The organism is Streptomyces sp. NPDC002324 (genome assembly GCF_053593335.1).
The window spans coordinates 543798-656917 of record NZ_JBSFCF010000001.1; the positions used below are offsets into that span (position 1 = coordinate 543798).

The following is a 113120-nucleotide window of genomic DNA, read 5'->3' on the forward strand; positions in this document are numbered from 1 at the left end:
CGTTCGTGAAGCCGTTCTTCCGGCTGCACGCTCCGGGACTGCTGAACCGTGAGGCCGAGATCCTCACGCTGCTCGCCTCGTACGACGGCATCCCCGCTCCACGCCTGCACGCCGTCGACCCGACCGCCGAACTCGCCGACCACCCCTCGCTGTTGATGTCCCTGCTGCCGGGATCGTTGCGGATGGCGGAGGACGCCGACCTGGAGGCGCGGCTGGATCTGCTCGCCGGGCAGCTCGCCCGGATCCACGCGGTCGTGCCGGAGCGACGGCCCCGCACGTACCAGGCCTGGACCTCGCCCGAGCGGGTCAGCACGCCGGGCGGTGCGCTGTGGGAGCGGGCGGTGGAGGTGATCCGGCGGGCGGCACCCGCGTACGAAGGGTGTTTCCTGCACCGGGACTTCCATCCCGGGAACGTCCTCTTCACGGGTACGGGGGCGGGGGCGGGTACGGGTGACGGTGCGGGCGGTGGTCTTCGGGTCAGCGGGGTCGTGGACTGGGTGGAGACCTCGTGGGGGCCGGCGGATCTCGATGTGGCGCACTGCTCGACCGCCCTGGCGTTGTTGTACGGGGTGGAGCACGGGCTCGGGTTCCGTGAGCGGTACGAGGCGCGGGGCGGGCGTCGGTTGGCCGTGGACCAGGACCACGTGTACTGGCGGCTGCTGGACGCGCTGGCCTACGCCCCGGACGCGGAGAAGTTCGCGGTGCCCTGGCGGGAGCTGGGGCGGACGGATCTGACGTCGGGGGTCCTGGGGGCGCGGCTGGAGGGGTATGTGGGCGGGGTGTTGGAGCGGTACGCGTAGCCGGGCCGGGCCGGGCGCTGGAGCGTCCGATTGTCAGTGGCGTCCGGGAGGATTGCGTCGAGGGCTCGGGCTCGGTCGGCGCTCCGGATGTCGGGCGCGGGCGCGGCTCGGCGCGGTGTGAGGGGGAGGGCGGTGGGTATGGCTGACGGGCGGCAGCGGTATGTCGGGGTGGCCGAGCGGCGGGTGCGGCTGGGGCTGCGGCAGCGGTTGGCCGGATCCGTGCGGGCGGCGGGGCCGGAGGATGTGGCTGATTCTCTGGTGGCCTTGCACGGCTCGGATCCCGCGACGGTGCCGCTCGCGGTGGGCGCGCGGCTCGCCGATCCCGGGCGGACGGTGGCCGAGACCGAGCGGGCGCTGTACGTGGACCGCTCGCTGGTCCGTATGCACGGTATGCGGCACACCGTGTTCGTGTTCCCGACGGAGCTGACCGCCGTGGTGCACGCCTCGACCGGCATCACGGTCGCCGCGAGGGAGCGGGCGGCGCTGCTGAAGGACATGGCCACGGCCGGGGCGCCGGACGCGGCCTGGCTGAAGGAGGTCGAGGAGTCGGCGCTGGCCGCGCTGGCCCGCCGGGGCCAGGCGACCGCGGCCGAACTCGCCGAGGACGAACCGAGGTTGCGGGAGCGGTTCGTGTACGCGGCCGGGAAGAGCTACGAGGGGACGCACACCGTCTCGACGCGGCTGCTGAAGGTGCTGGGGGTGGAGGGCAGGGTCGTGCGGGGGCGGCCGCTGGGTTCCTGGACGTCGAGCCAGTTCCGGTGGGCCGTGGCCCCCGCGCATCCCGAGCTGGATGTGGCGCAGGCCCAGGCGTCGCTGCTGGGCCGGTGGTTGGCGGCCTGCGGCCCGGCGTCCGAGGCGGATCTGAAGTGGTGGACGGGGTGGCGTGTCACCGAGGTCCGCCGGGCGCTGGCGGCGATCGGGGCGCGGGCCGTGGCGCTGGACGAGGGGACGGGGTATGTGACCGCCGAGGACGAGGAGCCGGTTTCCGACCCCGGCGAGCCCTGGGCCGCCCTTCTGCCCGCCCTCGACCCGACGGCGATGGGCTGGCGGCAACGCGACTGGTATCTCGCCCCCGAACTCCGGCCGGCCCTGTTCGACTACAGCGGCAACGTCGGGCCGACGGTGTGGTGGAACGGCCGGGTGATCGGCGGTTGGGCCCAGCGGTCCGACGGCGAGATCGTGTGGCGGCTGCTCGACACGGAGGGGGTGGGGCGGGAGGCCGAGACGGTGATCCGTGCGGAGGCTGCGCGGCTGCGGGGGTGGGTGGGTGACACCCGGGTCACACCGCGCTTTCGGACGCCGTTGGAGAGGGAGTTGGTGTGAGTGCGGGGGCGTGGGGCGGGGCCGGGGTGGGGGTTGGGGTTGGGGTTGGGGGTTGCTCGGCGGTGGTGGGGCCCGGTGTGAGTGCGTCGGGGGTGCGGTGGTGGGGGCGGGTGCGGGTGGATCGTGGGGTGCGGTGGTGGGGGGCGGGTGCGGTGCGTCGGCGGGTGCGGGTGCGTCGTGGTTGCTCGCGCAGTTCCCCGCGCCCCTGAAAAGCAGGGGCTGCGCCCCGTGCTTTTCGCCCCGCAGCACCGTCGCTGTACAGGCCCGGCGGTGTCGCCGCTGCGCAAGCCCACGAGGCCATGACCTGCACCACCCCGACGCCACCACTGACAGGCCGACGAAGCCGGAACTTCGCGGGGCCCAGGTGCTCACACCCGCAGGGTGGCTTGTCAGGCCCACAGGGCCCGGCTCTTCAGGGTCGCGGGGAACTCCGCGCCCAGCCCCCACCCACCCGCAGCCTTCCGAACGCACAGAACCCGGAACTTCAGGGGCGCGAGGAACTGCGCGACCAACCCCCACCCACCCGCGGACGAGACCCGGCCCTCCCCCGCACACACAGAGCGCCGGGTGCCCCAGAAGCAGGGGGCACCCGGCAACCGGCTCACCCCGAGGGGCACTGCTTCCAGGCCAAGTGGTAGATCGTGCTGATGTCACCGTCCGTCGAGTCCATGGTCATGAAACTCGTGCTGCTGGCCGGCGACGACCCCCGGTTGACCCTCAGCTCGGTGTTGATGTTGAAGTTGCGCTCCACCCCACAGGGCGCCCACACCAGCTGGGCCCAGTCGGTCTCGTCCGTGGCCTGCCAGTTGTCCTCAAGCGGGCCGTTGAACGTGTGGGTCCTGGAGGCCGTGTCCGGGGAGCCCTGGAAGTAGTACGAGGCCTTCTCGACGCCGCTCGCGCCGCGCGCGAGAGAGGCGAAGCCGCGGTAGTCGACGCTGGCGATGGCGTAGGTGAAGCCACCGGGCACGTGGACGATCAGGTTGAGCTGGCAGTTCTTGCGGAACGCGGTGGACGGGGCGCCACCGCCGACCTGGGCGAGGTAGTCGCTGTAGGTCACCGTGAACGCGGTGTTGTCCGGTGAGACGGCGACCGCGGCCGTGCCCTGGGGACAGCCGGAGCCGTTCACCGTGGCGACCTTGATGACGATCTTGTCCGGGGGCGGGTCCTCGAAGGGGGACTCGGCCTGCGCGGGAAGCGCACTGGCGAACAGGGCGGCTACGGCGCCGCCCAGGAGGAGACCACGAACCATGGGGGGTTCTCCTATCAGAGTCATGCACATGTCAATAGACAGGCGCGAGAACCCCACGGCCTGCGACAACACGGACCGCGCGAGCGCAGACTGTGAAACAGCTGTGAAGACCGGGGGGCGACCGCATCGTATGGACCCCGGACGGGCAGGGCTAGGGCGATCTCCGGCCAACCCTGGCGGCCGGAGATCGCCCACTCCCGGTGGACCTCTCAGCTTTCCTCGGTGGATCGGTGGATCGGCGGGGCGGTCGGCTCGGCGCGGAGCACCGCGCCGAGCCGACCGCCCCCACCGCACTAGCGGCTGTAGCGCATCAGCGCCCGCACCATGTGGCACGTGGTGTCCGACGGCGGATGCACGCCGATGACCTCCGCCGTGCTTCGGATCGTCTCGTTGCGCGCCTGGTTCGGCATGTGGACGCCGGAGTCGAGCAGGGCGATCGCGAGGCGCATGGCCTTCAGACGCCGGTTGTGGGTGATGTACCACTCACGCGGACGGCCCGGCGGGAGCGTGTGCTTGACCACCGGCTCGTAGGGCAGGTCGAGCAGGACGGGACGCTGGACGGTCGACTGGGTGGGCAGCGGCTTGGACTTCAGTGCGGCAGCGGGCACGGACATCCTCCTGTCGCGGTCTGGGCACCGCCGGAATCCCCCGTCGGCAACCCTCGAACACTGCTTCTATTTTACTACTCCCCACTGACAATCGCCCCTGGCCAGAAGGCATCTGAGGGGTCCTGTGACTGAGGTGGAACACGAGTTTTCGGGCCCGGTTGGCTACCGTGGGCGGCATGGAGATCTGGATCAATCCGGCCTGTTCCAAGTGCCGCAGCGCGCTCAGCCTGCTCGACGCCGAGGGTGCCGACTACACCGTCCGCCGCTACCTGGAGGACGTCCCGAGCGAGGACGAGATCCGCGCCGTACTCGACCGGCTCGGGCTCGAACCGTGGGACATCACCCGCACCCAGGAGGCCGCCGCCAAGGAACTGGGTCTCAAGGAGTGGGCGCGGGACGCGGGTTCGCGCGACCGCTGGGTCAAGGCACTCGCCGAGCACCCCAAGCTCATCCAGCGGCCCATCATCACCGCCGAGGACGGCACCGCGGTGGTGGCCCGCACAGACGAGGCGGTACGGGACGCTCTGTCCAGGTAACGGGCGGTTAGGCCGGCCCGACCCTCAACCACGGGGTGACGTGCGTCACTTGCGAGTTTGCTGTGACCGTTGAGTAGCTTCGTTCGACATCTCGTACGTAGCGGCGTACTCGTCCGATCCGGTGGCCGATCCGAAGGCCCGCCGGGAACAGGAGGCGCGCATGTCGCGTAGGAGAACGCTCGGCACGAAGAAGAAGGTCGCGCTGTTCGTGACCGCGGCGGCGGTGGCGGGAGGCGGGGCCTTCGCCATGGCGGCCACGTCGAACGCGGCGCAGACCGCGGCGGATTCCAGTGTCTGTCAGGGACTGGCCACCGCGCTCGGCAACAACGAGCGGTTCATCGCGGACCAGAAGGCGAAACCCGACGCCCAGTCGGCGGCGCGGATCGCCAACCGCGAGGCGGTCATCGCCCAGATCAAGGTCCAGCAGGGCGCGTCGGACTGCGTGGTCGGGGAGTCGGCTCAGGGCTCCCAGGCCGCACCGCCCGCGCAGCCGTCCGCGCCGGCCACGGAGACCGGGGGGCCGGCTCAGGACCCCCAGGGCGACGAGGCGGCCGGGAACACGGGCGGCGCCGGTGGCGCGGGGAACGCGGGCGGCGCGGGTGACACCGGCAACGCCGGGGCCGGCCGGCAGGTCTGCAACGGCTCCACCGTCACCCTCTCCGGCGAGGGCGGCGCCCCGGCCGCGTCCAGCAACCAGTTCCCGGCCGGCACGAAGCTGCGGGTGACCAACCTGGACAACAACAAGTCCACGACGGTCGAGGTCACGTCGGTCTCCGGCAGTTGTGCCCTGCTGAACAACGCCGCCTTCGAACAGGTCCGGGAACCCGGCAAGTTCCTGATCCGCCGCGCGCTGATCGAGAAGGTGGGGTGACGTCGGCCGGGACGGCGGCGTGAGCCCGCTCGTAACGGTGAGGTGAAGAGAGGGCGATCGCACCCCGGGAGGCCGGCCACCGCGCACAGCGATGGCCGGCCTCGTCCGCGCGTACGGCCGATGCGTACGACCAGCGCGTACGCCCAGCACGACCGCCGGGACGTGAGTCGCGCCACAGCGACCCCAGGTAACACGGGGTTCACATTCGAGCAACGGCCGGGAAATCGCGTGTTGACAAGCTGCGCGGCATCAGCGCGGCGTTTCAGTGCCGCAGCGCCGCAGCACCCGCACACGCGCCTAGTGACCCACCCCGAAGGATGTGTCCCGTGACCTTCAAGGCTGAGTACATCTGGATCGACGGCACCGAGCCGACGGCCAAGCTCCGCTCGAAGACGAAGATCTTCGCCGACGACGCCAAGGGTGCGGAGCTGCCGATCTGGGGCTTCGACGGGTCTTCCACGAACCAGGCCGAGGGGCACTCCTCGGACCGCGTGCTCCAGCCGGTCTTCTCCTGCCCGGACCCGATCCGCGGCGGCGACGACATCCTCGTGCTCTGCGAGGTCCTCAACATCGACATGACGCCGCACGAGTCCAACACCCGTGCCGCGCTGCGCGAGGTGGCCGAGAAGTTCACCGCCCAGGAGCCGATCTTCGGCATCGAGCAGGAGTACACCTTCTTCGACGGCGAGCGCCCGCTCGGCTTCCCGATCGGCGGCTTCCCGGCCCCCCAGGGCGGCTACTACTGCGGTGTCGGCGCCGACGAGATCTTCGGCCGTGACATCGTCGAGGCCCACCTGGAGAACTGCCTGAAGGCCGGTCTCGCCATCTCCGGCATCAACGCCGAGGTCATGCCCGGCCAGTGGGAGTTCCAGGTCGGCCCGGTCCCCCCGCTGGAGGTCGCCGACCACCTGTGGGTGGCCCGCTGGCTGCTCTACCGCACGGCCGAGGACTTCGACGTGTCCGCGACGCTGGACCCGAAGCCCGTCAAGGGCGACTGGAACGGCGCCGGCGCGCACACCAACTTCTCCACGAAGGCGATGCGCGAGGGCTACGACGCCATCATCACCGCGTGCGAGTCGCTGGGCGAGGGCTCGAAGCCGCTCGACCACGTCAAGAACTACGGCGCCGGCATCGACGACCGCCTGACCGGTCTGCACGAGACCGCCCCGTGGAACGAGTACTCCTACGGTGTCTCCAACCGTGGTGCCTCGGTCCGTATCCCGTGGCAGGTCGAGAAGGACGGCAAGGGCTACATCGAGGACCGCCGCCCGAACGCCAACGTCGACCCGTACGTCGTGACGCGGCTGATCGTCGACACCTGCTGCACCGCGCTCGACAAGGCCGGCCAGGTCTGATCCACCCGGGCCGCACGGGCCCGAGCTTCGCCGGAGGGCGTCCACCGAACAGGTGGGCGCCCTTCGGCGTCCCCGGCCCGCCCGGCTCCGGAACGGTGTGCGTGGGGTGTGCGTGGGTGTGTGACGGCAGGGACGTGGGTGTGATGTCAAAGAAGCGTCCAAGCAGTGAGAGGAGGCTCCTGCAACGGGCGTGTGTCTGCTTCAATGAACCCATGGCCGGCTTCCAGAATCGACGCGCGACGGGTCGCCATGACCTGGAGCCCTTCTGGCCTTCCCGTCAGCACCACGACTTCGACCGGGTGTGTTGCCGCGCGACGAACGCGCCGGCCCTCTAAAGCCGTACATCCCGGCCTTCGGTCGGCGCGGAACGACGTACGTCCCTCGGCGGGGCCGGCCACGAGCTCGGTCGCCGAGGTCTCCCGGACGAACCTCTCGCGCGAAAGAGCTGACCTCTCATGGCGAACACCCGTTCTCTGTCGACCGCCGCCCCGCTGACCTCCGCGCCGGGCTCCGCGCCCGTCGCCGTCCCCGCGCCCGGCGCCTCCCCCCGGCACCGGCTGCGAGCCGTGGGCCGGGACGAGGTCGTGGACATCACGGACTTCCTGCCGCCGGGCGCCACCTGGCTCCCCGCCCCCCAGCACACCCTGCCCACGCTTCCGGGCCGGCCGCCGATGGTCGGCTACCTGGTGCTCCTGCCGGCCGACCAGCAGCCGCCGGTGCCGCCGTTCGCCGTCCCGGACGAGCGGCCTCTCGACCACGCGGGCTCCGCCGCGGGTCCCGCCTCCGGTTCCGGCTCCGTCGGGGCCGGGGACGAACTGGTCCGCGTCGACACCGTGCAGCGCACGGCCGAGGTCGGCGGGCGGCCGCTCGACCTCACCTATCTGGAGTTCGAGCTTCTCGCCCATCTCGTCGCGCACCCCAACCGGGTGCACACCCGCGACCAGCTGGTCACCACGGTGTGGGGCTACGGACATGTGGGCGACGGGCGGACGGTCGACGTCCACATCGCCCGGCTGCGCCGCAAGCTCGGTGCGGAGTTCCGCCAGGCGATCCAGACGGTACGGCGGGTCGGGTACAAGTACACGCCTCCGCTGGCCCGTTGACGGCCCACCGCGCTCGTCGCGGGGCCGATCCGCTGAAAACGGATCTTCCGAGAGCGGATCTTCCGAGAGCAGATTCCCGTTCCGTACCGGCCGCCCGGCGGGCAGAGTCGGCGGTATGAGACTTCTGATGCTGGGTGGTACGGAGTTCGTGGGCCGCGCCGTCGTGGAGTCGGCACTGGCCCGCGGCTGGGAGGTGACCGTCTTCCACCGGGGACGGCACGCGCCCGTGGCCGGGGTGCGGTCGCTGCTGGGCGACCGCACCGCGCCGGACGGGCTCGCGGCGCTCGCCGAGGCCGGCGCCGGTGGGGGCGGGGGCGGGTGGGACGTCGTCGTCGACACCTGGTCGGCGGCGCCGCGAGCCGTGCGGGACACCGCGCGTCTGCTGTCCGGAGTGGCCGAACGGTACGTGTACGTGTCGAGTTGCTCGGTGTACGCCTGGCCGCCGGCCGCCGGGTACGACGAGCGGGCACCCCTGGTGGACGGCGCGTCGGCGGACGCCGACGGAACGGACTACGCCCGCGACAAGCGGGGCGGGGAACTGGCGGCGGTCGAGGCGTTCGGCCCCGACCGCTCGCTCCTCGTGCGCTGCGGGCTGATCCTCGGGCCGTACGAGAACATCGGCCGGCTGCCCTGGTGGCTCACCCGGGTCGCCCGGGGCGGACCGGTCCTGGCACCAGGTCCCCGTGACCTTCCCCTCCAGTACGTCGACGTCCGCGACCTCGCCGCCTGGATTCTCGGGGCCGCGGAGCAGGGAGCGAGCGGCGCGTACAACCTGATCGGTCCCCCGGGGACGACCACGATGGGCGAACTGCTGGACGCCTGCGTGCGGGTGACCGGCGGTTCGGCCGAACTCCGCTGGACGTCACCGGAGTTGATTCTCGGCGCCGGGATCGAGCCGTGGACGCAGCTGCCGGTGTGGGTGCCCGGGGGGAGCGACCTGCATGACGCGCTGCACCGGGCGGACGTGTCCCGGGCCCTGCGGGACGGGCTCCGCTGCCGGGGTGTGGAGGAGACCGTGCGGGACACCTGGGAGTGGCTGACGGAACTCGGCGGAATCGCGCCGCGGCGACCGGACCGGCCGGCGGTGGGACTGGACGCCTCGGTGGAGGCGAAGCTGCTGGGGCTCTAGCCGGGCAAACCGGCCTGGGGACGGCGGTTCTCGCTCATCTCGGCCAGAGCCGCCGAAACTCCTCTTTCACGGGCTCCATCAGGATCCCTCGCCATGTACACGCCGTAGGGGATCGACAACTCCCGGTGCCGCGCGGGGTGTTGAAACCAGTTTGTCCCACGAATCTCTCATCAATTTCTGAGTCGCCTGAACACTCCTGGGACTCACCGCGTACTTGATGGAGCCGCTTCACTCCTGTCGGGCGCCTCGATAGCCCCGCAAGGAAGTCAGAGGAGTTCCATGGGACGCAACACACGCAAACGACGTTCGCCGCTGGCCGTTCGGGCCATTGCCGCATCCGCGGCGCTCGCGGTCGCGGGCGGCGGCCTGGTCTGGGCGAACTTCTACGCCTCAGCGGGCGAGTCGAAGTCCAAGCCCAACGCGACGCTGGCCTCCGCACAGGTGGCCACCATCGCCTGCCCGGACGTCGGTCAGAAGCTGACGAACGTGCCGCAGAAGGCGCGCGCGGGTGTCGCCAAGGAGCTGGCGCTGCTGGACCGGCAGATCACCGAGGCGTACAAGCGCCTGGCTGACACGCGCCAGGCGCAGGCGGGCGACGCCAACTTCGTCAACAACGCCATTCTCGGCCCGCTGAAGTCCAAGCGGACGGCCACCATCGACCGGATCGCCATCAACATCCGGCGCGTGGGCGGCCAGGCTCCGCAGGGCGTGGCGCAGCTCGCGGCCTGCCAGGGCAAGGGTGACCAGGCTCAGACCAACGCCGGCGGGGGCCAGGGTCAGAACCAGGGCGGCCAGAACCAGGGCGGTCAGGGTCAGAACCAGGGCGGCCAGAACAACGGCGGCCAGGGCCAGAACCAGGGCGGCCAGAACCAGGGTGGCCAGAACAACGGCGGCCAGGGTCAGGGTGCCAACGGCCAGGCGGGCAACGGCCCGGTCGCCGGCGACTTCATCAACATCAACCAGGTTCAGCCCAACGGCGGCCCCAAGGGCGTGAACGGCAACGGTCTCGCCGCCAACGGCAACGGCGGCTCGCGGGGCACCTTCACCACCAGCTGCGGCGTCAACAAGAACGAGCTGCGCAACTCGGACAACGTGATCGTCGCCCCGGGTGTCAGCAACGGCGCCCAGCACCAGCACGACTACGTGGGCAACCAGAGCAACAACGCCTTCGCGAGCGACCAGGACCTGGCCAACGCGCAGACCTCCTGCCAGAACCAGGGCGACAAGTCGTCGTACTTCTGGCCGGTCATCCGCATCCAGGACGGTTCGAACGACATCGACGCCAACAACCCCGGCGGCGGTGTGGACAAGAACGTCGGCAAGATCGTCGAGCCGAGCCAGGCCCAGCTGAAGTTCGTCGGCAACAAGCGCGGCCCCGTCGTCGCGATGCCGCAGGCCCTGCGCATCATCACCGGTGACGCCAAGGCCTTCGTGAACGGCCTGAACAACGCCAACACGAACTGGAGCTGCACCGGCTTCGAGGACCGTGTGGTGACGGACAAGTACCCGATCTGCCCGCAGGGCAGCTCCGTGGTGCGGACGTCCTTCTTCCAGAGCTGCTGGGACGGCAAGAACATCGACAGCGCCAACCACCGCACGCACGTCGACTTCGTGGAGGCGGACGGCAGCTGCTCGAACGGCTTCCAGGCCATCCCCCAGCTCCAGGTCCGCCTGGTCTACAACGTCCCGGCCCCGCAGATCCAGAACGGCCAGGTCGTGAAGCCCTACGCGGTGGACTCCTTCCCGGAGAACATTCACAAGCCGATCACCGACCACAACGACTTCATCAACTTCTTCAACCAGCAGACGATGAACAAGATGGTCCAGTGCATCAACAACGGCCAGAACTGCAAGTAGTGCCCGAGCGCTTCTGAGCCACAGACGAGAGCCGGCGGTGGGATCTCCCACCGCCGGCTTTCGTCTTTCCTGATTCCCGCTTCCCGCTTCCCGCTCCCCGGTTCCCGGATCAAGGCTTCCGGGAGCGGGACCGGCGCGGTCAGCCGCTGTGACTGCCGTCGTTGTGGCTGCCACCGGGGTTCATGTGCGCGGACCCTTCCTGCATCTCCCCGCCGAGGGTGCCCTGCAGCCCGCCCACCGTCTTCTTCTGGCCGACAGCGACCCACTTGCGGCCGACGAGGTAGTAGCCGCCGTAGTCCTTGGCGCCGGCGAGCCACTCCGCCTGGCCCCGGTCGGTGGCGAAGGTCGCGAGGACGAACTTGCCGTCGAAGTCGCCGTCCTTGTTGGTGCACAGGGCCTGGCGGATGGTGTCCGCGTCCGTCTGCATGTCCGGCTTGCAGCCCACCTCGCCCGCGATGTGCTCCAGCGTCCCCGTCGCCGTCTTCGGGACTGCGGCCTCCGCGTCGTCGCCCCCGCCGCAGCCGGTCAGCGCCAGCAGGGCGACGACCGCGCCGGCCGCGGTCCCCGCAAGCCTCTTCCTCGTCATACTCATCCGTACCTCCGGGTCCGTTCAGGCGACGTGAACGCGCCAGCTCCGTGCGCACCGTTGTTCACGGACGGTCGCCCCGTTAGCGTGCCGCCACTGTCGACACAGGGGGCACACAGACATGAACAGTCCGTCGCGACGCATGGTGCTGGGCTCGGCCGGTGTCATCGGCCTCGGGACCCACCTGCGGTGGTCGGCCCCGGCCCACGCCGCTGAGAGCCCTGGCGAGGGCCCCGCCTTCGATACGGCTCCCGCGCGCTCGGCGCTCAATCGGCTGCTGCCCGGCCATGCCGGACAGTTCCGGCTCAGTCTGCTCGACCGGAGCGGCACGGTCGACCGGTTCCGTGTCACAGGCACCAAGGGAGACATCCAGGTCGAGGCCACCACGCCGGCCACTCTCCTCATGGGCGTCCACTGGTACCTGAAGTACGTCTGCGGGGCCCACCTGGCCTGGAACGGCAGCCAACTGGACCTGCCGAGCCGCCTTCCCGCCCCCGCACGCCCCCTGGAGGGATCCACCGCCCTCCCCCACCGCTTCGCCCTGAACGACACCAACGACGGGTACACCGCCCCGTACGCGGACTGGCCGTACTGGGAACACCAGATCGACCTCCTGGCCGCACACGGCTGCAACGAGGTGCTGGTCACCGCAGGGATGGAGGCCGTCTACCACCGGCTGCTGAAGGACTTCGGCTACTCCGACGAGGAGTCCCGCGCCTGGCTCCCCGCCCCCTCCCACCAGCCCTGGTGGCTGCTGCAGAACCTCTCCGGGTACGGCGGCCCGCTCTCCCCACAGCTGATCGACCGCCGGGCCGGCCTCGGCCGGCGCATCACCGACCGCCTGCGCGAGCTGGGCATGTCCCCGGTGCTCCCCGGCTACTACGGGCACGTCCCCAAGCAGTTCGTCGAGCGCAACGGCGGGGACGCGCACGTCGTGCCGCAGGGCGTCTGGCACGGCTTCGAACGCCCCGACTGGCTCGATCCGCGCACCGACTCCTTCGCCCGGGTCGCCGCCTCCTTCTACGGTCATGCGCGGGACGTGTTCGGCGCGGCGGCCCACTTCAAGATGGACCTCCTGCACGAGGGCGGCACCGCGGGCGACGTGCCCGTCCCGGACGCGGCGCGGGGCGTCGAACGCGCGCTCCACAAGGCCCACCCCGGCGCCACCTGGGTGATCCTCGGCTGGCAGGAGAACCCGCTGCCGGAGCTGCTGGACGCCATCGACCGGTCGAAGATGCTGATCGTGGACGGTGTCTCCGACCGCTACGCCAGTGTCACCGACCGCGAACGCGACTGGGGCGGCACCCCGTACTGCTTCGGCACGATCCCCAACTTCGGCGGCCGGACGACCATCGGGGCCCGCGCGCACCTGTGGACCGACAAGTTCTCCGCCTGGCGGGACAAGCCGGACAGCGCTCTGGTGGGCACGGCGTACATGCCGGAGGCCACCGACCGCGACCCGGCGGCCTTCGAGCTCTTCTCCGAACTGGCCTGGACACCGGGGAAGATCGACCGGGCCGCCTGGTTCTCCTCGTACGCCGACTTCCGCTACGGCGGCCGCGACGACGCGGCGCGCGCGGCCTGGCGGGCGCTGCACGAGACCGCGTACCAGCAGCGGGCCGTCGAGCGCAGCGACCCGCACGACTCGCTGTTCTGCGCCCGCCCGGACCTCGCCGCGGACCGCGCCGCCGAGTACGCGCCGCGCACGCTGACCTACGACCCCGCCCGCTTCGACGCCGCCTTCGCCGGGCTGCTGGACGTGGCGGGCGGGCGGCGCCGCAACCCGGCGTACCGGTACGACGTGGTGGACCTGGCACGCCAGGCGCTCGCGCACCGGAGCCGCCAGTACCTGCCGCAGCTGCGGGCGGCCCACCGGCGCAAGGACCTCACGACGTTCCGCGCGCTGTCCACGCTCTGGCTGCGGCTGATGCGGCTGTCCGACGAGGTCACGGGCACGGACGGGGCGTTCCTGCTGGGGCCGTGGGTGAACGACGCGCGGCTGATGGCGACGAACGACGCCGAGCGGGCGGAGTTCGAGCGGACGGCGAAGGTCCTGATCACGGTGTGGGGCGGGCGCGCCACCTCCGACACGGGGGATCTGCACGAGTACGGCAACCGGGAGTGGAACGGCCTGATGGCCGACTTCTACGTCCCGCGCTGGCAGAAGTGGCTGGACGCCCTGGAGGACGCGCTCGCCACGGGGACCGCTCCGGCGGCCGTGGACTGGTTCGCGTTCGAGGAGCCGTGGACCCGGGAGCGCAAGGACTATCCGCTGCGGCCGGTGGGCGACGCGTACCGGACGGCGGCGCGGGTGCGGGACGTGCTGGCGCGGGCGCCGTACCAGGGGACGCTGACCGTCACCGCGGAGCCGCCGGTGCTGCCGCCCGGCGGGAGCGCGCGGCTGTCGGCGGTCTTCCGCAACGTCAACGGGCTGCGGGACACCGGGCGGGTGGACTTCGCGCTCGGCGGCTTCGCGGGTACGGCCGAGCCGGAGGGTCCGACATCGTTGCCGGGCGTCGCGGCGGCGGGGTCGGGGACGGTCCGCTGGCGCGCGGACACGCCGGGTGCGCCGCTCGACCGGCCGCTACGGCCGCTGCCCTACACGGTCACGGTCGCGTACGGGCCCCGGGGCGAGGACCGGGTCGAGGGGCGCTTCGACGGGACGCTGTTCGAGGCGGGGGCGCTGGATCCGGGGTGGCGGACCTACACGAACAACGGGGCCGTCTTCGGGCAGCTCGGGGGCCGGTTCGCGATCGACGGTGCCGGGGCGGACCTGTGGCGGGGGACGTCGGAGTTCGGCACGGTCTACCGGGCGGGGGCGTTCCGGGACGGTACGTCCGTGACACTCCGGGTCGACTCCCAGGCGGCGACCGGGAACTGGGCGCGGGCGGGGATCGTGGTGCGCGACGTGCTCGGTACGGCCGGGTCGAAGGGGTTCGTCAATCTGGCGGTCACTCCGGCCAACGGGGTGGTGCTGTCGTACGACGGCTCGGGCGACGGGACGCTCGACACGTACCGGCGGATCACGGGGGTGAAGGCGCCGGTGGTGCTGCGGTTGAGCCGGGTGGGGGTGGGGGCGTACGTGGGTGAGTGCTCCGTCGACGAGGGGGCGACCTGGCGGGTGGTGGCGTCGGTGAGTGTGCCGGGGGCGGCGAGTGGGGGGCAGGACGTGGGGCTGTTCATGAGCGCGACGAACGGGGGGAGCGGGGTGCGGGGCCTGGTCGAGTTCAGCGGGTGGTCGCTGACGTGATGGGGGGTCCTCGGGTGCGTTCTTCGGGTGCGGGCTCGGCGGGGCCCTGCGGGCCTGAAAGACACGGCCATGCGCCCCTGAAAAGCATGGGGCGCAGCCCCTGCTTTTCAGGGGCGCGGGGAACCGCGCGAGAAGCCCCACCGGAGCCGCACCCGCCGACGCACCCGGGCACCCCACCCCCAGTCGCCCCGCCCCACCCGGCGGAGCGCTGTGGTGACCATCCGACCATTCGCTCGTTCTGCTGAACGTGCAGTCACAGGATGTCGCCCCACGCCGCCCCGCAACGTCCCGCGCCCAGGAGTCGGTCGTGGACGTCGAGCAGGCGGAGGCCGCGCTCGTCGAGCACTATCCGCGTCTGGTCCGGCTGGCCTATCTGACGTTGCCGCCGAGCCTGGGCCGCAACCGCCGGGTGCTGACGGCACACGCGCTGGCCCAGCGGGCCCTGCCGAGGAGCCGCACGTCGACGTCGCTCATCCCGGCACAGGCGACGGGGCGGACGACGGCGCAGGCGACGGGCGCCGGCCGGGAGCGCGACCCCGGGTACGCCTTCGTCCGGCTCCAGGTCGTCCGCACCGCCCTGGAGGCGGGCCTCCCTCTGCGGCGGATGGCGTGGCCGAAGCGGTCCCAACTGCCGCCCCTGCTGCCGCGGGTGTGGGGCCTGCGGCTGTTCCCCCGCTCCGGAGGCGCCGACGAGCTGGCCCTGGACCAGCGGCTGTCGGCGCTCTCCTCGCCGGGGCGCGCCGCCTACGTCCTGCGGGGCCTGGAGCGGCTCCCCGACCCGGTGATCACATCGCTCCTGGAGGAGGCGGGCGTCGACGCCCCGGCCGCCGCGCTGAAGGAGGCCGACTCGGTGCCGGCGCAGCAGTACGCGCTGCTCTCCTCCCCGGAGTACGACCCCTGTTCGCTGCAGGCCCGCCCCACCGATCTGATGCGCCGCCGCCAGCACACGAGGGCGGCGCTGGCCGCGGCGGCCGCCGTGGTCGTGAGCGCGGCGCTGCTCGGGCTGCCCGGTGAGAGCTGGGGACCCGACGGCGCGGCGGCGCCCCCGTACGCGCGGAACCCGGCGGCCCAGGCGGCCCTCGACCCGGGGCAGCTGACGACGGCGACGGCCACGGCGTGGCGGGCGACGGGGCGCACCGACTTCACCACCTGGCCCGCGCGCGGCGATCTCGTCAAGGACAGAGCCCTGCTGCGGCGCGCCCTCGCGGTCTGGGCCCGCCCCGGCGAGTCCGTGCAGGTCTCGGTCACCCTCGGCACCCAGGCCGGGCCCCCGCCCGGCCCGCCGCAGCTGCTGTACGCGGGCGAGGTCGACAACCTCCGGGTCGTCCTGCTGCACGACGGTCTGCGGATCGCCCGGTACGCCGAGCCGCTCGACGACCCGGGCACGGCCGCCCTCGACCTGACCCGGGCCGACGGGGCGACCGGCGCCGGCGCGAGCGCCCTGGTCCTCGGCCGGTCCGACGGCAACGTCCGCTATCTGACGGCCCCTTGGGTGCGTGAGGCGGCCGTACGGGATCTGGCGAGGCCCGGCGCCCGGGTGCGTACGCTCGCGCTGGCGAAGGACGGGACGACGGCGCCGTTCGCGAGTCCGGCGGTGCGGACCGGGGAGTGCCGGTCGTGGGACGTGCTGCGGCTCACCGATGCCTCGGGGGGTACGCGGCTGCTGACCGATCTGCTGGAGGTGACGCCGGCGCACCTCACGATCGGGCGGCCGTCGGCCGCCTCGACCAGGCGTGACGCGTCCGCCGCTCCGGCGGTCTGGGCGCCCTTCGCCTGCTCCCTGGCCGCCGTGCGGTCGCAGGGTGTGCGGACCGTGAACGCCTGGCGGTTCGCCCGTCAGCCGCTGCCCGACGGCAGCGGCACGGCCGACTGGGTGTGCACCCGCACCGAGACCTGGCGGGGCGCGGGAACCCGGGCGATGACCCAGTTCGACACCCCGGCCGGCGCGTACGTCACGGCCGCCGCCGACGAGGTTCCGGCCTGTGGCCCGGCCGACCCGCACGTCCTCGCGGCCGGTCCCTGGAAGTCCGCGACCGGCGACTCGTATCTGCTCGCCGCCGGTGGCAGGGACACCGTCTCCGTCGAACTGAGCGGTGGGGTGAGCGGTTCGGCGCCGGGCAACCTCCTCGCCGTACCGGCCGGGGACGGTGTACGGGCCGAGTTGAAGGGCACGCTGGCGAACGGCCGGGAGATCAGCGGGCTGCAGCCCGCCCGGTGAGCGCCCGCGCGTCGAACGCCCTGACACGATCCCGCCCATGGCGGGCTGGAATCAATCGGTAGAGTGTTCGTATGCGAACCGGTGCGCGCCGCAGGATGGGTGTGGAGGAGCGGCGGCAGCAGTTGATCGGGGTGGCCCTCGAACTGTTCAGCCGGCGCTCGCCCGACGAGGTCTCCCTGGACGAGATCGCGTCGGCCGCGGGTATCTCACGCCCGCTCGTCTATCACTACTTCCCGGGCAAACTCAGCCTGTACGAGGCCGCGTTGACGCGTGCGTCCGACGATCTCGCGCACCGCTTCGTGGAACCCCGGGAGGGTCCGCTCGGCGCCCGGCTGCTTCGTGTCACCCACCGGTTCTTCGACTTCGTCGACGAGCACGGACCCGGTTTCTCGGCTCTGTTGCGTGGCGGTCCGGCCGTAGGATCGTCCCGCACGAACGCCCTCGTCGACGGTGTGCGCCAGGCCGCCTATGTCCAGATTCTTTCGCACCTCGACGTCGACGCCGCACCCGCGCGGCTCGAACTGGTCATCCGCTCCTGGATCTCCCTCGCCGAGTCCACGGCCCTCCTCTGGTTGGACGGGCGCCGCATTCCCAGGCAGGAGCTGGAGGTCCAGCTCGTCCACGACTTCGCGGCCCTGGCGGCGGTGAGCGCGGCCCAGGACGAGGAGATGGCGGCCCTCCTCCGCGGGATACTCGCCGCCGAGCCGCAGGACGGCCCGTTCAGCGATCTGGCGGGGCGCCTCGTGGCTCTCGGACGTCCCTAGGCCCTTGCGGACGGGTCCTGGCCCTCCGCCTCCGGGGAGACCGGGTCTAGAACTTCCGGTACGAGGGGTCGAGGTCCCGGACCTCCGCCGACGCGTGCAGCGCCAGCCCCTCCCCCACCTGCACGAACTTCCGCAGCAGCTCCAGCACGTTCTCGGTCAGCGTCACCTTCGTGGCGTCGGTCCGTCCCGCGAGCAGGCCGAGCGTGACATGCACGATCGCGTGCCCGTCGGTGTCGGGGCCGACGACCGTGTCCTCGGTCGCCCGGAACTGCGTCTTGCACGCCTCCGGTTTCGCGGCGGCGGTGCGCACGACCTCCTCGTGCAGGGCCCTGGCGAACGCGGGCCGGTCGAAGCCCTCGGAGAGAACGGCGGAGTAGTCAACAGTGATCTGCGGCATGAGGTCACCCTAACCGCAGCCGCAACGCCAGCAGGGCGATGTCGTCCTCCCGGTCCCGCCCGAAACAGTGCAGCAACGTGTCGCACAGCGCCACCGTTCCGTCCGGGGCGTCGGCCGCGGCGGCCCGCAACTGCTCCAGGGAGAGCGAGAGATCGATGCCTCTGGTCTCGACGAGCCCGTCGGTGACCATGAGCAGCCGGTCGGCCGGCCACAGCGTCGTCTCCGTGGGCGCGGGCCGGTCGAGTCCGAGTCCGAGGAGCGGCCCGGCGGCCTTCACGTACGCGGCCTCTCCGGAGTCGCGGACGATCAGCGGCGGGATGTGACCCGCGTTGGCGACCCGCACGCGCCCGGTGTCCGGCTCGACGAGGGCGAGACAGACCGTGGCGGTGACGTCGGGATGGTAGTGCTGGAGCATCCGGTCCAGCCGCCGGGCGAGTGCCGCGGGGTCGGACTCCTCCACGCAGTAGGCGCGCAGGGCGTGCCGGATCTCGACCATCACGGTGGCCGCGTCCAGGGAGTGCCCGACGACGTCGCCGACGGCGGTGAGGACACCGCCGGGGGTGGACAGGGCCGCGTAGAAGTCGCCGCCGATCTCGGTCTCGTGGGACGCGGGCACATACCGCACGACCACGTCGAGGCCGGGGAACTCGGGTACCCGCTTGGGCAGGAAGCTGTGCTGGAGGGTGAGCGCGACATGGCGCTCGACCTGGTACATGAGCAGGGGCTGGGCGGCCAGGGCGGTGGCCTGGGCGAGGCGGCCGACCAGGCCGGTGGTGCCGGCGGCTGTCCCGGGGGTGCCGCGTACGGGGGTGGCTACGCAGACGGGCGTGCCGCTCTCGGTGCGGGCCAGGACCAGCCGGGCGTCCTCGGTGACGCCGGGCCGGAAGAAACCGGCCGGCCACAGGGGTGCGGGGACCACGGTGTCGGCGGTCCCGGGGGCGCCGTCGGTGACACGGCGGATGAGCCGGGCCACGGCCTCGTGCGCGCCCGAGTCGGGGAGCGTGGTGCGGGCCCTGGCCCGGGAGGTGCCGCTGTAGAGGTGGCCGTCCTCGCCGAGCACGAACACGGCTGCGGGTGACCGGGTGAGCCGGGCGGCCCCTTCGGCGGCGGCAGCGGCGAGTTCTTCGAGGGTGCGGGCGGCCTGGACGTCGACGATGGTCTCGGACAGCAGGGTGAGCCGGCGGACGAGGGCCTCGGCGTCGTTGCGCATCCGGGCGCCGCGCACGGCCGCGCGGACGACCGCCTGGATCTCCTCCGGCTCGGCGGGGACCGTCAGATAGGCCTCGCCGCCCGCGTCCAGGCCCCGGCAGCGGTCGCCGGGGGCGACGGACGCGGCGGAGAAGTGGACGACGGGCAGGGCGGCCGTCGGGGGTCGTGCCTTGAGCCGGCGGCAGAGTTCGAAGCCGCTCATGTCGGGGAGGCCGACGTCGACGAGGGCCACGTCGGGCAGGGCGCCCGAGCGCAGCCGCAGGTCGAGTTCGGCGAGCGCCTCGCCGGCGGTGGCGACGGGGACCACACGGTGCCCGGCCCGGCGCAGGACCGCGCCCATCGCGTACCGGCCGGCGGGCGCGTCGTCGACCACCAGCACCGTGCTGTGTGCTCCGTCGGCCATCGGGCTCATGAGGCTCTCGTCGTCGCTGAAGCTCGGGTGGTGCGGGCGGTCCTCTCACCCCCCGCACCACCCAAGCTAGCGTTCTAGCGGCCGGATCGTGCGAATACCGCCACGGTCCGCCCCGGAACGACGAACGTCCCCGATTCGGCTTCGTACGACGAGGTCCGGACGGTAGAGTCCGCGCCCGCCGCCTGCACGCGATGCAGGGCGTACCCCGTCCCGGCCAGGCCGTCCACGGTCTGCTTCCGCACCTCGGGAGTGGCGTTGAAGACGACGACGAGGTCGCCGAGTTCCATGGTGATCACGCCCGGGGTCTCGTCCTTCCCCGACAGCGGGAAGGACATCTTCGACTGGACCTGCCCGGTCGTGCCGAGGGAGAACACATCCTCCGTGGTACGGATCCGCAGCAGGTCCCGGTAGGCCGCCGAGGCCCCCTCGATCTGCTCGCAGCCGACCTCGACGGCAGTCAACAGGGGCTTGGCGTAGGACCACTTGGACCGGTTGTCGGCCGCGAGCGGCAGTCCGCGCCCGAAGCCGTTGCCGTCCCGGCAGTCCCAGTGGATCGCGTTGAACCAGTCGCCGCTGTCGTAGGAGTTGCGGTCGAGGGACTTGGACCGCAGCAGGTCGGTGCCGGCCTGGGAGAGCGCCGGGCCCTGGGAGAGGGCGGCGGTCGCCAGGGCGAGGACCTGCATCCGGGCGCGGTCCGCCGGACTCGTCGACTTCGGCAGCTTGAACGCCAAGGCGTCGAACAGGGACTCGTTGTCGTGGGCGTCGACATAGGCGAGGGCGTCGCCGGGGGCGTCCGCGTAGCCGGCGGGGGCCCCGTTGTAGTCGACCTCGGAGCCCTTGACCTCCTTGCCGCCGCTGTCGGTGAACCGGTAGTTCGCCAGGTTGCCGCTCAGCCCGACCTTGATGAGGTCCTGATAGTGCAGCAGCCGCGCCTTCTGCTCGGCCGGAGTGCCGTTCGCGTCCGAGGAGTTGGGTTCGGTCCACAGGCCGGAGGCGAAGCCCTGGACGCCGGGGTCCTCGTCGAAGGGGCCGCCGCCGCGCACGGCGTCACGGGCCCGGTCGGAGAAGGTCGCGACGCCCGTCCCGGCCATGTTCTTCTGCGTGGCCTGGACGAAGCGCGCGTCGTCGGCGACCTCGCCGAAGTTCCAGCCCTCCCCGTAGAGGATGATCTTCTTCCCGTCGACGCCGTCCTTCTTGAGGGTCAGCGCGTCGAGGGCCTTGCGGACGGCCAGGATGTTGGCCTTCGGGTGGTGGCCCATGAGGTCGAAGCGGAATCCGTCGACCTTGTACTCCCTGGCCCAGGTGACGATCGAGTCGACGACGAGCTTGCCCATCATGGTGTTCTCGGGTGCGGTGTTGGCGCAGCAGGTGGAGGTGGCGACCGAACCGTCGGCGAGAAGGCGGTGGTAGTAGCCGGGGACGACCTTGTCGAGGACGCTCCTGTCGGCCTGGCCGCTCGCCGGGGTGTGGTTGTAGACCACGTCCAGCACGACCCCGAGGCCGTCGGCGTTTAGCGCCTTCACCATCTTCCGGAACTCGACCGTGCGGCGGGTGCCGTCCGGGTCGGTCGCGTACGAGCCCTCCGGGACCGTGTAGTGGTAGGGGTCGTAGCCCCAGTTGAAGGCGTCCTTCGCGGCGGCCTTCGCCACGCACTCCTGCTGCTGGTCGGAGTCGGGGGCGTGGGAGCCGAGGTCGCAGTCGACGGTCGCCTGGTCGGCCTTCCGCTCCGGGATGGTGGCGATGTCGGCGACGGGGAGGAGGTGCACGTACGAGGTGCCCGCCGCCGCCAGCTTCCGCAGGTGCTTCGCGCCGTCGCCGCCCTTGTCGGTGAAGGCGAGGTAGGTGCCCCGGTCCTTCGCCGGCACGGCCTTGTCGTCGACGGAGAAGTCCCGGACGTGCAGCTCCTGGATGCGCGCGTCCTTCAGCGGTACGGCCTTGGGCTTGGTGTACGACGACCAGCCGCTCGGTGCCAGGGACCTGTCCGCCAGGTCGACGACGAGGCTGCGCTCGGAGTCGGCGGTGAGGGCGACGGAGTACGGGTCGGTGACCTTGTTGGTGACGATCTTCCGGACGCTGGGCGCCCACACCTTCACGACGTACCGGTAGGGCTTGTTCTTCCAGGACTTCGCGCCGGTGACGGACCAGACGCCGGTGGCGTCGTCCCGCCTCATGGGGAGGGTCCTCCCGTCGAGTTCGAGCTCCACGGACTGGGCCGTGGGCGCCCAGACGGCGAGTGTCGGACGGCCCTTGCGGAACGTCGGGCCGAGGTCGGCGGCCGATCCGTCGTAGAGGTCGTCGAGCACGCCGGCGAGCTGGACGCCAGTCGCCGCGAGTACCGCCCCTCCCCCAGAGCTGAACGCCTGGGAGGTACCCCCAGCCGCCCGCTGGGAGGCGACCGGCTGGCCCCGCAGGGCCTCACGGACCCGGTCGCGGTCGCGCGGGTCGACGGTCCACGCGGTGTACGACTTCAGGTGCGGGAACCTCGCCTTCTGGGCGTCGGTGAGGGCCGACTTGGTCAGGCGCAGCCACCGCTCGTCGGTGCTGGTGAGAGCGCCGTCCTTCGCCGTGATGGAGCCGGTGCGGGAGTACAGCAGCTGGGTGGAGGCCGCGGTGTCGTTGCCGTTCCAGGCGATGGTGTTCCGGTCGATCCAGACCGCCTTGGAGGTGGTCAGGTCGAGGGCGGCGGCGCTGCCCGCGGGCTGCGGGAGGAGGTACTTCTCCTGCCCGCTCAGCAGCCACGCCTCATGGCCGGTGGCCTTGAGGTCCAGGGCCTGGTCGGTGGGGAGGTCCTTCTCGTCGCCCTTGTGGATGATGTAGCTGAGGCTGGTCGCGCCCTCCGTGAGCGGCACCTCGTAGACGGCGCCGTAGGCGTCGGTCCGTACCGGCTCCAGGGGCTTCGACCAGTCGGTGGGGTGCGCGGCGCCGGACCAGACGTGCAGGCCCCAGCCGTCGTACTTCCCGTCGGCGCGGTGGTGGTGGAGGACGGCCTTGGAGGGGTCCGGGGCCGGCAGGTCGGGCCTCTCGGTCAGGACCGCCTCCTTGCCCTGCTCGACCCAGATCTCACCCGTCCTCGTCACGTCGATCGAGCGGTCGGCGGAGACGTCCTTGGTGCCGTCCTTGTCGATGACCAGGTAGTTGACACGGGTGGCACCCGGCTTGAGCTTGACGTACGCGAAGGCGCCATACGCGTCCCGCCCGATGAAGTCATGGCCGTCGGGCCAGGTGGTCCCCTCACCCTCGGCGATGTCGCCCCAGGCGTAGAGCCGCCAGTCGGTGTAGTCGCCGTCGGCGCGCCTGTAGTGGACGATCGCGTGGTCGCGCGAGGAGGCGGTGGGGACCTCGGGGGCGGGCGGGGTGCCCGTGGTGGAGGTCGCGGTGGCGCTCGCCGTACGTCCGGTTCGGTCGATCACCACCGCTTTGTACCGCAGGGCCGTCCCGGCCGGAACCTTTTCCCCGAGGGTCTGAGTGACCTTGTGGGGGGCGTGGTCGGCGGAACCCAGCGTCTTCCACTTGCCGTTACCGACCTGGGCGGCGAAGACGACGCGGTTGAGCTGTCCACCGTCGACATCGGCACCGATCTCGACCGTGCCGGTGGCACCGGCGGCCGGGGCGACGAGCGTGAGGGACGGCTTGGTGGCGGGTTTCGCGAGGGGGCCGGCGGCCTTGAGGACGATCGCCGAGCGGGCCGGGACGGTGACGGTGACCTTCTTGTCCGTCCCGCTCGTCACCTTGCCGTCGGTGCCGTGGATGCCCTGGAAGGTCATGCGGGCCGAGCCGGTGGCGAAGGTGGCCTCCTCGGCGTGGTCGGCGTTGTTGAAGGCGACGACGTACTCGGTACCGGTCCGGGCGTCGGTCCGCGAGAAGGCGTAGACGCCCGCCCCGTCGGCCGCGTACCGCTCGGTCTGCACGCCGTCGGCCAGGGCCGGGTGGGCCTTGCGGAGCTTGGCGAGAGCACTGATCTGGCGGTAGAGCGGTGCTCCGGTGTCGTACGCGTCCGTGGCGTGGGTGCGGTCCGTGCCGAGCTGGTCGTCGTCCAGGTAGTCGGCGGTCTTCGAGGCGAACATGGTCTGGCGGGCGTCCTTGTCACCGCCCGCGCCGGTGAAGCCCTGTTCGTCGCCGTAGTAGACGACCGGGTTGCCCCGGCCGAGGAACATCAGCTCGTTGGCGAGCCTGTCCTTGGCGAGCAGTTCGGCGTCGGAGGCCTCGGGGTCGTCCTGCTTCAGGAAGGTCCCGATGCGCCCCATGTCGTGGTTGCCGAGGAAGGTGACCTGTTCGTACGCGTTGGCCTTGTCGGTCGTGTACTTGTAGTCGTCCCCGAACACCGCGGCGAGCTTCTTGGCGCTGCCGCCCTGGGAGGCGTACGAGCGCGCCGCGTCCTGGAAGGGGAAGTCGAGGGTGGAGTCCAGACGCCCCTGAGTGACGTACGGGGAGGTCACGGACGTGTCGGCGGAGTAGACCTCGCCGAACATGAAGAAGTCGTCGCGGCCCTTCCTCGCGGCGTACGCGTCGAGCGCGGTGGCCCACTGCGTCCAGAACCCCATGTCGACGTGTTTCACGGTGTCGATCCGGAAGCCGTCGATCCGGAAGTCCCGCACCCACTTCTCGTAGATCTTCTCCATGCCGGAGACGACCTCGGGGCGCTCGGTCCACAGGTCGTCCAGCCCGACGAAGTCGCCGTGGGTGGCGGACTCGCCGGCCCAGGTGGAGTCGCCCCGGTTGTGGTACATCGTCGGGTCGTTGAGCCAGGAGGGGACCTTGGTGTTCTTCTTCGCGGCGGGGACCACGGGGGTGCGGGGGAAGGAGTCCCGGTCTACGGGCGGGAAGCCGGTGTCCCCGGCCGCGTGGTCGGCGTCGTCGAAGGGCTTCCCGTCCTTGGTCAGGTAGGGGAAGGCACCCTTGGAGAGGTAGTCGTAGGACTTCTCCTCGTTGTCGATGACATCGGCGGTGTGGTTGGTGATGACGTCGAAGAAGACCTTCATGCCCTTGGCGTGGGCCTTGGAGATCAGGGTCTCCAGATCCTCGTTGGTGCCGAAGTGCGGGTCGACCTGGGTGAAGTCGGTGATCCAGTAGCCGTGGTAGCCGGCGGAGGCGTTCTCGCCGGTGCCCTGCACGGGCTGGTTCTTGAAGATCGGGGCCAGCCAGATGGAGGTGGTGCCCAGGCCCTTGATGTAGTCGAGCCGCCGGGTGATGCCCTTGAGGTCGCCGCCCTGGTAGAAGCCCTTGTCGGTGGGGTCGTAGCCGGTGGCGAGGCGCGAGCCGGTCAGACCGCCCTTGTCGTTCGCCCCGTCACCGTTGGCGAAACGGTCCGGCAGGACGAAGTAGAACTGCTCGCGGGTGAGTTCGTGACGGGCGGCGGTCTTCGCCAGCTTCGCGTCCGACGGAGGCGCGGGCGCGGGCGCGGCCCCGGCCGCGAGGGGCTGGACGAGCGCCGCGGTCAGCGCGGTCACGGTGACCGCGCCGACCGCCGCGGCCCGTCCGGTGTGGGTGGTTCGGCGCCTGGACGGCGCCGGCCATCTCGGTATCACGGATGGACTCCTTGCGATGACGGCTCTGGTGGGTCCGACCCCGCGCGACCGTATCGCCGCCGAAAGCGTTTCAGCAAGAGGCTTGAAAGTAACGGTAAGGCCTTACAAGCCGGTCAGCAGGCGGACTTGCCCGCGTAGAGCGCGAGGGCCGTGTGGGAGCCGAGGGTCGCGGTGAACCGGCCCGAGCCGTCGACGGTCACCGTCGTGTTGTTCTGCACGTTGCAGTACGTGCCGGCCGCGAGGGAGGTCTGGTATGTACGGCCGAGGCTGTTCGACTCGTGGTTGATGGCCACGAAGCCCTTGCTGCCGCGCCCGAAGGCGATCGCGTCACCGCCGTTGTCCCACCAGTCGGTTACGGCCTCGCCGCGGGTGGCGTTGCGGAAGGCGACCATGCGCATGATCTCCGGCCAGGCGTGCTGGCACTTCCAGCCGTTCTGCCAGCAGGCGTCGACGCGACCGTTGTCCGGGGGCCCGGCGTCGGTGGAGGAGAACTCGTAGCCGGAGTTGATGTCGGGTGCGCCGTACGGGTACGCCAGCATGAAGACGTTGGCGAGGGTGTAGGTGGCGTTGTCCTTGTAGCTGAGGGTGGAGCCGTTGCGCTCGGTGTCGTGGTTGTCGACGAAGACGCCGGCGACGGAGCCGTTCAGGTAGCCCCAGCCCTCGCCGTAGTTCTTGAGGTAGGCGAGGTTCTCGTTGTTGAAGACCCGCTTGAGGTCGAAGGCGTACCGGAACTCCTGCACATCCCCGTTGCCGGTGTACTCGCTCGGCTGCACGGCCTCGCCGGAGCCGTAGATCGCCTCCTGTTTCCAGTACACGGACGGGTTGCCGAGCCGCGACTTGATGTTCGCGAGATCGGCGGCCGGGATGTGCTTCGCGGCGTCGATCCGGAACCCGTCCACCCCGTGTCCGAGCAGGCTGTTCATGTACGCGGCGATGGCCGACCGGACGTACTCCTCACCGGTGTCCAGGTCGGCGAGGGTGACGAGTTCGCAGTTCTGGACGTTGGCGCGGCTGGTGTAGTCGCTGATGGTGGCGGTGCAGTCGTCGAAGTCGAAGGAGGAGTAGAGGCCGGGGTAGTCGTACTTCGTGTACGAGGAGCCGCCGGTACCGGTGCCGCTCCCGGCCGACATGTGGTTGACGACGGTGTCGACGACGACCTTGACGCCGGCCGCGTGGCACGTGTCGACCATGTTCCGGAAGGCGGTGGCGTCTCCGAGCCGTCCGGCGATCCGGTAGCTGACCGGCTGGTACGACGTCCACCACTGCGAGCCCTGTATGTGCTCGGCGGGCGGGGAGACCTGGACGTATCCGTAGCCGTTGGGCCCGAGGGTGGTGGTGCACTCCCTGGCGACGGAGGCGAAGTTCCACTCGAACAGGACGGCGGTCACGTCCTTGGTCCCGGGCGGCGACGCGTACGCGCTCCCGGCGGGCACGGCGAGCGCGACCGACGCGCCCGCCGCGAGAGCGAGCGCGCCGGCGAGGGTTCTGCTGGTCATGTGTGGGGTCCTTCTCCGTTGAAGGGGTCCAGAGGGGGGCGAGCCGGAACTCGCGCAAGATCAGTTGCCGGATCTTGCTGCAAGATGGCTGAAAACTTTCAACCGTCAGGAAGGTACGAGTCCACTTGACGCACGGTCAACCCTCGGGACACGCCTTCTTCACGCGCTCGAAATCTCCTCACGGGGTGGGGTGTTGAGGCGGTGCTGCGGGACGGGGGGGAGGCGGCGCGCGGCCGGACCGGGGCGATCCGGGGGACCATGGCGCGGTGGCGTCGCGCTACCTTGGTGATGCGCCGGCCCGTGAGGTCGGCGAGGCCGCCGCCGAGCGGGAGGAACGGGACGTGGGCGATGCCCGCCTCCTCGCAGGCGGACAGGCGGGCCGCGCCGTCGCGCCTGTCGGCGTGGGCGTGGTTCTGCACCGCCACGGGGGCGATCGCGCGGGCCTCGGCGAGATGTCCGGCACCGGCGCCGCCGAGTCCGGGGTGCGTTCCACGCGTTCGGGGCGCAGTCGCGGTTCCGGGCGGGGGTGCGGGCGAGTGCGTCGGGGGTGAGTGGCTGACGGCCTAGGAGCCGGGACCGGCGGCTCGGTGGCACCTGCTCCGGACGCCACCCGCGTCGCGCAGTGCCGTGTACGCGGCCCACGCGTCCAGCAAGGGAGGGGTCACCGAACGCCGTGGGCCCGGGCCGTGGGTGACGGCGTAGTGTACGGCCTCCGGGGTGGCCCGCGGAAAGGCCGAGCGGAGCAGGGCGAAGGCACCGGTGACGAAGGGTGCGGCGGCGCTCGTGCCGCTCAGGAGGAAGGGGCGGCCGTCGGGCCCCGGGCCCGGAATACGGTCGCCTGGGGCGCCGAGTCCGTGGCGGCCGATGGACGCGGCCAGATTGGACCGGGGCATGGGGTGCCCGGCACGGTCGTAGGCGGTCACCGGGACGACCCACGGGTGGTCGGTGAGGACGGAGGAGCCCACCCGGCCCTGGTTCCCGGCGGCTACCACCAGGATCACGCCCCGGTCGGCGGCATGGTCGAGGGCCGCCTCCAGCCCGTGGTCACGGACACCGGAGGGCGCGGGCTGGGCCATCCCTTGTTCTTCGCAGGGGATCCCTGCCTTCATACCTGGCGGGAATGCGATCCTCGGTCTGGAGGCGCGAAGTGCCGGAGATCGCTACGCCTGTGGGGTGACGGTCAGGCCGGGCGCTTCTGGTTCTCGATGTAGTCCTTGACGATGCTCAGCGGTGCGCCGCCGCAGGATCCCGCGAAATACGACGGGGACCAGAACACCGAGCCCGCGCCGATCCGGTTGATCCGGCCGGTGTACTCCGCGCGCAGGTAGCGGGAGCTGACGCCTTTGAGGCTGTTGACGAGCTTGGACAAAGCGATCTTCGGCGGGTAGTGCACGAGCAGGTGGACGTGATCGTCCTCGCCGTTGAACTCCCGCAGCTCGGCGCCGAAGCTCTCGCACACGTCGCGCATGATCTCCTCGCAGCGCGTCAGCATCTCGCCGTTGAAGATCTCCCGCCGGTATTTCGTGACAAACACCAAGTGTGCGTGGAGGTTGAAGATGACATGATTCCCCCGTCGGACATCGGGATCTGACTCCCAGCGCGGTGACATACGCCAAGTGTAGTAGGGTCAGGTGAACCTGACCGGAGGGGGTGGGCTGGATGATCCGTGCGTACAAGTTCCTCCTGCGTCCCACCGTCCACCAGGCCCAGGCGCTGGCCGAGATACTGCGGGATCACTGCTCCCTCTACAACGGGGCGTTGCAAGAACGCCGTGACGCCTGGCGGCACGTCTCGAAGACCACCGTCAAGTACGGGATGCAGTCCGCGCAGCTCAAGGAGATCCGGGCGTTCGACCCGGAGCGCCAGGGCCGCTGGTCGTTCAGTTCGCAGCAGGCCACCCTGCGCCGTCTCGACAAGGCGTTCGCCGCGTTCTTCCGCCGGGTCAAGTCCGGTGACACGCCCGGTTATCCGCGCTTTCGCGGGGTGAACTGGTTCGACACGGTGGACTTCCCCAGGGACGGTGACGGCTGCCGGTGGAACTCCACCCCGCACGACCCCGTCACCCGGGTCCGCTTCCAGGGCGTCGGCCACGTCAAGGTCAACCAGCACCGCCCGGTGGGCGGCCACATCAAGACCGTGTCGGTGAAGCGCGAGGGCCGAAAGTGGTTCGTCGTGCTGACCGCTGAGCAGGACCGGCCCGAACCGCTGCCCGCGACCGGCTCCGTGGCCGGCATCGATCTGGGCATCGCGAACTTCCTCGCCGACTCGAACGGCGCTTTCGTGTCCAACCCGCGCTACGGCCGCCACGCGGCCGAAAAGCTCGTAGCCGCGCAGCAGGCCCTGTCCCGGTTCCCGCGCCGCAAGGCCAAGGACCGAACCGCCAACCACCAGCGCGCGGTGGAGAAGGTCGCCCAACTGCACGGCAAGGTACGGCGTCAGCGCCTCGACCACGCCCACAAGACCGCCCTCGGCCTGGTCCGCGCACACGACGTCATCGCGCACGAAGACCTCAAGATCCGCAACATGAGCAAGGCCCCCGCGTCCAGGCCCGACCCCGACCGGCCAGGCACTTTCCTGTCCAACGGGGCCGCCGCGAAGGCCGGGCTCAACAAGTCGATCAACGATGCCGGATGGGGGGTGTTCCTGACGATTCTGCACGCCAAGGCTGAAAGCGCCGGACGGGAAGTGATCGCCGTGGACCCCCGCAACACCTCCCGCACCTGCCCAGAATGCGGGCACACCGCCAAGGAGAACCGGCCCACCCAGGAAAAGTTCCACTGCGTCGCCTGCGGCCACACCGCCCACGCCGACACCGTGGCAGCCACCAACGTTCTACGGGCCGGGCTGGTCCGTCGCCACGCCAACCCGGCATAGCGAGAAGCCCCCGGCTTCAGCCGGGGGAGGAGTCACGGGTCACTCCTCACGCACGCACGCACGCGCGGCACGGCCTCGTCGGGTCCCCGGCCCGGAGCGGTCGCGCACCGGGCGTCCTGGTCGTGCACGCGCCTCGCGCGGTGCTCAGGGTTCTCGTCCGCCGTCGATCGTCATCCACCGGTTCAGGGCCGCGGCCCTGCGCTCGCAGCCGCCGCAGGGCCGGATCCCCACCGCCGCGGTCACACGGGCGACGGCGTCGCCCAGCCCGGTGTCCCCGTCCTCGCGTGCGAAGCCGGGGATACGGACCCGGTGGCGGGACCGGGCGGGACGGGACGGCCCGTACGAGTCGCGGGCCACGGTCTCCTCGGCCGGGTCCCGACCGCTCGTTGTGCCGTCAACCATCTAGCTCACATCCCGGTGTTGGCCGTTCTCCCCGTCGCCCCCACCTCCTTCCACTGTCCTCCTGAGGCACGTGGGACGCACCCCGGCCGGACGACGCGGCAGGGCCCGCCGCCCCGGTGCGGGGCGACGGGCCCTGAAGGCCGGCCGCCGGTGCCCGCGCGGCCGCTGTACTGCGGAGGTTCAGCCGGTCGTCCACCAGACCGTCGTGTCCCCCGGCAGCTTCGCCTCGTCCTCGGCCACGGTCACCTCGCCACTGGCGAGCAGGACACGGCCGTACGCGGGGATCGTGACCGCCTCGCCCGTGGTGTTGGCGGCGCACACGAAGTCGCCCCGGCGGAAGGCCAGGACACCCTCGGGTGCCTTCAGCCACTCGACCGAGTCGCCCGCGCCCAGGCCGGTTTCCTCCCGGCGGACGGACAGGGCGGTGCGGTACAGCTCCAGGGTCGAGTCCGCCGCGCCCGTCTGGGCCTCGATGCTCAGCTCGCCCCATTCGGCGGGCTGCGGCAGCCAGGAGCCGCCCGCGCCGAAGCCGTACGACGAGCCGGACCGGGTCCACGGGATCGGGACGCGGCAGCCGTCGCGGAAGCCGTCCTGGCCCGCGCCCCGGAAGTACGCCGGGTCCTGGCGGACCTCGTCCGGGAGGTCGACGACGTCGGGCAGGCCCAGTTCCTCGCCCTGGTAGACGTACGCCGAGCCCGGCAGGGCCAGCATCAGCAGCGAGGCGGCGCGGGCGCGGCGCAGCCCCAGCGCGCGGTCGCCCGCGAGGCGGATCTGCGTGCCGAGGCCCGGCTCGTTGGCGAAGCGGGTCGCGTGGCGGGTCACGTCGTGGTTCGACAGGACCCAGGTGGCGGGGGCGTTCACCGGGCGCATCGCGTCCAGGGTGCGGTCGATGACGGTCTTCAGCTCGGCCGCGTCCCAGGCCGTGCCCAGGTACTGGAAGTTGAAGGCCTGGTGCAGTTCGTCCGGGCGGACGTAGTTCGCGGTGCGTTCGACGGTGGGGGTCCACGCCTCCGCCACGAAGATGCGCTCCCCGGAGTACTCGTCCAGCACCAGGCGCCACTCGCGGTAGATCGCGTGGACGCCGTCCTGGTCGAAGAACGGCATGACATCGTTGCCCAGCAGTTTCAGCTGGTCGTGGGCGCCGAGGTCCGGGAGTCCCTCGGCCTTGACCAGGCCGTGGGCCACGTCGATACGGAAGCCGTCCACGCCCATGTCGAGCCAGAAGCGCAGGACGGAGCGGAACTCGTCGCCGACCGCCGGGTGGTCCCAGTTGAAGTCGGGCTGCTCCGGGGCGAACAGGTGCAGGTACCAGGCGCCCAGGGTGCCGTCCGGCTCCGTCACCCGGGTCCAGGCCGGGCCGCCGAAGATGGACTCCCAGTCGTTCGGGGGGAGTTCGCCGGAGGCGCCCTTGCCCTCGCGGAAGTGGTAGCGGTCGCGCAGCGGTGATCCGGGGCCCTCCGCGACCGCCCGCCTGAACCACTCGTGCTGGTCGGAGGAGTGGTTGGGGACCAGGTCGACGATGATGCGCAGGCCCAGCTCGTGGGCGTCGCGGATCAGGGCGTCGGCGTCCAGCAGCGACCCGAACATCGGGTCCACCGCGCGGTAGTCGGCGACGTCGTAGCCGGCGTCCGCCTGCGGGGAGGCGTAGAAGGGGCTGAGCCACACGGCGTCGATGCCGAGGTCGCGCAGGTACGGGAGCCGGGAACGTACGCCCTCCAGGTCGCCCATGCCGTCGCCGTTGCTGTCGGCGAAGCTGCGCGGATAGACCTGGTAGATCACCGCGTCGCGCCACCAGTCGCTGCGCTGTACCTCGGCGGGGGTCGCGGTGGGGGTGGTGGTGGAGTGCTGGTGGCTCATGACGTCCTTGATGCGTGGCGGGTCATCCGGGCGGAAGGATGAGGATGTGGGCGAGACGGCCGCGGTGACAGCGGGGTCGGATGGCCAGCGCGGCCGTCTCGGGTCTTCGGGCGCCCCCGAAGGGGCGCGGGGCACCGCGCGACCGGCCCCCACGAGAGCCGCGGTGAGCGACGGCCCTTCACGGCCCTGTCGGCGGTCAGCCTTTGGTGCCGCCCGCGGTCAGGCCGGTGACCAGGTTCTTCTGCACGAGGTAGAAGAACGCGGAGACGGGGATCGCGACCAGGACCGCGGTGGCGGCCATCAGGTTGCGCTGCGCGTCGTGTTCGCTGACGAAGCTCTGCAGGCCGACGGCGAAGGTGTACTTCGTGTCGGACAGCATGAACGTCGAGGCGAAGGCGACCTCCCCGAACGCGGTGATGAAACTGTAGAACGCGGCGACCGCGAGGCCCGGCCTGGCGAGCGGCAGGATCAGCCGCGCGAACGTGCCGAAGGGGCTCAGCCCGTCGACGCGTCCGGCCTCGTCGATCTCGAAGGGGATCGTGTCGAAGTAGCCCTTGAGCAGCCAGGCGCAGTACGGCACGGCCGTCGAGCAGTAGACGAGGACGAGGCCGAGGTAGCTGTCGATGAGCTTCAGTTCCGAGAGGATCTCGTACATCGGCACCATCAGGACGGCCACCGGGAACATCTGCGTGACCAGGAGCACCCACATGAACTTCCGGTAGCCCGGAAAGCGCATGCGGGAGACGGCATAGCCCGTGGTCGCCGCGATCAGCACCCCGATGACGGTGGTGCCGAGCGAGACGACGAGGGTGCTGACCAGCCAGTCGAAGAACGGTGTCTCCTGGAGCACGTACGAGTAGTTGGCAAAGGTCATTTTGCCGAAGATGCGCCCGGGATGCAGGTAATCGTCCTTGTCCGGACCGAGGGACAGGAAGACCAGCCAGGCGATCGGGAAGAGCGCGGCCAGGCTCGCCAGCACGAGGATCGTGTGGGAGGCGAAGGCGCCGGCGGGGCTGTTCTCACCGCGTCGGCGTGTCCTGGGCGCCGGGGCGGTCCGCGCGACCGGCCCGTCCTCGGGAGCCGTGGTCTTGACGGTCGTGGTGCTCATGGGGGCTCCTGCCTCAGATCGCGAGCTGCTGCTCATCGCGGTTCAGCCAGCGGCGGTAGACGGAGGTGAAGACGATCAGGATGGCCAGCAGCAGGATGCCGTAGGCGGCCGACTGCGCGAAGTCCCGCGGCTGCTGCCCGAAGCCGAGGTAGTACGCCCAGGTCACGAGGATCTGCGCCTCGGGCGCGGTGTCGCCGAACAGCAGGAAGATGACGGCGAACTGGTTGAACGTCCAGATGACGCCGAGGAGGACGACGGTGGAGCTGACGGAGCGCAGGCCCGGCAGGGTGACGTGGCGGAAGCGCTGCCAGGCGCTCGCGCCGTCCATCTCGGCGGCCTCGTACAGGGTCGTGTCGATGGACTGCAGTCCGCCGAGCAGCGAGACCATCATGAACGGCACCCCGCACCAGGTGTTGACCATGATCGCGGCGAACCGCTGCCAGAAGGTGTCCTCCAGCCACAGCGGTGTCGGCAGGTGCAGCGCTTCGAGGCCGGCGTTGATGACACCGCCGTCGGCGAGCATGAACCGCCAGCCGAAGACGGTGACGAAGGTGGGGACGGCCCACGGCAGGACCAGGATCAGCCGGTAGAGGGTGCGGCCGCGCAGCTTCTGGTTGAGCAGCAGCGCGAGGCCGAGACCGATGAGGTAGTGCAGGGCGACGCACAGAGCCGTCCAGGCGATCGTCCAGACGAAGTGCGACCAGAAGCGGTCGTAGGAGGTCGGGCCCCACAGGATGTCGGCGTAGTTGTCGAAGCCGATGAACTCGTAGGTGGCCTCGATGTGGTTGACGCCGATCGTGCGCGCCGAGTTGAGGCTGTTGGCGTTGGTGAGGGTGAGGTAGAAGCCTCGGACCAGGGGATACAGCACCAGGACGCCGAGGACGAGGACCACCGGGGCGATCATCGCGTACGCGTACCAGTACCGCTGGTACGACTGCCTCAGACGCGTCAGCCGGCCCGGGCTCCCGCCCGGTTCACCTCGGCGCTTGCCGGTCGCACGGTCGATGGCGACTGTCATCGTTCGACACCTTCTGGAGGATCAGGGGCTGGGCCGCTCGGGGGCTGGGGTGTGGGGGCCGGCCGGTGGCCGCCGTGTTCCGTCCCCGGGGCATCGGGGCGGGACGCGGCGGCCACGCGGGGTCACTTGCTGAAGTCCGGGACCAGCTTGGCGATCGCGGTCTCCGCGTTGCCGAGGCCCTTGTCGAGGGACTCCTTGCCGCCGGCGATCGCGAGCAGTTCGGTGTCGAGCGGGCCCCACAGGGAGCTGTACTCGGGCAGCTCGGGGCGCGGCTGGGCGGCGGCCAGCACGGTCTGGTAGCCGGCGATGCCCGGGTCGGCCTTGACCTCGCTGGTGTAGGCGTCGTCGCGCGTGGGCAGCGTGGAGTTCTTCAGGGCGATGGTCTCCTGGGACTTCGCCGAGGTCATGAACTCGACGAACTTCAGCGACGCCTCCTGGTGCGCCTTGTCCGAGCCGGCGTACACGGAGAGGTTGTGGCCGCCGGTGGGGGCGCCCGCCTTCCCGCTGGTGCCGGCCGGGACGGTGGCGATGCCCAGGTTGGCCTTGTCCTTGAACGCCGAGCCCTTGTAGAAGTTGGTGATCTCCCACGGGCCCTGGACGATCGAGGCGACCTTGCCGTTGACGAAGGCGTCCTGGATGTGGGCGTAGGCGTCGGCGGTGGTGTCCGCCTTGTGCAGGCCCTTGCCGTCGAAGAGGCCGAGCCAGGTGCCGTACGCCTTCTTCGCCTCGGCGGAGTTGACGGTGATCTTCTTCTGCGCGACGTCGACGGTGTCGGTGCCCTCGCCGTGGAGGAAGGACTGGGCGTAGTAGGCCTGGGTGGAGCCCCAGTAGCCGTCGACGCCGGTCTTGCCCTTGATGGTGGCGGCGGCCTTCTTCAGGTCGTCCCAGCTCTTGGGGGCCTCGGTGATGCCGGCCTTCTCGAAGAGGGCCTTGTTGTAGACCAGCGCGAGGGTGTCGGTGACGAACGGGACGCCGTAGGTCTTGCCGTCGTACTGGGCCTGCTTGATCAGGCTGGGCTGGAACTCGCCCTGGTCCTTGAGGGCCTCGGTGCCGTCCAGCGGCAGGAAGAAGCCCTTCTTGGCGAAGGCCGGGGTCCAGCCGACCTCGGAGCGCAGGATGTCCGGGGCGCCCGTGGCTCCGGCGGCGGTGTCGAACTTGTTCTGCGCCTGGTCGAAGGGCACGTTGACGTACTTGACCTTGATGTTCTCGTGGGCGGCCTCGAACTCCTTGACCAAGGCCTTGTACGTCGGTGCCTCATTGGTGGCGTTGGAGGTGTCCCACCAGGTGATGGTGACCGGACCGTCGGCCGAGTCGCCGCTGTCGCTTCCGCCGCAGGCCGTCGCCGTGAGGGCGATCGACGCCACCAGCGCGGTGGCCGCTATGCCACGCCGCATGAGATCTCCTTGAGGGTGAAAGCCCGTGTGCCGGGAGGGAGGCCCCGTCTGCCGTCCCCGCCGAGTGCCGGCGCGCCGTTGCCGCCGCCGGGCGTGGCCGAACGTAACAGCGATGTAAGCCGGACGAAAGACCTTGCTGCAAAAAAGTGCAAGAACCGGTGATGGTTACCCCGCCGTGACCTGCGCCTGACCCCCTCGAAACCCTGCATCTGGGCCGATCAGCGCGGCCTGGGGCGACCATGAAAGACTCTGCAAGCTCTTGCCACGACACGCGCGTAAGGCAATCATCACTCAGTCAGCGCCTTGCGGATCGGGGCAGTAGACCCCTCTTCCGCGCACGGGCGCCCCACGGACACCGACCAGAATCACGAGGGACCGCGATGACGCAGCAGCCCACAGCGGGCCGCACCCCCGCCCGCACCCGAGGCCGGGCCGGTGGGCAAGCGCAGGCCCGGCCGGTACAGTCCAGTGCTGTGACCACACGGCTTGCCGACATCGCAGCCCAGGCGGGGGTCAGTGAGGCGACTGTCAGCCGCGTCCTGAACGGGAAGCCGGGCGTCGCCGCGACCACTCGCCAGTCCGTTCTGGCCGCCCTCGACGTGCTGGGCTACGAGCGGCCCGTACGACTGCGGCAGCGCAGCGCGGGTCTGGTGGGCCTCATCACCCCGGAGCTGGAGAACCCCATATTCCCGGCCCTGGCCCAGGTCATCGGCCAGGCGCTGACCCGGCAGGGCTACACCCCGGTCCTCGCCACCCAGACCCCCGGCGGTTCGACCGAGGACGAGCTGACCGAGATGCTCGTCGACCGCGGGGTCGCCGGCATCATCTTCGTCTCCGGACTCCACGCGGACACCTCGGCCGACATGCAGCGCTACGAGCAACTGCGCGCCCAGGGCGTGCCGTTCGTGCTCGTCGACGGTTTCTCGCCCAAGGTGCAGGCCCCCTTCATCTCGCCGGACGACCGGGCGGCGATGTCCCTCGCGGTGACGCATCTGGTGTCGCTGGGGCACACCCGGATAGGCCTGGCCCTCGGGCCCAAGCGCTTCGTGCCGGTCCAGCGCAAGATCGAGGGCTTCGTCCGCACGATGCAGGACCTGCTGGGCCTGGCGGCCGCGACCGTCGAGTCCGAGCTGGTCCAGCACTCCCTGTACACGCTGGAGGGCGGCCAGGCGGCGGCCCTCGCGCTGATCGACCGGGACTGCACGGCGGTGGTGTGCGCGAGCGACATGATGGCGCTCGGCGCGATCCGGGCGGCGCGGCAGCGGGGCCTGCTGGTGCCGCAGGACGTCTCGGTCGTCGGCTTCGACGACTCCCCCCTGATCGCCTTCACCGACCCCCCGCTGACGACCGTCCGCAAGCCGGTCCCGGCGATGGGGCAGGCGGCGGTGCGTACGTTGCTGGAGGAGATCGGCGGGACTCCGGCGCCGCACAGCGAGTTCGTGTTCATGCCGGAACTGGTGGTGCGGGGGTCGACCGCTTCGGCACCTGGGGACCGCAGTCGTACCTAGGACGGAGAAGGCGGGGGTGGGTGCCATACGTACGGAGGAGAGGGCTCTGTGCTGTACCCCGACGAACGTGCGTGATGAACCCGACCAGAGGATGATCGGTGGGGTACCGCTTATCTGGCAGACTCTGTGCCCATGGGTGAGGCGACCGTGACGACACTGGAGGAAGGCCGGGAGCAGGCCGCCCCGCGGGCCGTCACGGGCACGCCGGGGCAGAGGGTCCTGCACCGGCTGAGGGCTCCGCGCCGTCCCCGTTTCTGGTTCGAGATCCTGCTGATCGCGGTGAGTTACTGGACGTACTCCCTGATCCGCAACGCGGTCCCCGAGCAGAAGAGGCAGGCCCTCGCCAACGCCGACTGGATCTGGCGGGTGGAGCACCACCTCGGGATCGCGGTCGAGGAGACGATCAACCACTCCGTGAACTCGGTGACATGGCTGATCGTCGGCATGAACTACTACTACGCGACCCTGCACTTCATCGTCACGCTCGGTGTCCTCGTGTGGATCTACCGTAGTCATCCGGGTCGCTACGCGGCGACCCGTCTGGTGCTCTTCGCGACCACGGCGGTGGCCCTGGTCGGCTACTACTTCTATCCGCTGGCCCCGCCCCGCCTGATGACCGGCGAGAGCTTCATCGACACGGTCGTCGTCCACCAGACGTGGGGCTCCATGGCCTCCGGCGACCTGAAGAACATGTCGAACCAGTACGCCGCGATGCCGTCGATGCACATCGGCTGGTCGCTGTGGTGCGGGCTGACGATCTTCGCGCTGGCGTCGGTGCCGTGGGTGCGGGTGCTGGGCCTGCTCTACCCCACCCTGACGCTCGTCGTGATCGTCGCCACCGCCAACCACTTCTGGCTGGACGCGGTCGGCGGCATGATGTGCCTCGCCTTCGGCTACACGGTGGCCCGCCTCTGGTACGGGGCGCTGCCGTACGCGCTGCCGCGCCAGGTCACGGGGAAGCCCGGGAGATCCGGGGAGACGGAACCGGCGCCGGTCAAGGCGTAGCGCCGGCGCCGGGAGCCGCTGGTCGCGGGCCCGAGGCGTCGGCGGCGTCCCGCAGCGCCCGCACGAACGTCCTCAGGGCCGGCTGCGGCGGAGCCGTCTCGCGTACGGCCACGTGGATCGAGCGGTGGGGTTCCGGACCGGCGAGGCGGCGTACGACGACGTCCGGGTGGGTGCTGCCGAGGCCGAGGCAAGGGATGAGGGCCACACCCAGACCGGCGGCGACGAAGCCCTGCGCCGTCGCGTAGTCCTCGCTCTCGACGACGAACCGGGGCCTGAACCCTGCCTCGGCGCACGCGTCCAGTTCGGCGTCCAGGCAGGGTCCCGGCGACTCACTCCCCACCCACGGCTCGTCGGCGAGGTCGGACAGTTCGAGGGCGGGCCGGTCCGCGAGGGGATGCGCGGCGGGCAGTACGGCGACATAGGTGTCGTCGAGCAGGTGCAGCAGCGTCACGCCCTCGGGGTCCGCCCCGCGCGGCAGTACGACGAGCGCGAGGTCGGCCCGGCCCTCCTTGACGGCCGGGAGCGGGTCGTCGGGGTCGATCAGCTTCAGCTCGACCTGGACGCCGGGGTGCTCGGCGCGCAGCCGGGCGACGGCGGGGGCCACCAGGGAGGCGCCGACCGTGGCGAAGTAGCGCACCGCCAGCCGTCCCGTGCGTCCCGCCCGCAGGTCGGCCAGCGCGGTCTCCGCCTCCGCGACCTGCCGTCCGATCGTCTCGGCGTACTCGGTGAGCAGCAGCCCGGCCGCCGTGGGCCGCACCCCTCGCCCGACCCGCTCCAGCAGCGCGGTCCCGGCCTCCTTCTCCAGCGCCGCGACCTGCTGGCTGATCGCGGAGGGGGTGTAGCCGAGGACGGTCGCGGCCGCCGTCACCGAGCCGCTGGTCACCACGGTTCTGAGCACCTGCATCCGACGCACGTCAATCATGTAGACCAGCTTAAGGGTGTGTGCATCATTCGTCGCTTGTCCTTACGGATTGGGCAGCCGATCGTTGTGCCCATGCCTCTCGCGTCCACACTCCGCATGGCCGTGCTCGCCCTGCTCTGGGGCTCCGGCTTCCTCTGGATCAAGCTCGCCCTCAACCACGGCATGTCCCCGCTCGGGATCACCGTCACCCGGTGCGCGCTGGGCGCGGGGGTCCTGCTCGCCCTCGCCCTCGTCGCACGCCAGCGTCTCCCCCGCGACCGGCGGACCTGGGGGCATCTCCTGGTGGCCGCCTTCCTCTGCAACGCCCTGCCCTTCGCCTTGTTCGGCATCGGCGAGCAGACCGTCGACTCGGGCACGGCGGGTGTCCTCAACGCGACGACCCCCCTGTGGGCCATGCTTGTCGGCCTCCTCCTCGGCACCGACCGCCCCCTCTCCCCCGCCCGCCTGACCGGTCTGCTGCTCGGCTTCGCCGGAGTCCTGCTGATCTTCGCGCCCTGGCAGCGGGCGGGGCTGATGACCGGGGGCGCTCTCGCCCTGCTCGGCGCGGCCCTCAGCTACGCGGTGGCCTTCGCCTACATGGGCCGCCATCTGACGGGGCGCGACGCACCGCTGGCGGTGTCCGCCGCGCAGCTCCTCACCGCGACGGGCTGGGCGGCACTCGCCCTGCCCACCGGCACCCCGGGCACGGCCGGCGTGGACGCGACCGCCCTGCTCGCGGTCACCGTCCTGGGCGTCTTCGGCACCGGCGTGACCTTCTACCTCAACTACCGCCTGATCGAGGACGAGGGCGCGACCAGCGCGGCGACGGTCGGCTATCTGCTGCCGGTGGTCTCGGTCGCGCTGGGCGCGCTGTTCCTGGACGAGCGGGTGGGGGCGCGGGTGGTCGGAGGGATGGTCGTGGTCCTCGTGGGGGTGGCGCTGACGCGGCGACGGGCCGAGGGGGCCGCGACGGTGCGTTCGTCGCGGGTCCCGGTGGCGGGTCCCACCCGTGGAGAGGCTCCACCGGTCGCACCCCACCCCGGCTCCGGCCTCACCCCCCGTAGAACAACTCCTCCACCACACCCCGAGCCCGTCGCGTGATCCGGCGGTAGTCGTCGAGCATGTCGCCCACGTGCCCGGGGCCGTAGCCCAGGTAGCGGCCCACGGCGGCGAGTTCGCGGCCGTCGGAGGGGAAGGTGTCGCCGGCCCGGCCCCGGACGAGCATGACGGCGTTGCGGACGCGGGTGGCCAGCACCCAGGCCTCGTCCAGGGTCGCCGCGTCCTCGGCGCTCACCAGGTCGGCCGCGAGCGCGGCCGCCAGGGCCTCGCGGGTGCGGGTCGTGCGCAGGCCCGGCACGCTGCGGGCGTGCCGGAGCTGGACCAGCTGCACGGCCCACTCCACGTCGGACAGGCCGCCGCGGCCGAGCTTGGTGTGCAGGGTCGGGTCGGCGCCGCGCGGCATGCGCTCCGACTCCATCCGGGCCTTCAGGCGCCGGATCTCGCGCACCGCGTCGTCGCCGAGCCCGTCCGCCGGGTAGCGCAGCGGATCGACGAGGTCGATGAAGCGGCGGCCCAACTCCTCGTCACCGGCGACGGGTTCGGCGCGCAGCAGGGCCTGCGACTCCCAGCCCAGCGACCAGCGGCGGTAGTAGGCCTCGTACGACTTCAAGGTCCGTACGACGGGACCGGACTTGCCCTCGGGGCGGAGGTCCGCGTCGATGAGGAGGGGCGGGTCGGCGCTCGGGATCTGGAGCAGGCGCCGCATCTCGGCGACGACCGCGTTCGCGGCGCGGGCCGCCTCCTGCTCGTCGACGCCCTCGCGCGGCTCGTGGACGAACAGGACGTCGGCGTCGGAGCCGTAGCCCAGTTCGTGGCCGCCGAAGCGGCCCATGCCGATGACGGCGAAGCGGGTGGGGAGGGTGTCGCCCCAGCGGTCGCGGACCACCGCCCGCAGCGTGCCCGCCAGGGTCGCGGCGGTGAGGTCGGAGACCGCGCCGCCGACGAGGTCGACGAGGGCGCCCTGGTCGGCGGTCGCCGGGGTCTCCTCGGTGCCGTAGGAGCCGACGATGTCCCGGGCGGCCGTACGGAACAGTTCGCGGCGGCGGACGCCGCGCGCGGCCGTGACGCCCTGCTGGGCGCCGTCCGCGCGGCCGACTGCGGCCAGGATCTCCTGCTCCAGGTGGGCGCGTACGCGCGGTTCGAGCCCGCCGGCCCCACCGGCGACCCCGTCGCCGTCGCCGAGGAGGGAGACGGCCTCGGGGGCGCGCATGAGGAGGTCGGGGGCGAGGCGGCCGGCGGAGAGGACACGGGCCAGGTTCTCGGCGGCCGCCCCCTCGTCGCGCAACAGCCTGAGGTACCAGGGGGTCCGGCCGAGCGCGTCCGAGACCTTGCGGAAGTTGAGGAGCCCGGCGTCCGGCTCGGCGGAGTCCGCGAACCAGCCCAACAGGACCGGCAGCAGGGTGCGTTGGATGGCCGCCTTGCGGGAGACGCCGGAGGCCAGGGCCTCCAGATGGCGCAGGGCGGCCGCCGGGTCCGCGTAGCCGAGGGCGACGAGGCGTTCGCGGGCCGCGTCGGCGCTCAGCCGGGTCTCGCCGGGGGCGAGTTGGGCGACGGCGTCGAGGAGCGGCCGGTAGAACAGCTTCTCGTGCAGCCGGCGGACGACGGCCGCGTGGCGCCGCCATTCGCGGTTCAGCTCGGCGACCGGATCGGTGCGCAGGCCGAGCGAACGGCCGATGCGGCGCAGGTCGTCGTCGTCCTCGGGGACGAGGTGGGTACGGCGCAGCCGGTAGAGCTGGATGCGGTGTTCCATGGACCGCAGGAAGCGGTAGGCGTCGTCGAGTTGGGCCGCGTCCGACCGGCCCACGTACCCGCCGGCGGCCAGCGCGCCCAGCGCGTCGAGGGTGGTCCCGCTGCGCAGCGAGGTGTCGCCCCGCCCGTGCACGAGCTGGAGCAGCTGCACGGCGAACTCGACGTCCCGCAGGCCCCCCGGTCCGAGCTTGAGCTGGCGGTCGACCTCGGCGGCCGGGATGTTCTCGATCACCCGTCGGCGCATGCGCTGCACGTCGGCGACGAAGTTGTCCCGTTCCGCGGCCTTCCACACGAGCGGCTGGAGCGCGGTGACGTACTCCTCGCCCAGTTCGAGGTCCCCCGCGACCGGCCGGGCCTTCAGCAGCGCCTGGAACTCCCAGGTCTTCGCCCACCGCTGGTAGTAGGCGAGATGGCTGCTCAGCGTGCGCACGAGCGGGCCGTTGCGCCCCTCCGGCCGCAGATTGGCGTCGACGGGCCAGATGCTGCCCTCGACGGTCGTCTCCGAGCAGATCCGCATCATGTGCGACGCGAGGCGGGTGGCCGCCCGGATCGCCTTCTGCTCGTCGGCCCCGTCCGCGGTCTCCCCCACGAAGATGACGTCGACGTCGGAGACGTAGTTCAGCTCGTGGCCGCCGCACTTGCCCATCGCGATCACCGCGAGCCGGCACAGCGCCGCGTCCTGCGGAGCGGCGGCTCCGGCGATCGCGAGGGCGGCGCGCAGCGTGGCGGTGGCGAGGTCGGCGAGTTCGGCGGCGGTCTGGGCGAGGTCGGTCGTGCCACAGACGTCACGGGCGGCGATGGACAGCAGACAGCGGCGGTAGGCGACACGCAGCGAGACCGGGTCGGTGGCCTCGGCGAGCCCCCGCTCGAACTCCTCGACGCCCGGATGCAGATCCTGCGCCTCGTACGTCACGAGCGCCTGCCAGTCCTGCGCGTGCCGGGCCAGATGGTCACCGAGCGCGGCGGACGCGCCGAGCACCCCCAGCAGCCGGTCCCGCAGCGGCTTGGCCGCTATCAGCGTGTCCAGCACCGACCGCCGCGCGGTCCGGTCCGGCTGTGCCTCCAGCAGCCGGACGAGGCCCAGCAGCGCGAGGTTCGGGTCGGCGGTCGCGCCCAGGGCGTCCAGCAGCACCGGGTCGTTGCGTACGGCGGACAGTTCCTCGCTCTCCAGCAGCCGCTCGGCGGCGCTCGGATCGGTGAAACCGTGCCGCAGCAGTCGCGTGAAGGTGCTGCTCCTGCGCCCCGGCGCCGTCATCCCCGGCCTCCCGTCGGATCAAGTCCGCGTCCGCTCACCCGATCACCCGACTTCATCGATCAAGGTCGTACGGGCACGAGCCTAACCGGAGTGGCGGGGGGAAGCGCCGGTCGGCCGTCGGCGAGGTCCGGTGGCCCGCTCACCGGACGACCAGGGGCTTCGCGGACCGCGGCCGGTGTGCGTCCCGGTACCGCCGTCCCGGGAGGCCACATGCACCATGTTCACGGCTAATCTGCCGATGTGGTGGAGGAAGAGGACGCGCCGGGCGGCGGGGAGGGTGTGACACGACACCGGTCGTGGCGGGCGGTGGTGTCCTCGGAGACGGTGGCGCACACCGTGCTGCTGGAGCTCGCCGGGGCCGCCGTCGCCGGGCTCGTCGCCCTGGTGGGGTGGCTGTTCGGGTGGCTGCCCGAGCCCGGTCTGCTGGCGCTCGGGCTGAGCATCCCCGCGGCGCAGCCCGCTGCGGAGCTGTATCGCGACGCGCGACCGCCGCGCCGGCGTGCCGCGCTCGCCGCCTTCCTGACGCTGGCGACGGTGTCCCTGCTCCTGGCCACCGCCCTGAACCGGGCTCTGCCCGCCACGGCCGACCCGGGCATCGGTCTCCTGGTCGGCTACGCCCTCGCGATCCCGGTCGGCGTGGCTGTGCTGGTCCGGTTGCTCGATCCGCCGGATGCCGTGTGACGGCGGTCGGCGCTCCGCGCCGAGCGGCTGGGGACGAGTTTCCGGCCGCCGCGGGGTCTGCACTGTGACGACAGCCGACACCCGACACCCGACACCTGTGACCTCGGCCGACGGGTGACAGGTGATTCGTGACCGGTGGCAGGAGGACCCTCATGTCCGACACCCGCACCCCGCAGCCCCGGCTCGACCCCCGCTGAATGTTCTGGATCTCGACCGTGCGGCCGGACGGACGGCCGCATGTGACGCCGTTGCCCACCGTGTGGTCACGGGGGGCGCCGCATTCTGCACCGGCCCGGAGGAGCGGAAGGCGAGGAACCTCGCCGAGAACCCGCACGTCGTGCTGACGACCGGCACGAACACCTGGGACGAGGGCTACGACCTGGTGGTGGAGGGCGAGGCCGTACGCGTGAGCGACGACTCCCGGCTGCGGGAGCCGGCCGCCGCGTGGGAGGCGAAGTACGGAGGTTTCTGGCATTTCGAGGTGCGGGAGGGGTGTTTCCACCACGGCGCGGGACACGCCTACGTCTTCGCGGTGGCGCCCGGCACGGTTTTCGGCTTCGGTAAGGGGGAGCCGTTCAGCCGGACACGGTGGCGGTTCGGCTGAGGAACCGGTGCACACCGGCGCACAGGCACTCCGTCAAGGGCGACTTGGAGGACCAGGGATGCAGTACACGCTCGAAGTGATTCCGCTGCCCGTCAGCGACATCGACCGGGCCCGAGACTTCTACCGGGACAAGGTCGGCTTCCATGTCGACATCGACCAGGAGGTCATGCCCGGCATGCGGATCGTGCAGCTGACTCCCCCGGGCTCCGGCTGTTCCATCGCCCTCGGCGACGCCATCTGGGACATGGCCCAGGGCGTCAAACCGGCCCCCGGTTCCTACCAGGGCCTCCAGCTCTGTGTCGCCGACATCAAGGCCGCCCACGCCGAACTCCGCGAACGCGGCCTCGACGTCTCCGAACCCGTCGAGTACGCCCCCGACGACGGCGCCACCTTCATGTACTTCAAGGACCCGGACGGCAACGGGTGGGCGATCCAGGAGTACCGCCGCCGGGTCTCGGAACCGCTGCACCGGGTGCTGGCGGACCTGGCGGAGCGGAGGTAGCGCCGGCGCACGCACGCGCGGACCGGCGGGACATGCCGCTGGGGCCGACGGTCGATGACCGTCGGCCCCAGCGGTCCGCTCAGCGGTGAGCGCCCTCCGACCTGCGCCTACAGCACCGGCAGGTTCTTCCGCAGCTCGAAGGCGGTCACCTCGGAGCGGTACTCCTCCCACTCCTGGCGCTTGTTGCGCAGGAAGAAATCGAAGACGTGTTCGCCGAGGGTCTCCGCCACCAGGTCGCTGCGTTCCATGAGGGACAGGGCCTCGCCCAGGTTCTGGGGGAGCGGCTCGATGCCCATCGCGCGGCGTTCCGCGTCGGAGAGGGCCCAGACGTCGTCCTCGGCGCCCGGCGGGAGTTCGTAGCCCTCCTCGATGCCCTTGAGGCCGGCGGCCAGGAGCATCGCGTAGGCCAGGTAGGGGTTCGCGCCGGAGTCCAGGGAGCGGACCTCGACCCGGGCCGAGCCCGTCTTGCCGGGCTTGTACATGGGGACGCGGACCAGGGCGGAGCGGTTGTTGTGGCCCCAGCAGATGTACGAGGGGGCCTCGCCGCCGGCGCCTGCGGTGCGCTCTGAGCCGCCCCAGATGCGCTTGTAGGAGTTGACCCACTGGTTCGTGACGGCGGCGATCTCGGCCGCGTGCTTGAGCAGGCCCGCGATGAAGGAGCGGCCGACCTTGGAGAGCTGGTACTCGGCGCCCGACTCGTAGAACGCGTTGCGGTCGCCCTCGAAGAGCGAGAGATGCGTGTGCATGCCGGAGCCGGGGTGCTCGGAGAACGGCTTGGGCATGAAGGTCGCCTGGACGCCCTGTTCCAGCGCCACCTGCTTCATGACCAGGCGGAACGTCATGATGTTGTCCGCCGTGGACAGCGCGTCGGCGTAGCGCAGGTCGATCTCCTGCTGGCCGGGGGCGCCCTCGTGGTGGGAGAACTCGACCGAGATGCCCATGGACTCCAGCATGGTGATCGCCTGGCGGCGGAAGTCCATGCCGACGTTCTGCGGGGTGTGGTCGAAGTAGCCCGAGTTGTCGGCCGGGGTCGGGCGGGAGCCGTCCGTCGGCTTGTCCTTCAGCAGGAAGAACTCGATCTCGGGGTGGGTGTAGAAGGTGAAGCCCAGGTCGGAGGTCTTGGCCAGGGCGCGCTTGAGGACGTAGCGCGGGTCGGCGAAGGACGGGGAGCCGTCGGGCATGAGGATGTCGCAGAACATCCGGGCGGTGCCGGGAGCCTCCGCACGCCACGGCAGGACCTGGAAGGTCGACGGGTCCGGCTTGGCGATCATGTCGGACTCGTACACCCGGGCGAAGCCCTCGATGGCCGAGCCGTCGAAGCCGATGCCCTCGTCAAACGCCTGTTCCAGCTCGGCGGGGGCCACGGCGACGGACTTCAGGAAGCCCAGCACGTCCGTGAACCACAGGCGTACGAAACGGATGTCGCGCTCCTCCAACGTACGGAGCACGAACTCCTGCTGCTTGTCCATCTTCCGCTTCCACCCATTCCTTGCTGGTCAGGCCGCCTTGCTCCCGAGCGACGGGAGACGGTCGGGCACCTGAGCATCCCACCACAACACCATTTCATGCGCGTTGCGCACCTTGATCGGCAAACCGACCTCCGGCCGAACGCCCGGTGTACGGCAGGTGTACCTCCCACTGTGCGGGAGTACCGCTCCCTGTGCCGCTCAACCGCTCTGCCGCCCATCTTGCCTGCTCGGGCCGACATCCGTAACGCCCGTGTCGTTCCGTGGGCGGTCCGCGGGGCCGGCGGGGCAGCATGGGAGGCGGGATCCCTCGTTTACGTGAGGGAGCGGATCAACTTACGATCAGCTGATCCGACCGTCCCATTCGACCCATCCCCCACTAAGGACACACCCCATGGCCGCCAAGACCAACAGCAGCGGGGACCGCAAGGCGCGCATCGAGGCGATGCGCCGTGCCGAGCGCTCCCGTGAGCGCCGGACCCGGATCCTCACGATCGGCGCCAGCGTGCTGATAGTCGCCGGCCTCGTGGTGGGCGGGACGGTCCTGATCCGCTCGCAGTCCGACGACGACGGCGGCAGCGCGGCGAGCGACTCCAAGTCGTCGGGCAAGTGGAAGACCGGGTCCGACGGCGTCAAGACCTGGAGCACCAAGCTCACGCAGAACCACGTCACCAAGAGCGTGAAGTACCCGATGGAGCCCCCGGTGGGCGGCGACCACAACCCGGTCTGGCAGAACTGCAACGGCGACGTCTACGACAAGGCGATCAAGAACGAGAACGCCGTGCACTCCCTGGAGCACGGCGCGGTCTGGGTCTCGTACAACAGCAAGGCCTCCGAGGCCGACGTGAAGGCGCTCGCGGAGAAGGTCAAGAAGACGCCGTACACGCTGATGAGCCCCGTCGAGGACCAGAAGGACCCGATCATGCTCAGCGCGTGGGGCCACCAGCGCACGGTGACCAGCGCGAAGGACCCGAACGTCGACAAGTTCTTCGAGTCCTACGTCCAGGGCGAGCAGACGCCCGAGCCGGGTGCCGCCTGCACCAACGGCATCTCCTAGCGGCGGCGGGCCTGGGACAGTGGGAAGCATGAAGCACATCGGTTGGATCGCCTCCGGGGCCGCGGCGGCGCTCGTCGCGGCCGGGGCGATCACCTACGCGGTCGCCGACGGCGACGGGTCCGGGCTCAAGGCCCCCGCCGCCGACTCCGCCGACGCGGGGTTCGCCCGGGACATGGCCGTCCATCACCAGCAGGCCGTCGAGATGTCGTACACCGTGCGCGACCGGACGGACGACGAGGAGGTCCGGCGGCTGGCGTACGACATCGCGCAGACGCAGGCCAACCAGCGCGGCATGATGATCGGCTGGCTCGATCTGTGGGGTCTGCCGAAGGTGTCGTCGGACGAGCCGATGGCCTGGATGGGCATGGGCGGCATGGCCTCCGGCGAGGACGGCGCACTGATGCCGGGCATGGCCACCGACGCCGAGATGGACGAGCTCGGCAAGCTCAACGGCAAGCGGGCCGAGGTCCTCTTCCTCCAGTTGATGATCGACCACCACAAGGGCGGCGTCCACATGGCGCAGGGCTGTGTCTCCAAGTGCACGGTCGGCGTGGAGAAGAAGCTCGCTCAGGGCATGGTCAACGCCCAGGAGTCCGAGATCTCGTTGATGACGGGCATGCTCAAGGAGCGAGGGGCCGCGCCCCGGTAACTCACGCCCGGCGTGCGAAGGCGCGGGAGCGCCGGAGCGCGGGGGCATGGGGGCGCGCCGAACGTGGGGCGCCCCACACCCCATAGCGTCGCTCTGACGATTACACTGGGCCCCGTGCCTCAACTTCGTCTCGCTTTGAATCAGATCGACTCGACGGTCGGCGACATCGCCCAGAACGCCGAGGCGGTGGTCCGCTGGACCCGGCACTCCGCCGAGCAGGGAGCGCATCTGGTCGCGTTCCCCGAGATGGTGCTGACCGGATATCCCGTCGAGGACCTGGCGCTGCGCCAGTCCTTCGTGGAGGCCTCCCGCTCCGCGCTGCGGGCGCTCGCCGCGCGGCTCGCCGACGAGGGCTTCGGGGAGCTGCCGGTGGTGCTCGGCTACCTCGACCGTTCCGAGTCCGCCGCCCCGAAGTACGGCCAGCCCGCGGGGGCTCCGCGCAACGCGGGGGCGGTGCTGTACCGGGGCGAGGTGGCCCTCACCTACGCCAAGCACCACCTCCCCAACTACGGCGTGTTCGACGAGTTCCGCTACTTCGTGCCCGGCGACACCATGCCCGTCGTGCGGCTGCACGGCGTCGACATCGCCCTCGCCATCTGCGAGGACCTCTGGCAGGACGGCGGCCGCGTCCCGGCCGCCCGGTCCGCCGGGGCGGGGTTGCTGCTCTCCATCAACGCCTCGCCGTACGAGCGCGACAAGGACGACACCCGCCTGGAACTGGTCCGCAAGCGCGCGCAGGAGGCCGGCTGCACCACCGCCTATCTGGCGATGATCGGCGGTCAGGACGAGCTGGTCTTCGACGGCGACTCGATCGTGGTGGACCGCCACGGCGAGGTGGTCGCGCGGGCGCCGCAGTTCTCCGAGGGGTGTGTCGTCCTCGACCTGGACCTGCCGGCAGGCGCCGCCGAACCGGTCACCGGGGTCGTCGACGACGGGCTGCGCGTCGACCGCCTCGTCATCTCCGAGGAGCCGCTGCCCGCGTACGAGCCGGAGCTGACCGGTGGGTACGCGGAGCGCCTCGACGACGACGAGGAGGTGTACTCGGCGCTGGTGGTAGGCCTGCGGGCGTACGCGGCGAAGAACGGCTTCCGGTCCGTCCTGATCGGGCTCTCCGGCGGTATCGACTCGGCGCTCGTCGCGGCGCTCGCGTGCGACGCGCTGGGCGCGCAGAACGTGTACGGCGTGTCCATGCCGTCGAAGTACTCCTCGGACCACTCCAAGGGCGACGCGGCGGAGCTGGCGCGGCGGACGGGGCTCAACTTCCGCACGATCTCGATCGCCCCGATGTTCGACGCGTACATGGCGTCGACGGAGCTGACGGGTCTGGCCGAGGAGAACCTCCAGTCCCGGCTGCGCGGCACGCTGCTGATGGCGATCTCCAACCAGGAGGGCCACATCGTGCTGGCGCCCGGCAACAAGTCGGAGCTGGCCGTGGGGTACTCGACGCTGTACGGCGACTCGGTGGGCGCGTACGGCCCCATCAAGGACGTGTACAAGACGTCGGTCTTCCGGCTGGCGGAGTGGCGCAACCGGGCGGCGGCGGAGCGGGGGCAGACCCCGCCCATCCCGGAGAGCTCCATCTCCAAGCCGCCGAGCGCCGAACTGCGTCCCGGCCAGGTCGACACGGACTCCCTGCCGGACTACCCGGTCCTGGACGCGATCCTGGAGCTGTACGTCGACCGCGACCAGGGCGCCGACGCGATCGTGGCCGCCGGGTTCGACCGGGAGCTGGTGTCGAAGACCCTCCGCATGGTCGACACCGCCGAGTACAAGCGGCGGCAGTACCCGCCGGGCACGAAGATCTCCCCGAAGGGGTTCGGCAAGGACCGCCGGCTGCCGATCACCAACCGGTGGCGGGAGCAGGCGTAGGGGCCGGCCGGGGCCCGAGGGCGTTCCCTCAGGCCTCCGGGTCGCGCAGGCCGACGCAGTCGAAGGCCCAGAAGGCCTCCGCGTAGACGAAGGTGCCCGTCATCCACGGCTCGTACGCGGACAGACGGGCGACCTGGAACGCGGCTTCGGGAATGCGCAGCGACGGTGGGCGGAAGCCCGCCGCGACGGCGCCCTCGAAGCCGCGCGTGCCGTAGTAGTGGGGGGACCCCTCCAGGAACACCAGCGGCACCCCCTGGCCGTCGGCCGCCGCGAGGGCGTGGGCGATGAGCCGTGTGCCGATGCCCTGGCGCTGGAACTCCGGGAGCACGCCGAGGGGCGACAGGGTCAGGACGTCCACGATCCGGCGCGGGGCGTCCAGGCGCGCCGCGCTCAGCAGGACGTGCCCGGCGACCCGGTCCTCGACGCTGGCGACGAAGGACAGGGGCGCCGTCGCGGCTTCCGTGACGCGAAGTGCTTCCACGAGCGCGGGGACCCGCTCGCCGTCGCCGAAGGCGCGGGTGTGCACCTCGCGCACCGCCCGGTGATCGTCCGCGGTCTCCCGCCGGATCACCGGGCCCGTTCCAGCCGGTGTGCTCCGTGCGCCGTCGGTCGCGTCGTATGCCGTCATGGCCGCGAGGGTAGGGCGGGGGCGGCTCGTGCGCGAGGCGATTTCGGTGGGCGCCGCGCGTCTCGGACGCGCCCCGTCTCGGACGCGCGCCGTCTCGGATCGGCGCCGTCTCGGATCGGCGCCGTCTCGGATCGGCGCCGTCTCAGACGCGCACCGTCTCCGACTCCCCCGGCACGTGGGAGGCCACCACGCGCCCGCGCTGCGGCGGGGCGGCGGCCGCTCGGCGGTTGTCCACGGTGTAGGCCACGCCGGCGACCGCCAGGCCGACCAGCGCGAGGGCCGCTCCCACCGTGGCCGGGGCCGTCGCGCCGAGACCGGCGGAGAGGGCCAGGCCACCGGTCCAGGCGCCGCCGGCGTTGGCGAGGTTGAAGGCGGCCTGGTTGGCGGAGGAGGCGAGGGAGGGGGCCGTGGCGGCCTTCTCCATGACCATCAGCTGCAGGGGCGAGCCGGTGGCGAAGGCGGCGACGCCGAGGAGGAGGACGGCCAGCGCCGCGCTCCACTGGGCGGACATCAGGACCGGGAACAGCGCGAGGACCGCGATCAGCGACGCCAGGCCGCCGAAGAGGGTGCCCCGCAGGGAGTGGTCGGCGAGACGGCCGCCGGCCAGGTTCCCGATGGTCGCGCCGACGCCGAACAGCGCGAGCAGCAGGGTCACGCTGGTCTCGGCGTATCCGGCGGAGTCCGTGAGCATGGGCGTGATGTAGCTGTAGGCGGAGAAGAGCGCGCCGAAGCCGGCGACGGTCGTGCCGAGGGCGAGCCAGACGGGGAGCGAGCGCAGGGCGCCCAGTTCGCCGCGCAGGCCGGCGGAGGGGCGGGCCTCCGCCCGGTCGCCCGGCAGCAGGAGCGCCAGGGAGGCGATCGCCGCGAGGCCGATCACGCCGACCCCGACGAAGGTGATCCGCCAGCCGAAGTGCTGGCCCACGAGGGTCGCGGCGGGGACGCCGGCGACGTTGGCGATCGTCAGGCCGAGGAACATCAGCGAGACCGAGCGGGCCTTGCGCTCCGGCGCCACGAGGCCGATCGCGACGACCGCGCCGACGCCGAAGAAGGCGCCGTGCGGCAGACCGCTGAGGAAGCGGGCGGCGAGGAGCCAGTGCTCGTCGGGGGCGAGTGCGGAGAGCGCGTTGCCGACGACGAAGAGGGCCATCAGCCCGATCAGGACCTTGCGGCGGGGCAGCCGGGCCGTGACGGCGGCGAGCAGCGGGGCGCCGATGACGACACCCAGCGCGTACGCGGAGACGAGGTGGCCGGCGGCGGGGATCGAGATGCCGAGGTCGGCCGCGACCTCCGGGAGGAGGCCCATGATGACGAACTCGGTCGTGCCGATTCCGAAGGCGCCTACGGCGAGTGCGAGCAGGGCCAAGGGCATGGCGGGACCTTTCAGGAAGAGCGGGGGATGTCGGGGTTTCGTTTCATCGTATGTTCCTTTGCGGAACAAACTCGAACCGGGCCCTGTTCCCCCGTCTCCTGTGACCGCCCCACCTGCGCGGTCAGCTCCCGGACGTGTCGATCGTCACCCGGGCCGCCACCGGCAGATGGTCGCTGCCCGTCTCCGGCAGGGTCCAGGACGCCGTGGGCTCCATGCCCCGGACCATGATCTGGTCGATGCGGGCCAGCGGGAACGACGCGGGCCAGCTGAAGCCGAAGCCGCTGCCCGCCGCGCCCTGGGTGGAGCGCATCTGGGCGGTGACGGCGTTCAGGGCGCGGTCGTTCATGGTGCCGTTGAGGTCGCCGAGGAGCGCGACCTGCTGGATCGGCTCGTCGGCGATGGCCTCGCCGAGGGCGTTGGCGCTCTTGTCGCGCTGGCGGGCGGTGAACCCGGCCTCCAGCTTCACCCGTACCGAGGGCAGATGGGCGACGTACACGGCGACCGGCCCGTTCGGCGTCGCCACGGTCGAGCGCATCGCGCGCTCCCAGCCGAGCTTGATGTCGACGGGCTCGGTGTCGCTCATCCGGTACCGGCTCCACAGGCCGACGGTGCCGACGACCTCGTGGTACGGGTATGTGGCCGCCAGCGCCTTCTCGTACACCGGCACCGCGTTCTCGGTCAGTTCCTCCAGGGCCACCACGTCCGCGCCGGAGCCGGCGATCTCGCGGGCCGTGCCGGAGGGGTCGGCGTTGTCCGCGTTGACGTTGTGGGTGACGACGGTGAAGTCGCCGCCGCCGCCGGTCTTGCTGGTGACGAGTCCGCCGAAGATGTTCAGCCAGACGACGGTGGGCACCAGCAGCGCGATGAGCGCGGTCGCGGATTTGCGGACCAGCGCGAGCACGAGCAGCAGCGGGATCGCGAGGCCCAGCCACGGCAGGAACGTCTCGGTCAGACTGCCGAGGTTGCCGACGGCGTTGGGGACCTGGGCGTGCAGCACCATGACCAGGGCGACGAGGACGGCGAGGACCGCGAGGACGATGCCCCGCCGCCAGATCCGCCGGTCCCCTCTCCAGCCGCCGAAAAGGCGGTCCAGCAGGCGCCGGAACCGGGATTGTTCGCGACCCTGACCCGTGCCGCCGCCGCCCGTCTCCGTCATGTACGCCTGCGCCATACCGTCGCCTCACTGCCTGCCGTGCACTTTCCCCGCGCCTAAAGACCCTAGGGGATGATCGCCGTCGTTCCCGCCGCCGCACGCGGGGCGTTCGGGGACGAGGACGTACAACCCGCTGTTCGGAGTTCCGAACCGGTGGACAGGCCCCGACGTCTGTAACGAAACGCGCACATCACTGTGACTCACTTCGCAGAAGGACGAAGCCCCTCGAGCACCGTGTCGACGATGTTCTCCGCGAGATCCTCGGGCAGGGTGGCGTCCGGGCGCATGACGGTGCGCACGAGCATGGGGCCGAAGACCAGGTCGCCGACGAGGTCGAGGTCGACGTCGGCGCGGAGTTCGCCGTTGTCCCGGCCCCGGCGCAGGACCTCGGCGAGGGCCCGGCGGCGGGGGGCGACGACGTCCGCGTGGTAGGCGTCCCAGATCTTGGGGCTGCTCTTCATCTGGGCGATGACGTTGTGCAGGATCGCCGACGGCCGGTTGAGCAGGCCGCGCCTGCGTGCCGCCTCCAGGAAGACGACGAGGTCGTCGCGCATCGAAGTGCCGGGCAGCACGGGGTCCGGGGGCTCGGCCGCGCGCAGTACGTCGACGAAGAGCGCCTCCTTGCCGCTCCAGCGGCGGTAGATGGTCGCCTTGCCGACGCCCGCGGTGCGGGCGACCCGTTCGATCGACAACTCCGAGAGCGGCACGCCCTCTTCGAGGAGTTTCATCACGCCTTCGACGATGGACCGCTCCACGGCCTCGCTGCGGGGCCGCCCGCGGACGGGGCCCGCGCCCCGGACGCGTCCGTCTCCGGCGTGGCTCTCGGCGAGGCTCAAGGTCGACTCCGTCTCTGTGCGTCGTGGGACCGGACCGATTCTCCGGTCAGTGGTCGACAGCCGCCAACTCGGGCTCCTCCTTGCCCTTCTGAGCACCCTTCGGCCGTCCCGGCAGGAAGACCGCCATGGCCACGGCACCGATCAGGGCGACACCGGCCCCGCACAGGGCGGTCACGTGCATGGCGTGCAGGAAGGCGTCGTGGGCCGGGCCGACCAGGGCCTCGCCCCGTTCACCGAGACGGGCGGCGAGGCCGAGGGTGGCCTCGATGGACTCGGCGGCGGCGTGCGGGGCGCCGGCGGGCAACTGGTGCTCGATGTCGCTCCGGTAGGCGGTGGACAGCACCGAGCCGAGGACGGCGATGCCGAGGGCGCCGCCGACCTGGCGGAAGGTGTTGCTGAGCGCGGACGCGGAGCCGGCCTTCTCGCGGGGCAGCGCCTGCATGATGACGACGCTGAGCGGGGTCATCACATGGGCCATGCCGACGCCCATGAAGAAGAAGATGACTTCGAGGATCCAGATCGGCGTGTCCCCGTCCAGCACGGCGAACGCGGCGAGCATCCCGGCGATCAGCGTCATACCGGCCGTGCACACCGCGCTGTTGCCGAAGCGGTCCACGACGAGCCGGGCGCGCGGCGCGAAGACGAGCTGCGCGACGGCCAGCGGCAGCATCAACAGGCCGGTCTGGAGCGGCGAGTAGCCGCGCACGGTCTGGGTGTAGAAGACGGAGAAGAAGGTCACGCCCATCAGCGCGAAGAAGACCAGGCCGATGACGCCGATGGACGCCGAGAAGACCTTGTTCCGGAAGAACGACATGTCGATGGACGGGTGGTCGCTGCGCTTCTCGAAGATCACGAAGGCGGCGAGGACCGCGAGTCCGGCCCCGATGGTGGCGAGGACCGTGACATCGGTGAAGTCGGCGAGCTGACCGCCGCGGATGATGCCGTAGACGAGGAGCACGAGGCCGACGACGGAGAGCACCACGCCGACGGGGTCGATGCGGCCGGGGGCGGGGTCGCGCGAGTCGGGCACCAGCCAGATCATCAGGCCGAGCGCGAGGAGGACGATCGGCACGTTGATCAGGAAGACCGAGCCCCACCAGAAGTGGTCGAGCAGGAGACCGCCGGTGATCGGGCCGATGGCGATGGCGAGTCCGACGCCGCCCGCCCAGATGCCGATGGCCTTGGGCTGCTCGTCGCGCTCGAAGACGTTCATCAGGACGGCGAGGGTGGCGGGCATGACGAAGGCGGCACCGAGGCCCATCACCGCGCGGAAGACGATCAGCTGGGCCGGGGAGCCCGACATCGCGGCCAGCGCCGAGCCGAGGCCGAAGACGACGAGTCCGCCGAGCAGCACCTTCTTGCGGCCGAGGCGGTCGCCGAGCAGGCCCGCGGAGAACAGCAGCCCCGCGAAGACGAGTGTGTAGGCGTTGATCGCCCACTCCAGCTCGCTCTGGGTGGCGCCCAGGCCGGTGGGCTCGGGGGTGGAGATCGTCTTGATGGCGACGTTGAGGATCGAGTTGTCGAGCACCACGATCAGCAGGCTCAGCATCAGCACACCGAGGATCACCCAGCGGCGCCGGTGCACCGCCGCCGGTATGCGGGAGTCAGGGACTGCGGTAGTCATGACGTCGAGCCTAGACCTATTTCGATACGGGACCGTCTCGTATCGAATATCTTTTACCCTGTTCTTACATGCCGCATGCCGAAACGGTCACATGCGCCCGCCCTAGCCCTCCCCCTCGGGAGGTGCCACCATGGAAGCGGTCCGGGGACGCCGTCAGGGTGCCTCGAGATGACATGAAGGAGCTGGAGCGATGACGCAGCTTTCGGCTGCCCAGACGAAGCCCTCCGACGGCAGCAAGGCGCTGTACGGGGGCAAGGGCACACGCCGTATCACCGTCCGGGACATCGCCCTCGCCAAGGAACGCGGCGAGAAGTGGCCCATGCTCACCGCGTACGACGCGATGACCGCCTCCGTCTTCGACGAGGCCGGCATCCCGGTCATGCTCGTCGGCGACTCCGCGGGCAACTGTCACCTCGGCTACGAGTCGACCGTGCCCGTCACCCTCGACGAGATGACCATGCTCTCCGCCGCCGTCGTACGGGGCACCAGCCGCGCCCTGATCGTCGGCGACCTGCCCTTCGGCTCCTACCAGGAGGGCCCGGTGCAGGCGCTGCGTTCGGCGACCCGGATGGTCAAGGAGGCCGGGGTCGGCGCGGTCAAGCTGGAGGGCGGCGAGCGCTCGCACCGCCAGATCGAGCTGCTGGTCGAGTCCGGCATCCCCGTCATGGCCCACATCGGCCTCACCCCGCAGTCCGTCAACGCGATGGGCTACCGCGTGCAGGGGCGGGGCGAGGAGGCCGCGCAGCAGCTGCTGCGCGACGCCAAGGCCGTCCAGGACGCGGGCGCGTTCGCGGTCGTCCTGGAGCTGGTCCCCGCGGAGCTGGCGGCGGAGGTCACCCGGGTGCTCCACATCCCGACCGTAGGGATCGGGGCCGGGGCCGAGACCGACGCGCAGGTCCTCGTGTGGACGGACATGCTGGGGCTGACCGGGGGGCGGATGCCGAAGTTCGTGAAGCAGTACGCGGATCTCCGGGCGGTCATGGGTGACGCGGCGAAGGCGTTCGCGGAGGACGTCGTGGGCGGGACGTTCCCGCAGGAGGAGCACTCGGTGCACTAGGGCGAGGCGATCAGAGCCGCTGCGGTGGCAACGGGACAGCCCGCCGGTCTTCCCCCGCCGGCGGGCTGCTCTCGTCCGGCGCCGCTGTCCGGGTCACGTGTCCGGCAGGCCCGCCGCCACCCGCACGGCCGCGTCGACCCGCGTGTTCAGCACCAGCGACCGCTCCGGCCAGCCCGGGTACCGGACGCGCAGCTCCCGGCCGTCCGTCTCCACCGACCCCGCGCCCTGCGGCAGGGCCAGCCGGCGTATCTCCGGGTAGGACAGCCGTGCGCGCGGCCGCTCCTCGGGCAGACGGACCAGGACCACCATGTACCAGGCCATCCCGTCGTCGTGCTCGGCCGTGACGCAGGCGACGGCCACCTCGACGCCGTCCCGACGCCCCACGGCCAGCAGGTCGCCGCGGAAGAGCGGGCTCGCGGGCAGCTTCCACCGCTCCCCCTCGCCGGCGAACGCCGCCGGGTCGGTGCCGCAACGCCCCTCGTGACGGTCCGCCCAGGCGATCAGGGTCCCGCGGCTGTTCTCCCGCCGCTCCGCGTGGCGTCGCGCGGTGGCCAGCTCCATGGCGGAGAGCGCACAGCTGATCACGAGCATGAGAACGACGAGGGGCAGTGTCATCCACCACGGGAACTCCGAGACGCCCCCGATGACGAGGACGATCGCCGCGCCGCCTCCGCCGACGACAGCGGCCTCTCTCAGCGCCTTCCGCTCATCGTCCTTGAGGGGCATGGCGAACAGTAGAGCACCGCTCGTCACCAATTGCTCTGTCCTGAACGGCTTTTGTGGCACACCGACGGGTCCCTGTCGGTGTGCCGCCGGCGTCCCGTCGGTCGTGTGGGCGGGCTGTCGGTGATTTGTCGGTGGCGCCTGACATGGTCGTCCCCATGACACGAATCGACATGAACGCCGGCGGCGCGAAGGGCGCTGTGACCGTGCGGGGGCTGGTCAAGCACTACGGGGAGACCAGGGCGCTGGACGGTGTCGACCTCGACGTGCGCGAGGGCACGGTGATGGGCGTGCTCGGCCCGAACGGCGCGGGCAAGACGACGCTCGTGCGCTGCCTGTCCACCCTGATCACCCCCGACGCGGGCCACGCGACCGTGGCCGGCTACGACGTCGTACGGCAGCCGAGGCAGCTGCGCCGCGTGATCGGGCTGACGGGGCAGTACGCCTCCGTTGACGAGAAGCTGTCCGGCTTCGAGAACCTCTACATGATCGGCCGGCTGCTCGACCTGCCCCGCAAGGAGGCGAAGAGCCGCGCCACCGGTCTGCTGGAGCGGTTCTCGCTGACCGAGGCCGCCGGGCGCCCGGCGGCGACGTACTCCGGCGGTATGCGGCGGCGGCTCGACCTTGCCGCGTCCATGATCGGGAGCCCGGCCGTGCTGTACCTGGACGAGCCGACGACCGGCCTCGACCCGCGGACGCGCAACGAGGTGTGGACCGAGGTGAAGCGCATGGTCGGCGACGGTGTGACCGTGCTGCTGACCACCCAGTACATGGAGGAGGCCGAACAGCTGGCCTCCGAGCTGACCGTGATCGACAAGGGCAAGGTGATCGCGGGAGGCCGTATCGAGGAGCTGAAGGCCCAGGTCGGCGGTCGCACGCTGCGGGTCCGGCCGGCCGATCCGGTGCACCTGCGGCCGCTGGCCTCGGAGCTGGACGGCCTGGGCATCACCGGGCTCGCCACGACCACCGTGGACACCGCGACCGGCACCCTCCTCGTGCCGATCCTCAGCGACGAGCAGCTGACCGCCGTCGTCGGCGCGATCACCGCGCGCGGGGTGACCATCGCCTCGATCACCACCGAACTGCCCAGTCTGGACGAGGTGTTCCTGTCGCTCACCGGCCACAGGACCGGTGCGACGCAGGACGCCACCCCGTCCCCCGCCTACGAAGAGGTCGCCGTATGAGCGCCACCACCGTCCCCACGACCGGTGGGACCGTCGAGGCCGGTCAGGCCGACGGCCGCATCGGGCTCCGGGCGCACGCCCGGCACACCGGCGCGCTCGTCCGGCGGAACCTGCTGTGGATCCGCCAGGACCCCGAATCGATGTTCGACGCGGTCCTGATGCCGATCGTGTTCACCCTGCTCTTCGTGTACGTCTTCGGCGGCTCCATCGGGCAGGCGCTGGGCGGCGGCCAGGAGCAGTACGTGCAGTACGTGGTGCCGGGGCTGATGGCGATGATGGGCATGAACATCGCCATGGGCGTCGGCACGGGCTTCAACGAGGACTTCCAGAAGGGCGTCATGGACCGCTTCCGGTCCCTGCCGATCGGCCGGTCCTCGGTCCTGCTCGCGAAGATCTCCGTCGAGCTGCTGCGCATGCTGGTCGCCACGACCATCCTGCTGACCGTCGGGGTGCTCATCGGCTTCGACATCACCAGCTGGCCGGGACTGTTCGGCGCGGTCGGCCTGGCCGTCGTCTTCGGATCGTCCCTGATGTGGATCTTCCTGGTGCTGGGCGTGACGATGAAGAACGCCCAGTCCGTGCAGGCCATGGGCTTCCTGGTGCTGTTCCCGCTGCAGTTCGGGTCGTCGATCTTCGCGCCGACCCAGTCGATGCCGGGCTGGCTGCAGGCCTTCACCGACTACAACCCGCTGTCGTCCCTGGCGGACGCGGCGCGCGGGCTGATGACCGGCGGCCCCATCGCGCACGACCTGCTGGTCACGCTCGGCTGGTCGGTGGGCCTGACGGCGGTGATGGCGCCGATCGCGATCCACAAGTTCAAGACGAAGAGCTGACCACCGGGGCCGCGGCCCTCACGGCGACGCCGGAAGGGCCGCACGGCGGTCATACGAGGGCGGCGGCCTCCCGCGGGGTGAGGGCGGCGCCCTCGGCGTACGCCCGCTCGTACGCGGCGTCGTCCAGCACCGCCCGCGTCACGGCCTCGGCCTTGGCGCGGGACTCGGCCTCCATCGGGCTGGAGAAGTGGCCGGGCGGCAGCATCGCGTCGGCCGCGCCGATGAGGCGGGCCGCGTCGGGGGCGCGGGAGCCGCCGTCGACGCCCGTCAGGGATATGGCCGCGGTCACGAGATGGATGGCGGGCATATGGGGCGCGACCATCTGGGACAGCCGGTCCAGACTCCGGTCCAGCGCCTCGCGCATCAGCCGCAGCGCCTCCTCGTGCTGCCCGTCCATCGTCTCCAGCCAGCCCTCGACGCCGATCACGAACCCGGCGAAGAGCACGAAGTCCGCGGCGTGGAAGTCTTCGCGCAGCAGGGTGAGCTGCTCGCGGGCCTCGTCCGTGCGCCCGCTGCGGCCGAGCCGGATCGCGAGGAACAGCCGGGCGGCGGGCACCGCCCCGCCGGCGGCCCGGCGCCCGGCCTCCAACACGTCGAACAGCATCTTCTCGCCGCGCTCCGCGTCGCCGCTCTCGATGTACACACTGCCGAGCCGGACGCCGAGCATGCCCAACTGGGCGTTGGCGCCGAGTCGTTCGGCGTACTCGATGGCCCGCTCGAAGTCCGCGGCGGCGAGCTCGAACTCGCCCTTGCGCTCCAGGAACTCGCCGCGTGCCGAGAGCGCCTCGGCGGCGCCCCAGGCGTCCCCGAGCCGGTCGAAGATCTCCAGCGACTCCTCGGCGTCCGCGGGGGCGTCGCCCGCCCAGTCGGTACGGTTGGCGAGGATGTTGGCCCGCATCTGCAGGGTCTGGCCCAGTTCCCAGGTGAAGTCGAGGGCGCGGCAGGTGTCGATGTTGGCGTCGAGGATGGCGCGCAGCCGGTCCATGTCGCCGGTCAGCAGGACGGCGTAGAACCACATGAAGCCCGGGAAGCGGCAGGTCTGAGGCTGGCCCGGCCGGTAGGTCGCGCTGATGACCCGCAGTTTCTCCTGGCTCTCGGGGGTCTCCCAGGCCGGCAGCTCCATGTCCATGCAGGCCAGGTGGACGAGATGCACCCCGCGCCGGGCCTCGTCCAGGACGGCGGGGCTCATCGGCGGCGGGCGTTCGACGGTGCGCTCCCGCAGGTCCGGGACGGGGCGGGCGGGTGCGGTGAAGGGGTCCGGGCCGAGTTCCTTGACCTGGGCGGACCAGTGCCGGGCCTCGGTCTTCAGGTCACGCATCTGCCAGTACCAGCACAGGGAGAGCGTCAGGCAGAGCGCTTCCTGCTCGTCCCGCTCGGCGACGGCGTGTCTGAGGGCGGTGCGGATGTTCTCGTACTCCAGCTCCAGCAGCTCGATCGCGGCACGCTGGCCGGAGCCGCGCAGCAACGGGTCGGTGGTGCGGACGAGTTCGCGGTAGTACGTGAGGTGCGCGCGTGCGGCGGCCGGGCGGGTGCCGGTCTCGTCGAGCCGTTCGCCCGCGTACTCGACGACGGTCTCCAGGAGCCGGTAACGCATCTCGCCGGCCGCGGGAACCGCCGAAGGGGCCGCCACGACGAGGGACTTGTCGACGAGCGAGCCGAGCGCCTCCAGCGCGGCGGGTCCGCAGACGGCCTCGGCGGCGGCCAGGTCGCAGCCGCCGGCGAACACCGACAGCCGCCGCAGGACGTACCGTTCGTCCTCGTCGAGCAGCTCCCAGGACCAGTCGACGACCGCGCGCAGGGTCTGCTGCCGGGGCAGGACGGTACGGCTGCCCGAGGTGAGCAGCCGGAAGCGGTCGTCGAGGCGGTCGGCGATCTGGCGGGGCGTCAGCATGCGCAGCCGGGCCGCCGCCAGCTCGATGGCCAGGGGCAGTCCGTCGAGACGGCGGCAGATCTCGGCGGCCGCCTCCGGGTCGGCGTCGACGGTGAAACCGGGCCGGGCCGCCGCCCCCCGGTCGGCGAGCAGGCGCAGCGCGTGGGGCTGCGCCAGCGGTTCCACCGGGCGCAGCAACTCCCCCGGTACGCCGAGGGGTTCGCGGCTGGTGGCGAGGACGGTCAGCGTCGGGCAGCGCTGGAGGAGCTGGTCGACGAGGTGGGCGGCGGCGTCCACGACGTGTTCGCAGTTGTCGAGGATCAGCAGCATGCGGCGCCCGGCGCAGTGTTCGGCCAGGCGGGCCAGCGGGTCGTCCTTGCGGTCCGCCGCGACGCGCATCTCCTCGGCACGGGCGCCGCGCAGGACGGTCTCGCGGGCGCCGAGGGCGGTGAGGACGGTCTCCGGGACGTTCGCGGGGTCGTCCACGGGGGCGAGTTCGGCGAGCCAGACGCCGTCCGGCATGGCCTCGGCGACCGCCTCACCGGCCTCCTGGGAGAGGCGAGTCTTGCCCGCGCCGCCGGGGCCGAGGAGGGTGACGAGGCGGGTGCCGGTGAGGTCGTGGCGGATGGTGTCGATGTCGGTGTCCCGGCCGACGAACGAGGTGAGGCGGGCGCGGAGGTTGCCCGGCGCGCGGGTCGGGTGGGGGTGCGGTGCGGACTGGTCGCGCGGTTCCCCGCGCCCCTGACGGGGCGCCGCCTCGTCCGAGTTCAGCAGGTCCTCGTGGAGTTTGCGCAGGGGCGGCCCCGGGCTCGTTCCCAGGCGGGCCGACAGCAGGCGGCGTACCTCCTCGTAGGCCGCCAGGGCCTCTGCCGTGCGGCCCGCGTCCCGGAGGGCCTGGAGGCGGAGGAACTGGAGGGGCTCGTCGAGGGGGTGGGTGTCGCAGAGGGCGGTGAGGTCCGGGAGGGCGGAGTCGGCGCGGCCCAGGGCGAGGGCGGCGGTGAGGCGGGTGCGGTGGGCGTCGAGACGGCGGGTCTCCCAGCGGGCGGCCTCGGCGGCACGGTCGGGGAGGTCGGCCAGCGGCGGGCCCTGCCAGAGGGCCAGCGCGTCGTCGAGGACGTCGGCGGCCTTGGCCGGATCGCCGTCGGCGAGCGCGCGGGCGCCCTCCTCCGCGAGACGTTCGAAGCGGTGCAGGTCGATGTCGTCCCGTGTCGCCGCGAGGCGGTAGCCGCCGTTCAGTGAGGCGATCGCGTCCGGGCCCAGCGCCCTGCGCAGCCGGCCGACCAGCGCCTGCAGCGCGGCCGGCGCGTCGGCGGGCGGATCGTCGGCCCACACCTCGTCGACGAGGGCGGCCGCGGGCACCGTACGGCCCTGGCGCAGCGCGAGCACGGTCAGCAGGGCGCGCAGCCGGGCGCCCCCGACGGGGACGGGGGTGCCGTCGGGCTGCAGTGCCTGGGTGGTGCCGAGGATGCGGTAGCGCACAGGGTCCATTGTCTCTGTCGGTGGTCGCTGTCAACGTCGGGTCCGGGTGTCCGGTGCATCGAGTCGGACGCTCCCGCGCCACCGTCGACCGTGCCTCCCCCACCTTCCTAGGAACCGGGAGGGGATCGCGAGACGTTTTCGGGGTGCGCCCGGTACCGTCGGGCAGGCCGTTCGAGTGATCGATTGTCCGCCGCGAGTCCTAGGAGCCCCATGACCACCGCCGCGTCCCGCCGGAGCGACCGGAGGATCAGCCCCGTCTTCGTGGGGATCGTGGCCGTCATGGCGGTCACCGGATGGGCCACCTGGACCGGGTTCGCCGAGCAGCCCGGTCTGGCCGTCTTCCTGTTCGTGACCTCGGCGTGGGTCGTCTCCCTGTGTCTGCACGAGTACGCGCACGCCCGCACCGCGCTGCACAGCGGTGACATCTCCATCGGCGCCAAGGGCTATCTCACCCTGAACCCGCTGAAGTACACCCATGCCCTGCTCAGCATCGTGCTGCCGGTCGTCTTCGTGATCATGGGTGGGATCGGTCTGCCCGGTGGCGCGGTGTTCATCGAGCGGGGCCGTATCCAGGGCCGTTGGAAGCACAGTCTGATCTCGGCGGCGGGCCCGCTGACGAACGTCGCGTTCGCGGCCGTCTGCACCGCGCCCTTCTGGCTGGGGGTCACGGACGGCGTGCCGGACGCGTTCCTCTTCGCCCTCGCCTTTCTCGCGATGCTCCAGGTCACGGCGGCGATCCTGAACTTCCTGCCGGTGCCCGGCCTGGACGGCTACGGCGTCGTCGAGCCCTGGCTGTCGTACAAGATCCGCCGCCAGGTGGAGCCACTGGCGCCCTTCGGGCTGCTGCTCGTGTTCGCGGTCCTGTGGATCCCGGCGGTGAACGGGGTGTTCTGGGACGTGATCGACGCGTTCATGCGGGGCCTCGGGATCGAGGACCGGCTCTCCGACTGCGGCTACTGGCTCTACCGATTCTGGCGCGAGGACAGCGACGTCTGCCTCACCGGGATGTGAGGCAGGCGCCGCGAGAGCTCAGCGGGCGGCGGACCGCTCCAGCTTCGCCTTGCGCGCGTAGTACCAGGTCATGTTGGAGGACAGGCCGGCCATCAGCACCCACACCACACCCAGCCAGCTGCCCCGGCTGAAGGAGACCACGGCGGCGGTGACCGCGAGCAGGCACACGATGAGGGCGTAGACGGCGAGGCGGGGCATGAGGGTCGGCTCCTGGGGGGGCGGTCGGACGCAGTGGTACGGCGTCCAGTGTCCCCCATGCCCGTACGCGTACGTACCTCGCCTTACACGTCCGTGAGGCGGATGCCCGCGTGGGCCTTGTAGCGGCGGTTCACGGAGATGAGGTTCGCGACCAGGGACTCGACCTGGTGGGCGTTGCGCAACCGGCCGGCGAAGATGCCCCGCATGCCGGGGATACGGCCGGCCAGCGCCTGCACGATCTCGACGTCGGCCCGCTCCTCGCCGAGGACCATCACGTCCGTGTCGATCTCCTCGATCTCCGGGTCTTCGAGGAGGACGGCGGAGAGGTGGTGGAAGGCGGCGGTGACGCGCGAGTCCGGCAGCAGGGCGGCGGCCTGTTCGGCGGCGCTGCCCTCCTCCGGCTTCAGCGCGTAGGCGCCCTTCTTGTCGAAGCCGAGCGGGTTGACGCAGTCGACGACGAGCTTGCCTGTCAGCTCCTCGCGCAGCGACGCGAGGGTCTTGCCGTGGCCGTCCCACGGTACGGCGACGATCACGATGTCGCTGCGGCGGGCGGTCTCGGCGTTGTCGGCGCCCTCGACGCCGTGTCCCAGCTCCTCGGCGACGCCCTGGGCGCGGTCGGCGGCCCGCGACCCGATGATCACCTTCTGGCCGGCCTTGGCGAGGCGGTACGCGAGGCCCTTGCCCTGCGGCCCGGTGCCGCCGAGCACGCCGACGACGAGCCCCGACACGTCCGGCAGGTCCCAGGGGTCCTTGGCCGGGGCCTTCGCGGGGACCTGCGCGGGGGGCTGCTGTGCACTGTCAGTAGAGGTCATGGGCCGACTTTACGTGCGGGTCCTTCGGGGCCGGCGGTCAGGTGAGCGCGGTCACGGGGACGCGGCGGAAGGTGATCGTCTCGTACGCGCCGAAGTCGCCCGTCTCGTAGAGCAGGCCGACGGTGTCCCGGTCGACACGTACGAGGTCGCTGTACGCGGCGGGCAGCCCGTCGACGGTGTGGACGGGGCGCCAGGTGACGCCGTGGTCGGTGCTGGCGCGGACGGTCATCAGGGCGCGGAAGCCGGGGTCGGCCGGGCCGGAGTAGAGGAGCAGGTCGGGGTCGCGGAGCTGGAGGACGCTGCCCTCGACGACCGGGCCGACGAGGCCCGCCTGCGGGCGGAAGGGCCTGACCAGGGTCTCGCCGCCGTCGGTGGAGTGGGCGTCGGCGCGGGTGCCGGGGGCCGGGGAGTCGTTGCGGGTGTTGAAGTAGACGCGGCCGTCGGGGAGTTCGGTGGCGGTGGTCTCGTTGGCGTTGACGTAGCCGTCGGTGTTGTCGTCGACGTACCCGATGCGCCAGGTGGCGCCCGCGTCGTCGCTCAGCAGGCAGTGCCCGCCGTTGTACCTGCCCTCCGTGCCGTCGTCCGCGCCGACGGGCGGGAGGGAGTGGTTGGCGGGGACGACGACGCGGCCGGTGGAGAGCTGGAGGGCGTGGCCGGGGGTGGTGGCGTACCAGCGCCACTCGGGCTTCTTCGTCTGCCCGGTGATCTCCCTCGGGGCGGACCAGGTCGCCCCCTCGTCGTCGCTGTGCCGCACCCACACCCTGCGCCCGTCCGCCGCGCTCACGGTGCCGCGCCGGATGGCGTCCTCGGTGGCGTGGGCGGCGTTGCGGACGTGGACCAGCAGGATCCGGCCGGTGTCGAGGACGACGGGAGCGGGGTTGCCCGCGAGGGCGTCGCCGTTCTCCGCGGCGACCTGCGGCGGGCCCCAGGTCCGGCCGCCGTCCGTCGACCGCTTCACCACGATGTCGATGTTCCCGAAGTCCTCCCGCCCACCGACCCGCCCCTCGCAGAAGGCGAGCAGATCACCGGACCGGGTGCGGACGACCGCCGGGATCCGAAAACTGGCGTACCCCTCACGGCCGGCGCGGAAGGGGATGCTGCTCTCGGGCGTCGGAATCGGGGTCACGGGGGCTCCTGAGGTGAAGATGGGGGGCGGTCGCGCCGCGCTGACGCGGCGTGTGTGCCCGGCGCGGGCCAACTCACGGTGAACTCCGGGTCACGAGTGATCGCCGCTGGGGGTGAGGCGGCCGCCGGGGGCCGTGACCGTCGAAAAGCGGTTGCCGCGGGGGTGGGGGCCGTCGAGCATGGGCCTTCGTGACTGTCTCCGACGATGCCGCTCCGGACTCCACGGCCTCCTCCCCTCCCTCTCCCTCCCCTCCTCCCTCCTCTCCTGCCTCCTCCGGGTCGCGTCTGGGTGCGCTGCTGCCCGATCCGGGGCCCTGGCGGGTGTCCCCGGATTTCCGGCGGCTGTGGGTGGCGGGGCTGATCACCAACTTCGGAAGCTTTCTGACGTTCGTGGCGCTGCCGGTGCAGATGAAGGAGCTGACCGGGTCGGTCGTGGCGGTCGGGGCCATCGGCGCGGTCGAGCTCGTGCCGTTGATCGTGTTCGGGCTGTACGGCGGCGCCCTCGCCGACGCCCTGGACAAACGGGCGCTGATCCTGTGGAGCGAGGCCGGGCTGGGGCTGCTGTGCGCGGGGCTGCTGGTGAACGCGCTGTTGCCGGAGCCGCTGGTGTGGCCGTTGTACCTGGTGGCAGCCCTGTCGTCCGCGCTGGTCGCGGTCCAGCGCCCGGCCCTGGACTCGATCGTCCCCCGGATCGTCCCGCACGAGCATCTGCCGGCGGCCGCCGCGCTCAACTCGCTGCGCTGGACGGTGGGCGGGGTCGCCGCACCGGCCCTCGCGGGTGTCGTCGTGGCCTACGCGGGGCTCGCCTGGGCGTACGCGGCGGACCTCGCGACCTTCGTGGTGTCCGTCGCGCTGGCCGTGGGGCTCGCCGCCTCCCCCGCGTCGCACGAGGCCGCGAGACCGTCGTTGCGGTCCGTCGCGGAGGGCGCGCGGTACGCGTGGAGCCGCAAGGAGCTGCTCGGTACGTACGCCGTCGATCTCGCCGCGATGTTCCTGGCGATGCCGCTGGCCCTGCTGCCGTTCCTCGCGGACGAGTTGGACGCCCGGTGGTCGCTGGGGCTGATGTACGCGGCGCTGCCCGCGGGGGCGTTGCTGGTGACGCTGACCAGCGGGTGGGCGTCCCGGGTGCACCGGCACGGGCGGATGGTGGTGCTGGCGGCGGCGCTGTGGGGGCTGTCGGTGACGGCGGCGGGGCTCATGCGGGAGGTGTGGCTGGTGCTGGCGTTCCTGGTGCTGGGCGGCGCCTTCGACATGGTGAGCGGGATCTTCCGCGCCGCGATGTGGAACCAGACCATTCCGGACGAGCTGCGGGGGCGGCTCGCGGGGATCGAGCTGCTGTCGTACGCCGTCGGACCTCAGCTGGGGCAGGTGCGGGCCGGGAGCATGGCGGCGTGGACGTCCGTGCGGGCGTCCGTGTGGGCCGGCGGGGTGCTGTGCGTGGGGGCGGTGGGGTTGCTGGCGCTGTCCCTGCCGAAGCTCATGTCCTACGACGTGCGCACGAACGAGCACGCGGTCCGGTTGCGGGAGCAGCGGGCGGCCTCACCGGCCGGCGCGCCCGCCCCTCCCGGCTGACCGGTACCGGGTACGGGCCTGTTCGGCGCGTCGCGCCGCCCCGCGAGGACGATCACCTCGTGCGGCGCGGCCGCGACTCGCCTCTCCGCCGACGGCCACCGCTCGCCCACGCCGCCCCCGCCCGCCGAGCGGTGGGGGCGGTACTCGCCGGGGGCCGTCAGTCGGTGTTCGAGTCCGTCGCGGGGGTGTCGTGCCAGCGGGGATCGTTCTCCCACTCCGCGTTGCGTTCCTGGGCCGTCTCCATGGCCCGGGTGGCTTCCTGGCGGGAGGCGTAGGGGCCCATGCGGTCCTTGCCGGGGCAGTCGGGGCCCTCTTCGACCTTCTTGTGCTCCAGGCAGTAGAACCACTCGCCGGGCTTGCCGGCCGTACGCCGTTTGAACAGGGGCATGACCTGAGTTCCCTTCACCAGTCGTCTCCGACATGGTCCCCCACCACCGCTGGTTAAACTCGCTGGCATGTCTGGCCAGTCGCTGCTCGCACCGGGGAAGCTCTCCCCCACCCGTACCGTTCCGGGAAACATCCGCCGACCCGAGTACGTGGGCAAGCCCGCCCCGACTCCGTACACCGGGCCGGAGGTGCAGACGCCCGAGACCATCGAGGCGATGCGGATCGCCGGCCGGATCGCGGCGCGGGCGATGGCCGAGGCGGCCAAGCACATCGCCCCCGGCGTCACCACGGACGAGCTGGACCAAGTCGCGCACGAGTACATGTGCGACCACGGTGCCTACCCGTCGACGCTCGGCTACCGGGGCTTCCCGAAGTCGCTGTGCACCTCGGTCAACGAGGTCATCTGCCACGGCATCCCCGACTCGACCGTGCTGCGCGACGGCGACATCGTCAACCTGGACGTGACGGCGTACATCGGCGGCGTGCACGGCGACAACAACGCCACCTACCTGGTGGGGGACGTGGACGACGAGTCCCGTCTCCTCGTCGAGCGGACCGAGGAGTCCCTCGCCCGTGCCATCAAGGCCGTGAGGCCGGGCCGCCAGATCAACATCATCGGGCGGGTCATCGAGTCCTACGCGAAGCGGTTCGGGTACGGGGTCGTGCGGGACTTCACCGGGCACGGGATCAACTCGTCGTTCCACTCCGGCCTGATCGTCCCGCACTACGACTCCCCGCACGCCACCACGGTGATCCAGACCGGGATGACGTTCACCATCGAGCCGATGCTGACGCTCGGGTCGTACGACTACGACATGTGGGACGACGGCTGGACGGTCGTCACCAAGGACCGCAAGCGCACCGCCCAGTTCGAGCACACGCTGGTGGTGACGGAGACGGGCGCGGAGATCCTCACGCTGCCGTAGTCCCCGTCGCACCGGGATTCGTCCCCGCGAGACAGCCCGCCCCCGGTTCCGGCCGTGCGGCGGGCTTTTCGCTGTGCGGGTGCGCGGGCCGGACACGGGGTACCGTCTTACCGACAGGGAGTCGGGAACCTGTTGACTTAGGTAAACCTAACCAGAGAAAATGACGTCAGCGTCTCGTCTTCCCCATTTCGGCACCGGAGGCCTCCATGAACGCGTCGGTCGCATCGGACACGGCGTTCTCCACACTCATCCGCACCGCCTCGCACGAGCAGCACACCGAGGCGGAGTCCACGACGTTCATGGGCGACATGCTGGGCGGCAAACTCGGCGTCGAGGCGTACGCGCGGTACACCGAGCAGCTCTGGTTCGTGTACGAGGCACTGGAGAGCGCCGCGCCGGGGCTGGCCGGCGACCCGGTCGCCGGGCCGTTCGTCCAGCCCGAGCTGATGCGGCTGCCCGCGCTGGAGCGGGACCTGGAGCATCTGCGCGGCCCCGGCTGGCGCGCGACGCTCACGGCACTGCCGGCGACCGAGGAGTACGCGGCGCGGGTCGCCGAGTGCGGGCGTTCGTGGGCCGGCGGGTATGTGGCCCACCATTACACGCGCTACCTCGGCGACCTCTCCGGCGGACAGATCATCCGGGACCGGGCCGAGAAAACCTGGGGCTTCGCCAGGAAGGGCGACGGAGTCCGGTTCTACGTCTTCGAGGAGATCACCAACCCGGCCGCGTTCAAGCGGGGGTACCGGGAGCTGCTGGACCGAGTGCGGGCCGACGACCTGGAGAAGCAGCGGATGGTGAGCGAGTGCAAGCGGGCGTTCGCGCTGAACACCGCGGTCTTTCTCGCGTTGGGCGAGGAGTTCCCGCTGAGCGCGTAGGCGCCGCGCTCGCTGGGGCGGGGCCTCGGGGTCGCGGGGTCGCGGAGGTCATGGGTTCGCCGCGGATGTGTGGGGGCCGGTCGCGCGGTTCCCCGCGCCCCTCGCAAAGCAGGGGTGGCCCCCTCCCGATAAGTGCCCTAGCGCTCCAGGAAGACCCTGCCTCCGACCTCCACCCAGCCGTGCGGCTGCGGGGCGGTGAGGAGCTGGGAGCCCGTGCCCTGGGTGATGTTCAGGGCCCGGCCCAGCTGCGCGGTCAGCTGCAGGGCCGCCGCGCCGGTGGCCTCGTCCTCGTCGATGCCGTCGTCGCGGCCGGGGAAGGCGCGGGCACGGACGCGCCCGGCCGCCTCGTCCTCCCAGGCCCAGGCGTAGAGCCACTCGCCGGGCGGCGGTACGCGCAGGTCGTCGATCTCGGCGGCGGAGGCGTACTGGCGGAAGGTGCGGGGCGGGGCCCACTCCGGCAGGGCCTCGATCCAGCTGAACTCGCCGTCCAGCCGGGCGCCGACGACCCCGGCCGGGGTGACCAGTTCGGGCACGTCGAGGAGCCAGGCCGCGCCCACGCACGGGTATCCGGCGAAGGGCAGGCGCAGCGAGGGGGTGTAGATGTCGATCACCCCGCGCTCGGGGTCGTCCACGAACACGGTCTCGCTGAAGCCGAGTTTGGCGGCGAACTCCTGGCGGTCGGCGCGGTCGGGCATCACGGAGCCCTCGCGGACGACGCCCAGTTCGTTGCCGTATCCGCCGCGGGGTCCGCAGAACACCCGCAGCACGTCGAAGTCGGTCACTCCGGCATTGAAACATCAACCAGGCCCCGTGTCGTACCAGGTCACCACACCGCCGGACGGCGATCGGGCAGGGCCGGCCCCACCCAGGAGTGGATCAAGTGACCGTACCGGTCAAGCCGGTTGGGCCGGAGAGGGCCGACGGGCCCGCGAGGACGGGCCGGGCACGGCCCGCCGCCCCCGCTCCCGCCTCCGCCGTCGCCGTGCCCCGCTCCCGCTCACCGTCGGTCTCGTCGCCGCCCTCCTCGTGCGCGGTTCCCCCGGACCGTGCCGGCGCTGCCGATCGGGGCCTCACTCGGCTGCACCGGGGCGCTGGCGCAGGGCGTCTTCGGCAATCCGCCGGCGGAGCCGAGTGTCATCGGGGTCTCGCTGGGCGCCGCGGCGGGCACGGTCGCGACGATCGCGTTCCGGATCTCGCTCCTCGGGAGCGGACGGTGTCCGCGTTCGCGTTCGTCGCGCGCATGATCACCGTGCTGGGTGTACCGCGCGGGTGCTCGCCCAGCGGGCGCCGCTGCTGGTGCTGGACGAGCCGACGGCCGCGTTGGACCCTGCGCCACCGGGAGCTGGGGTGTGCCGGGCGCGGGCCGGGGACGCGGTGGTCGTCGTCCTGCACGATCCGGGGACGGCGGCGGCGTGCGCGGACCGGGTGGCCGTGCTGCGGGACGGGCGGATCGCGGCGGAGGGGCCGCCGGCCGGGGTCCTCGAGGAGGCGCTGCTGTCGGAAGGTGTACGGGCAGCCGCTGGAGGCGTTCCCGCATCCGCGGACCGGCGATGTCCTGATCACGCCGAAACAGGAGGAAAGTCGAGCCTTGGACGTGAAAGCGCGTTCTTGACCGCTGATTGGCTCTCTTGACCCGCTCTTGACCGGACTATGGGGGCTGTTTTGAGCCACCGTGATCGGCCCGTGCTCGTACGGCTCCGGAGAGAGGGTTTCACTGGGGGTACAGCATTTGGTGAGGTAAGCCTCAGATAACTGAGGCCCGCCTCACCTTCTCTGTGTGTCCCCTGTGTACTGCCTTGGAGCCGAAATGCGCCCCCTCAGACTGTCCGTCGTCACCGCCGCCACGACAGCGGCGGCCCTGACCGCTCTCACCGGCTGCACCGAGAAGAGCGGCGCGGGCGCGGACGGGGCCATCGCGGTGACCGCGACCGACACCACGTGCGAGGTGTCGAAGAAGGAGTTCCCGGCGGGCCACGTCGAGCTGGACATCGAGAACAAGGGCTCCAAGGTCACCGAGGTCTACCTCCTCTTCCCCGACGACCGCGTGGTCACCGAGCGCGAGAACATCGGCCCCGGCACCAAGCAGAAGGTCACCGCCGAGGTGAAGGCGGGCGACTACCGGATCGCCTGCAAGCCGGGCATGAAGGGCGACGGCATCCGGCAGGACGTCAAGGCCACCGGCGGCGGCAAGGTCGCCGCGCGTGATCCGCGTCTGGACAAGGCCGTCGCCTCCTACCGGAAGTACGCGCAGACCCAGGCCGACGAGACGATCCCGCTGGTGAAGGTGTTCGCCGAGGCCGTCAAGGACGGCGACGTCGAGGCCGCGAAGAAGGCGTACGCGCCCTCCCGTATCGGCTGGGAGCGCACCGAGCCGGTCGCCGAGTCCTTCGGCGACATCGACCCGAAGGTCGATGTCCGCGAGGACGGACTGGAGGAGGGCCAGGACCCGGAGAAGGACTGGACCGGCTGGCACCGCCTGGAGCGTTCGCTGTGGAAGGACGGCAAGCTCACCGCCCGCGACTCCGAGCTGGCAGACCAGCTGGTGACCGACCTGGAGGACTGGCAGAAGAGGGTCGGCAAGGCCGAGATCACCCCGACCTCCATGGCCAACGGCGCCAAGGAACTCCTCGACGAGGTCGCCACCGGCAAGGTCACCGGCGAGGAGGAGCGCTACTCGCACACCGACCTCGTCGACTTCAAGGCCAACGTCGAGGGCGCCGAGGAGTCCTACGAGCTGCTGAAGTCCGTCGCCGCCGAGAACGACCCGGAGCTGACGAAGGAACTCGACCAGCAGTTCGCGGCCCTGAACACGCTGCTCGACAAGTACCGCAAGGACAAGACGGGTTACGACTTCGTCTCCTACGACAAGGTCGGCAAGCCGGAGCAGAAGGAGCTGTCGGACGCGGTGAACGCGCTCGCCGAGCCCCTCTCGCAGCTCGCGGCAGCCGTGGTGAAGTGACGATGACCGCCGACTCCCCCGAGCCCCGTCCCGCGTCTCAGAGCCCGCGTACTCCGTCGCGGCGTGCGCTGATCGGCTGGGGCGGTGCCGGGCTCGCGCTCGGTGCCGCCGCGGCCGGCGGCGCGGTCGCCGCGGCCCGTACCGGCGACGAAGCGGCCCCCGCCGCCGGGGCGGCCGTCGCCTTCCACGGCGCCCACCAGGCCGGGATCGCCACGCCCGTGCAGGACCGGCTGCACTTCGCCGCGTTCGACGTGAAGACCGACGACCGCGACGCGTTCGTGGCCATGCTGAAGGACTGGACGGCCGCCGCGCGCCGGATGACCGCCGGGAAGGCGGTCGGCGACGGCGCGTACGGCGGTCTGGCTCAGGCCCCGCCGGACGACACCGGCGAGGCGCTGGGGCTGAAGCCGTCCCGGCTGACGCTGACCATCGGCTTCGGGCCGTCCCTGTTCGACAGGTTCGGGCTGGCCGGGCGGCGGCCGGAGGCCCTCGTCGACCTGCCGCAGTTCGCCGGCGACAACCTGGACGGGGCGCGCAGCGGCGGCGACCTGTGCGTACAGGCCTGCGCGGACGACCCGCAGGTCGCGGTGCACGCCATCCGCAACCTCGCCCGCATCGGCTTCGGCAAGGTCTCGGTGCGCTGGTCCCAGCTGGGGTTCGGCAAGACCTCCTCGACCACACCCGAGGCGCAGACCCCGCGCAACCTCATGGGGTTCAAGGACGGCACCCGCAACATCGCGGGCACGGAGACGGACCGGCTGAAGAAGTTCGTCTGGGTGGGCGAGAAGGACGTCGACGCGAACGCGGCGTGGATGACCGGCGGTTCGTACCTCGTCGCCCGTCGCATCCGTATGCACATCGAGACCTGGGACCGGACCTCGCTGCAGGAGCAGGAGGACATCTTCGGCCGTGACAAGGGGGAGGGCGCCCCGGTCGGCAAGGCGAAGGAGCGCGACGAGCCGTTCCTGAAGGCGATGCTGCCGGACGCGCACGTACGGCTCGCGCACCCCGACTCCAACCACGGTGCCACGCTGCTGCGCCGCGGCTACTCCTTCACCGACGGCACGGACGGCCTCGGCCGCCTGGACGCGGGCCTGTTCTTCCTCGCCTACCAGCGCGACGTGCGCGAGGGGTTCATCCCGGTCCAGCGCAACCTCGCCACGGACGCGCTCAACGAGTACATCCAGCACGTGGGTTCGGCGATCTTCGCGGTACCGCCGGGCGTCCGCGACGCGGACGACTGGTGGGGCCGGGCGTTGTTCTCCTCATCGGCCACGAAGGGCTGACGCCGTGTTCGCGAACTATCTGATCGGTCTGCGGGAGGGCCTGGAGGCCAGTCTCGTCGTCTGCATCCTCATCGCCTATCTGGTGAAGACGGACCGCAGGGACGCGCTCAGGCCCATCTGGACCGGCATCGGCGTCGCCGTCGGACTCGCCCTCGCCTTCGGCTGCGTCCTCGAATTCGGCTCCCAGGAGCTGACGTTCAAGGCGCAGGAGGCGCTCGGCGGCTCCCTGTCGATCCTCGCGGTGGTCCTGGTGACCTGGATGGTCTTCTGGATGCGGCGCAGCGCCCGCCACCTCAAGGCCGATCTGCACGGCAAGCTGGACGCGGCCCTGCGGATGGGCACCGGCGCGCTGGTGGCGACCGCGTTCCTCGCGGTGGGCCGGGAGGGCCTGGAGACCTCGCTGTTCGTGTGGACGTCGGTACGGGCGTCCGGCGACGGCACCGAGGGCCCGCTCGTCGGCGTCCTGCTGGGCCTGGCGACGGCGGTGGTGCTCGGCTGGCTGTTCTACCGGGGCGCGCTGCGCATCAACCTCGCGAGGTTCTTCACCTGGACCGGCGGCATGCTCGTCGTCGTCGCGGCCGGTGTCCTCGCGTACGGCTTCCACGACCTCCAGGAGGCCGACTTCCTGCCCGGCCTGACGGACAAGGCGTTCGACATCACCGGGGTGATCCCGCCGGACAGCTGGTACGGCACCCTCCTGAAGGGCGTCTTCAACTTCCAGCCCGACCCGACGGTCCTCCAAGTCACGGTCTGGCTCCTCTATCTGATCCCGACGCTCGCGCTGTTCCTCGCCCCGGTAGGGTTCGCCTCCGGGAAGGGGAAGGTGAAGATTCCTGATGAGCAGGGTTCTCGGGGTTCCGAGCCCACGAAGGCTTCGTGAGGTTCGTCCGGTGCGTGCAGGCGGGCGGTTCCTCGGACTCCGCCGGTTCGGCGGGCGCGGTCCGTACACCGGAAAGCGCCGGCACGACAGGCCTCTCGCGTACGGCCGTGGCGCGCTGCTGACCACGGCGGTGACCGCGCTGGCGCTGACGGCGAGCGGATGCGTGGTGGTCCGCGGCGACCTGGAGGTCGTCCCCGCGGCGACGCCCGGGGAGGCGGCGCGGGCGCTGAAGGACTTCACCGCCGCGTACAACAAGGCGGACAAGGCGTACGACCAGTCCCAGGACGCCTCCCGGGTCACCGGCGCACTCGCCGACATCGACGGCGGCAAGCTCCGCTCGGGCGCGAAGCTCAACCCCGGCGGCAACCCGAACCATGTGGCGCTGAAGCTGACGGACGTCACGTACACGATTCCGGAGAAGGCGGCCTGGCCGCGCTGGTTCGTGGCCGACGCGGCCGCCAACAAGGGCAACGCCTCGGACCGTTGGCTGTTCGTCTTCACCCGGGACGGGCTGACCGACCTGTGGGAGGTCTCCTTCCTCACGGTCGTCCCCCGCGCCGACCTGCCCCAGTTCAAGAAGGACGAGAACGGCTACGCCCAGGTGGTCACGCCGAACGACCCCGAACTCTCCGTCGCGCCCGCGCAGTTGCCCGACAAGTACGTCACGTATCTGAAGGAGGACAGTGCCCTCTTCGCGGACGGCCCGTACACCTCCGAGGAGCGATCCGAGCGCCGGCGGAACGCGACGAAGCCGGGGCTGGCGCGGCAGTTCATCGACGAGGCCCTCACCAACGGCGACTACGCGCCGGTCGGCCTGCGCACCACGGACGGCGGGGCGCTGGTCTTCTTCACCACCCGCCACTACCAGAAGCAGACCGCCGCGCAGGGTGTGAGCATCCCCGTCAGGGACCCGGCCGTCCGGGCGCTGATGACGGGCGAGCCCAAGCAGTCCCTGACCCTGGAGTTCGTGAACAACCAGGCGGTCCTCGATCCGGCGAAGACGGACTCGGACCAGCCGGTGAAGGTCCTGAGCCAGGTGGGCGGGCTCACGGGGGCCAAGGGCGAGTGACGCGGGGGCCGGTGAGGCGGGGCCGATGAGCCGGGGCGGGCGGCCGTGGGGCCGGGCCGAGGGTCAGTTCCGGGAGGGCCAGGCCGTGTTCGTGGGGTCCGACTGCTCGCCCACGTGGCGGGAGCAGGCGTCGGTCAGGATCTCCAGCAGGGTCAGCGGGTCCGGCAGCGGGTGCTCGGGGCCGCGCACCCAGTGCACGGTGAGGTCACCGGGCAACCGGGCCGGCGGTACGAGGACGTAGGAGCCGCGGCAGTGCCAGCGCAGCCCCGGGTGCTCGTCCATGGTTTCCGGGTGGCAGTCCAGCTCGCAGGGCCACCACTCGTCCTCGTCCTCGGGCGTGCCCCGGGTGTGGGTGAAGAAGAGCAGCCGCCCCTCGCCGGACTCGGACTCGGACTCCGCGACGGGACCCACCTCGATCCCGGCGGCGAGCAGCCGCTCCAGGGCCTCGGTCCCGGCGGCGAAGGGGACGTCGAGCACGTCGTGGACCATGCCGGTCGCGGTGATGAAGTTGGCCTCCGGCTGATGCCGGGCCCAGCGCTCGATCTGGCCGCGGTCGGTGGTCGACTGCGTCTGCCAGGCGAAGGACACCGGGTGCCGGGCGGGGGTGGGACAGCCGACGCGGTCACAGGAACACCGGTAGCCCGAGGGATACGCGGCGGGCGCGAGCGGGAGTCCGGCAGCGGCGGCGGCGAGCAGCAGTTCCTCACGCCCGGCCTCGTCGGCGGCCCCGTCGAGCGGGCGGCTGGTACGACGGGCGCGCAGCCACTCGGAGAACCTGCCCTGCCGACCGGTCCGGCCGCCGAACGTCGCGCTCATCTATCGCCTCGCCTCGCTGTGGTGCGGACAGCATCTCCCCATGGTCCCACCATCCTGCGCCGAGAGGGGCCGGAGCCCACATCCGGGGTAGGTGGGGCGATGCCGGGGTGCGGACAGGGATGGTGGGCTATCACGTGCTTTGGTGGGACATACGGTCCGGTCGCGGGTCCCGGGAGGCCGCCTTTCGGTCGGATTGATCACACTCGGGCGGGGAGTCGGCCGGCGGGCAGGCGGTTGACCGGCCGGCGGAGAGTCGACGGGCGTCAGCGGGGCGCGAGGCCGTACAGGGCGTAGTCGACGAGCGTGTCCGTGTACGCGTAGGAGATGGGTCCCGTCCGCTGGAGCCAGCGCTGGGCCAGGGGCGCGACGAAGAGTTCGAGGGCGATACGCGGGTCGAGGTCGGGCCTGACCTGGCCCGACTCCTGCGCGGCCGTCAACCGCCGGACATAGAACTGGAGTTGGGGTTCGAGGAGCCTGGCCACGAACTCCTTGGAGAGGTTTTCGTCGACGACCCCGGCGGCCGCGAGGGCGCGGGAGGGGACGTCGAACTTCGGATCGAGGAGTTCGTCCACGGTGGCCCGCAGGACGTACTTCAGGTCGGCCGCGAGGTCGCCTGTGTCCGGGATGGCGTACTCCTCGGGCTCCTGCCCCGGGGCCGCGACCTGCTCGGCGGCCTGCTCCTGCAGATCGAGGAACGCCTCCAGCAGCACCTCCGCCTTGGAGGACCACCACCGGTAGATCGTCTGCTTGCCTACGCCGGCGCGGGCCGCGATGCCCTCGATCGTCGTCTTCTGGTAGCCGACCTCGCCCACGAGGGCGAGGGCGGCGTCGTAGATGGCGCGGCGCGACTTCTCGCTGCGCCGGGTGGAGTCTGGGGCGGTCTTCTTGGCCATGGATCGAATCTAGCAGGTTGACAAGACGGTGCGTCTCGCCTCATGGTGGTGAACATGAACGAGACGAACCGTTTCGTTTCGACAGTGGATACCGTCGCACTCGCAGCGAGGAGACCGTCATGACCCGAGGTGGAGCAGGCAACATGCTGGGAGTCGGCGGTTCGCGCCGGAACCTGGGCCGCAAGGCCCTGCGCGGCGGCCCCGCGCACGGCCGCGTCGGCGGCGGCCACGACCCCCAGGCCCAGAAGCGGGAGCTGCTGCGCAAGCTCCAGGAGAAACAGCGGGAAGAACGCCGGGGAGATCGCCAGGAAGGTCGCCAGGAAGGTCGCCAGGAAGGTCGCCAGGAAAACCGCCAGGAGGGCCGCCGGGAGGGATGAGGCCGGGTCAGCCGGTCAGCTCCAGTACCCCCACCGCCTGGTCCCCGCTGGTCTCACCCGTCGTGCGGAAGCCGAGGCCGAGATAGAAGGCCTCGGGGCCGTCGGGGCCGGGATGCCAGGTGACGTGGAGCCGGCTGCCGCCCCGGCGGCGGATCTCGGCGGCCACGGACTCGACGGCGAAGCGGCCGTACCCGCGCCCCTGCTCCTCGGCGGCGATGTTGAGACGCCAGAGCCCGGAGCGGACATCGGTGCCCGAGCCGTCGCCCTTCCAGTCGATGTCGAGGAAGGCCATCAGGAAACCGACGACCCGGTCACCGTCCCGGATGAGCCGGGGCCAGGCGGCACCGGGGTGGACGTACGCCTCGGCCAGCGACTGCGCGACCGGCTCCACCAGGTGTTCCTGGTCGGGGCGGATGCGGACGGCGAACGCCGCCTTGAGGTTGGCGGGGGTTATGGGTTCCAGGCGCGGTGTCGTCGACATGATCGATGATTCAGCCGGAAGCGGTGCGGGATCCGCAAGCGGTTTACGGGGTGGGCGGAGGGCAGGTCAGGCCAGGTCGGCGTCTGCGTCGGCGCCTGCGTCCGGTGGCCAGGCGTCGCCCCACTCCGTGTCACGGGCCGCGCGGTAGAGGGGGCCGTGGCGCTTGGTGACGATGGTCCGGGTGAGGGCGGGACCGACCTCGTCCGTCCCGGGCTCGCAGAGGTCCAGGAGGACCTGGCCCTTGCGGATCTGCGGCTTGCGGACGACCCGGGAGGAGGCCGGGGCCGGTGGAAAGCGGGTGGCGGCGACGTAGCTGAACTTCTCGTCCTCGTACGGCAGGGAGCCGCCCTTGACCCGGCGGTGCAGGGAGGAACGGCTGACGCGGGCGGCGAAGTGGCACCAGTCCTCGCCGGGGACGATGGGGCAGGCGGCGCTGTGCGGGCAGGGCGCGGCGACGTGGAAGCCGGCGGCGACGAGACGGTCGCGGGCCTCGATGACGCGGGCGTACCCCTCGGGCGTGCCCGGTTCGATGATCACGACGGCCTCGGCGGCGGTCGCGGCGGCCTCCACCACGGCCGTCCGGTCGGCGGCGGTCAGCTCACCGAGGACGTAGGAGACCGTGACGAGATCGGTGCTCTCGATGGTGAGCGCCGCTCCGATACGAGAGCGCTGCCACTCGGCGGCCTTCAGCTCCGGGTTCGTCGCGGCGATCTCCCGGCCGAGCGCCAGTGCCGGCTCCGCCCAGTCCAGGACCGTCACCGGTCGCCCGCCCGCCCAGGTCGCGTTCACCGCCCAGGTCGCCGCGCCCGTTCCTCCGCCGACGTCCACATGACTGCCGGGCGCCCACCCGGGCACCGTCACCGCGAACTCCTCCAGCGCCGAGCACACCGCCTCGAACGTCGCCGGCATCCGGTACGCCGCGTACGCCACCACGTCCGACCGGTCCCTGAGCACCGGCACGTCCGTCGGCGTCCGCCCCCGGTAGTTCGCGATCAGCCGCTCCACCGCCCGCGTGGCCGACTTGGGCGGGAGGCCGTCGAGAAGGCCGGCGAGGGCGGTGCGGAGGGTGTCGGCGGCGGAGGCGGGGGCGTTCACGTGGCGATTCTATGGGCCTCGCCATGGGGCCTGGTCGCTCCGGGGCCTCGTCTCCAGGGGGCCTCGTCTCCAGGGGGCCTCGTCTCCAGGGGGCCTCGGCCGCCTCCTCGGCGGCCGAGGCGGCTCACATGCCCCGCACCGCCCGTGCCACCCGGGTCCCCGCCGCCGCCCGCGCCGCGTTGACGGGCTCGCCGCGGCGGGGATGGACCGCGTTGGTGAGAAGGACGAGGAACGTGTCCGTCGCCGGGTCGAGGACCAGGGACGTGCCCGTGAACCCGGTGTGGCCGGCCGCGCCCCGGCCCGCCAGCTCGCCCATGAACCAGGGCTGGTCGAGGGCGAAGCCGAGGCCCGGCGGGGTGAGCATCAGCTCGACGAAGTCGGGGCCCAGGATGCGCGCGGGGCCGTAGGAGCCGCCGGCCAGCAGGGTGCGGCAGAAGACGGCCAGGTCCCGGGCCGTCGAGAAGAGGCCCGCGTGGCCGGCCACACCGCCGAGGGACCAGGCGTTCTCGTCGTGGACCTGGCCGCGGACCATGCCCCGGTCCGCCTTCGCCCAGGGGCGGCGCTGGTCCTCCGTGGCCGCGGCGGCCGGGCAGGGGCCGAAGGTCGTCGACACCATGCCCAGCGGATGCGTGATGCCGTCGCGGATCAGGGCGTCGATGGTCCGGCCCGTCAGGCGCTCCAGGACGTGCTGGAGGAGCAGGAAGTTCAGGTCGGAGTAGCGGTGTTCCGTGCCGGGGGGTGCCGTCGGGGCCTCCGCGCGGAGCATCGCCAGCCGGGCGGCCGGGGTCGGGCAGTCGTACAGCGGAAGTTCGGGGCGCAGCCCGGAGGTGTGGGTGAGGAGGTGGCGGACGGTCAGACCGTGTGCGGCGGCGCCCGTGAAGTCCGGCAGGTACGCCCCCACCTTCGCGTCGATGCCGAGGGTGCCGCGCTCCAGCTGCTGGATCGCCGCCACGGCGGTGAACAGCTTGGTGAGGGAGGCCAGGTCGAAGGGGGTGCGCGGGGTGACCGGGACGCGGGAGTCCGGCGGGAGTTCCCGTCCGCGGCCGGCGTGTTCGTCGTGGGCCTCGTAGCGGACCGCCCAGCCCGCCGCCTCCTCGACGGCGATGACGGGGCCGCGTCCGGCGAGGACCACGGCACCGGGGACCCGGGGGCGCTCCCCCTCCGTCAGGGCTTGCACGTCCCGTACGAGACGGCGCAGTTCCTCGGGGTCCAGTCCGGCCCGTTCCGGGGTGTCCGTGCGCAGTCTCGGCGCGCTCAGCTCTCCGCTCCCTCCACTTTCGTACGCCTGTTCCAAGGACGGCACAGTGTCACGAAGCAGGTCGCCGCCACCAGGGTCGCGGCCAGTTGGACCACGGCCATGGGCACGGCCGTGTCCTCGCCCGCGACGCCGACCAGGGGGGACGCTATCGCGCCGATCAGGAAGGACGAGGTACCCAGCAGCGCCGACGCCGAACCCGCCGCGTGGCGTACCCGCATCAGGGCGAGGGCCTGGGTGTTGGGGAGCGTGACGCCCATCGCCGACATCAGGACGAAGAGGGCCGCCGAGACCGGGACCAGACCGACCTCGCCGAAAACGTCCAGGGACATCAGCAGCAGCGCGGTCGCCGACAGGGCGACGACCGTGAGGCCCACCGCGAACACCTTGTCCAGGCTCACCCGGCCCACCAGGATCTTGCCGTTGATCTGGCCGACGACGACGAGGCCGACGGAGTTGACGCCGAAGAGCAGGCTGAACGTCTGCGGGGAGGCGCCGTAGATCTCCTGGATCACGAACGGCGAGGCGCTGATGTACGCGAAGAGGGCCGCGAAGGCGAAGCCGCCGGCGAGCGTGTAGCCCATGAAGACCCGGTCGGTGAGCAGACCGCGCATGGCCCCCAGGGTCTCGCCGATGCCGCCGCCGTGGCGTTCGGCGGGGGCGAGCGTCTCGGGGAGCCTCGTCCAGACGACCGCGAGGAGCGCGACGCCGATGACCGTGAGCACGACGAAGACGCCCCGCCAGTCCGTGACGCGCAGGATCTGGCCGCCGATCAGTGGCGCGACGACCGGGGCCACCCCGGAGACCAGCATCAGGGTCGAGAAGAAGCGGGCCATCGCGTCGCCGTCGTACAGGTCGCGGACCACCGCTCGGGCGATGACGATCCCGGCCGAGCCGGCGAGGCCCTGCACCAGGCGGAGGGCGATGAGGGTCTCGATGGTGGGGGCGAGGGCGCAGAGGGCGGTGGCGACGATGTAGACGGCGAGACCGAGGAGCAGCGGGCGGCGGCGGCCGAACCGGTCGCTCATCGGGCCGATCAGGAGCTGGCCGAGCGCCATGCCGGCGAGGCAGGCGGTGAGGGTGAGCTGGACCGTGGTGGCGGGCGCGTGCAGGGAGTTGGTGACCTCCGGCAGGGCCGGGAGGTACATGTCCATCGCCAGGGGCGGCGTCGCGGTGAGGCCGCCGAGGATGAGGGTGACGAGGAGGCCGGTACGGCGCAGGGCGGTGGTCGCCCGCGCGGCCCCGGGGTCCGCCTTCGACTGCTGCGGCTGCGGCTGCGGCTGCGCGGACTGCGGCTGCGGCTGCGCGGACTGCGGCTTCGACGGCCGGGGGGCCGCCGCCGCGGCGGGCCGCGTGTGCTCCCCCGCCGTCGTGGTCGGCTCGGCGGGTGCCGAGCCCGGTATGTGCCCCTCGGGCATGTGCCCCTCCCTCTGTGTTCAGTCCGCCACCTATGCTCTCAGCTCGTACGACGTGGGCGGGGTCACATACCCGCCCCGGAGCCGAGGACAGGGGTGGCGATGTCGAACGACGGACGTGTGCGGTGGGGGATCCTGGCGACCGGAGGGATCGCCGCGGCCTTCACGGCGGACCTCGTCGACCTGCCGGACGCCGAGGTCGTGGCGGTGGCCTCGCGGAGCGAGGCCTCGGCGAAGACGTTCGCGGAACGGTTCGGGATACCGAGGGCCTACGGCGACTGGCGCGCGCTCGCCGAGGACGCGGACGTGGACGTGGTGTACGTCGCCACTCCGCACGCGGCACACCGGGTCGCCGCCGGAATGTGTCTGGAGGCGGGGCGCAACGTCCTGTGCGAGAAGGCGTTCACGCTGAACACGGGCGAGGCGGAGGAACTGGTCGCGCTGGCCCGGGAGCGCGGGCGGTTCCTGATGGAGGCCATGTGGATGTACTGCAATCCGCTGGTACGACGGCTCGCCGCCATGGTGCGGGACGGCGCGATCGGTGACGTGCGGACCGTGCAGGCCGACTTCGGGATCTCCGGGCCCTTCCCGCCCTCGCACCGGCTGCGGGACCCGGCGCAGGGCGGGGGCGCGCTGCTCGACCTCGGTGTGTACCCGGTGTCCTTCGCGCAGCTGCTGCTCGGGGAGCCGTCGGACGTCACGGCGAGAGCGGTGCTCTCCGACGAGGGCGTCGATCTCCAGACCGGAGCAGTGCTCTCGTGGGAGAGCGGCGCCCTCGCTTCGGTGCACTGCTCCATCGTGGGCGGCACGGGCACGTCCGCGTCGGTGACCGGCTCCGAGGGCCGTATCGACATCCCGTCCGGCTTCTTCTTCCCGGAGCGGTTCGTCCTGCACCGGGACGGCCGCGAGGCGCAGGAATTCACCGCCGACCCGGCCGACGGCCCCCGCAACAGCCTCCGCCACGAGGCCATCGAGGTCATGCGGGCCCTGCGCGCCGGCGAGATCGAGTCCCCCCTCGTCCCCCTCGACGGCACCCTCGCCGTGATGCGCACGCTGGACGCGCTGCGGGAGCGGGTGGGGGTGCGCTATCCCGGCGAGGAGCGGCTGAACGAAGGTTCGTTCGCGTAGGGCGGCGGGCGGGGTGGAGTGAGGGCCGGGGCGGCGGCCTGGGTGCGGCGGCCGCCGAAAACGAAGGTTCGTTCCGCAATCCGCCGCCGCGCCGCGCCTCCGCCCGCCGCTACCCTCGGCGCAAAACGAAGGTTCGTTCGCGGCCAGCCGAAAACGAAGATTCGTTCTCGGCTGGCCCGCCCCGGCCCCCTCCCCTCCCCCTCCCCCCTACACCGGCTGCAGCCCCGGCACCCCCGCCTCCACCGCGAAGGACGCGACCGTCGAGATGCCCGCCCCCGTCGTCGTCACGTACGGCACGGCCTTGAAGTCGGCGCGGGCGGACCCACGGTCGAGGGTGACGGTGGTGTAGCCGCGGCGGCCGTTGTAGAACCTCATGTGGGGGTTGGCGGTCATGTAGGTGTCCCAGTTGGCGGGCTTGTCGGAGCCGTTGCCGCCGCTGCTGACGGACGAGGCGACGAGTTCCGTGCCGACGGTCCGGGACGAGCGGTCGTCGAAGTCGCGCTTGATGTCGAAGGCGTAGCCGACGTGGACGTCTCCCGTGAGGACCATCAGGTTCTCGATGCCGGCGGCCTCGGCGCCGGCGAGGAGGCGTTCGCGGGAGGCCGGGTAGCCGTCCCAGGAGTCCATCGACACCTTGTAGACCTCACCGACGGCGTTGCGGCGCTGCGAGAAGGTGACCTGCTGCGGGAGGACGTTCCAGACCGCGTCGGACCGGTCCCAGCCGTCCAGGAGCCAGCGCTCCTGCGTGGCGCCCGTCATCGTGCGCGCCGGGTCGGCGGACTCCGGGCCGGGGATCTGCCAGCCGTCGCCCTGCGCCTGGTTGGAGCGGTACTGCCGGGTGTCGAGTATGTCGAACTGGGCGAGGCGGCCCCATCGGAAACGCCGGTACAGCTTCATGTCGGGGCCGTCGGGGCGCTGGGGGCGGCGCAGCGGCTGGTTCTCCCAGTACGCGCGGTAGGCGGCGGCGCGGCGCAGCAGGAACTCCTCGGAGGGCTCGCCGCCGTCGGGGTTGTCGCCCGCGTAGTTGTTCTCGGTCTCGTGGTCGTCCCAGGTGACGACGAAGGGGTGGGCGGCGTGGGCGGCCCGCTGGTCGGGGTCGGTCTTGTGGAGGGCGTAGCGCAGGCGGTAGTCCTCCAGGGTGACCGTCTCGTGGTTGAAGACGTCGGGCAGGACGCGGTCGGTGTAGTTGCGGGCGCCGCCGACGGAGTTCACGGCGTACTCGTAGAGGTAGTCGCCGAGGTGGAAGACGACGTCGACGTCCTCGTCGGCGAGGTGCCGGTAGGCGGTGTAGTAGCCCTGGTCGTAGCGCTGGCAGGAGACGGCCGCGAAGGAGAGTTCGGTGGAGCCGGTCAGGTGCGCGCGGCCGGGGGCGGTGCGGGTGCGGCCGGTCTCGCTGATCCAGGTGCCGGTGCGGAAGCGGTAGTAGTAGACGCGGCCGGGGGCGAGGAAGTCGACCTCGACGTGGACGGTGTGGTGGAACTCGGGGTGGGCCGTGGCGGTGCCGTGTCTGACGACGCGTCGGAATCTGTCGTCGAGGGCCAGTTCCCATTCGACCCTGACGCGTTCGGCGGGCAGTCCGCCGTCGGGCTGGTAGGGGGCCGGGGCGAGCCGGGTCCACAACAGTACGGAGCCGGCCAGCGGGTCGCCGGAGGCGACGCCGAGGGTGAAGGGGTCCTCGGTGATCTGGCGGGGGTCCAGCGTGGCGGCGGCCGCGGCGCCGGCCGCCGGAAGGTTGGTGGCGAAGGCGAGCGCGGCGGCGGCCCCCGTGACGGTGAGGAAGCGACGGCGGTCGAAGTGCCGGGCTGCGGCGCGCAGTTCGGGCGCATGGGACGAGCGGGGCTGTGTCGACCCATGGGTGGGGAGTGGCATCTGGCCCTCTTCTTAAGGTAGTTGTGTTTCGTCAGTGGAGTGGCCAGGTTCGACGATCTTCTGTCACGTACACAACACCCAGATGGCGGACGAATGAGTTCCGTATGGCGGGCCCCACCTGCGCGACCGAGCGCGGAGCCTCCCCTACGCTGCGAGCCCATGAAGGCTAAAGGAACCAAGATCGCGATCGTGACGGGCGCGGGCTCCGGAATCGGCCGTGCCGTGGCGGTGGAACTGCTGCGCGCCGGCTGGTCGGTGGCACTGGCGGGCCGCCGCGAGGAGAAGCTCGCAGAGACGGCGGCCGAGGCCGGGACCGAAGCCGGGGCTGAGGCTGGGTCTGAGGCCGGGACCGAAGCCGGGGCCGGCTCGACGGCGGACGCGGGCACCAGCGCCCCGGAGGCGCTGTGCGTCCGTACGGACGTCTCACGGCCCGGCGACGTGGACGCGCTCCTCGCCGCCGTGCGCGACCGGTTCGGGCGGCTGGACCTGCTGTTCAACAACGCGGGCACGTTCGGTCCGGGCGGGGTGCCGGTGGAGGAGCTGGACTACGCGGCCTGGCGGCACGTCGTGGACACCAACCTCAACGGGGCGTTCCTGTGCGCGCAGGCGGCGTACCGGCAGATGAAGGAGCAGGACCCGCGGGGCGGCCGGATCATCAACAACGGCTCCATCTCCGCGCACACGCCCCGCCCGCACTCCGTGGCCTACACCGCGACCAAGCACGCGCTGACCGGCCTGACCAAGTCCCTCTCCCTGGACGGGCGGCCGTACGGCATCGCGGTCGGGCAGATCGACATCGGCAACGCGGCGACGGACATGACCGAACGCATGGCGAACGGTGTGCTCCAGGCCAACGGGCAGCTCCTGCCCGAGCCCGTGATGGACGTGACCGATGTGGCGCGGACGGTGCGGCACATGGCGGAGCTGCCGCTGGAGGCGAATGTGCAGTTCGCGACGGTGATGGCGACGACGATGCCGTACGTCGGACGGGGCTGAGGCGCGGACGGGAGGGCCCCGGACGCGGACCGGAGGTCGGCGAGCCGTGCCCCTCGGTCTGCGCCGGCATTCGTCCAGGGCTCAACTTGCACAAACGGAAGCTGTTCCTCCGGTCCAAACGGGCACGTGGCGGGCATATGCTCAGGGCTCGTCTCCACGAGAGCTTCACACTTGGGGGCGGTGGCTTCCATGACCAACCCGAGGGGGGTGGTGGCAGCCGTTCCCAGCTCCGGAAGGGGGCGGACCTCGCGTGGGACCGCGAGGTGAGCACCGGAGCGGAACGGCTGCCCACCGACGTGCCCACCGACGTTTCCTCAGGACAAGGTCGCTCCCTGGCCGCCGTAGGGGCCTTTCGCCGTCGCAGGGGCCTTTCGCCGTCGCAGGGGCCTTTCGCCGTCGTACGGGCCGTTCTCGCCGTCGTACAGGCCGTTCAGCGACCCAGGATCATGTCTATCTCGGCCATCTGCTCCGCGGTGAGCGGTCCCCCGGCGAGGGCGCCCGCGTTCTCCTCCGCCTGGGCGACCGAGCGGAACCCGGGGATGGGCACGGTCCGCGGGCTGCGGGCCCAGATCCAGGCGAGGGCGCCCTGCGCGAGCGTACGGCCCCCGGTGGTGAGGATCTCGCGCAGCGCCTCGACCCGGCTGACCCACTGCGGGTCGGCGCCGCCGTCGACGGTGAAGCCCGGCAGCCACTCGGGCGGGGTGCTGCGGATGTCGCCGGCCGCCAGCGTGCGCCCCGGGGTGTGCTTCCCGGTCAGCAGCCCCATGGCGAGGGGGCTGCGGTTGATGCTCGCCAGCCCGGACTCCTCGCACAGCGCGAGGAGTCCGGGCGCGTCCTGCAGGACGTTCAGCCGGTGCTGCACGGCCGCGCAGTGCGGCCCCTCGGCGAACACGGCGGCGCGGTCCGGGTCGTCGGTGCTCCACGCGTAGGCCCGGATCAGACCCTCGCGCACGAACTCCTCGCAGGTGTCGCGGAGTCGGGCCGCGCGCTCGGGGTCGGCGTCGGAGAGGTGGAGCTGGTAGAGGTCGACGTGGTCGGTGCCGAGGCGGTCCAGCGAGGCGGTGAGGGCGCGGCGGGCGTGGGCCGGGGTGTCGTCCTGGCCGGTGAGGGTGCGGGTGGCCGCGTCGAAGACGTTGCCCCACTTGGTGGCCACGACGACGTCCGCGCGGCGCTTGCCGAGGGCGCGGCCGAGGACGCGTTCGCTGTGCCCGGTGCCGTACGCGTCGGCCGTGTCGAAGAAGGTGACGCCGAGGTCGAGGGCGCGGTGGACCGCCCGTACGGACTCCTCGTCGTCCACCTTCCCCCAGCCGAGCGGCTGTCCGTCGGCGGCCTGCCACTCGCCGCCGATCGCCCAGCAGCCGAAGCCGAGGGCGCTGACCTGGATGCCGCTGCGGCCGAGGGTGCGGGTGTACGGGTCGGTGTGCGTGTTCGTCTCCATGACCACGGACGTTAGGAGTTGGAGCGCACACGAACGCAAGCCCCCCGCCCTCCGGCGCGGGTTCCGCGCTACGCCTGGCCCGTCTCGAAGCGGCTGATGCGGCCGTCCTCCGACACCGTGAAGCGCCATGCGGTACGCATCTCGCCCCAGGTGTCGTTGCGGTAGTTGGCGACCAGGGCACGGCCGCCGGCGGACTCGCGCTGGACCGCCATGTGGCCGTGGGAGGAGAAGATCTCCCGGTCGGTCCAGTCCGTGAGGTCGCGGTCGGAGCCGTCGTCCGACATGGTCGCGTCGTCCGTGAGGAGCGCGAAGAACGCGTTCTGGTCGTGGGCGTTCACCGCGGCGACGAAGGCCCGGACGGCCGGGTCGCTGAGTTTGGCGGGTGCGATCGTCATGGCGGCCAGCCTCACACCGCGGGCGGGGGCACGCCACCGGACGGCGCACGGCGGATCCGACGCCACCCGAACGGGCGCGCGAGCGGGCCGGGCAGGTGTCATCGGTGCGACGGTGGATACGCGGGGGGACGTACGCACGTTCGCGCTGTCGGGTTCTCCGGCCGTACCTCTGCCGGATTCTTCGCCGGTACCTCTGCTGTTCGGGAGTGGTCATGACCTCATTCGACCGACGTGATCTGGGACTGTTGCTGCTCCGGCTGGGCGCGGGCGGTGTACTCGCCGCGCACGGCACGCAGAAGCTGTTCGGCTGGTTCGGCGGCCACGGCATCGAGGGGACCGGCGCGTTCATGGAGTCCGTCGGGTACGCGCCCGGCAAGGCGAGCGCCACCGCCGCCGGGCTGGCCGAGACGGGCGGCGGCGCGCTGCTCGCGCTGGGCCTCGCGACCCCGGCGGCCGGTGCGGCCGCGGCGGGGGCGATGGCCGGCGCGACCGCGATCCACACGCCCAACGGGTTCTTCAACGCCGAGGGCGGCTACGAGTACGCGGCGACCCTGGGCCTGGCCGCCGCCGGCCTCGCGATCACCGGCCCCGGCCGGCTCTCCCTCGACCACGCGCTGCGCCACGTCGTCGACCGGGGCTGGATGGTCCCGGTGGCGCTGGCCGGTACGGCCGCGGTCACGGCGGTGGTCGTGGGCATGCGCACCCAGCGGGTGCGCAAGGAGAAGGAGGGCGAGCAGGAGGCGTTGTTCGAGGAGTGACCTTTCCGGGACGGCCCCTCGCTGTCAGCGGGGCGTGACAGGCTGCGCGCATGAGCGAGCAGCCGCACTCCCCCGACCCCTGCGCGCCCGGCGCGCCCGGCGATCCCGACGACCTCTGGCGCTCCGTCTCCCGTCTGCACGCGTGGCTGGAGGCCGACCAGCCGCACGGCGGCCGGGAGGGCCTGCTGCTGCGGATGCTGAAGCTCCAGGAGGAGGTCGGCGAGGTCGCGCAGGCGGTCATCGGTGTGACGGGGCAGAACCCGCGCAAGGGCACCACCCACACCTGGCAGGACGTCCAGGCGGAACTGTGCGACGTGGTCGTCACCGCCCTGGTCGCCCTGCGCACGCTCACCCCGGACGCCCGCGCGGTCTTCGCGGCCCATCTGGCCGGGGTCACCGAACGTTCGCTGGGCTCCGGCCGTGACTGACGGCGCGTTCTGGATCGCCGCGCTCACCGCCGGCACCGCCGTCCTCGCGAGCTGGGTGACGAGCAGGGGGACCGCGCGGGCGGCGCGCATCCAGGCGGACACCACGGCGGGCGCGCAGCGGGTCGAGCGGCTGCGGCAGGCGCGGCGGACGGCCTACGCGGAGTTCATCGAGCAGGCGCAGCGGCTGAGCGATGTGCACTGGAAGGTGTCCGACGTGGTCCGGGGCGCCGGGGGCGGGGGTGCGGAGGACGGGCTCGGCCCGGAGCGGGTCGAGGAGCTGCGGCGGCTGCGCGAGCGGCAGCGGGACGAGTACGCCACGCTGCGCAACCTCACCTGGGTCGTCTCGCTGGAGGGGCCCGAGGCGGTCGCCGAACTCGCCAACAAGGTCCGGCGGACCACGAATCCGTTCCACAAGGCGATCGAGGCGATGATCGAGGGCGACACCGGGGCGGTCGCCCGCTTCGAGTCCTGCTACGCGCCGTTCTGGGACGCGCTGAAGGAGTTCATCCAGGCTTCCCGCGACATCCTGCACACCATGTAGAGCGGCCCGCGGGCTGCCTCGGTCATACCCCGGGGTGACCCGCGGGCCGTGTCGTACTGCGTTCTGAGTACCGGGGATTGTCGGCAGCCGCACGACGACGGGACAGGCCCCGTGACGGGAGTCTGAGCAGGTACCCGAGACCTCTGACGTGGAGACCTGCGCCTCATGGCAACCTTCCTGTATCGGCTGGGCCGGCTGGCCTTCCGCAAACGCTGGTCCGTCATCCTGTTGTGGGTGGCGGTACTGGGCGCCGTCGGTGTCGGCGCCCTCAAGGCCCCCGGAGCCTCCGACGAGGAGTTCTCCATGCCGGGCATCGAGTCCCAGAAGGCGTTCGACCTGCTGGAGCAGCGCTTCCCGGGCGTCACGGCGGACGGCGCCACCGCCCGGGTCGTGTTCGTCGCCCCGAACGGCGAGAAGGTCACCGCCACCGAGAACAAGAAGGCCGTCGAGGAGACCGTCGCCGATCTGGCGGACGGCTCGCAGGTGGCGAGCGCCGTCGACCCGTTCCAGGCCCGGGCGGTCAGTCAGGACGGTTCGACGGCGTACGCGACCGTCACCTACAAGGTCTCGGCGGCCGACCTCACCGACGCCAGCAGGACCCACCTGGAGGACGCGCTCCACCGGGCCCAGGAGTCCGGGCTCACCGTCGAGGCCGGCGGGACCGCCGTGGACGAGCAGGGCGGTCCGGGCGGGACGGCCGAGGTGATCGGTGTCGCCCTCGCCGCCGTCGTCCTGCTGGTCACCTTCGGGTCGCTGGCCGCCGCCGGGCTGCCGCTGCTGACCGCGCTCGTCGGTGTCGGCCTCAGCATGGCCACGATCCTGGTCCTGTCGGAGGCCTTCGGTCTGTCGACGACGACCGGCACGCTCGCGATGATGCTGGGCCTCGCGGTGGGCATCGACTACGCCCTGTTCGTCGTCTCCCGCTACCGCGAGGAACGCGCCGGGGGCCGTACGCCCCAGGAGGCGACCGCGCTGGCCACCGGCACGGCCGGCTCGGCGGTGGTGTTCGCCGGGCTCACCGTCGTCATCGCGCTGGCCGGACTGACCGTGGTCGGCATCCCCATGCTGACGAAGATGGGGCTGGCCGCCGCGGGCGCGGTCGTCGTCGCCGTACTGATCGCGCTGACCCTGGTGCCGGCCGTCCTCGCCTGCTGGCCGAACGCCGTGCTCTCGCGCAAGGCCCGCAGGAGCGGCCGCATCGAGGAGGAGGTCAAGGACAACGGCGGCACCCGCTGGTCGCGGTTCGTGCTGCGCCGCCCGGTGCCGGTGCTGCTCCTGGGGGTCGTCGGTCTCGGCGCCCTCGCTATCCCGATGACCGATCTGCAGCTGGGCATGCCCGGCGACGAGGCCAAGTCGACCTCCACCAGCCAGCGTCGGGCCTACGACGCGCTCGCCGAGGGCTTCGGGCCCGGCTTCAACGGGCCGCTGACGATCGTGGTGGACGCCAAGGGCGCCGACGACGCGAAGGGCGCCGCGGAGGCGGTCGCCAAGGAGATCGGGGCCACCGAGGGGATCGTGTCCGTCTCCCCCGCACGCTTCAACGAGGCCGGCGACACCGCCGTCTTCTCGGCGGTGCCCGCCACCGCGCCGACCGACGAGAAGACCAAGGACCTGGTGACCGTCATCCGGGACGAGCGCCCGGGGATCGAGTCCGAGACGGGCGCGACGTTCGAGGTCACCGGCACGACCGCGCTGAACATCGACATCTCCGGCAAGGTGCAGTCCGCGCTGGTCCCCTATCTGCTGGTCGTGGTCGGCCTGGCCGTCATCCTGCTGCTGGTGGTCTTCCGCTCCGTACTGGTCCCGCTCAAGGCGGCCGCCGGGTTCCTGCTGTCGGTGCTCGCCTCGCTCGGTGTGGTCGTCCTGGTGTTCCAGCAGGGCCACGGCGCGGACCTGCTGGGCGTGGAGCATACCGGCCCGATCATGAGCCTGATGCCGATCTTCCTGGTGGGCATCGTGTTCGGTCTCGCCATGGACTACGAGGTGTTCCTCGTCTCGCGGATGCGGGAGGCGTACGTCCACGGCGACCGGGCCGACGAGGCGATCACCACCGGCTTCCGGCACAGCGCCCGGGTGGTCGTGGCCGCCGCCCTGATCATGATCGCGGTGTTCGCCGGGTTCATCGGCGAGAGCGACTCCATGATCAAGATGATCGGGTTCGGGCTGGCCTCGGCGGTCCTGTTCGACGCCTTCGTCGTCCGGATGGCGATCGTGCCGGCCGTCCTCGCCCTGCTCGGCGACCGTGCCTGGTGGCTGCCGAAGTGGCTGGACCGCGCGCTGCCGCACGTCGACGTGGAGGGCGAGGCCCTCGCCCGCCGGCCCGAGACGGAGGGGGCCCCGGCCGAGACCGCCGAGCCGGCGGTGGCGCGCACCTGATCCGACCGCCCCTCCCCCCACCGGGGGCCGTCCGTGGCGAAGCACACGGTCGGCCCCTCGGGCGTTCCCACTCCACGTCGACCACCATGGTCGCAGGCCACCCACCGGAGTCACGATGAGCATCAGCATGGAACGGCGCTACGCGGACCGTGTGGAGGAGTTCTCCGACCGCCATCCCTTCCTCGTCGATCTGGTGCTGTCGATCACGCTCATGGGCTGCGCGACCCTCGGCAGCGCGCTCACCCTGCCCGGCGCCCGGCCGCCGGACCAGGACAAGTTCGGTGTCGCCCTCATGGGCGTGTCCTGTCTCGCCCTGCTCAAGCACCGCGCGCATCCGCGCTTCGCCCTCGCCGTGACCGTCGTCTGCACGATCATCGCGGTGGGGATGGGCTATCTGCTGACCCCCCTGCTGCTGGCGCCGCTGATGGCGGCGCTGTACTGGCTGGCCGCGCTCACCGGCCGCAGGACCACCCGCGTCCACGGCTGCACCGTCATCGCGGCGGTGACGGTCGCGGCGGTGTTCTCCGACTCCATGGACGAGCTCTCGCTGGTGCTGCGCACGGTCGGCCCCGCCTTCTGGCTGCTGCTGCCGCTCGCCGCCGGCCGGGGGACGCAGGTGCGCCGCGCCTACCTGAAGTCGGTGCAGGCCCGTGCCGAGCACGCCGAGCGCACCCGGGAGGAGGAGGCCCGCCTCAGGGTCGCCGAGGAAAGGATGCGTATCGCCCGCGATCTGCACGACGTGGTCGCCCACCATCTGGCCCTGGCCAACGCCCAGGCGGGCACCGCCGCGCACCTCACCCGCGCCGACCCCGACCAGGCCCACCGCATCCTCACCGACCTGACCACCACCACCTCCTCGGCCCTGCGCGAGCTGAAGTCCACCGTCGGCGTGCTGCGCCGGCCCGACGACCCCGAGGCACCGCTCGCGCCCAGCCCCGGGCTCGCCCAGCTCCCGGAGCTGATGGCCGCGTACGAGCCCGCCGGCCTCACGGTCACCGTCGACACCGAAGGCGCTCCGGGGCCGCTCGACCCCGGTGTGGACCTGACGGCGTACCGGATCGTGCAGGAGGCCCTCACCAACGTCAGCAAGCACGCCGCGGTGGACGCGGCCCGCATCCGTCTCGCGTACGAGGAGACCCACCTGACGATCACGGTCACCGACGACGGCGTGGCCGGCCCCGGCGGCTCTCCCGAACCCGGCCGGGGCTTCGGGCTCATCGGCATGCGCGAGCGCGCCCAGTCCGTCGGCGGCTGTCTCAGCGCCGGCCGCCGCCCCGGGGGCGGGTTCGAGGTGACCACCGACCTCCCGCTGCGCCCCCGCACCCGGACCCGCCCCGCCGCCCCCGAACCGGACGCGGAAGCGGCCCACGACCAGCGGAAGTAGAACAGCACCATGACCATTCGTGTCCTGCTCGCCGACGACCAGGCCCTGCTGCGGGCCACGTTCCGGATCCTCATCGACTCCTGCGCGGACATGGAGGTGGTCGCCGAGGCCACCGACGGCCGGGAGGCGGTGGAGCTCGTCCGCGTCCACCGCCCCGACGTGGTCCTGATGGACATCCGGATGCCCGGCACCGACGGGCTCGCCGCCACGGCCGTGATCTGCGCCGAGGAGGAGCTGGCCGACACCCGCGTACTGATCCTCACAACCTTCGAGATCGACGAGTACGTGGCCCAGGCGCTGCGCTCCGGTGCCAGCGGCTTCCTCGGCAAGGACGTCACCGCCGACGCGCTCCTGGACGGCATCCGCACGGTGGCCGCCGGCGACACCCTTCTCTCCCCCGCCGCCACCCGCACCCTCATCACCCGCTTCCTCGCCGCCCCCGCCTCCGGCGGCCACCTCACCACCCCCGACCGGCTGACCACGCTCACCACCCGCGAACGCGAGGTCATGTCCCTGGCCGCCGAGGGCCGCTCCAACGACGAGATCGCGGAGAAGCTGTACGTCAGCCCCCTGACGGTACGGACCCATGTGCACCGGGCGATGACGAAGCTGGGGGCGAGGGACAGGGCCCAGCTGGTGGTGATGGCGTACCAGTCGGGGCTGGTGCGGGTGCCACCGCCGGAGTAGTGCACCGGGCGCCCCGGCAGAACGGCTGCGCGCCGCCCCTGAGGGGCGGCGCGCAGGTGCTTTCGTCGGACGACCCGGCCTGGACCCGGCCTGTGGACCTACTGCTTGTAGAAGGTCGCGTCCTGCCGGTCGAGGGTCGTGCTGACCGGCTGGGTGTAGAGCAGGTTGTTGAAGTGCCGGATGTACCGGCCGGGGAAGTTGTACGACTCGTACGAGACGCCGTCCGCGGTGTCGGCGAGACCGGCCCGCTGGTTGAACGAGGCGTCCGCGTCGAACAGGGCGGTGCCGTCGTCCTTCTCCACCCACACCTCGTTGTTCTTGTGGCGGAGGTAGTAGCCGGGGAAGTTCGCCGACTCCAGCGAGACCGTGCCGCTGCCCGTCAGACCGGTGACGATCCGGAACTGCGAGTCGGCCAGGTTGGTGACGTTGGCCTCCAGCTTGCCGCGGTACTCCCAGTGCCGGATGTACTTGTCCGGGTAGTTGAACGAGGAGAGCCGGACCGGGGTCGTGCCGTCCGCGACGGGGATGCCGAAGTTGGGCGTGCCGTCGGCGTTCCAGTACAGCTTCTGGTAGCGGGTGCGGCGGTTGGGGTCGTTGAGCGGGTCGCCGCTGATGTCCTTGTAGTTGCGGTCGTGGTAGACGAGGATGTCGGACTTTCCGTCCTCGGACGTGGTGAAGGTGTTGTGGCCGGGGCCGTACTGGCCGGTGGCGGCGTTGCTCTTGAAGACCGGGGTGGGGGTCTTGACCCAGGAGGCCGGGTTCATCAGGTCGGCCGAGTCGGAGGCGGTCAGCAGGCCGAGGCAGTAGTTGGCGTCGGTGGCGGCGGCCGAGAAGGTCATGAAGACCTTGCCGCCCCGCTGGATGACCGCCGGGCCCTCGTTGACGGTGTGGCCGACCTTCTCCCAGGCGTTGGTGGGCCGGGAGATCATGGCCGGGCTGCCTTGGATCGTCCAGGGGTTGGACATCTTCGCCAGGTAGATGTTGGTGCCGTCGCCGACCGCCGGGTCGTTCTGCGCCCAGCTCAGGTAGCGGGTGCCGCCGACGGTGAAGGTCGTCGCGTCGAGCGAGAAGGTGTCGAGCGGCAGGGAGATGCGGCCCTTCTCCGTCCAGGTGCCGGTGATCGGGTTGGCGGCGCTGGTCTCCAGGACGTACGGGCGGATCTTCCAGATGTCGTTGGAGGAGCCGGCCGTGAAGTAGATGTACCACTTGCCGTCGATGAAGTGGATCTCCGGGGCCCAGATGTGGGCGCCCATCTCACCGCTGGCGTGCTTGGTCCAGATGGTGGTCTCCGCGGCCGTGGCGAGGCCCTGGAGGGTGGTGGCCCGGCGCATGACGATCTTGTCGTACGCGGGGACGGTGGCCGTGAAGTAGTAGTAGCCGTCGGTGTGCTTGAAGATGTGCGGGTCGGCCCGCTGCTCGGCTATCGGGTTGGTGAAGGTGACGGCCGGGGACGCCGGGGCGGCCGCCTGGGCGGGGGTGGTCATGGTGGTGAAGACGGCGAGCGCGGCCGCCGCGGCCACGACGGCCCGTCTGGTGAGGTGTCTCATGTTCTGTCTGGGCCTTTCGGGATCAGGCGGTGGTGGGGACGAGGCGCCACTGCTGGCAGTTGTTGTTCAGCCAGGACCACTGGCGTACGTCGGTGCCGTTGGCGGTGCCGCAGTCGGCGACGTCCATGACCTTGCCGGTGGCGGCGTTGACGATCCGGACGTAGTCGTTGCCGAGGTAGACCATGCGGAACTTCTGGCAGGTGTTGTTCAGCCAGGACCACTGCCGGATGTCGGTGCCGTCGGCGCTCGCGCAGTCGGTGACGTCGGCGACCTTGCCGGTGGCGACGTTCACCAGGCGGCTGGTGTCGTCGGCGCGGTCGTCGATCCGCCACTTCTGGTTGGCCCCGCCGTTGCAGGTCCACTGGGCGATGTTGGTGCCGTCGGCCGTGCCGCCGCCGGTGACGTCCAGGCACTTGCCGCTGTTGCGGTTGACGATGGTGTACGCGGTCGGCGTCGTCGCGGTCTCGCCGGAGGGGCCGGCGATGGTCGCGCCGAGGGCGACGGGGGTGCCGAAGTTCGGGGTGCCGTCCGCGTTCCAGGTGAACTTCTGGGCGCGGGTCGTCCGGCCGTTGTCGCAGCCGTCGCCCGCCGCGTCGTTGGCGTGGTAGACGATCCAGTTCTCGGTGCCGTCGGGCGAGGTGAAGAACCCGTTGTGGCCGGGCGCGTACACGCTGTTGGCGTCACTGCGCTGGAAGACCGGGGTCTGCTTCTTCGTCCAGGAGGAGGCGAGCAGCGGGTCGGAGCCGGTCAGCTCCAGCTGGCCGAGCTTGTAGTCGGGGCCCCAGCAGGCGCTCGCGGAGTAGACGAGGAAGGTGCGCCCGTTGCGGTAGAGGGGCTCGGGTCCCTCGTTGACCTCACCGCTCTGCGTCTCCCAGCTCAGGGTCGGGCTGGAGATGACGGTGAAGGTGGTGGAGGCGAGGGTGTAGGGGTTGCTGAGCGGCGCGATGACGAGGCTCTGCTTGCTGCCGCCGGCCGACCCGCTGCCGAGCAGGTACAGCTTGTCGTTGTACTTGAGCACGCTGGCGTCGATCAGCCAGCCGCCCGGGTTGAGGTTGGACCCGGCGAGCTGGTTCTTGAAGGTGTACGGCCCCATGGGGTCGGACCCGGCGCTCTCCAGCACGTAGGTGCGCTGGTCGTCGCAGCAGGCGGAGTTGCGCGGCCCGGCGGAGTAGTACAGGTACCACTTGCCGTCGAAGAAGTGGATCTCCGGGGCCCACATGTTCCAGTTGCGGGTACTCGTGGTGTCCGACCACACCTGCACACTGGGCGCGGTGCTCAGCCCGGCCAGCGTGGGCGACTTCCGCATGGTCAGCTCACCGGTGAACGAGGTCGTCACCAGGTAGTAGTTGCCGTTGTAGTACTCCAGCCACGGGTCGGCGCCCTTCTGCGACTTGACCGGGTTGGTGTACGGCTTGCCGTCGGCCGCGGCGGCGGGGGACGCCGGCTGGACGGCCAGGAGGGACGCGAAAAGGGCCAGCAGCGCGGCCGCCGACAGCAGACTGCGGCGGAGCGTCGACCAGCGACGGGCGCGGGTGCGGGTGCGGAACACGACATGTCCCTTCCGGGAGAGCGGCTCGTTGCCGGGCTTCCTGACCTGCCCGGAGTGTTCGATATTGCGAACACTGTGCGTAACTTCGGCCAGAAGGTAAGCGTGGGGCGAGAGTGACGTCAATGGATGTGACAGATTTTCTGTCCACTTGTCTGTCCCACTTGCCTGTCCATCGCCTGTCCACTTGCCTGCCCCCTCTTCCGTCCCCTCGTCCGTCCCCTCGTCCGCCCCTTCGCCTGGCCCCTCGCCTGCCCCTTCGCCTGGCCCCTTGTCCGTCCGCTTCGCTGTCCGCGCCCCTGTCCGCGTCCCTGTACGCTCGCGCGCCGCGCGGGATGTCGGGTCGCCCTGTGTCGCCCGCCGCCGCCCCGTGCCGCCGCGTGCCGTCCCGTCCGGAATAGATTCGCGAAGCGGGTGGGTTGCCGTTTGCATGGTGAAACCGACGAGCACGGCACAGGTGGGACGGTACGGCGTCTGGAGCGCCGGACTGCGAACGGAGGACCCGGCCCGTAGAGGCGAACTCTCCGACGCAGCGGCGGAGTTGGAGGCACTGGGCTTCGGCGCGATCTGGCTCGGCGGCAGCACGGGCGTCCAGCACGCCGTCCCCCCGGTCGAGGCCACGTCGCACATCACCGTCGCCACCGGCATCCAGAGCATCTGGCAGCACGAGGCCGCCGACACGGCCGTACGCTTCGCCGAGCTGGAGGCCGCCCACCCCGGCCGCTTCCTCCTCGGCCTCGGCGTGAGCCACGCGAAGCTCGCGGAGCAGTACCGGCGCCCGTACGCGGCCATGGTCACCTACCTGGACGCCCTGGACGCGGCGGGGGTGCCCGCCGACCGCCGGGTCCTGGCCGCGCTCGGCCCGAGGATGCTCCGCCTCTCCCGCGACCGCGCGGCCGGCTCCCACCCGTATCTGGTGACCCCGGAGCACACCGCGGAGGCCCGCGAGGCGCTGGGCGAGGGCCCGCTCCTGGCCCCCGAGCTGAAGGTGATCCTGGAGACCGACGCCGACCGCGCCCGTTCCACCGCCCGCGCCCACCTCGCCTTCTACCTGACCCTCCCGAACTACACCAACACCTTCCTCCGCCTCGGCTTCACCGAGTCCGACCTCGGAGGCGGGGGCAGCGACCCGCTGATCGACGCGGTGTACGCGTGGGGTGCCGACGACCGGATCCGGGCGCGGGTGGACGAGTTCCACGTGGCGGGGGCGGACCATGTGGCGCTGCAGGTGATCGAGGAGGGGGCGGGGGACGTGCTGCCGCGGAAGGCTTGGGGACGGTTGGCGGAGATGATGAACTGAGGCATGGAAACCGACAAAAGGAACAGTCTGGCCAGGGGAAGCGTGGCGACCCGGCTGCCCGCACAGGACCTGGAGCGGGCGAGACGCTTCTACGCGGAGAAGCTGGGCCTGGAGCCCGCGGACGAGCGGCCCGGCGGACTGCTGTACCGGTGCGGGGACACGGAGTTCGCCCTGTTCACGTCGACGGGCGCCTCGCCCGGCACCTTCACGCAGATGGGCTGGCAGGTCGACGACGTGGACGCGGTGGTGGCGGAGCTGCGGCGGCGCGGGGTGGTGTTCGAAGAGGTCGACGCGCCCGGTCTGCGCACGGAGGGCGGCATCGCCGAGATCGACGGGAACTACCCGAGCAAGGGGGCGCGGGGCGAGCGGGCGGCCTGGTTCCGGGACAGTGAGGGGAACCTGCTGGGGGTCGGGGAGCCGGTGGTCTGAGCACGGCCGTGGTGGGGGCGGTGAGGGGTGGGCGGGGGCGGCCCGGTGAGGCCGCCCCCGCCTCTTGGCCGAACCCGGTTCCGATTCCGGTTCCGGCTACGGCTACGGCTACGGCTACGGCTACGGCTACGGCTACGGCTACGGCTACGGCTACGGCAATCAGGGCTCTCAGCGCAGGGTGCGGACGAACACGTCTCCGGTCAGGTTCGTGTCCTCGGGCACGAGGCCGGGATAGTAGGAGTCGAAGACGACCGTGGACTCGTCCGTGCTCAGCGCCGCCTTCCCCACGGTGAGGGGTCTGCCGTCCTGCCCCGGTGACAGCAGCTCCTCCTCGCCCGTGCACGCGTCGCGCAGGATCAGCCCGAGCGAGGTGCGGTTCGCGTCGGCCGTGTTCAGCAGCAGCTTCGAACCGTCCGCCGACAGGTCCGACACCAGCGTGAGATCGGTGAGGGCATGGCCGTCGTACCGCCGGAGGGTGCCGGTGCGCAGGTCGCGGACGAAGGCGTTCCACGATGTGCTGGAGTCCCCGTTGGGATCCGCCCCGGGGACCAGGTTGGTGGCCACTGAGTTGAAGCCGACCTTGGACCCGTCGGCACTCAGCACGGGAGCGATCGCCGACCTGTCGGCCGCCGTGCCGTCATGGGTGGCGTCGGCCTGCACGGTACGTCCGCTCCTGCGGTCGTAGACGAGGATGTCGCCCTGGTCGTCGTCGGACGGCCCGGAGTAGCCCTCCAGATAGGCGACCTTGCGTCCGTCCGCGCTCATCGAGATCTGGTCGCACCGATGAACGTTCTTGGACCCGTCGGAGTCCCGGCTGACCCGCCTCACGGTGTCCGTCTTCCGGTCCAGCAGCATGACCCGGCAGGAGAAGGCTCCGTTCGGATCGACGGCGGGCCGGGCGACGAAGGCGACGTACCGCCCGTCGGCGCTGACCGGCGCGATGCCGTACGACACCTCGTAGCCGTCGCCCATGGCAGGCGCCAGCCGCCGCGTCTCCCCGGTGCTCAGGTCCATGACATGCACGGAGGACGTGGCGGTGGCGGCCGAGTACGAGCCGAAGGTCAAGTACCGCCCGGAATCGGAAAGTTGCGGGGTCGAGGTCGTCTCCCCCGGCACGACGACGCGCCGCAACGGCTCCCCGGGGCCGGTCCGGTAGTACACGCTGTTGCGCACATCCGTGCCGGGCCCCAGATTGGTGGCCGCCGACACGAAGGCGACGACGCGCCCGTCCGCGCTGACGACGGGGTCGGTGGAGTGGCCGTTGCCGCCGGTGGTGCCGTCGGGGGTCACGCTGATCCGCTCGGTTCTCGGCGCGAGCCTTGGTATGTCGTTCCCGCCGTCGGCCTGCGCGGGCCAGACAGGAGTGACAACGGCAGCCACCAGCACGGCGTTCACGAGCACGCGTAAGGACGGTCTCATCAACTCGGCTCCCCCTTCGGCCGGGGACGACCCCAGCCGCCCCCCGCACCCCCGTCGCCCCGGCCCTGCGCACAGGACTCACGAGGATGGTGCAGGCGATGAAAGCGTGCGACCGGCGCGGGGTCAATGCATTGAACTACCTTGCCCGGGTGGACCTTTTCTCTCGTTCCTGGACAGCGTTGCGCACGGCGGTCGCCGACCTCGCGGACGAGGACTTCGAGCGCCCGTCAGGCTGCGCCGGCTGGCTGGTGCGAGACCTCGTCTGCCACCTCGTCATCGACGCGCAGGACGTCCTGATCACCCTGGCGACCCCCGCCGACACCGCCCCCACGGCCGACGCGACGACGTACTGGCACGTCTCGCACAAACCCCCGACCGGCGACGACTCCCTGGCCGCCCTGACGATCCGCCTGGCCGCGGCCTATGAGGACCCCGCGCTCCTCAAGTTCCACCTGTCCGACGTCGGCTCCGCCGCGGGCCGCGCCGCCGAACTGGCGGACCCGGCGGCCCTGGTGAGCACCCAGGACCAGGTCCTCACGGTGGGCGACTACCTCTCGGCGTACGTCCTGGAGTGGACGCTGCACCACCTGGACCTGACGGCCCATGTCGTGGGTGTCCCGGGGCCGCTGCCGGAGGGGCTGGCGCATTCCCGGGCGGCGCTGGAGAGGATCGCGGGGGCGGCTTTTCCAAGGGCGTTCAGTGACGAGAATGTGCTGGTGGTGGCGACGGGAAGGCGGGGGACGACGGAGGGGGAGCTGGCCGAACTGGGATCCCTGGCGCCCAGGTTGCCTTTCGTCCTGGGCTGAGCCTTCCATCCCCTCGCTTCCCGGGCCGGGCAGGCAGGGCCTGGTCCCACGCGACCAGATCTACCAGTTGCGTCGTGTGGGGCGCGATCCCCGCTTCTCAAGCAGGTCCGGCGGAGATCCCTTCGCGGATGTGACACCGATGTGGCATCGATGTGGTTATGTGCAGTCATGGAGGACGAGGAGACGGTTCCGGTCGTCAACGGCAGGTACCGGCGGGAGCGACGCCTGGGGGCGGGCGGCCAGGGGGAAGCCTGGCTGGCGTACGACGTGCACCTGCGTCGCCGAGTGGTACTCAAACAGTGCACGCTTCCTGAGGGAGTATCGGCCGAGGAACGCGAGGTTCTCATAGCACGGGCCGAGCGCGAGGCCCGTGCGGCCGCAAAGCTCAATCATCCGGGCATCGTCACCGTGCACGATCAGTTCTCGGACCGCCACGGGCTGCCCTGGATGGTGATGGAACATGTGGACGGCCGGTCTCTTCGGGAAGTCCTTGAAGGGGGGCCGCTCACCGTCACGGAGGCGGCGCGCATCGGCGAACAGATCGCGACGGCTCTTGCCGCCGCGCACGCGGCCGGAGTAGTTCACCGTGACATCAAGCCGGCCAACATCCTCCTCGCGGACGGCCGGGCGGTGATCGCCGATTTCGGGATCGCCACCATGGCGGGTGAGATCACTCTTACGCCCACAGGAACAGTGATCGGGACGCCGCAGTACATGTCCCCGGAGCAGATACTCGGCGGGTCGACTTCTTCGGCTTCGGACATGTGGTCGCTCGGAGCGACGCTGTACCGCGCAGTGGAGGGGCGTGCTCCGTTTTCCGGTGACTCCTACCCGCAACTGAGCCTGGCGGTCAGCCGCGGCGTTCCGGAGCCCATGCGCACCACTGGCGCCCTGCAGGCCCTGATCGGGCAGCTCATGCGGTTCGAACCGGCTGAGCGCCCTGCGGCAGCCGTCGCTGCGGCCTCGATGAGGGAGGTCGCCGAATGCCTCCCCGCGGCCGGTCCAGGGCCGGCCGACATTGACAACCTGCTCGAACAGGCAACCAAAGAGCGTGACGAGGGCGCCCTCGACCAGGCCGAGGACCACTACCGGTCAGCCCTCGACCTCGCCATCGAGTACCGCGCCAAACGAAAGGAAGGCTGGGCCTGGGACGGCCTCGGTTCCTGTCGCTGGCGAGACGGTGACTCCGAGATGGCGCTGAAGTTCTTCACCCGGGCCGATCGTCTTGCCGACGAGACCGACGACGCACATCTGAAGGCCTGGAGCCTGTACAACTTCGGCGTGTACCGGCGGGCACGCGGTGAACTGGCCTCGGCCAAGGACTTCTTGGAGCGGTCCCTGGCGGTGTCGGAAGCCCATCGGTGCCCAGCAGCCGCAGGCTGGACCCACCATGAGCTGGCCGAGTTGGCACAGCGCGAGGGGAACGCCCGCCAGGAGCGGGAGCACTACGCAGCAGCTCTCCGTGCCGGCCTGGCTTCCGATGACGACGCTCTGACGGGTTGGAGTCTGATTCACGTCGCCAGGTGCGCGGAGGGCCCCGGCGACCTCCCACAGGCAGGCGAGCACTATGCGCGAGCCTTGGAGATCGGCGCCCGAGTTCACGACAAGTGGATGGTTCGGGAGGCCGAGGAGGGACTCGCGCGCATCGCTGCCCCCGGCTGACCGGCAATCACCCATCGTAACGAGACCCGTCGTGACGAGGCGTCGGGTGTCTCCAGGGCGCCCTTACTTCGGGAGAGGGATGCGCTCCTGAGGCGCCGTCACATGTGCTCGTATGCTGCACGGCTGTGGCAGAGCCGCGACTTCCGACTCACCCTGGGAGGTGTGACAGTGGCCTCGCTGTCGACGATGCGCACCGCAACGCTCCGAGTGTCGACGGGTAGGAGCTGTCGGAAAAAGCTCCGTAACTGGCAACCCGGATGGGAGACTTGGGACCTAACGACCCAAGGAGCTCAAGGTATGACAACAGCCGCCCCCGACGGACCGGATCCGGCAGCAGCCGTACGTGGGCAGCGAGCCCTCGCCCTCCTGGACAAGGCGATCGACAGCCAGAGCCTTCTGGTGCGCAAGAACATCGCCCGGGCCCGCCAGCGGAACCCAGAGGCGACACCGGCACAGGTGATCCGCAATCTGGAGCGGATGTACGTCAGCGCCTTGACCGGGACGGGTGCCGCGGTGGGAGGAACTGCGGCCGCGCCCGGCGTCGGTACGGGAGTCGCACTGGCGCTGTCGGCAGGCGAGGCTCTCTCGTCTCTTGAACTGAGCGCCCTCTTCGCGCTTTCGCTCGCCGAAGTCCACGGAGTCCCCATCGACGAGGTCGAGCGCCGCCGAACGATCGTGATGGGAATCATGCTCGGCGGGAGCGGCTCCGCCACCATTACCAAGGTCGCCGAGCGTACGGGGCAACACTGGGGACGTCAGGTTGTCGCCAAGGTGCCAGTCGAGACGTTGCGTCAGATCAACAAGATCTTGGGGAAGAACTTCATCACGAAGTACGGGACCAAGCAGGGAATCATCGTTCTCGGTCGGGTGGCACCGTTCGGTATCGGCGCAGTGATCGGTGGTGGTGCCAACGCTGCGATGGCCACTCTGGCCGTGAGGGCCGGCCGTCGCGCCTTCGGCCCGCCGCCGACGTCGTGGCATGAGCTGACGCACAGCGCACCACCACCGTCCGAGAACTCGCCGGACTGACCCGCACCTCGCGCCACCGCACTCGATCGCGGCACATCCCTGCGCAAAGCCTGGCGGACCGTCCCGTCGAGCTAGCCGACGAGGTGCCGGCCGAGACCCGCAGGACGCAGTTGCGGATACGGCGGACATCAGCGCAGCCCAGGGGGTGCTCGTGGGCAATCGACGTCGTTCCTCCGTCGCCCTCCGTCTGACGCTTGGGCGGAGACACCACGGCGGCCAAAATCGATCTGTGCCAACAAACCCGTGCCTTAACGTGGTTACTCGCTGCGCACCTTCCCGGAGGGTACGTCGGCGGTGTTCGAGGTGCCGCTCTTCGGCAATGAGCAACGAGTGGTCTCCATCGCGTGTCTCACACGGTGTGACTGCGGATGCCCGGTAGGGCGATCCCTGCCATTCCCAGCTCACGCTCAGGAGTGGAATCCGATGAACCCCGTTGAGTACAAGCTTGCACGTCGTGACCGAATTCGTCAGATTTTGGTCGACGTCACGGTGGGAGTCATCACCAATATGATGGTGACGGCCCTCGTCGTGGTAGCGCGCTTGGTCTTCTGACCGGCGGGTGGCGGGCCCGGGAGCGCCCGCCACTCCAGACACTGGTTCCGATTCAGAAGAGACGCAATTCGCCGGGCGGAGTGCCCTTCTGCTGACGCTTCCGGCGGCGTCGGCCTCGGCCGGGGCGGGGCAGATGTGGCTGACGCGCCTGCTCGGGCAGGTTCTCCCAAGTGGGTCGTAGATCGTGGATCTCGACGTTGCCGACGAGCCCCTTCAAGTAGTCGCGGGTCCCCTCGTCCGTGGAGTAGAGCACGGTCGCCCGGCTCGCCCGCGTCATCAGCACGTGGTACGCGTGCCGGACGAGGCGGGCGAACTCGTCATCGTCCACGGTCTTCGGCCTCACCTTGGGATCGAACGACCCGGGAACGGCCACCCGCTTGACGCCCCCCTCCTTGTCCGCCCTCTCCTTGCCCCGGCGGAACACCCAGCGGTCACCCCGGCGCACCATGTCCTCGCCCATGATCACGCCGCACCAGTCCCACTCCAGGCCCTGCGCGGTGTACACACAGCCGATCTGGCCGAGGCCGTTCTCGTGCACGGACCAGATCTTGGAGGGCGGGACGGTCTTGTTCTCGCAGAAGGAGTCGCTGTCCGCGTTCCACGGCCGGTGCCAGTCACCGATCCGGACGTCGGGCTCAAGTCGCTTCTCCTTGCCCAGGGGTTTCGTCCAGGGCCAGCAGTATCCGGCGACCATGCGCGCGGACGCTCCCGCCCTGGCCTCCGAGCGGATGATCCGCTCGAGTTCCTCCGGGCTGTCCACGACCTCGACATGCATCAGTCCGTCCGGGGTCCACGGCTCCGGCTCCGCGTCGGACACTCCCAACGCGCCGCGCACCCAGCGGATGTAGGCGTCGCTGCCGCCGCACCGGAACTGTTCCCGCAGGCGGCTACGGACCAGTTGGGCGTCGTAGCGCCGTGCCGCGTCCTCCACGAGAGCGGCGGTGCCGACCTCCTGCGGGCGCACGGACTGACCCTCGTCGAGGAAGAAGATCGTCAACCGGGACGCGTCGAGCAGTTCGTCCACCTGGGGCTTGGTGCCCCAGTCCTCGGGTCTCCAGAAGCGGTTGGTGGAGCGGTCACGCAGGCGATGGGCCTCGTCGCAGATCAGCACGTCCAGAGGCGGGTCGGGCGGGGTGACAAAGTTGCTGAAGTAGGTGAAGGTCTCCTTGAACTCCCGGTCGCCGAAGCCGACGTGCTCCTGCAGGGCGCCGTTGAAGGCCCGGCTACCGCTCGCGTACTTGACCGTGCGGCCGTCCGCCTCCAGTTCGGCCTTGAGCTGGAGGCCGATAGCGCTCTTGCCCGTACCGGCGCCGCCCGTGACGAGGAACACCACCCGTCGCTCGTCGGGGAGGAGCGCGGGCTGCCGGGGATCGGGAAGCACCTTGGCGGCGGTGTCGAGGATCTGGTCCGCGACCTTCTTCTGACGGCCGCGCAGGGTGAAGACCGTGTCCTCGCCGCTGGAGCGGATCATGGCGTCGAGTAACGGGGTGTTGCGCAGGCCCATGCTCCGTAGCAGGATCTCGGCCGCCGAGTCGGCACCGTCGGCGGCGAAGCTGCTCCGCAGGTCCGACAGCAGTTGGGCGCGGCGGTCGCTGGTGTAGACACGGGCGTAGGAACCGGTCGGCGCGTCCACGCCGACCAGTGGGAGCACTGCGGCGTCGGTGGCGTTGTGCAGATAGGCGAAGCCGCCGCACTCGTAGTCCAGTCCGTGCAGCGGTCCACGGTCACTCGTGAACGCCTCGTAGTACTCGCGCAGTTGCAGCGCCGGATGCTTCTTCTCTCCCATACCGGGGACATGCACCAGTTCCGCAGTGGCTCGCTCCACCCGGGTCACCGTCGACCAGCGCTTCAGCTCGACGAGTTGGACGGACAGCCCGTTCTCTTCAGGATGATGGCCCACGAGGACGACGTCGATGAGTCGCGGGTCCCCGGCGCGGTCGGCCTCGTCGAGCGTGGCCGCGCACTCGACGACCATCTCGACGTTCCCACGGTCGGCGGCGACCAGATCCTCGGCAAGATACACCAGGCTCTCTGCCCAGGCGGAACGTTCAGTCAACGAGGCGTCGGTACTGAGGAAGTGCTTCCACCTCGCGGCGAGGTGGGGCACCATACGGCGTCTCGAGTTCAGGTTCAGCAGATCCCGCGCTGCCAGTTTCAGCAGGAGCATGGACACGAGGTGGATCCCCCAGGGCACGAGTGACTCGTGCGGATGGGGGCATGTCCACGTGGGGAAGCCCGTCGGGCCGCAATGACGCCTGGGATCCTAGGGAAGTGATCACCCTCCCAGCGCATATGACACATCGGTCGGCTGGAAGCGCGGGCATCATGGCCGGATATCGCGTGCTCACCGCCGCAGAAGAGGCTCCTCGAGCGGGGCAGGCCGCGGCCCAGGTCGGCCGGGCACCAGCTCCCGCAGCTTCTCCCGGGTCTCCGGATCGGTCGAGTACACGATCGTGCCGACCATCCCCCGCGTCAGCAGCACCTTGTACGTGTTGCGGATGAGACGGTCCACATCGGTGTCCGGTGTGGACTTCTTGAACACCGGGTCCTTGGACGCGGTGCGGTCGGTGATCCAGCGGTCACGCCGCCAGACCAGATCCGGGCCGATGATGACGCCGGACCAGTCGTACTCGAACCCCTGGGCGGTGTAGACGCAGCCGATCTGCCCGAAGCCCGCAGGGTCGGTGGCCCACAGCGCGGACGGGGGCGCGCCGGAGACCGACCGGTCCCCGCGCAGGTTCCATGGCCGGGCCCAGTCCCCGATGGCGACGTCGGGAGGGAGCGGATCGCCGGGCTTGGGCTCGGGGGACCACCGCCAGCAGTAGCCCGCGGACATCCGGGCACCGTATTTCGAGGCGCGGCGTGCGTCGAGGAACGCCTCCAGTTCTTCAGGGCTGTCGGCGACCAGCAACTGCATGCGGTCGTCGGGCTCCCACACGACCGGCCCGCCGGGCTCGAGGCCGAGGAGCCGGACTACCCAGCGCAGGTAGGCGTCGCTGCCTCCGCAGCGGAACTGACTGTCCAGGGGGACTACATGGCAGTCGATGCCCCGTCTGGCCGCGGCCTCACGGATCTCCTCCACTGTGCCCATCTCACCGGGACGCACCACTTGGTGCTCGTCGAGGAAGAAGACCGGTACGTGGGCGACGTCGATGAGCTCGTCGATCTGTGCCCTGCCGGTCCGCAGCGCCGCCCGGGTGTAGCGGTTGGCGGACGTCTCCCGGATGCGGTGCGCCTCGTCACAGATTAGAGCACCCAGGCTGTTCTTCTCCGTGGTCATGAAGCTGTTGAAGTACTTGAAGAGATCCTGGACTTCCCGTTTCCGGGAGCCGGCCACCTTGCGCATCGTCCTGGTGAACGACTGCGAGCCGGTCGCGTGGACCGCGGCCACGCCCCTCCGGTAGAGCTCGCCGAGCAGTTGGAGCGCGATCACGCTCTTCCCGGTACCGGGGCCGCCTGTGACGATGACGACTTCCTTGTGGTCGGCGCGCTTCGCCCGCTCCACCGCGTTGAGCACCATGCGGTAGGCGACCTGCTGCTCGTCGAGGAGGACGAACTGCTGTCTCTCCCGCACTTCCTGAGCTGCCACGGACATCAACTGCTTTGACGGCACCGTCGCACCGGCAAGCAGTGCGTCGGCCGCGCTGGCACCGGGGTGCTTGTCGCTCAGCTTTGACCGGAGGTGCTCCAGGAAGGCACCCCGACGCTCGCCTGTGAAGAGCTGCCCCTGCCCGTCCCGCTCGATCTCCCGCAGCCCCGCGACTCCGAACTCAGTGGCGTTGTGCAGGAAGGCGACTCCGTGGATACACTCGCCGTGCTCGGCCACCGCGCCATTGAAGTTGACCAGGTAGGCGCAGTAGCGCCGAACCTGCTCGATCGGATTGAGCACGGGGTGCGCGTAGGCGTCGACCTGGCACAGGGTCGGATCGTCCTCGTGCGGAGCCGCCTGGCTCCACTGTTTCAGCTCCACCACGACATAGGACGACTCCTGCGTGACCGGGTGCACCCCTGCCAGGACGACGTCCGCACGCTTGCTGTTCAGCGGTAGCGCATACTCCAGCATGACTTCGACATCGCCCAGGCCCGCTTCGTTGAGCGCGGCAGCCAGAAGGGGGATGCTGCGCTCCCAGGAGCGCACCTCGGAAGCGCCGGGCCGATAACCGTGTAGGTGGACGAACTGGTCGGCGAGGTGCAGGAACAGTGAACCGTCGAGTGCCATGACGGCGACCGTTTTCGCGGACGCACGGAACAGCAAGAACTTCCCCCAGGCAGCACGAAGAGACTCGTGCGGGTGGGGGCATTTCCTCTAGGACTCCACCGGGGTGGAGAGGAAGCCCGTCGGGCCGCGTTGACGATGAGTTTGAGGGTACCTGGCTGGACGCACCGTCGTACCGATGGTTGCCGGGGGCGGCAGCGGACGCCGTGCCGGTCCCCCGTACCGAGGCGATTCGTCAGCGAGTCGATCACTCGCGTGGTCGACGAATCGTCGCATGGCGGTTGCCCCGCCCATCCGGCTCAGCGGCCCTCCGAAGGTCATGAAGAGAGCCCACACGGCGAGCAACGTGTCGATGTCGCCGGTCAGCACGTCCTGGAGTGATACGTACCGCTGTCGCACTCGATGCGTCTCTGTCGTAGTGCCTTTGGGAAGGCGCAGCCGCAGGTGGCGGCAGACGAGTCGGGCTGTACGCCGGGTTCTGTCGCCGGTCGACCTCGCGGTCGGCCGGGAGACGGCCATCCATCTAGGGCCGGCGTTGCCGCCGGCCTCGTGCGGTCTACCCGCGGACTTGGGCGGGCAGCCCTCGAACGTCCGCGCAGGGCCGCCCTTCTTGCGAAGAGGCGGCCCCTCTTGACCTTGCTCCGGGTGGGGTTTACCTAGCTGCCCAGGTCACCCTGGGCACTGGTGGTCTCTTACACCACCGTTTCACCCTTACCGAGGACCGAGGTCCCCGGCGGTCTGTTTTCTGTGGCACTGTCCCGCGGGTCACCCCGGGTGGCCGTTAGCCACCACCCTGCCCTGTGGAGCCCGGACGTTCCTCGGGAAGACCCCCGTCAAGGGGACTCCACGCGGCCGTCCGCCCGGCTCGTCTGCCGTGTCGACCATGCTACCCGGCGCCCGCCCGTCCTCTGTCCCGTCGACGCCGTCGCCAGGAACGAGCCCGCCAGGATCAGGGCGAAGGACGCCAGGATGCCGGGGGTCAGGCGCTCGTCCAGGAAGATCGCGCCCGCCGCCACCGCCACCGCCGGGTTGACGTACGTGAAGACTGTCGCCCGGGTCGGGCCCACCTCCCGGATCAGTTCCAGGAAGGCCACGAAGGCCAGGGCCGTGCAGATCACGCCCAGGGCCGCCAGGGAGACCAGGGCCGGGGTCGAGGGGAGGGTGGACGGGCGGGTGAGGGCTGCCGCGGGGGCGTAGACGACGGCCGCGAGGAGTAGGACCGGGGCTATCAGCTGGAGGGTGGGGACCTTGCTGAGGTGGCGGGCCATGATCAGCGGGGCCGTCGCGTAGCCGATCACCGTGATCAGGACCTCGGTGAGGGAGAGGATGTTGCCGCCGGTGAGGTGCGGGACGGTGAGGACCCCTACGCCTCCCAGGCCCAGGGTCAGGCCCGTCATGCGGCGGGCGCCCAGCCGTTCCGTGTCGCCGAAGAAGCGGGCCAGCAGTACGGCCACGATGGGGACGCCCGCGATGAGGAGGCCGGCCGTGGAGCTGGAGAGGTGGCGTTCGGCGTCGGTCAGGGTCCACCAGGGGCCGATGACCTCGATCACGGCGAAGGCGAGCATCGGGCGCCAGTGCTGCCCGATCACCCGGATCAGCCCTCCCTGGCGGATCGCGAAGGGGAGCAGGAGGGCCGCGCCCAGGGCACAGCGTACGAAGACGACCATGGACGGCGACACCTCGTCCACAGCCACTTTGATCATCAGGTAGGGGATGCCCCAGAGGACTCCCATCAGGGAGAACAACGCCCAGCCGCGTGCAGTCATGGGACGAGTCTCGCCCGTTCAGCGGTGTACGTCTTGAACGCTGTTGCGGTACGCCGCCGGCGTCACCCCCAGCACCTTCCTGAACCAGCGCGTCATATGGGCCTGGTCCGCGAAGCCCACCTGCCCGGCCACCTCCACCGGGCGGCCGCCCGCCTCCAGCAGCGTCCGGGCCCGGCTCACCCGGTGCTGGGCCAGCCAGGCGTACGGGGGCATGCCCATGGTCGTACGGAAGGCGCGCAGGAGCTGGTAGCGGGAGAGGCCCAGGTCGGTGGCGAGGTCGGCGAGGGAGGGCGGAGCCACGAGCTCGTCGGCCAGGCGGTCCCGTACGGCCAGGGCGAGGCCGCTCGCGCCGGGGATCGTGTCGCTGGTGGGACGGGCCGTGGAGTGGCGGCGGGCCAGGGCCGTGAGGAGCCAGGGGAGGCGGGACTCGGCCTCCAGCGGGTCGGGGCCGGTGCTCAGCTCGGTGTGGGCGGTGCGCAGGGCGGCGGCGAGTTCGGGGTCGTGGAGGAGGGGGTCGCGGAAGTGCGGGGTGCCGCCGAGGATGCCGTCGGTGAGGAGGTCGGGGGCCGGGTAGAGGGCGCGGTAGGCGTAGGTGCCGTAGGCCGACTCTCCGGTGTGGACCTCGCCGGGGGCCAGGACGACGATCGAGCCCTCCCCCACCGTGAGGGCGCCGCCACGGTAGTCGATGCACGAGGCGCCCTGGACGCAGATGCCGACGCTGAACTCCTCGTGCGTGTGCGGGGCGTAGCGGTGGCGGTCGAAGCGGGCGGTGAGGAGGTCGAGGGGGCGGTCGGGGCGGCCGAGGGTGGCACGGGTCCACCGGGTCTGTTCCTGTCCGCCGCCGCCCACCTCACGCACCCCTTTCCAAGGCTGTAAGGGGTGCAACACCTGGGAGTCCGGCTTTCATACCGCCGCCGCACGCCCCCGGTACTCATAGAAAGTCCGCCGTGTCCAGGTCGAAGGCGAAGGGGGCGGGGAGGTCGAGCGGCTTGCCGAAGGCACGCGTGCAGTGGTCGCGGTAGTCGTCCTTCTCCGGGCTACTGAAGAGTGTGACCTGGGATGTGTCACGGTCGGCCAGCAGGTAGAGGGGGATGCCGCTGCGGGCATAGCAACGGCGCTTGGCCTCACGGTCGGCCTTGGGCTTGGTGGATGTCACCTCTACCACCATGGCGACACCGTCGCAGGGCATCCAGGATCCGGCGCTCCCAAAGAGATCGAGCTCGATGGGAGCGAGAGTGGCGTCCGGGATCACGTGGTTCTTGGGGCAAGCCTCCCCGCGCCTCAGGATCAGCCCCTTGTTCCCGGAGAAGTCCATGTCTGTCCGAGATCGCTTGATCACTTGCCTCACGATCCGGCTGATGTACTTTTCGTGCTCCCCGTCCGGCGGCGGCGTCACAACGATCTCCCCCTCGATCAGCTCCGCCCGGAAACCCTCCGGGGTGTCCAGGGCGAGAAACCACTCCAGCAGGACGTCTTCCTGCGAGAGAGGCTCATGGGCCATGGCAGTCATGTCACGCCCCTCCTTCTTCGGTCGCTCGCCAGACTGGGACATCGGCTGATCACCTGGCCGTGAGATCGGGAACCGTTCCCTCGATCGTGGCACATGATCCCGGTCACCGTCAGTCGCCGGTCCGGGCTACTGACGGTGACCGGGCCCGTCGCTTGACCCTGCCGCAGCGTCAACGTTTCTACTGGTCGTATGCGGATCGGAGAGCTGGCCGCGGCCGTCGGTGTCACGACGCGGGCCGTGCGGCATTACCACCACCTCGGGCTGTTGCCGGAGCCGGAGCGGCGGGCGAACGGGTATCGGGACTACACGTTGCGGCACGCGGTCGTGCTGGCGCGGATTCGGCGGCTGACGGAGCTGGGGCTCGGGCTCGCCGAGGTGCGGGACGTGCTCGCGGACGATGCCGGGCGTGAACTCGTCGAGGTGCTCGGTGAGTTGGACGACGATCTGGCTCGGCAGGAGGAGGGGATCCGGGAGCGGCGGGAGCGGCTGCGGGTCCTGGTCGAGGACGCGCGTGCCGGGCGGCTGCCGGCCGAGGGGCCCGTGTCGCCCGAACTCGCCGCGCTCTTCGGGAGGTTCGGGCCCGTGCCGCAGTCACCGATGGCCGCCAAGGACCGGGAGGTCTTCGCGCTGCTGGAGACCGCCGCGACGCCGGAGGTCCGCGCGGAGATGGTCGCCTCGCTGGAGAGCATGATGACCGCCCCCGGCGCGGTGGAGCGGGTGCACGAGGCTTACGCGCTGCTCGACGCGCTCGCCGACGCCGAGCCCGACGACCCCCGCGTGGCGGAGGCGGCTCACGTGCTCGCCGGCCTCGTCCCGCCGGAGATGGTCCCGCCGGACACCGACACCGGCGAGAGCGGCGGCCACGGCAGCTTTCTGCGTGCCTTCTACGCCGACTTCGCCCCGGCCCAGGCGGAGGCCATCCGCCGCACGCTTCGGATACTGAGGAAGGATCGCCCATGAGAACCACGGGGACAGCGACAGGTTTCACGAGCGCCTACCGGGTCGTCCGCTCCCTCGTGCGTCATGAACTCCTGCTGCTGGGCAGCCTGTTGCGCTGGGTGGCGCGGCGGCCGCACGGGATCGGCGATGGAGGGCGGGCGATCGGGTACGCGCGAGGGCAGGGGGCCGTGATGTTCGGGTTCGGCTTCGTGTGTGTCGTCGAGACCGTGACCATGGCCGTCCTGCTGCACGACTATCCGCTCGCGCACGGGATCTTCCTCGTCCTCGACCTGTACACGATCCTCGTCGTCGTCGGGCTCCACGCGGCCTCCGTGACCCGCCCCCACGTCCTCACCGGCACGACCCTGCGTCTGCGCCGCTTCGCCACCGTGGATCTGCGCGTGCCGCTCGACGCCGTCGCCTCGGTGCGACGGGAGCTGCGTACGACGCATGAGAAGCGGGACGGTGAGCTGAACATGGAGGTGGGTTCGCAGACCACCGTCACCGTCGAACTGACCGAGTCTGTCACCTACTTGACCTTCTTCGGGCGTTCCAGGGAGGTTCG

Annotated in this window: 94 protein-coding genes, 1 other RNA gene and 3 pseudogenes (2 of these 98 cut by a window edge); 51 read left to right on the forward strand and 47 right to left on the reverse strand. The window is 71.2% G+C overall.

What is annotated here, in order from left to right; translation table 11 throughout:
* Both ACWCRJ_RS02310 and ACWCRJ_RS02315 read left to right on the forward strand, forming a co-directional pair.
* Nucleotides 1–800, forward strand: partial view of a phosphotransferase family protein gene (locus tag ACWCRJ_RS02310; RefSeq protein WP_450937464.1) — the 3' portion only. Its footprint begins 160 nt before the window's first position; 800 of the gene's 960 nt are visible here — the last part of the coding sequence; its start codon lies off the left edge, out of view; it ends in the stop codon at nt 798–800.
* Nucleotides 801–938: 138 nt separating this feature from the next.
* On the forward strand, nt 939–2123 hold the full coding sequence (locus tag ACWCRJ_RS02315) for a winged helix DNA-binding domain-containing protein (RefSeq protein WP_450937465.1): 1185 nt from the start codon (nt 939–941) through the stop codon (nt 2121–2123).
* 601 nt (nt 2124–2724) lie between these two features.
* Here the strand turns inward: ACWCRJ_RS02315 and ACWCRJ_RS02320 are convergent.
* Both ACWCRJ_RS02320 and ACWCRJ_RS02325 read right to left on the reverse strand, forming a co-directional pair.
* Nucleotides 2725–3372: a DUF4360 domain-containing protein gene (locus ACWCRJ_RS02320; protein ID WP_450937466.1), complete on the reverse strand. Its 648-nt coding sequence runs from the start codon at nt 3370–3372 to the stop codon at nt 2725–2727.
* A gap of 293 nt (nt 3373–3665) precedes the next feature.
* On the reverse strand, nt 3666–3980 hold the full coding sequence (locus ACWCRJ_RS02325) for a hypothetical protein (RefSeq protein ID WP_450937467.1): 315 nt from the start codon (nt 3978–3980) through the stop codon (nt 3666–3668).
* Between the two features lie 176 nt (nt 3981–4156).
* Here ACWCRJ_RS02325 and ACWCRJ_RS02330 point away from each other — a divergent pair, with 176 nt between their 5' ends.
* The 6 genes from ACWCRJ_RS02330 to ACWCRJ_RS02355 all read left to right on the forward strand — a co-directional run bounded on the left by ACWCRJ_RS02330 (nt 4157) and on the right by ACWCRJ_RS02355 (nt 10831).
* Nucleotides 4157–4516, forward strand: coding sequence for an arsenate reductase family protein (locus ACWCRJ_RS02330; RefSeq protein ID WP_409094358.1), 360 nt, complete (start codon nt 4157–4159; stop codon nt 4514–4516).
* Nucleotides 4517–4676: 160 nt separating this feature from the next.
* Nucleotides 4677–5387, forward strand: a complete 711-nt coding sequence (locus tag ACWCRJ_RS02335) for a hypothetical protein (protein ID WP_450937468.1) — start codon at nt 4677–4679, stop codon at nt 5385–5387.
* 326 nt (nt 5388–5713) lie between these two features.
* A complete protein-coding gene (glnII, locus tag ACWCRJ_RS02340) occupies nt 5714–6742 on the forward strand; it encodes a glutamine synthetase (RefSeq protein ID WP_450937469.1) in 1029 nt (342 codons plus the stop codon).
* Between the two features lie 455 nt (nt 6743–7197).
* Nucleotides 7198–7845 carry a winged helix-turn-helix domain-containing protein gene (locus ACWCRJ_RS02345; RefSeq protein ID WP_450937470.1) on the forward strand — a complete coding sequence of 216 codons (648 nt, stop codon included), beginning with the start codon at nt 7198–7200 and terminating at the stop codon, nt 7843–7845.
* Nucleotides 7846–7960: 115 nt separating this feature from the next.
* Nucleotides 7961–8974 (forward strand): NAD-dependent epimerase/dehydratase family protein, encoded by a 1014-nt coding sequence (locus ACWCRJ_RS02350; protein ID WP_450937471.1) that lies wholly within the window; start codon nt 7961–7963, stop codon nt 8972–8974.
* A gap of 279 nt (nt 8975–9253) precedes the next feature.
* Nucleotides 9254–10831, forward strand: a complete 1578-nt coding sequence (locus tag ACWCRJ_RS02355; RefSeq protein WP_450937472.1) for a DUF1996 domain-containing protein — start codon at nt 9254–9256, stop codon at nt 10829–10831.
* 139 nt (nt 10832–10970) lie between these two features.
* On the opposite strand, the gene ACWCRJ_RS02360 is transcribed toward ACWCRJ_RS02355, so the two are convergent.
* Nucleotides 10971–11423 carry a hypothetical protein gene (locus ACWCRJ_RS02360; RefSeq protein ID WP_450937473.1) on the reverse strand — a complete coding sequence of 151 codons (453 nt, stop codon included), beginning with the start codon at nt 11421–11423 and terminating at the stop codon, nt 10971–10973.
* 115 nt (nt 11424–11538) lie between these two features.
* Here ACWCRJ_RS02360 and ACWCRJ_RS02365 point away from each other — a divergent pair, with 115 nt between their 5' ends.
* The 3 genes from ACWCRJ_RS02365 (at nt 11539) to ACWCRJ_RS02375 (ending at nt 17649) form a co-directional block, all read left to right on the forward strand.
* Nucleotides 11539–14667, forward strand: coding sequence for an alpha-N-acetylglucosaminidase (locus ACWCRJ_RS02365; protein WP_450937474.1), 3129 nt, complete (start codon nt 11539–11541; stop codon nt 14665–14667).
* Between the two features lie 247 nt (nt 14668–14914).
* Nucleotides 14915–16885 (forward strand): hypothetical protein, encoded by a 1971-nt coding sequence (locus ACWCRJ_RS02370; protein ID WP_450937475.1) that lies wholly within the window; start codon nt 14915–14917, stop codon nt 16883–16885.
* A gap of 71 nt (nt 16886–16956) precedes the next feature.
* Complete coding sequence (locus ACWCRJ_RS02375) at nt 16957–17649, forward strand: TetR/AcrR family transcriptional regulator (protein WP_450937476.1); 693 nt, start codon at nt 16957–16959, stop codon at nt 17647–17649.
* 46 nt (nt 17650–17695) lie between these two features.
* On the opposite strand, the gene ACWCRJ_RS02380 is transcribed toward ACWCRJ_RS02375, so the two are convergent.
* The 6 genes from ACWCRJ_RS02380 to tnpA all read right to left on the reverse strand — a co-directional run bounded on the left by ACWCRJ_RS02380 (nt 17696) and on the right by tnpA (nt 28297).
* A complete protein-coding gene (locus ACWCRJ_RS02380) occupies nt 17696–18046 on the reverse strand; it encodes a 5-carboxymethyl-2-hydroxymuconate Delta-isomerase (RefSeq protein ID WP_028796928.1) in 351 nt (116 codons plus the stop codon).
* Nucleotides 18047–18050: 4 nt separating this feature from the next.
* Complete coding sequence (locus tag ACWCRJ_RS02385; protein ID WP_450937597.1) at nt 18051–19658, reverse strand: SpoIIE family protein phosphatase; 1608 nt, start codon at nt 19656–19658, stop codon at nt 18051–18053.
* An 83-nt stretch (nt 19659–19741) separates the two neighbouring features.
* Nucleotides 19742–25192 (reverse strand): pullulanase-type alpha-1,6-glucosidase, encoded by a 5451-nt coding sequence (pulA, locus tag ACWCRJ_RS02390; RefSeq protein ID WP_450937477.1) that lies wholly within the window; start codon nt 25190–25192, stop codon nt 19742–19744.
* A gap of 113 nt (nt 25193–25305) precedes the next feature.
* The gene (locus tag ACWCRJ_RS02395) at nt 25306–26688 is read right to left on the reverse strand and encodes an alpha-amylase (RefSeq protein ID WP_450937478.1); all 1383 of its coding nucleotides are present in this window, start codon (nt 26686–26688) and stop codon (nt 25306–25308) included.
* A gap of 563 nt (nt 26689–27251) precedes the next feature.
* Complete coding sequence (locus ACWCRJ_RS02400; protein ID WP_450937479.1) at nt 27252–27764, reverse strand: S8 family serine peptidase; 513 nt, start codon at nt 27762–27764, stop codon at nt 27252–27254.
* A gap of 104 nt (nt 27765–27868) precedes the next feature.
* On the reverse strand, nt 27869–28297 hold the full coding sequence (tnpA, locus tag ACWCRJ_RS02405; protein WP_450937480.1) for an IS200/IS605 family transposase: 429 nt from the start codon (nt 28295–28297) through the stop codon (nt 27869–27871).
* A gap of 50 nt (nt 28298–28347) precedes the next feature.
* On the opposite strand from tnpA, the gene ACWCRJ_RS02410 reads away from it, so the two are divergent.
* A complete protein-coding gene (locus tag ACWCRJ_RS02410) occupies nt 28348–29562 on the forward strand; it encodes an RNA-guided endonuclease InsQ/TnpB family protein (RefSeq protein WP_450937481.1) in 1215 nt (404 codons plus the stop codon).
* Nucleotides 29563–29706: 144 nt separating this feature from the next.
* Here ACWCRJ_RS02410 and ACWCRJ_RS02415 read toward each other — a convergent pair whose 3' ends face one another.
* The 5 genes from ACWCRJ_RS02415 to ACWCRJ_RS02435 form a co-directional block, all read right to left on the reverse strand.
* A complete protein-coding gene (locus tag ACWCRJ_RS02415; RefSeq protein WP_450937482.1) occupies nt 29707–29964 on the reverse strand; it encodes a hypothetical protein in 258 nt (85 codons plus the stop codon).
* A gap of 180 nt (nt 29965–30144) precedes the next feature.
* Nucleotides 30145–31821, reverse strand: coding sequence for a glycoside hydrolase family 13 protein (locus ACWCRJ_RS02420; RefSeq protein WP_450937483.1), 1677 nt, complete (start codon nt 31819–31821; stop codon nt 30145–30147).
* A gap of 196 nt (nt 31822–32017) precedes the next feature.
* Entirely contained in the window at nt 32018–32929 is a 912-nt protein-coding gene (locus ACWCRJ_RS02425) for a sugar ABC transporter permease (protein ID WP_046914279.1), read from the reverse strand.
* A 13-nt stretch (nt 32930–32942) separates the two neighbouring features.
* Nucleotides 32943–33947 (reverse strand): carbohydrate ABC transporter permease, encoded by a 1005-nt coding sequence (locus ACWCRJ_RS02430; RefSeq protein WP_450937484.1) that lies wholly within the window; start codon nt 33945–33947, stop codon nt 32943–32945.
* A gap of 122 nt (nt 33948–34069) precedes the next feature.
* Nucleotides 34070–35341: an extracellular solute-binding protein gene (locus ACWCRJ_RS02435; RefSeq protein WP_450937485.1), complete on the reverse strand. Its 1272-nt coding sequence runs from the start codon at nt 35339–35341 to the stop codon at nt 34070–34072.
* Between the two features lie 473 nt (nt 35342–35814).
* On the opposite strand from ACWCRJ_RS02435, the gene ACWCRJ_RS02440 reads away from it, so the two are divergent.
* Together ACWCRJ_RS02440 and ACWCRJ_RS02445 are read left to right on the forward strand one after the other, a co-directional pair.
* On the forward strand, nt 35815–36849 hold the full coding sequence (locus ACWCRJ_RS02440) for a LacI family DNA-binding transcriptional regulator (protein ID WP_450937486.1): 1035 nt from the start codon (nt 35815–35817) through the stop codon (nt 36847–36849).
* Nucleotides 36850–36981: 132 nt separating this feature from the next.
* Nucleotides 36982–37854: a phosphatase PAP2 family protein gene (locus ACWCRJ_RS02445; RefSeq protein ID WP_450937487.1), complete on the forward strand. Its 873-nt coding sequence runs from the start codon at nt 36982–36984 to the stop codon at nt 37852–37854.
* On the opposite strand, the gene ACWCRJ_RS02450 is transcribed toward ACWCRJ_RS02445, so the two are convergent.
* Nucleotides 37844–38776, reverse strand: coding sequence for a LysR family transcriptional regulator (locus ACWCRJ_RS02450; protein WP_450937488.1), 933 nt, complete (start codon nt 38774–38776; stop codon nt 37844–37846). The genes ACWCRJ_RS02445 and ACWCRJ_RS02450 overlap by 11 nt on opposite strands.
* 72 nt (nt 38777–38848) lie before the next feature.
* Here ACWCRJ_RS02450 and ACWCRJ_RS02455 point away from each other — a divergent pair, with 72 nt between their 5' ends.
* Nucleotides 38849–39856, forward strand: a complete 1008-nt coding sequence (locus ACWCRJ_RS02455; RefSeq protein WP_450937489.1) for a DMT family transporter — start codon at nt 38849–38851, stop codon at nt 39854–39856.
* On the opposite strand, the gene ACWCRJ_RS02460 is transcribed toward ACWCRJ_RS02455, so the two are convergent.
* Nucleotides 39807–42818 (reverse strand): bifunctional [glutamine synthetase] adenylyltransferase/[glutamine synthetase]-adenylyl-L-tyrosine phosphorylase, encoded by a 3012-nt coding sequence (locus tag ACWCRJ_RS02460; protein ID WP_450937490.1) that lies wholly within the window; start codon nt 42816–42818, stop codon nt 39807–39809. The genes ACWCRJ_RS02455 and ACWCRJ_RS02460 overlap by 50 nt on opposite strands.
* A 240-nt stretch (nt 42819–43058) precedes the next feature.
* Between ACWCRJ_RS02460 and ACWCRJ_RS02465 the strand changes: the two genes are divergently transcribed.
* From ACWCRJ_RS02465 to ACWCRJ_RS02475, 3 genes and pseudogenes are all read left to right on the forward strand, one after another.
* Nucleotides 43059–43499, forward strand: coding sequence for a hypothetical protein (locus ACWCRJ_RS02465; RefSeq protein ID WP_450937491.1), 441 nt, complete (start codon nt 43059–43061; stop codon nt 43497–43499).
* 197 nt (nt 43500–43696) lie between these two features.
* Nucleotides 43697–44103, forward strand: a pseudogene (locus ACWCRJ_RS02470) (pyridoxamine 5'-phosphate oxidase family protein); the annotation flags it as partial.
* Nucleotides 44104–44161: 58 nt separating this feature from the next.
* Nucleotides 44162–44605 carry a VOC family protein gene (locus ACWCRJ_RS02475; RefSeq protein ID WP_046918824.1) on the forward strand — a complete coding sequence of 148 codons (444 nt, stop codon included), beginning with the start codon at nt 44162–44164 and terminating at the stop codon, nt 44603–44605.
* A gap of 107 nt (nt 44606–44712) precedes the next feature.
* On the opposite strand, the gene ACWCRJ_RS02480 is transcribed toward ACWCRJ_RS02475, so the two are convergent.
* A complete protein-coding gene (locus tag ACWCRJ_RS02480) occupies nt 44713–46074 on the reverse strand; it encodes a glutamine synthetase family protein (protein ID WP_005478482.1) in 1362 nt (453 codons plus the stop codon).
* A gap of 391 nt (nt 46075–46465) precedes the next feature.
* Here ACWCRJ_RS02480 and ACWCRJ_RS02485 point away from each other — a divergent pair, with 391 nt between their 5' ends.
* From ACWCRJ_RS02485 to ACWCRJ_RS02495, 3 genes are all read left to right on the forward strand, one after another.
* On the forward strand, nt 46466–47128 hold the full coding sequence (locus ACWCRJ_RS02485) for a DUF3105 domain-containing protein (protein ID WP_450937492.1): 663 nt from the start codon (nt 46466–46468) through the stop codon (nt 47126–47128).
* A 28-nt stretch (nt 47129–47156) separates the two neighbouring features.
* A complete protein-coding gene (locus tag ACWCRJ_RS02490) occupies nt 47157–47777 on the forward strand; it encodes a DUF305 domain-containing protein (RefSeq protein WP_450937493.1) in 621 nt (206 codons plus the stop codon).
* A gap of 114 nt (nt 47778–47891) precedes the next feature.
* Nucleotides 47892–49646 (forward strand): NAD+ synthase, encoded by a 1755-nt coding sequence (locus ACWCRJ_RS02495; protein WP_450937494.1) that lies wholly within the window; start codon nt 47892–47894, stop codon nt 49644–49646.
* A 28-nt stretch (nt 49647–49674) separates the two neighbouring features.
* Here the strand turns inward: ACWCRJ_RS02495 and ACWCRJ_RS02500 are convergent, their stop codons facing one another.
* The 5 genes from ACWCRJ_RS02500 to ACWCRJ_RS02520 all read right to left on the reverse strand — a co-directional run bounded on the left by ACWCRJ_RS02500 (nt 49675) and on the right by ACWCRJ_RS02520 (nt 55256).
* Nucleotides 49675–50217 (reverse strand): GNAT family N-acetyltransferase, encoded by a 543-nt coding sequence (locus ACWCRJ_RS02500; RefSeq protein ID WP_450937598.1) that lies wholly within the window; start codon nt 50215–50217, stop codon nt 49675–49677.
* A 199-nt stretch (nt 50218–50416) separates the two neighbouring features.
* Nucleotides 50417–51643, reverse strand: a complete 1227-nt coding sequence (locus ACWCRJ_RS02505; RefSeq protein WP_450937495.1) for an MFS transporter — start codon at nt 51641–51643, stop codon at nt 50417–50419.
* 121 nt (nt 51644–51764) lie between these two features.
* Nucleotides 51765–52814 carry an endonuclease/exonuclease/phosphatase family protein gene (locus tag ACWCRJ_RS02510; protein ID WP_450937496.1) on the reverse strand — a complete coding sequence of 350 codons (1050 nt, stop codon included), beginning with the start codon at nt 52812–52814 and terminating at the stop codon, nt 51765–51767.
* 182 nt (nt 52815–52996) lie between these two features.
* Entirely contained in the window at nt 52997–53632 is a 636-nt protein-coding gene (locus ACWCRJ_RS02515) for a TetR/AcrR family transcriptional regulator (protein ID WP_450937497.1), read from the reverse strand.
* A 46-nt stretch (nt 53633–53678) separates the two neighbouring features.
* Nucleotides 53679–55256, reverse strand: a complete 1578-nt coding sequence (locus ACWCRJ_RS02520) for an MFS transporter (RefSeq protein ID WP_450937498.1) — start codon at nt 55254–55256, stop codon at nt 53679–53681.
* A gap of 190 nt (nt 55257–55446) precedes the next feature.
* Between ACWCRJ_RS02520 and panB the strand changes: the two genes are divergently transcribed.
* Nucleotides 55447–56313 carry a 3-methyl-2-oxobutanoate hydroxymethyltransferase gene (gene panB, locus ACWCRJ_RS02525; RefSeq protein WP_450937499.1) on the forward strand — a complete coding sequence of 289 codons (867 nt, stop codon included), beginning with the start codon at nt 55447–55449 and terminating at the stop codon, nt 56311–56313.
* 93 nt (nt 56314–56406) lie between these two features.
* On the opposite strand, the gene ACWCRJ_RS02530 is transcribed toward panB, so the two are convergent.
* Entirely contained in the window at nt 56407–57039 is a 633-nt protein-coding gene (locus tag ACWCRJ_RS02530) for a hypothetical protein (protein WP_450937500.1), read from the reverse strand.
* A 155-nt stretch (nt 57040–57194) separates the two neighbouring features.
* On the opposite strand from ACWCRJ_RS02530, the gene ACWCRJ_RS02535 reads away from it, so the two are divergent.
* Both ACWCRJ_RS02535 and ACWCRJ_RS02540 read left to right on the forward strand, forming a co-directional pair.
* Entirely contained in the window at nt 57195–58220 is a 1026-nt protein-coding gene (locus ACWCRJ_RS02535; RefSeq protein ID WP_450937501.1) for an ATP-binding cassette domain-containing protein, read from the forward strand.
* On the forward strand, nt 58217–59053 hold the full coding sequence (locus ACWCRJ_RS02540) for an ABC transporter permease (RefSeq protein ID WP_450937502.1): 837 nt from the start codon (nt 58217–58219) through the stop codon (nt 59051–59053). The genes ACWCRJ_RS02535 and ACWCRJ_RS02540 overlap by 4 nt, the downstream gene beginning before the upstream one ends.
* 49 nt (nt 59054–59102) lie before the next feature.
* Here the strand turns inward: ACWCRJ_RS02540 and ACWCRJ_RS02545 are convergent, their stop codons facing one another.
* A complete protein-coding gene (locus tag ACWCRJ_RS02545) occupies nt 59103–62411 on the reverse strand; it encodes a BTAD domain-containing putative transcriptional regulator (protein WP_450937503.1) in 3309 nt (1102 codons plus the stop codon).
* A gap of 201 nt (nt 62412–62612) precedes the next feature.
* Here ACWCRJ_RS02545 and ACWCRJ_RS02550 point away from each other — a divergent pair, with 201 nt between their 5' ends.
* Nucleotides 62613–63413, forward strand: coding sequence for a site-2 protease family protein (locus ACWCRJ_RS02550; protein ID WP_450937504.1), 801 nt, complete (start codon nt 62613–62615; stop codon nt 63411–63413).
* 18 nt (nt 63414–63431) lie between these two features.
* Here the strand turns inward: ACWCRJ_RS02550 and ACWCRJ_RS02555 are convergent, their stop codons facing one another.
* The 3 genes from ACWCRJ_RS02555 to ACWCRJ_RS02565 all read right to left on the reverse strand — a co-directional run bounded on the left by ACWCRJ_RS02555 (nt 63432) and on the right by ACWCRJ_RS02565 (nt 65549).
* Nucleotides 63432–63611 (reverse strand): hypothetical protein, encoded by a 180-nt coding sequence (locus ACWCRJ_RS02555; RefSeq protein WP_450937505.1) that lies wholly within the window; start codon nt 63609–63611, stop codon nt 63432–63434.
* A gap of 83 nt (nt 63612–63694) precedes the next feature.
* Nucleotides 63695–64423: an NADPH-dependent F420 reductase gene (gene npdG, locus ACWCRJ_RS02560; RefSeq protein WP_450937506.1), complete on the reverse strand. Its 729-nt coding sequence runs from the start codon at nt 64421–64423 to the stop codon at nt 63695–63697.
* 37 nt (nt 64424–64460) lie between these two features.
* The gene (locus tag ACWCRJ_RS02565) at nt 64461–65549 is read right to left on the reverse strand and encodes a sialidase family protein (RefSeq protein ID WP_450937507.1); all 1089 of its coding nucleotides are present in this window, start codon (nt 65547–65549) and stop codon (nt 64461–64463) included.
* Nucleotides 65550–65869: 320 nt separating this feature from the next.
* Between ACWCRJ_RS02565 and ACWCRJ_RS02570 the strand changes: the two genes are divergently transcribed.
* Nucleotides 65870–67120: an MFS transporter gene (locus ACWCRJ_RS02570; protein ID WP_450937508.1), complete on the forward strand. Its 1251-nt coding sequence runs from the start codon at nt 65870–65872 to the stop codon at nt 67118–67120.
* Between the two features lie 157 nt (nt 67121–67277).
* Here ACWCRJ_RS02570 and ACWCRJ_RS02575 read toward each other — a convergent pair whose 3' ends face one another.
* The gene (locus ACWCRJ_RS02575) at nt 67278–67508 is read right to left on the reverse strand and encodes a hypothetical protein (protein ID WP_020115305.1); all 231 of its coding nucleotides are present in this window, start codon (nt 67506–67508) and stop codon (nt 67278–67280) included.
* A gap of 67 nt (nt 67509–67575) precedes the next feature.
* Between ACWCRJ_RS02575 and map the strand changes: the two genes are divergently transcribed.
* Together map and ACWCRJ_RS02585 are read left to right on the forward strand one after the other, a co-directional pair.
* Entirely contained in the window at nt 67576–68433 is an 858-nt protein-coding gene (map, locus tag ACWCRJ_RS02580; RefSeq protein ID WP_450937509.1) for a type I methionyl aminopeptidase, read from the forward strand.
* 206 nt (nt 68434–68639) lie between these two features.
* Complete coding sequence (locus ACWCRJ_RS02585; protein ID WP_450937510.1) at nt 68640–69308, forward strand: biliverdin-producing heme oxygenase; 669 nt, start codon at nt 68640–68642, stop codon at nt 69306–69308.
* Between the two features lie 137 nt (nt 69309–69445).
* Here the strand turns inward: ACWCRJ_RS02585 and ACWCRJ_RS02590 are convergent, their stop codons facing one another.
* The gene (locus ACWCRJ_RS02590) at nt 69446–70090 is read right to left on the reverse strand and encodes a PhzF family phenazine biosynthesis protein (RefSeq protein ID WP_450937511.1); all 645 of its coding nucleotides are present in this window, start codon (nt 70088–70090) and stop codon (nt 69446–69448) included.
* A gap of 264 nt (nt 70091–70354) precedes the next feature.
* Between ACWCRJ_RS02590 and ACWCRJ_RS02595 the strand changes: the two genes are divergently transcribed.
* From ACWCRJ_RS02595 to ACWCRJ_RS02620, 6 genes and pseudogenes are all read left to right on the forward strand, one after another.
* Nucleotides 70355–70552: an iron chelate uptake ABC transporter family permease subunit gene (locus tag ACWCRJ_RS02595; protein ID WP_450937512.1), complete on the forward strand. Its 198-nt coding sequence runs from the start codon at nt 70355–70357 to the stop codon at nt 70550–70552.
* A 19-nt stretch (nt 70553–70571) separates the two neighbouring features.
* Nucleotides 70572–70920: pseudogene (locus tag ACWCRJ_RS02600) on the forward strand (hemin ABC transporter ATP-binding protein); the annotation flags it as partial.
* 195 nt (nt 70921–71115) lie between these two features.
* Nucleotides 71116–72267 carry an iron uptake system protein EfeO gene (efeO, locus tag ACWCRJ_RS02605; RefSeq protein WP_450937513.1) on the forward strand — a complete coding sequence of 384 codons (1152 nt, stop codon included), beginning with the start codon at nt 71116–71118 and terminating at the stop codon, nt 72265–72267.
* A gap of 2 nt (nt 72268–72269) precedes the next feature.
* Nucleotides 72270–73553 carry an iron uptake transporter deferrochelatase/peroxidase subunit gene (gene efeB / locus ACWCRJ_RS02610; RefSeq protein ID WP_450937514.1) on the forward strand — a complete coding sequence of 428 codons (1284 nt, stop codon included), beginning with the start codon at nt 72270–72272 and terminating at the stop codon, nt 73551–73553.
* 4 nt (nt 73554–73557) lie between these two features.
* A complete protein-coding gene (efeU, locus tag ACWCRJ_RS02615; RefSeq protein ID WP_450937515.1) occupies nt 73558–74433 on the forward strand; it encodes an iron uptake transporter permease EfeU in 876 nt (291 codons plus the stop codon).
* Entirely contained in the window at nt 74390–75502 is a 1113-nt protein-coding gene (locus tag ACWCRJ_RS02620) for a hypothetical protein (RefSeq protein WP_450937516.1), read from the forward strand. Before efeU ends, ACWCRJ_RS02620 begins: the two co-directional genes overlap by 44 nt.
* A 63-nt stretch (nt 75503–75565) precedes the next feature.
* Here ACWCRJ_RS02620 and ACWCRJ_RS02625 read toward each other — a convergent pair whose 3' ends face one another.
* Together ACWCRJ_RS02625 and ACWCRJ_RS02630 are read right to left on the reverse strand one after the other, a co-directional pair.
* Nucleotides 75566–76318 (reverse strand): bifunctional DNA primase/polymerase, encoded by a 753-nt coding sequence (locus ACWCRJ_RS02625; RefSeq protein WP_450937517.1) that lies wholly within the window; start codon nt 76316–76318, stop codon nt 75566–75568.
* 263 nt (nt 76319–76581) lie between these two features.
* Nucleotides 76582–77211 (reverse strand): TetR/AcrR family transcriptional regulator, encoded by a 630-nt coding sequence (locus ACWCRJ_RS02630; protein WP_450937518.1) that lies wholly within the window; start codon nt 77209–77211, stop codon nt 76582–76584.
* A gap of 143 nt (nt 77212–77354) precedes the next feature.
* On the opposite strand from ACWCRJ_RS02630, the gene ACWCRJ_RS02635 reads away from it, so the two are divergent.
* Nucleotides 77355–77588, forward strand: a complete 234-nt coding sequence (locus ACWCRJ_RS02635; RefSeq protein WP_450937599.1) for a DUF6243 family protein — start codon at nt 77355–77357, stop codon at nt 77586–77588.
* Between the two features lie 7 nt (nt 77589–77595).
* Here the strand turns inward: ACWCRJ_RS02635 and ACWCRJ_RS02640 are convergent, their stop codons facing one another.
* The 4 genes from ACWCRJ_RS02640 to ACWCRJ_RS02655 form a co-directional block, all read right to left on the reverse strand.
* Entirely contained in the window at nt 77596–78069 is a 474-nt protein-coding gene (locus ACWCRJ_RS02640) for a GNAT family N-acetyltransferase (RefSeq protein WP_450937519.1), read from the reverse strand.
* A 66-nt stretch (nt 78070–78135) separates the two neighbouring features.
* Nucleotides 78136–79164, reverse strand: coding sequence for a small ribosomal subunit Rsm22 family protein (locus tag ACWCRJ_RS02645; protein ID WP_450937520.1), 1029 nt, complete (start codon nt 79162–79164; stop codon nt 78136–78138).
* Between the two features lie 124 nt (nt 79165–79288).
* Nucleotides 79289–80467: a serine hydrolase domain-containing protein gene (locus ACWCRJ_RS02650; RefSeq protein ID WP_450937521.1), complete on the reverse strand. Its 1179-nt coding sequence runs from the start codon at nt 80465–80467 to the stop codon at nt 79289–79291.
* Nucleotides 80419–81837: a multidrug effflux MFS transporter gene (locus ACWCRJ_RS02655; RefSeq protein ID WP_450937522.1), complete on the reverse strand. Its 1419-nt coding sequence runs from the start codon at nt 81835–81837 to the stop codon at nt 80419–80421. Before ACWCRJ_RS02655 ends, ACWCRJ_RS02650 begins: the two co-directional genes overlap by 49 nt.
* Nucleotides 81838–81936: 99 nt before the next feature.
* Between ACWCRJ_RS02655 and ACWCRJ_RS02660 the strand changes: the two genes are divergently transcribed.
* A complete protein-coding gene (locus ACWCRJ_RS02660) occupies nt 81937–82962 on the forward strand; it encodes a Gfo/Idh/MocA family protein (protein WP_450937523.1) in 1026 nt (341 codons plus the stop codon).
* Between the two features lie 207 nt (nt 82963–83169).
* Here ACWCRJ_RS02660 and ACWCRJ_RS02665 read toward each other — a convergent pair whose 3' ends face one another.
* The gene (locus ACWCRJ_RS02665; protein WP_450937524.1) at nt 83170–84831 is read right to left on the reverse strand and encodes an alkaline phosphatase D family protein; all 1662 of its coding nucleotides are present in this window, start codon (nt 84829–84831) and stop codon (nt 83170–83172) included.
* Nucleotides 84832–84990: 159 nt separating this feature from the next.
* Here ACWCRJ_RS02665 and ACWCRJ_RS02670 point away from each other — a divergent pair, with 159 nt between their 5' ends.
* Nucleotides 84991–85827: an SDR family oxidoreductase gene (locus tag ACWCRJ_RS02670; RefSeq protein ID WP_450937525.1), complete on the forward strand. Its 837-nt coding sequence runs from the start codon at nt 84991–84993 to the stop codon at nt 85825–85827.
* 430 nt (nt 85828–86257) lie between these two features.
* Here ACWCRJ_RS02670 and ACWCRJ_RS02675 read toward each other — a convergent pair whose 3' ends face one another.
* Both ACWCRJ_RS02675 and ACWCRJ_RS02680 read right to left on the reverse strand, forming a co-directional pair.
* Nucleotides 86258–87265, reverse strand: a complete 1008-nt coding sequence (locus ACWCRJ_RS02675; RefSeq protein WP_450937526.1) for an aldo/keto reductase — start codon at nt 87263–87265, stop codon at nt 86258–86260.
* A 68-nt stretch (nt 87266–87333) separates the two neighbouring features.
* Nucleotides 87334–87660: a nuclear transport factor 2 family protein gene (locus tag ACWCRJ_RS02680; protein ID WP_450937527.1), complete on the reverse strand. Its 327-nt coding sequence runs from the start codon at nt 87658–87660 to the stop codon at nt 87334–87336.
* A 212-nt stretch (nt 87661–87872) separates the two neighbouring features.
* Between ACWCRJ_RS02680 and ACWCRJ_RS02685 the strand changes: the two genes are divergently transcribed.
* The 6 genes from ACWCRJ_RS02685 to ACWCRJ_RS02710 all read left to right on the forward strand — a co-directional run bounded on the left by ACWCRJ_RS02685 (nt 87873) and on the right by ACWCRJ_RS02710 (nt 93834).
* Complete coding sequence (locus tag ACWCRJ_RS02685) at nt 87873–88418, forward strand: DoxX family membrane protein (RefSeq protein WP_046919283.1); 546 nt, start codon at nt 87873–87875, stop codon at nt 88416–88418.
* A 50-nt stretch (nt 88419–88468) separates the two neighbouring features.
* Nucleotides 88469–88846, forward strand: coding sequence for a MazG-like family protein (locus ACWCRJ_RS02690; protein ID WP_450937528.1), 378 nt, complete (start codon nt 88469–88471; stop codon nt 88844–88846).
* The gene (locus ACWCRJ_RS02695) at nt 88839–89387 is read left to right on the forward strand and encodes a hypothetical protein (protein WP_450937529.1); all 549 of its coding nucleotides are present in this window, start codon (nt 88839–88841) and stop codon (nt 89385–89387) included. Before ACWCRJ_RS02690 ends, ACWCRJ_RS02695 begins: the two co-directional genes overlap by 8 nt.
* A gap of 165 nt (nt 89388–89552) precedes the next feature.
* Complete coding sequence (locus tag ACWCRJ_RS02700) at nt 89553–91763, forward strand: MMPL family transporter (RefSeq protein ID WP_450937530.1); 2211 nt, start codon at nt 89553–89555, stop codon at nt 91761–91763.
* A 115-nt stretch (nt 91764–91878) separates the two neighbouring features.
* Nucleotides 91879–93147, forward strand: coding sequence for a sensor histidine kinase (locus ACWCRJ_RS02705; protein WP_450937531.1), 1269 nt, complete (start codon nt 91879–91881; stop codon nt 93145–93147).
* Nucleotides 93148–93156: 9 nt separating this feature from the next.
* Nucleotides 93157–93834, forward strand: a complete 678-nt coding sequence (locus ACWCRJ_RS02710; protein WP_450937532.1) for a response regulator transcription factor — start codon at nt 93157–93159, stop codon at nt 93832–93834.
* A gap of 98 nt (nt 93835–93932) precedes the next feature.
* On the opposite strand, the gene ACWCRJ_RS02715 is transcribed toward ACWCRJ_RS02710, so the two are convergent.
* The gene (locus tag ACWCRJ_RS02715) at nt 93933–95381 is read right to left on the reverse strand and encodes a family 43 glycosylhydrolase (protein WP_450937533.1); all 1449 of its coding nucleotides are present in this window, start codon (nt 95379–95381) and stop codon (nt 93933–93935) included.
* Between the two features lie 22 nt (nt 95382–95403).
* Nucleotides 95404–96930, reverse strand: coding sequence for a family 43 glycosylhydrolase (locus ACWCRJ_RS02720; protein WP_450937534.1), 1527 nt, complete (start codon nt 96928–96930; stop codon nt 95404–95406).
* Nucleotides 96931–97357: 427 nt separating this feature from the next.
* Here ACWCRJ_RS02720 and ACWCRJ_RS02725 point away from each other — a divergent pair, with 427 nt between their 5' ends.
* Together ACWCRJ_RS02725 and ACWCRJ_RS02730 are read left to right on the forward strand one after the other, a co-directional pair.
* Complete coding sequence (locus ACWCRJ_RS02725; RefSeq protein ID WP_450937535.1) at nt 97358–98227, forward strand: LLM class F420-dependent oxidoreductase; 870 nt, start codon at nt 97358–97360, stop codon at nt 98225–98227.
* 3 nt (nt 98228–98230) lie between these two features.
* Nucleotides 98231–98656 (forward strand): VOC family protein, encoded by a 426-nt coding sequence (locus ACWCRJ_RS02730; RefSeq protein WP_450937536.1) that lies wholly within the window; start codon nt 98231–98233, stop codon nt 98654–98656.
* A gap of 168 nt (nt 98657–98824) precedes the next feature.
* On the opposite strand, the gene ACWCRJ_RS02735 is transcribed toward ACWCRJ_RS02730, so the two are convergent.
* Nucleotides 98825–100075 carry a TolB family protein gene (locus ACWCRJ_RS02735; RefSeq protein WP_450937537.1) on the reverse strand — a complete coding sequence of 417 codons (1251 nt, stop codon included), beginning with the start codon at nt 100073–100075 and terminating at the stop codon, nt 98825–98827.
* Between the two features lie 149 nt (nt 100076–100224).
* Between ACWCRJ_RS02735 and ACWCRJ_RS02740 the strand changes: the two genes are divergently transcribed.
* The 4 genes from ACWCRJ_RS02740 to ACWCRJ_RS02755 all read left to right on the forward strand — a co-directional run bounded on the left by ACWCRJ_RS02740 (nt 100225) and on the right by ACWCRJ_RS02755 (nt 104124).
* The gene (locus ACWCRJ_RS02740; protein WP_450937538.1) at nt 100225–100881 is read left to right on the forward strand and encodes a maleylpyruvate isomerase N-terminal domain-containing protein; all 657 of its coding nucleotides are present in this window, start codon (nt 100225–100227) and stop codon (nt 100879–100881) included.
* A 168-nt stretch (nt 100882–101049) separates the two neighbouring features.
* On the forward strand, nt 101050–102543 hold the full coding sequence (locus ACWCRJ_RS02745) for a serine/threonine-protein kinase (RefSeq protein ID WP_450937539.1): 1494 nt from the start codon (nt 101050–101052) through the stop codon (nt 102541–102543).
* A gap of 297 nt (nt 102544–102840) precedes the next feature.
* Nucleotides 102841–103572, forward strand: a complete 732-nt coding sequence (locus tag ACWCRJ_RS02750) for a hypothetical protein (protein ID WP_450937540.1) — start codon at nt 102841–102843, stop codon at nt 103570–103572.
* Between the two features lie 423 nt (nt 103573–103995).
* Nucleotides 103996–104124, forward strand: coding sequence for a DUF6408 family protein (locus ACWCRJ_RS02755; RefSeq protein WP_450937541.1), 129 nt, complete (start codon nt 103996–103998; stop codon nt 104122–104124).
* Between the two features lie 52 nt (nt 104125–104176).
* Here ACWCRJ_RS02755 and ACWCRJ_RS02760 read toward each other — a convergent pair whose 3' ends face one another.
* The 6 genes and pseudogenes from ACWCRJ_RS02760 to ACWCRJ_RS02785 all read right to left on the reverse strand — a co-directional run bounded on the left by ACWCRJ_RS02760 (nt 104177) and on the right by ACWCRJ_RS02785 (nt 111616).
* The gene (locus ACWCRJ_RS02760) at nt 104177–106180 is read right to left on the reverse strand and encodes a DUF2075 domain-containing protein (RefSeq protein WP_450937542.1); all 2004 of its coding nucleotides are present in this window, start codon (nt 106178–106180) and stop codon (nt 104177–104179) included.
* Nucleotides 106181–106468: 288 nt separating this feature from the next.
* Nucleotides 106469–108379 (reverse strand): DNA/RNA helicase domain-containing protein, encoded by a 1911-nt coding sequence (locus tag ACWCRJ_RS02765; RefSeq protein WP_450937543.1) that lies wholly within the window; start codon nt 108377–108379, stop codon nt 106469–106471.
* A 412-nt stretch (nt 108380–108791) separates the two neighbouring features.
* Nucleotides 108792–109208: RNase P RNA component class A (gene rnpB / locus ACWCRJ_RS02770), an RNA gene on the reverse strand.
* A gap of 118 nt (nt 109209–109326) precedes the next feature.
* Nucleotides 109327–110106 (reverse strand): annotated as a pseudogene (locus ACWCRJ_RS02775) (DMT family transporter); the annotation flags it as partial.
* 18 nt (nt 110107–110124) lie between these two features.
* Nucleotides 110125–110964 carry a helix-turn-helix domain-containing protein gene (locus ACWCRJ_RS02780; protein ID WP_450937544.1) on the reverse strand — a complete coding sequence of 280 codons (840 nt, stop codon included), beginning with the start codon at nt 110962–110964 and terminating at the stop codon, nt 110125–110127.
* A 73-nt stretch (nt 110965–111037) separates the two neighbouring features.
* Nucleotides 111038–111616: a Uma2 family endonuclease gene (locus ACWCRJ_RS02785; protein WP_450937545.1), complete on the reverse strand. Its 579-nt coding sequence runs from the start codon at nt 111614–111616 to the stop codon at nt 111038–111040.
* A gap of 189 nt (nt 111617–111805) precedes the next feature.
* Between ACWCRJ_RS02785 and ACWCRJ_RS02790 the strand changes: the two genes are divergently transcribed.
* Complete coding sequence (locus tag ACWCRJ_RS02790; protein ID WP_450937546.1) at nt 111806–112576, forward strand: MerR family transcriptional regulator; 771 nt, start codon at nt 111806–111808, stop codon at nt 112574–112576.
* Nucleotides 112573–113120: the 5' portion of a hypothetical protein gene (locus ACWCRJ_RS02795; protein WP_450937547.1), read on the forward strand. Its footprint extends 106 nt past the window's final position; the window shows 548 of its 654 coding nt (coding positions 1–548); its start codon is at nt 112573–112575; its stop codon lies beyond the right edge, outside the window. The genes ACWCRJ_RS02790 and ACWCRJ_RS02795 overlap by 4 nt, the downstream gene beginning before the upstream one ends.

Excerpts from the sequence above, each read along its gene's own strand:
- ACWCRJ_RS02460 (WP_450937490.1), bottom strand. The coding sequence starts at position 42,818 with ATGACGGCGCCGGGGCGCAGGAGCAGCACCTTCACGCGACTGCTGCGG.
- ACWCRJ_RS02415 (WP_450937482.1), bottom strand. The coding sequence starts at position 29,964 with ATGGTTGACGGCACAACGAGCGGTCGGGACCCGGCCGAGGAGACCGTG.
- panB (WP_450937499.1), top strand. The coding sequence starts at position 55,447 with ATGACGCAGCTTTCGGCTGCCCAGACGAAGCCCTCCGACGGCAGCAAG.
- ACWCRJ_RS02360 (WP_450937473.1), bottom strand. The coding sequence starts at position 11,423 with ATGAGTATGACGAGGAAGAGGCTTGCGGGGACCGCGGCCGGCGCGGTC.
- ACWCRJ_RS02365 (WP_450937474.1), top strand. The coding sequence starts at position 11,539 with ATGAACAGTCCGTCGCGACGCATGGTGCTGGGCTCGGCCGGTGTCATC.
- ACWCRJ_RS02670 (WP_450937525.1), top strand. The coding sequence starts at position 84,991 with ATGAAGGCTAAAGGAACCAAGATCGCGATCGTGACGGGCGCGGGCTCC.
- ACWCRJ_RS02375 (WP_450937476.1), top strand. The coding sequence starts at position 16,957 with ATGCGAACCGGTGCGCGCCGCAGGATGGGTGTGGAGGAGCGGCGGCAG.
- ACWCRJ_RS02655 (WP_450937522.1), bottom strand. The coding sequence starts at position 81,837 with ATGCCCGAGGGGCACATACCGGGCTCGGCACCCGCCGAGCCGACCACG.
- ACWCRJ_RS02395 (WP_450937478.1), bottom strand. The coding sequence starts at position 26,688 with ATGACCAGCAGAACCCTCGCCGGCGCGCTCGCTCTCGCGGCGGGCGCG.
- ACWCRJ_RS02725 (WP_450937535.1), top strand. The coding sequence starts at position 97,358 with ATGGTGAAACCGACGAGCACGGCACAGGTGGGACGGTACGGCGTCTGG.
- tnpA (WP_450937480.1), bottom strand. The coding sequence starts at position 28,297 with ATGTCACCGCGCTGGGAGTCAGATCCCGATGTCCGACGGGGGAATCAT.
- ACWCRJ_RS02345 (WP_450937470.1), top strand. The coding sequence starts at position 7,198 with ATGGCGAACACCCGTTCTCTGTCGACCGCCGCCCCGCTGACCTCCGCG.
- ACWCRJ_RS02675 (WP_450937526.1), bottom strand. The coding sequence starts at position 87,265 with ATGGAGACGAACACGCACACCGACCCGTACACCCGCACCCTCGGCCGC.
- ACWCRJ_RS02410 (WP_450937481.1), top strand. The coding sequence starts at position 28,348 with ATGATCCGTGCGTACAAGTTCCTCCTGCGTCCCACCGTCCACCAGGCC.
- ACWCRJ_RS02490 (WP_450937493.1), top strand. The coding sequence starts at position 47,157 with ATGAAGCACATCGGTTGGATCGCCTCCGGGGCCGCGGCGGCGCTCGTC.
- ACWCRJ_RS02510 (WP_450937496.1), bottom strand. The coding sequence starts at position 52,814 with ATGGCGCAGGCGTACATGACGGAGACGGGCGGCGGCGGCACGGGTCAG.
- ACWCRJ_RS02455 (WP_450937489.1), top strand. The coding sequence starts at position 38,849 with ATGCCTCTCGCGTCCACACTCCGCATGGCCGTGCTCGCCCTGCTCTGG.
- ACWCRJ_RS02435 (WP_450937485.1), bottom strand. The coding sequence starts at position 35,341 with ATGCGGCGTGGCATAGCGGCCACCGCGCTGGTGGCGTCGATCGCCCTC.
- ACWCRJ_RS02640 (WP_450937519.1), bottom strand. The coding sequence starts at position 78,069 with ATGTCGACGACACCGCGCCTGGAACCCATAACCCCCGCCAACCTCAAG.
- ACWCRJ_RS02710 (WP_450937532.1), top strand. The coding sequence starts at position 93,157 with ATGACCATTCGTGTCCTGCTCGCCGACGACCAGGCCCTGCTGCGGGCC.
- ACWCRJ_RS02425 (WP_046914279.1), bottom strand. The coding sequence starts at position 32,929 with ATGAGCACCACGACCGTCAAGACCACGGCTCCCGAGGACGGGCCGGTC.
- ACWCRJ_RS02715 (WP_450937533.1), bottom strand. The coding sequence starts at position 95,381 with ATGAGACACCTCACCAGACGGGCCGTCGTGGCCGCGGCGGCCGCGCTC.
- ACWCRJ_RS02540 (WP_450937502.1), top strand. The coding sequence starts at position 58,217 with ATGAGCGCCACCACCGTCCCCACGACCGGTGGGACCGTCGAGGCCGGT.
- ACWCRJ_RS02315 (WP_450937465.1), top strand. The coding sequence starts at position 939 with ATGGCTGACGGGCGGCAGCGGTATGTCGGGGTGGCCGAGCGGCGGGTG.
- ACWCRJ_RS02335 (WP_450937468.1), top strand. The coding sequence starts at position 4,677 with ATGTCGCGTAGGAGAACGCTCGGCACGAAGAAGAAGGTCGCGCTGTTC.
- ACWCRJ_RS02535 (WP_450937501.1), top strand. The coding sequence starts at position 57,195 with ATGACACGAATCGACATGAACGCCGGCGGCGCGAAGGGCGCTGTGACC.
- ACWCRJ_RS02625 (WP_450937517.1), bottom strand. The coding sequence starts at position 76,318 with ATGAGCGCGACGTTCGGCGGCCGGACCGGTCGGCAGGGCAGGTTCTCC.
- ACWCRJ_RS02320 (WP_450937466.1), bottom strand. The coding sequence starts at position 3,372 with ATGGTTCGTGGTCTCCTCCTGGGCGGCGCCGTAGCCGCCCTGTTCGCC.
- ACWCRJ_RS02505 (WP_450937495.1), bottom strand. The coding sequence starts at position 51,643 with ATGCCCTTGGCCCTGCTCGCACTCGCCGTAGGCGCCTTCGGAATCGGC.
- ACWCRJ_RS02450 (WP_450937488.1), bottom strand. The coding sequence starts at position 38,776 with ATGATTGACGTGCGTCGGATGCAGGTGCTCAGAACCGTGGTGACCAGC.
- ACWCRJ_RS02520 (WP_450937498.1), bottom strand. The coding sequence starts at position 55,256 with ATGACTACCGCAGTCCCTGACTCCCGCATACCGGCGGCGGTGCACCGG.
- ACWCRJ_RS02420 (WP_450937483.1), bottom strand. The coding sequence starts at position 31,821 with ATGAGCCACCAGCACTCCACCACCACCCCCACCGCGACCCCCGCCGAG.
- ACWCRJ_RS02485 (WP_450937492.1), top strand. The coding sequence starts at position 46,466 with ATGGCCGCCAAGACCAACAGCAGCGGGGACCGCAAGGCGCGCATCGAG.
- ACWCRJ_RS02660 (WP_450937523.1), top strand. The coding sequence starts at position 81,937 with ATGTCGAACGACGGACGTGTGCGGTGGGGGATCCTGGCGACCGGAGGG.
- ACWCRJ_RS02680 (WP_450937527.1), bottom strand. The coding sequence starts at position 87,660 with ATGACGATCGCACCCGCCAAACTCAGCGACCCGGCCGTCCGGGCCTTC.
- ACWCRJ_RS02585 (WP_450937510.1), top strand. The coding sequence starts at position 68,640 with ATGAACGCGTCGGTCGCATCGGACACGGCGTTCTCCACACTCATCCGC.
- map (WP_450937509.1), top strand. The coding sequence starts at position 67,576 with ATGTCTGGCCAGTCGCTGCTCGCACCGGGGAAGCTCTCCCCCACCCGT.
- ACWCRJ_RS02630 (WP_450937518.1), bottom strand. The coding sequence starts at position 77,211 with ATGGCCAAGAAGACCGCCCCAGACTCCACCCGGCGCAGCGAGAAGTCG.
- ACWCRJ_RS02635 (WP_450937599.1), top strand. The coding sequence starts at position 77,355 with ATGCTGGGAGTCGGCGGTTCGCGCCGGAACCTGGGCCGCAAGGCCCTG.
- ACWCRJ_RS02790 (WP_450937546.1), top strand. The coding sequence starts at position 111,806 with ATGCGGATCGGAGAGCTGGCCGCGGCCGTCGGTGTCACGACGCGGGCC.
- ACWCRJ_RS02620 (WP_450937516.1), top strand. The coding sequence starts at position 74,390 with ATGAGCAGGGTTCTCGGGGTTCCGAGCCCACGAAGGCTTCGTGAGGTT.
- ACWCRJ_RS02690 (WP_450937528.1), top strand. The coding sequence starts at position 88,469 with ATGAGCGAGCAGCCGCACTCCCCCGACCCCTGCGCGCCCGGCGCGCCC.
- ACWCRJ_RS02785 (WP_450937545.1), bottom strand. The coding sequence starts at position 111,616 with ATGACTGCCATGGCCCATGAGCCTCTCTCGCAGGAAGACGTCCTGCTG.
- ACWCRJ_RS02350 (WP_450937471.1), top strand. The coding sequence starts at position 7,961 with ATGAGACTTCTGATGCTGGGTGGTACGGAGTTCGTGGGCCGCGCCGTC.
- ACWCRJ_RS02735 (WP_450937537.1), bottom strand. The coding sequence starts at position 100,075 with ATGAGACCGTCCTTACGCGTGCTCGTGAACGCCGTGCTGGTGGCTGCC.
- ACWCRJ_RS02430 (WP_450937484.1), bottom strand. The coding sequence starts at position 33,947 with ATGACAGTCGCCATCGACCGTGCGACCGGCAAGCGCCGAGGTGAACCG.
- ACWCRJ_RS02755 (WP_450937541.1), top strand. The coding sequence starts at position 103,996 with ATGAACCCCGTTGAGTACAAGCTTGCACGTCGTGACCGAATTCGTCAG.
- ACWCRJ_RS02330 (WP_409094358.1), top strand. The coding sequence starts at position 4,157 with ATGGAGATCTGGATCAATCCGGCCTGTTCCAAGTGCCGCAGCGCGCTC.
- ACWCRJ_RS02555 (WP_450937505.1), bottom strand. The coding sequence starts at position 63,611 with ATGCCCCGCCTCGCCGTCTACGCCCTCATCGTGTGCCTGCTCGCGGTC.
- ACWCRJ_RS02705 (WP_450937531.1), top strand. The coding sequence starts at position 91,879 with ATGAGCATCAGCATGGAACGGCGCTACGCGGACCGTGTGGAGGAGTTC.
- ACWCRJ_RS02355 (WP_450937472.1), top strand. The coding sequence starts at position 9,254 with ATGGGACGCAACACACGCAAACGACGTTCGCCGCTGGCCGTTCGGGCC.
- ACWCRJ_RS02730 (WP_450937536.1), top strand. The coding sequence starts at position 98,231 with ATGGAAACCGACAAAAGGAACAGTCTGGCCAGGGGAAGCGTGGCGACC.
- efeO (WP_450937513.1), top strand. The coding sequence starts at position 71,116 with ATGCGCCCCCTCAGACTGTCCGTCGTCACCGCCGCCACGACAGCGGCG.
- npdG (WP_450937506.1), bottom strand. The coding sequence starts at position 64,423 with ATGACCTCTACTGACAGTGCACAGCAGCCCCCCGCGCAGGTCCCCGCG.
- ACWCRJ_RS02400 (WP_450937479.1), bottom strand. The coding sequence starts at position 27,764 with ATGGCCCAGCCCGCGCCCTCCGGTGTCCGTGACCACGGGCTGGAGGCG.
- ACWCRJ_RS02545 (WP_450937503.1), bottom strand. The coding sequence starts at position 62,411 with ATGGACCCTGTGCGCTACCGCATCCTCGGCACCACCCAGGCACTGCAG.
- ACWCRJ_RS02530 (WP_450937500.1), bottom strand. The coding sequence starts at position 57,039 with ATGCCCCTCAAGGACGATGAGCGGAAGGCGCTGAGAGAGGCCGCTGTC.
- ACWCRJ_RS02380 (WP_028796928.1), bottom strand. The coding sequence starts at position 18,046 with ATGCCGCAGATCACTGTTGACTACTCCGCCGTTCTCTCCGAGGGCTTC.
- ACWCRJ_RS02700 (WP_450937530.1), top strand. The coding sequence starts at position 89,553 with ATGGCAACCTTCCTGTATCGGCTGGGCCGGCTGGCCTTCCGCAAACGC.
- efeB (WP_450937514.1), top strand. The coding sequence starts at position 72,270 with ATGACCGCCGACTCCCCCGAGCCCCGTCCCGCGTCTCAGAGCCCGCGT.
- ACWCRJ_RS02480 (WP_005478482.1), bottom strand. The coding sequence starts at position 46,074 with ATGGACAAGCAGCAGGAGTTCGTGCTCCGTACGTTGGAGGAGCGCGAC.
- ACWCRJ_RS02665 (WP_450937524.1), bottom strand. The coding sequence starts at position 84,831 with ATGCCACTCCCCACCCATGGGTCGACACAGCCCCGCTCGTCCCATGCG.
- ACWCRJ_RS02445 (WP_450937487.1), top strand. The coding sequence starts at position 36,982 with ATGGGTGAGGCGACCGTGACGACACTGGAGGAAGGCCGGGAGCAGGCC.
- ACWCRJ_RS02745 (WP_450937539.1), top strand. The coding sequence starts at position 101,050 with ATGGAGGACGAGGAGACGGTTCCGGTCGTCAACGGCAGGTACCGGCGG.
- ACWCRJ_RS02575 (WP_020115305.1), bottom strand. The coding sequence starts at position 67,508 with ATGCCCCTGTTCAAACGGCGTACGGCCGGCAAGCCCGGCGAGTGGTTC.
- ACWCRJ_RS02385 (WP_450937597.1), bottom strand. The coding sequence starts at position 19,658 with ATGGCCGACGGAGCACACAGCACGGTGCTGGTGGTCGACGACGCGCCC.
- ACWCRJ_RS02550 (WP_450937504.1), top strand. The coding sequence starts at position 62,613 with ATGACCACCGCCGCGTCCCGCCGGAGCGACCGGAGGATCAGCCCCGTC.
- ACWCRJ_RS02750 (WP_450937540.1), top strand. The coding sequence starts at position 102,841 with ATGACAACAGCCGCCCCCGACGGACCGGATCCGGCAGCAGCCGTACGT.
- ACWCRJ_RS02685 (WP_046919283.1), top strand. The coding sequence starts at position 87,873 with ATGACCTCATTCGACCGACGTGATCTGGGACTGTTGCTGCTCCGGCTG.
- ACWCRJ_RS02475 (WP_046918824.1), top strand. The coding sequence starts at position 44,162 with ATGCAGTACACGCTCGAAGTGATTCCGCTGCCCGTCAGCGACATCGAC.